We start from the raw sequence: 115,343 nt of genomic DNA, 5'->3' as shown, positions 1-115,343 counted from the left end.
CCCGGCATGGAGGAACTGACCGGCCAGCTGCAGGACATGTTCCAGAACATGGGCGGCAAGCGCAGCCGCACCCGCAAGCTGCGCATCCGCGACGCGCGCCGGCTGCTGACCGAGGAAGAGGCCGCGAAACTGGTCAACGAGGACGAGCTCAAGCACCGGGCGCTGGAGAATGTCGAGCAGAACGGCATCGTGTTCATCGACGAGATCGACAAGGTCACACGACGCGGCGAGAGCAGCGGTCCGGACGTCTCGCGCGAGGGCGTGCAGCGCGATCTGCTGCCGCTGGTGGAAGGCTGCACGGTCACCACCAAGCACGGCATGATCAAGACCGACCATATCCTGTTCATCGCCTCGGGCGCGTTCCACCTGTCCAAGCCGTCCGATCTCATCCCGGAACTGCAGGGCCGCCTGCCGATCCGGGTCGAACTGGACGACCTCAATGCCGCGGATTTCGTGCGCATCCTGACCGAACCGGACGCCTCGCTGACCGAACAATACACGGCGCTGCTCGCCACCGAGGCCGTGGCGCTGGAGTTCAGCCCCGACGGCATCGAGCGGATCGCGGAAATCGCCAGCAACATCAACGCCCGGACCGAGAATATCGGCGCACGGCGCCTGCACACGGTCATGGAGCGGCTGCTGGAGTCGATCTCGTTCGAGGCAACCGACCACGCCGGCAGTACCGCCCGCATCAATGCGGACTATGTGGACGAACACCTGTCCGCACTGGTACAGGACGAAGACCTGAGCCGGTATATACTCTGACCACGCCTGTTGCGCCGTACCGACACCACACCCTGAAGAAGGAAGCACCATGCCCGGCACCCCGAAACCCGTAGAAATCAGCCTGCACCAGAAATCGCGTGTCCTGAAGATCACCTTCGATAACGGCGAGAATTTCTCGCTGAGCTATGAATTCCTGCGCGTGCATTCGCCGTCGGCCGAGGTGCAGGGGCACGGGCCCGGACAGGGCGTGCTGCAGATCGGCAAGGAGGACGTCATGATCACGCGCGTCGAACCGGTCGGCACCTATGCCATCCAGCCGACCTTCGACGACGGGCATGATACCGGCATCTATTCCTGGGAAACCCTCTACGACCTGGGCAAGCACCAGGCGCGCTACTGGCAGGAATACCTGGCGCGGCTGGCCGCCGCCGGCCACCCCCGCAAGGCGCAGTGACGACCGCGGCCGCAGCGGTATTTTCCCCTGCGCGCCGTGCGCCTTTGCGGTAAATTAACAATAAATCCAGACAGTCAGGCCGCCATGCCAGAGAAGATGACCCATTTCGGATTCCGTAACGTGCCCGTGGCCGAGAAGGCCGGGCGCGTGCGCGCGGTATTCGATTCAGTCGCCGACCGCTACGACCTGATGAACGATCTCATGTCGTTCGGCGTACACCGGCTGTGGAAACGCTATGCCGTCAACATGGCGGGCATCCGCCCAGGACAATGCATCCTGGACCTCGCGGGTGGCACCGGCGACCTGGCCCGGCTGATGGCGCCGCTCGTCGGCGCGCAGGGTCACATCGTGCTGTCGGACATCAATGACGCCATGCTGAACAACGGTCGCAGCAACCTGCTGGATCACGGCATCAGCGCCAACGTGACCTTTGCGCAGGCCAATGCCGAGCAGCTGCCGTTCCCCGACCGCAGCTTCGACCTGGTCACCATCGCATTCGGGCTGCGCAACGTCACCGACAAGCAGCAGGCGCTAAACGAGATGCACCGGGTGCTGCGCCCGGGCGGGCGCCTGCTGGTGCTGGAATTCTCGCGCCCCGTAGCGCTGCTCAAACCGGCCTACGACCTCTATTCCTTCAGCATCCTGCCACGGCTCGGCAAGCTGGTCGCACGCGACGCCGACAGCTACCGCTACCTGGCCGAATCCATCCGCATGCACCCGGACCAGCAAACGCTGCAGGGCATGCTGGAACAAGCCGGCTTCGAGCAATGCGACTGGCATAACCTCAGTGGCGGCATCGTCGCCATCCACCGTGGTTACCGATTCTGAACACGAGCGCGACCGGCCCGCATCCGGCGCATTCGCCCTGCCGGCGGGCCTCGTGCATGCGCTCGAGGCCGCCGCCAATGGTTGGATGGGCCTCGATCCCGACAATCGTGCCCGCATGGCGGCACTGGAAGGACGCTGCATCGGCATCGACATCACCGGACTGGGCCTGCAGCTGTACCTGTATCCCGGCGATCACGGGCTGCACGTCAGCAGCACGCACGAAGGCCCGCCCGATACCATGCTGCACGGCAGCCCGCTGGCACTGGCGCGGCTAGGGCTCGGCAGCGACAGTGGCGCACCCCTGTTCAGCGGCGCGGTCACTATCAGCGGCGACGTCGAGACCGGGCAGGAATTCAAGGCCATCCTCGACGCGATGGACATCGACTGGGAGGAACAGCTCGCACGGCTCACCGGCGATGCCATCGCCCGCCGGCTGGGCAACGCCGCGCGCCGGGCAGGCAGGGTACTGCGGCATGGTCGGCTGACCCTGGAGCAGGACATCGGCGACTATCTCAGGGAAGAGCTGCGCCTGTTGCCGGCCCGCATCGAGATAGAGAACTTCGCCGCCGACGTCGCCCGCCTGCGCACGGATACAGACCGCTTGGCGGCCCGTATCCGGCGCCTGCAGAGCCGCGATGAGGACACGCAGCCCGCATAGCGCGCCAGCGCCGGCCGCGGCTGCGTTGACAGCATGGATAGAACAGGTATGTCGCGTATTGATGCAGCTACAAAACCCGGGTTAGCCCCGCGCATCCGGCCGGCGGCCGCGTGCGGGATCCAAGCACACGCAGGCATACCCGTCCTGCGCAGGGTGACCACGACAGGCGCGGCGCACGGCAGCAGGCAGCAGGCGCTGTCACGCTGCGGTCGCGGGAACGGCCCGGGCCGCAGCGGCGGCTTCCGGCAAGCCCGCCACCAGCGTACGCGATGGGCCAAGCCGGCATGATTCGGCCAGCGCAGATCGTCCGTCTGATCCATATCAACTTCGTGCTGGTCCGGCACGGGCTGGACGAAATCATCCTCGCGACCCACCTGTTCCGGCCATTCCGTTTCCTGTACTACCTCGCGCCGTGGAACTGGATCCCGCGCCGGCGCGGGCCGCGCGGCGTGCGCATCCGCCGCGCGCTGGAGGAGCTCGGGCCGATCTACGTGAAGTTCGGCCAGATCCTGTCCACCCGTCAGGACCTGCTGCCCGAGGACATCGCGCTGGAACTCGCGCACCTGCAGGATGACGTGCCGCCGTTTCCCGGCAGCCTGGCACGGGCGCAGATCGAGAAGGTCTTCGGCTGCCCGGTGACCGGCATGTTCGCAGCGTTCGACGCAACACCGCTGGCCTCGGCCTCCATTGCACAAGTGCACGCCGCGCGTCTGCAGGACGGCAGCGAGGTCGTCATCAAGGTCCTGCGGCCCAACGTGCGGCATCTCATCGAACGCGACGTCAACCTGCTCTACACGGTTGCCGGCCTGGCCGAGCGCTACTGGAAGACCGGCCGCCGGCTGCGCCCCCGCGAGGTGGTGGCCGAGTTCGAAAAAACCTTGTACGACGAGCTCGATCTGCTGCGCGAGGCCGCCAATGCCTCACAGCTGCGACGCAATTTCGCCGGCACCAATCTGCTGTACGTACCGGAGGTCTACTGGGACTACTGCCGCCCCGAGATCATGGTCATGGAACGCATCCGCGGCATCCAGATCAGCGACGTCGGCGCACTGCGCGCGAGCGGCATCGACCTGAAACAGCTGTCCGAACGCGGCGTGGAAATTTTCTTCACGCAGGTATTCCGCCACAACTTCTTCCATGCCGACATGCATCCCGGCAACATCTTCGTGGGGCGCGATGGTCGTTACATGGCCGTCGACTTCGGCATCATGGGTACGCTGAATCCGGTCGACCAGCGCTACCTGGCGGAAAACTTCCTTGCCTTCTTCAACCGTGACTACCGGCGCGTGGCCGAGCTGCACGTCGAATCCGAATGGGTCCCGGACGGCACGCGGGTGGATGAATTCGAGTCGGCGATCCGCACGGTCTGCGAACCGATCTTCGAGAAGCCGCTCAAGGAGATTTCCTTCGGTAACGTGCTGCTGCGCCTGTTCCAGACGGCGCGTCGTTTCAACATGGAGGTGCAGCCGCAGCTGGTGCTGCTGCAGAAGACACTGCTCAACATCGAGGGACTGGGACGCCAACTGTACCCGGAACTCGATCTGTGGAAGACCGCCAAGCCCTTTCTGGAACGTACCATGAGCGAGCAACTCGGCGCACGCTCGCTGCTGCACAGCATCAGGGAGAACGTGCCGGACTGGAATACCGCGCTGCCGGAACTGCCGCTGCTCGCGCATCGCGTGCTGACACAGGCCAGCACCGGCAAGCTGGAAGTGCACTGGCGCTCCGACGACCTGCGGCACCTGCGGCATGAGCTGCGTCGAGCCAACAGGCGCACGGTCGGCGCCGTCACCGGTGGCAGCCTGCTGCTGTCCGCCGCCGTGATCTACGGGCTGGACGGCTATGCGCCGGCGATGATATTCGGCGCGCCGCTGCTCACCTGGCTGGCAGGTATCGCCGGCCTGGTCCTGCTGCTGCTGAGCTGGCCGGGCGATCGCGACTGATCAGCCCTGCAGGCTGTGGCGCACGCTGATGGCGGTCATCAGCAAGGCCAGCGCGACAATCCAGAACAGGGTCGTGATCAGCAGTGACTGGCGGGCCTTGCTCTTTTCGAGCCAGGTGCGCGGCTGCACCCCCCGGAAGATGAACATCAGCTTCGCGGCCAGGTTGATGCATACCACGTTGACGGCCAGCAGCAGACCGGCGCCCGAGGCCAGGTAGTACTGCCCGCTGCCCAGCATCATCCCCAGCGTCGCCGTCGGCGGCAGCAGCGCCACCGCGACCATGACACCGACCAGGGTGCTGGAAAGCCCGGTCACCAGTGACAGCACGGCGGCGGCGCCGGATGCAAGCGCCAGTGCAACGCCGGCCAGACCGACATCGGTACGGACGAGGATTTCGCTGCTTTGCACGCGATCCTGCCACAGGGCGCCGGTCGCGATCGACATCAGCAGCGCCAGCCCGATCCCGGCAAGGTTGGTCTGCAGCGCCTGCCACATCAGCCTGCGGTCGCCGAGCGCGACGGAAAATGCCAGGGCGATGTTCGGACCCAGCAGCGGCGCGATCACCATGGCACCGACGATGACGGCGACGTTGTCCTCGACCAGACCGATGGATGCCACCACCGTGGACAGCACCACCAGCAGCAGGTAGTTCAGGTCCAGGCGGGCACCGCGCTTGATGCGGTCATACAGCTCTTCGCGTGTCTGGCTGCCACTGCCCGCACCGGTCTTCTCCCGCTCACTCTCCTCGCTGCTGCGCGGCAGTACCGCCTCGACCGGCTGGATGATGATGTGGGTGCCGGCGCTGGCGCCGAGCACGTTCTGCAATGTATCGACCACCTTCTGGCGCGCGGCATCGTCGACCAGCATCCGTGTCATGCAGCGGCCGTCCTCGCCTGGCGGGCTCGACCAGCAGTCGTCGACCCCATGCTGCTCGGCGATGCCTGCCAGGGTGTCGATATGCCCGGAATCCGCGATGATCTCGATGATACGCATGACTGCCGGCCTTATCCGTCTGCACCAGGCAGCACGCTCAGCGCGGGCGTTGCAGTGCTGCCTCGACCGTGTCGCGCTGCTCCCGGCCGGCCAGGATATCGATGAGTTCGAGCGCGAAGTCCATGGCGGTGCCGGGACCGCGCGAGGTAATGACGGTACCGTCCCGCACCACCGGCTCGTCGCAGTAGTCGATACCGGGCACCGACGCCACATCGAGCGCGCCCGGAAAGCTCGTGGCGCGGCGACCGTCCAGCACGCCGGCCCGCGCCAGCACCCGCGGCGCGGCACAGATTGCGGCGGTATAGCGCTCCTGTTCCGCCAGCCGCGCAACGAGTTCGATGATGCGCGCATCGTCGCGCAGGTGGTCGGCACCGGGCAGACCGCCGGGCAGCACGATCATGTCGTAGTCGCGTGCCAGGGCCTCGTCCAGGGTAATGTCCGGCACCAGTACCGTGCCACGCGAACCGCGCACCGGCCGCCCGTCCAGTCCGGCGCTGTCGACCGTGATACCGGCACGCCGCAGCAGGTCGATGACCGTCACCGCCTCCAGTTCTTCGCAACCCTGCGCTAGCGGGACGAGGACGCGTGCCATGCCAGTTGCCTGTTGCTCTGCCGTTCGATCAGCTGCGCGACGGGGACCAGCTGCACTCCATGCGCATCAAGCCGACCCAACTCCTGCAGCAGCACCTCGAGTGTTGCCGGGTGGGGATGGCCGATGCCCAGTGCCGTGCCCTCGCGCCGTGCCGTGGACACCAGTTCACGGAATTTAGCGCGGACGGCGTCCAGTTCCGCCTCGTTGTCGAGAAAGACGTTGCGTTCACTGTTCGGGATGCCGTATTCCTGTGCCACGCGGCGCGCCACGGTCGCGCTGGTGGTGCGGCTGTCGACGAAGAACAGGTTGCCGTGTTCGCCGATCGCCTGCATCAGCCAGGCCATGCTGCCGGGATGCCGGGTGAGCAGGCTGCCCTGGTGGTTGTTGAGACCGCTGACGAACGGCACCGCGGCGATATCCCGTGCCAGCGCGCTGCGCAACTGAGTGAAGGTCATGTCCAGCGTGAGCTCATCCTGTTCCGCCGCCTGCGTTTCGGTCGCGAGCGCCTGCATCGGCAGGTGCAGCATGACCTCCTTGTGGTCCGCATGGGCGCGCCGCGCGAGTTCCCGCGTGTAAGGGCCGCGCGGGAGAAAGGCACAGGCAACCGGACCGGGCAGGCTGACGACCTGGCGTCCGGCACCCAGCCGGTTACCCAGGTCGTCGATGATCAGTGCGATGACCGGCTGCGGATCCGCCTCGCCCTCGTCCAGCGCGTCGGCTGTCGCGGCCGGTGCCAGCACGGCCAGCCAGCACAGGCAGAGAACGCTCCAGCCGGTTCGGAACGGCATCCGGGCCGGCACGCTGCTACTGCATGCGTGCCTGCAGGATTGACAGGCCCTTGAGCAGGTTGAGTGCTTCGTAGAGCATGTAATCGTCTTTCAGCAGCTTGCTCGCCTCGCTGTCCGTCTTGCCGTCATCGGACTTCTGCTTGCCGTTACTGCTGCCGTTTTCGAGATGCTTGGTCAGGTTCGCTTCCTTCAGCGGCTCGATGTCCTTGTCCACCGCCGACACCTGCACCGGCTCGAGCGGGATGTCCGGAGTAATGCCCTCGGCCTGGATGGAACGCCCGGACGGCGTGTAGTAGCGCGCCGTGGTCAGCTTGAGCGCGGAGTCGTTACTCAGCGGCAGGATGGTCTGCACCGAGCCCTTGCCGAAGGTTTTCGCACCCATGATGATCGCGCGCTTGTGATCCTGCAGGGCGCCGGCGACGATCTCCGAGGCAGAGGCGGAACCCTGGTTGACGAGCACCACGAGCGGCGCGCCGTCCAGGATGTCATCCGGCGTGGCATTGAAGCGCAGCTTGGAATCGGCGATGCGGCCCTCGGTATAGACGATCAGGCCCTTGGTGAGGAAGGCATCGGACACGGCCACGGCGCCGTTGAGCACGCCGCCCGGATTGTTGCGGAGGTCGAGCACCAGCCCGTCCAGCTTGCCGCCATGCTCCTTCTTGAGCTTGTTGATCTCGTCGACCATGTTGGTCGCGCTCTGAGACTGGAACTGGGAAATGCGGAGGTAGGCATAGCCATCCTCGAGCATGCGCGACTTGACGCTCTTCACCTTGATCACGTCGCGGGTGATGGTCACCTTGATCGGCTGGTCGACGCCCTCGCGCACGATGGTCAGCACGATGTCGCTGCCTGGCTCCCCGCGCATGATCTTGACCGCGTCGTTGAGGGACATGCCTTTCACCGGCGTCTCATCGAGACGGATGATGAGATCACCCGCGAGGATGCCCGCACGCTGCGCGGGTGTGTCGTCGATCGGCGCGATCACCTTGACGAAACCGTCTTCCATGCCGACCTCGATGCCGAGCCCGCCGAACTGACCCGTGGTGCCGACCTGCAGTTCGTTGAACTGTTCCGAGTCGAGATAGGACGAGTGCGGATCCAGTCCTGCAAGCATGCCGCGTATCGCGTTCTCGATCAGCTCCTTGTCATCCACGTCGACGACGTAGTCGTTCTTGATCCGCCCGAACACGTCACTGAAGGTGCGCAGCTCCTCGATCGGCAGCGTGGCCTGTACCGTCTCGCGCTCCGCCAGCACACCATGCCCGATCGAAACCAGGACGCCTGTCACCAGGCCGGTTAGCAGGAGCAGATAACTGTGAATGTTCGCTTTCAGTATGGATTTCATCTCTCGTGTCCGTCGTGCGCTAACCGGGCGGCATCCCGCTGATGCTGCCAGCCGTTGCGCTGTTATCGGGACATATCAACATTATCACAGCGTTGCTATTAGCGGTATCGGCCTGCAGCAAAATCTTCTCAAGCACACCCGCTGCCCCTTGCCGGCTCCGGATTGGACCGGAAAAAGCGGCGCGGATTCAATCCCCGCCAGCGCGGCTGGCCTGCTGCGCAAGCGGTCGCCCCTTGAACCAGCTGCCGGGATCCAGCGGCTGGCCGTCCTTGCGCAACTCGAGGTACAGCCCGGTGCGCTGCTGACCGCCACTGCTGCCGGCCGCGGCAACCACCTCGCCGGCGCCAACCTTGGCGCCGACATCCTTGTATAGACTGCTGTTTTCACCATACAACGACATGTAGCCGTCGCCATGATCCAGGATCAGCAGCAGGCCGAAGCCACGCAGCCAGTCGGCGAAGACGACCCGCCCGCGGGCGATGGCGTGGACATCGGCACCAGCCGCGGTGGTGATGTGTACACCGCGCGCGCGCATCTTGCCGGCGCCCAGCTGCGCCCCGTACCCCATGCTGATGCGGCCGGCGACCGGCCAGGCCAGCTTGCCCTTGAGCTTGGCCAAGGGACGGTTGTCGCCTGGCGCCGGGAGATCACGCAGTGCCTGTTGCAGCGCTACCAGCAGCTTGTTGACCCGTTCGGCATCAGCCTCGAGTTTCCCCAGCTCCGCGGTCCCGCTGGCCAGGCGCCGCTTGAGCTGGGCGACGATGTCCGCCTGCTGCGCCTTTTCCGCATCGAGTCCGGCGATCTGCCGCTCCCGTTCGGCCCGCAACTCGCCCAACGCCGCCTGCTGTTCACGCACCACGCGCTCGGCATCCTGCAACTGCTCCAGGGTAGTACGAAACTCGTCCATGCGCCGGCTGCGGGCCCGAGTGAAGTACCCCTGATAGATCAGCATGCGCCCCACCTGCGCGGGGTCTTCCTGGTTCAGCAGGAGTTTGATGCGTTCCTGACGCCCGTTACGGTAGGCCGCCCTGAGCTCCCGCACCAGCGTGCCGTGCATCTGCTCGAGCCGCGTCCTGGCGCTGTCGCGCGACGCCTCGAGTCGGGACAGCTCCTGCCGTGCCTCGGCCTCGCGTACATCCAGCTTGCGCAGTTCCGCGGTGATACGCCCGATCGACCGGTCGGTCTGTTCCAACCGCGCCTGTTCTGCGTCGTGCTCGCCGCGGACCGACGTCAGCTCGTCCGTGAGGGCCTTGATGCGTGCGCGCAGCTGCTGCAGCTTTTCCGTTTCCTGGGCGATCTGGGCGTTGCCCGCGGCGGCTGCATCGGGCGGCGCCAGCTGTAGCAGCAGACACGCGGCGGCAAGCAGGCCGGCACGGAGATGCATGCAGCAGACTGACGGTCGGATTGCCGGCGCGGTGGGCGCGTGCCGCCTAGCCATGCAGTTTGGCGGCAGCCGCTGGCGGGTCTTGTGCGCCGCTTTGCGGCTGCAGGTTGATGAGCGTGGTGCCGGTCATTTCCGGCGGTACTTCCATGTTCATCAGGTAAAGCATGCTCGGCACCACATCCGAAAGCGCACCGTGCTCGGCCATGGCTGCCGGCCGGCCGACATAGATCAGCGGCACCAGGTTACTGGTGTGGGCCGTGTGCGGCTGGCCGGTTTCCTCGTCCAGCATCTGCTCGGCATTGCCGTGATCGGCGGTGATCAGCATTTCGCCGCCGCATGCCTGCACTGCCTCGAACACACGTCCGAGCGCGCGATCGACGGCCTCGATCGCCTTGACCGCCGCATCGAATTTGCCCGAATGTCCGACCATGTCCGGGTTGGCGTAATTGCAGATGATGACATCGTAGGAACCGCCCGCGAGCGCCTCGACGAGATGTTCGGTCACCTCGCCGGAACTCATCTCCGGCTGCAGGTCGTAGGTAGCCACCATCGGCGACTTCACCAGAATGCGATCCTCGCCCTCGAACGGCTGCTCGACGCCGCCGTTGAAGAAGAACGTGACATGGGCATATTTCTCCGTCTCCGCCAGGCGCAGCTGGCGCAGACCGTGGTTGGATATATATTCGCCGAAGACGTTTTTCAGGCGTTCGGCGGGATAGGCCACGTGAATCTTGAAATCGGACTTGTACTCGGTGAGGCTGACGAAATCCGCCAGGCGCGGCTGGACCTCGCGCTGGAAGCCCTCGAAACCGGATTCGATGAACGGCCGCGTGATCTGGCGCGCGCGGTCGGACCGGTAATTCATGAACACGACCACGTCGCCGTCCTCGACACGCACCGGCGCGGTACCCGGCGGCACAATCGCGGTGCCCTTGACGAACTCGTCGCCCTCACCGCGCGCATAGGCCGCAGCGAGCGCGCTCAGCGCATCGGGGGCGGTGTAGTCCGCCTTGCCCTGGGTGATCAGGTCATAGGCGGCCTGGATCCGCGGCCAGTGGTGGTCGCGGTCCATGGCATAGTAACGGCCGATCACCGAGGCGAAGCGGCCGCCCTGCAGCCGGGCGAACTGTTCCTCCATGGCCCGGAGGGAGGGTTCGGCACTGCTCGGCGGGGTGTCGCGGCCGTCCAGGAAGGCGTGCAGATAGACCTGCCGTGCGCCGCGCTGCACGGCGAGCTCGACCATGGCATGGATATGCTCCTCGTGGCTGTGCACCCCGCCGGGGGACAGCAGGCCGAGGATGTGCACCGCCCGGTCGCTCTCGATGGCCTTGTCGACGGCGTCGGTCAGGGTCAGGTTGGTGAAGAACGACCCGGTCTTGATGGCACGGCTGACGCGGGTGAATTCCTGGTAGACCACGCGCCCGGCGCCGAGATTGAGATGGCCGACCTCGGAATTCCCCATCTGGTCCGCAGGCAGGCCGACGGCGGCACCCGAGGTGCGTATCAGCATGTGGGGATGCTCGCGCCAGAGCGCATCCCACACCGGCTTGCGCGCTGCGGCAATGGCGTTGTGCTGGGGGATCTCGCTGTAGCCCCAGCCGTCCAGGATCAACAAAACCATGGGCCTTGCAGGGCGATTACGGTGCTGTGCTGGCTTTCCACTCATAAGGTCGGGGCGAAGTCTAAAGTATCATTCGTTCTATCGCCAACACGGGGGCGGACCGTAGGGGCAAGGCCGGCCGGGCCTGCCCGGCCATGCGGAAAATTGCGCCGGATATGGCCCGAAAGGCTTATTATTGTATAATGTTTTAGTAATGAATGCAGTAACCTATCGCAGCAACACCCAACTCAGAGAGGCTGCTGAATGACAGCAAGCAACGAATCACTGCTCACCCGTGCCGAGGACATCGACCGGGCATCGCGCTCACTCAAAGCCATGTCGCATCCCCTGCGGCTGAAGATCCTGTGCACCCTGGGCGACCAGGAGATCAGCGTGCAGGACATCGTCGAGCGCGTCGGTACTTCGCAGAGCAACATCTCGCAGCATCTGGCCATCCTGCGGGACAAGGGTATCCTGGCATCACGCAAGGATGCCAACCGTGTGTATTACCGTGTCGGGGACTCGCGCACACTGCGGCTGATCAGCATGATGCGCGAAGTATTCTGCACCAGCCCCTGACGCCGGCGCCGGCCCGGCTGCCGCGTATACAGACTGACTGCGAAAGCGCGGCCTGCGCCCAGGGTCGCGCCCAGCATCCGAGGGAACAATGGAAATCAACCAACTCATAGAATTCAGCGGCAACCATCCGGCACTCGTGTTCGCACTGTTCGCGCTGCTCGCCATGCTGATCGGCGGCGAGTTGCGTCAGCGGCTGAGCGGTGTCAGCGAGGTCGGTCCGGGTGAAGCCATCCGCCTGCTCAATCACGACAATGCCGTCATGATCGACATGCGCAGTGACAAGGAATACGGCGATGGACACGTGGCGAATGCCATACACGTACCGAGCGCCGACAAACTCACAGCACTCGAGAAGTACCGTGGCAGGCCGGTGATCGTGTATTGCAACAGCGGCAATCGTTCAACGGGATTCTGCAGCCGTCTGCGCAAGGATGGATTCGAGAACGTATACAACCTGAGAGGCGGTATACTCGGGTGGCAGAAGGCCGAGCTGCCGCTCGCCAGAAAATAAACCGGTGGCGCCACCCGTCCGGGTACGGTGCCGCTGCAGACAACAACCATCAGCCCACCAGGAACGACAGCCATGGCCGGATCGGAACAGAACAACACGCAGAACCAGGGGAACACTGCGGTCATCCACACGCAGAAGGTGTATACCAAGGACATCTCTTTCGAAACGCCGAATTCGCCAGATATCTTCACGCGCGAATGGAAGCCCGCCCTCAATCTCGACCTGGGGCAGAAAGTCACCGAGCTGGCGGACAACCATTTCGAAGTGGTCCTGACCCTGACCGCCACCGTCAAGGTGGAGGATACCACTGCCTACCTCGCGGAGGTGCAGCAGGCCGGCATCTTCCTGCTGCAGGGCATCGACAAGGACACACTGCGCAACATCATCAACGTGTACTGCCCGCAGCTGCTCTATCCCTACGCCTCGTTCGTGATAGCGGATCTGGTGTCACGCGGCGGATTCCCGCAGCTGGTGCTCTCCCCGGTGAATTTCGAGATGATCTTCAAGAAGCGGCTGGCGGAAGCCGCCGCGCAGCGCAAGGACGTCAACTGAGACGGCACCGGGCCAGCCCGACAGCGATCGGGAAACCGCGCCGGCACTGACAACATGAGCCGTGGACCCATAACTGTACTCGGTGCCGGATCCTGGGGTACGGCACTGGCGATACGCCTGGCGGCGAACAGCAACGATACCATCCTCTGGGGGCATGAACCCGCGTTCATGCAGCGGCTGGCCGACGCGCGGCAGAACCGTGAATTTCTCCCCGGGATCGCCTTCCCGGACAATTTGCGCATCGAGTCGGAGCTTGCGCCGGCGGTGAGTGCCGCGCGCGATCTGCTGATCGTGGTGCCAAGTCATGCATTCCGTGAAGTCCTCACGCACCTGTTGCCGCTGCTCGACGCCCGATCGCGCATTGCCTGGGCGACCAAGGGCCTCGAGTATGGCACCGGCAAGTTCATGAGCGCGGTACTCGAGGAAGTCGCGGGCACCCGCTTCCCCGCCGCCGTGCTGTCCGGCCCCACCTTCGCCCTCGAGGTGGCGCGGGGCCTGCCGACCGCACTGACGGTTGCCGCCAGCGATCCGGCCTTCGCCGGTGACCTGGCCGCCCGTCTGCACGGCGAGGTGATGCGCGTATACACCAGCGCGGACATGATCGGCGTGCAGCTCGGCGGAACGGTGAAAAACGTGCTCGCGATTGCGGCAGGGATCACCGACGGCCTGCAGCTCGGCGCCAACAGCCGCGCCGCGCTGATCACGCGCGGCCTGGCCGAGATCATCCGGCTTGGCGATGCCATGGGCGCACGGCGCGAGACCCTGATGGGGCTTGCCGGCATGGGCGATCTTATCCTGACCTGCACCGACGACCTGTCGCGCAACCGGCGTCTCGGGCTTGCCCTCGGCCGCGGCAAGCCGCTGGATGCGGCCGTGCGCGAAATCGGACAGGTGGTGGAAGGTTTCAATACCGCGCGCGAGGTCGTGCAGCTCGCCCGCAACTGGGATGTCGAGATGCCGATCTCCGAACAGGTCTACATGGTGCTGCACGAGGGACTGACCGCACCAGCGGCGGTACACAACCTGCTCGCCCGCGAGGATATGCGCTCAGAGTGAATCGACCGCACCCGCGAAGGACTGCTGACGCCAGGCCTCGAAGACCAGCACGGCGACGGCGTTCGACAGGTTGAGGCTGCGGCTGCCGCTGAACATCGGTACGCGTAGTATGGCATCCAGCCCGAGCTGCTCCAGTATTGCGGGCGGCAGCCCCCGCGTTTCCGGCCCGAACAACAGCGCGTCTCCCGGCCGGTAGGCGACATCCGTGTACAGGCGGCTGCCGCGTGTCGACACGCCGCGCAGCGTGCGCGGTTGCACGCTGCGGGAGAACGCTTCCAGCGTGGTGTGCTCCTGCACGGTAGCGAATTCGCGGTAGTCCAGCCCGGCGCGGCGCAGGCGGCGATCATCGAGTTCGAAACCGAGCGGATGTATCAGGTGCAGAGTACTGCCCGTGTTGGCGCAAAGGCGTATGATGTTGCCGGTATTCGGCGGAATTTCCGGCTGGTAGAGTACGACGTGAAACATCTCTTACCCTGGCAAGACCCGAGCGCATGAAGGCAGCCGACGCACACAAACTCAAGGTCGATTTCTGCGGCATGTCGTTCGCGACGCCGCTGGTGCTGCTGTCCGGCTGTGTCGGCTTCGGCGAAGAATACACACGGATCGACGGCTTTTCCAACCGCGACGTGGGCGCAGTCTGCCTCAAGGGCACCACGCTGCAGGCGCGGCTGGGCAACCGTCCGCACCGGGTCGCGGAAACACCTGCCGGCATGCTCAACGCCATCGGTTTGCAGAATCCGGGCGTGGATCACGTGGTCAGCAGCATCCTGCCGTCACTCGACTTCGGCGAGACCCGCTTCATCGCGAACGTTTCCGGATCCACCGTTGAGGAATATGTCGAGGTCACGCGCCGTTTCGACGATTCTCCGATCGACGCCATCGAGATCAACATCTCCTGCCCGAACGTGAAGGAAGGCGGCGTGGCGTTCGGCAACGATCCGGACATGTCAGCGCGCGTGGTGAGCGCCTGCCGCGCGGCCACAGGCAAACCGCTGATCACCAAGCTCTCGCCCAACCAGACCGATATCGCGGAGAATGCCCGGCGCTGCATCGAGGCCGGAACCGATGCCTTCTCCGTGATCAACACCCTGATGGGCATGGCCATCGATATCGAAACCAGGACACCGATCATCGGTAACAATCAGGGCGGGCTGTCCGGCCCTGCCATCAAGCCGGTGGCACTGCTCAAGGTGCACCAGGTACACCAGGTGTGCCGGCAGCACGCGATCCCGATCATCGGCCAGGGTGGGATCACCAGCGCCGCGGATGCCATAGAATTCATCATCGCGGGCGCGAGCGCGGTCGGGATCGGCACCGCGCTCTTCTATGACCCGCTGATCTGCACCCGTATCAACGACGGAATCCTCGCTTACCTCGAGCGGCATCGACTCGACGGCATCGGCCCGCTGGTCGGCAGCCTGGCACTGCACGGCGCGGTCTCTGCCTGCAGCACCTGAGCGTCCCGGCCGTGTGGAACGATGAGACAGGTGCTACTGCATCTCGAGTTCCTTGAGTTTGCGCGTCAGGGTATTGCGACCCCAGCCCAGCAGCCGGGCGGCGTCCTGGCGGCGCCCGCCGGTATGCTGCAATGCAACCTCGATGAGGGTGCGCTCGAACGCCGGCAGGGCGTCGTCGAGCAGCCGTTTCGAGCCGCTCCCGAGCCGCTGCTGTGCCCAGTGCCGCAGGGTCGACTCCCAGCTGCTCTCCACCGGTGCGGCAGCGCGCACCGCACCCGACAGGTCGTGCGGCATGTCCTCCACGTGGATTTCCTGTCCCGGCGCCATCACCGTGAGCCAGCGGCACAGATTCTCGAGCTGGCGGACGTTGCCCGGCCAGTCGAGCCGCATCAGGTATTCCACCGCATCGCGCGACAGCGTCTTTGCCTCCACGGCGAGTTCGGTAGCCGCCCGACCCAGGAAATGCTCGAGTAGCGCGGGGATGTCCTCGCGCCGTTCGCGCAGCGGCGGCAGCTGCAGGCGAATGACATTGAGCCGGTGGAACAGGTCCTCGCGGAAGCGGCCCTGCTTGACCAGGGTCTCCAGATCCTGATGGGTGGCAGCGATGATGCGTACATCGACCTTCTTCGGGGTGTGCGCACCGACCGGGTAGAACTCGCCGTCCGCCAGCACACGCAACAGGCGCGTCTGCAGTTCCGCCGGCATATCACCGATCTCGTCCAGCATCAGCGTGCCGCCGTCGGCCTGTTCGAACCTGCCCGTACGCCGGTGCTGTGCGCCGGTAAAGGCGCCACGCTCGTGACCGAACAGCTCCGACTCGAGCAGGTCGCGCGGGATCGCTGCCATGTTAAGCGCCAGGAACGGCTTGCCGGCACGCTGGCTGTGACGGTGCAGCGCCAGCGCCACCAGTTCCTTGCCGGTACCGGATTCGCCGTTGATCAGCACGGTGGCGTTGGAATTGGCCAGCCGCCCGATGGCGCGGAAGACCTCCTGCATCGCCGGGGCCTTGCCGATGATTTCCGGCACCCGGCGTGAGTCCGCAGCTGCCGCCGGCGCCGGCGCCTGTGCGCGGGCCTCCACGGCGCGGTTGACGAGGGCCACGGCATCATCGATATCGAACGGCTTGGGCAGGTACTCGAACGCGCCGCCTTTGAATGCAGCAACCGCGCTGTCGAGATCGGAATGCGCCGTCATGATGATTACCGGCAGCTCGGGATGCGCGGCGCGAATGCGCTCGAGCAGCGCGAGGCCGTCGATACCCGGCATGCGGATGTCCGTCACGATCACCGCCGGCTCCTCGCGCTCGATCGCCGCGATGGCGCTGTTGCCGTTTTCAAAACACTCCACCTGCAGATCCGCCGCTGCCAGCGCCTTTTCCAGCACCCAACGGATCGACCGATCGTCGTCGATCACGAAAATCTTGTCACTATGCTCCATGCACGTCATCCAGTGGTAACAGAATTGTGAAAGTCGTTTCTCCGGGCTGGCTGCTGCACTCGATCAACCCGTGGTGGCGACTGACCAGCGCTTGCGCGATGGACAGTCCGAGCCCAGTCCCGTCGCTGCGGCTGGTAACCATGGGATAGAAAATCTTCTTGCGCAGCTCCTCGTCGATACCGGGACCGGTGTCGATGATCTCGATGCGCGCCACCAGCCGGTACTTGCGGATACCGATGTTGAAATTGCGCGAGACACGCGTGCGTAATGTGATCTCGCCCTTGCCGCCGAGCGCCTGATTGGCATTACGCACGATATTCAGTATGGCCTGGATCAGCTGGTCGGCATCGGCCTGCAGGTCGGGCAGGCTGGGATCGTAATCCTTGTGGATACTCAGGCCGGCGCCCGCCTCGGCCTGCACCAGCTCGCGCACCCGCTCCAGTACCAGATGGATATTTACCGGCTTCAGGTTCGGCAGGCTGTTCGGACCGAGCATGCGATCCATCAGCACCTGCAGACGATCGGCCTCGCCGATGATGATGCGCGTGTATTCCTTCAGCGCGGGGTCGGTGATCTCGCGCTCCATCAACTGCGCCGCGCCGCGCAGGCCACCGAGTGGATTCTTGATTTCGTGCGCCAAACCCCGCACCAGCGCATGCGCCGCCTGCTGCTGGTTGATCAGCAGTTCGTCCTGCTCGACGCGCAGCTGGTGGTCGACCTGGCGCAGCTCGAGCTGCACGAAGGTCCCCAGGCTCGACTCCATGACCGGTGTGAAGGTGCAGTTGACGCGCAGGTCGGGGGCGTCCGGCAGCTCCAGCAGACAGCCGCGCCTGGAGATCACCTGCTGCCGGGTAATCGCGTCGGCGAGGTGCTCGACCAGCATCCCGGCGTTGGTGACCAGTTCGTGCACGGAACGTCCGCAGGCATAGCGCGCGCTGTGCGCCAGCATGACCTCGCCCGCCTGGTTGAGATAGACCAGGTGCAGCTGCGCGTCGAATACGAGTACCGCGGTGCTCAGGTTGTCGAGAATGCGCTCGGCAGTGATACGCGGCACTGGAATATCGGTTGGCATACCGAGGCTGCTGCAAAAAACAAACCAGAATCGGGCAAAGCGCCGGAAAAAATCTCAGGCGCGTAAAAAATCTTCTAAACCAGCTGGCTACGCCAACCCATGGCGGCCATACGCGGGGTTCACGGGCGCAGCTGTCAGCCAGTATGCACCATGATGGTGCGCATGACCAGCGGGGGTGTCAGGGTGGGACGGCCGGGCGGCCGGCCGGGTCACAAGCCCTTGGAATGGGAGACCGTACCGGTACTGCCGCCGCCGGTGCTGCCGCTACCGGAGGCACTGCCGCCAGCGGAGCCGCTGCCCGCCCCGGCAGCGTTACTGGCGCTGTTACCGCCATTGCTGTTGTTGTTGCCCGTGTCTTCCTTGCGGTCGGGATTGAGGGGATTGTTCGGCTGCTGGATGGAGGCACGCAGCAGATGCACCGTAACCGGTGTGGACGTGACGAGCTCCGCCCCGCTGTCGTCGAGGACGGCGGCCGAGATGGCATGGCTGCCACGGTCGACGTTCCTGAAGCTGGTGGACAGGCGCGCAACCGGTTTGCCCTGCGGCTTGCCGTCCAGGTAAAACTGCACACGGTGCCCGGCCTCGATCTGCAGCGCCGGTTCCAGGCTGACGCTGATATTCACGATGCCGGCGTTGCTGCGTATAGTTTCGTCATGCTCCGGTTGAGTCATGCGCAGGGCGCTGTAGACGGCCGCGGCCGCGGGGGGCGCGGCCGGCGACATGCCGGGCGCAGCCGGCACCGGTGCCGGCGTATAGGTCGGCAGTGCCGGCATCTGCACCCGTTCGGCGCCCGTCGAGGGCACATCACTGTAGATTACCTGGCCTTCGGCATTGACGGACTTGTAGACCTCTGCCTGGGCGGAAACCGCCAGCAGCGCCAGCAGTAATAGAGAGTATTTCATGACCACCGCCTTGCAACCGGATTGCTTCACTGTTCTTTTATCGGGCTTTTTCGCCGGGCGGTCAAGTCATGCGTGCCGGAATTGCCGGCCAGTTCCGCCAGTTGCAGGCTGCGCTCGCCGCCCTGCCGCCGGCCGGGCAAAAAAAAGCGCCCCGCAGGGCGCTTTTCGAAGCACGTTTGGTGCGCAGCTCAGAGGCTGTAGTACATGTCGAACTCGACCGGATGGGTGGTCATGCGCAGGCGCGTGACATCCTTCATCTTGAGTTCGATGTAGGCATCGATCATATCGTCGCTGAACACGCCGCCGGCGGTGAGGAACTTGCGATCCTTGTCCAGGGAGTCCAGGGCCTGGTCCAGTGCATGGCAGACCTGCGGTATCTTCTTCGCTTCCTCGCGCGGCAGATCGTAGAGGTCCTTGTCCATCGCCTCGCCCGGATCGATCTTGTTCAGGATGCCGTCCAGGCCGGCCAGCATCATGGCCGAGAAACCGAGGTACGGATTGCAGGTCGGATCCGGGAAGCGCACCTCGATGCGGCGCGCCTTCGGGTTGGAATCGAACGGAATGCGGATCGACGCGGAACGGTTGCGCGCCGAATAGGCCAGCATGACCGGCGCCTCGAAGCCCGGTACCAGGCGCTTGTAGCTGTTGGTACCCGGGTTGGTGAAGGCGTTGATCGCGCGGGCGTGCTTGAAGATGCCGCCGATGTAGTACAGCGCCTGCTGGGACAGACCGCCGTACTTGTTGCCGGTGAACAGGTTCTTGCCGGCCTTGGCCAGCGACTGGTGCACGTGCATGCCGCTGCCGTTGTCGCCTACGATGGGCTTGGGCATGAACGTGGCGGTCTTGCCGTAGCCGTGGGCGACGTTATGGACCACGTATTTCAGGATCTGGTTCATGTCGGCGCGGCGGACCAGCGTATCGAAGCGGGTACCGATCTCGCACTGGCCGGCGGTGGCGACCTCGTGATGATGCACTTCCACCGGGACGCCCATCTCCTCCAGTGCCAGACACATCGCACCGCGGATGTCATGCAGCGAGTCGACCGGAGGTACCGGGAAATAGCCGCCCTTGACGGTGGGGCGGTGACCGATGTTGCCATCCTCGTAGACGCGCTCGGTGTTCCAGGAAGCTTCCTCGGAATCGATCTTGCAGAAGGAACCGCTCATGTCGGAACCCCAGCGCACGTCGTCGAGAATGAAGAACTCCGGCTCCGGCCCGAAGTACGCCGTGTCAGCCACCTTGGTTGACTTGAGATATTCCTCGGCGCGGCGCGCGATGGAACGCGGGTCACGGTCATAGCCCTGCATGGTATTGGGCTCAAGAATGTCGCAGCGCAGGATGAGGGTGGGCTCGTCGCTGAACAGATCCATGACGGCGGTGGTGGTATCCGGCATCAGTACCATGTCGGATTCGTTGATGCCCTTCCAGCCCTGGATACTGGAACCGTCGAACATCTTGCCGCTCTTGAAAAAGTCGTCCGCGATAGTGCCGGCCGGCAGCGTCACGTGCTGCTCCTTGCCGATGGTGTCGGTGAATCGCAGGTCGACGTACTTGACCTTGTTGTCCTTGATGGTTTTCAAAACTTTCGTTGCAGACATTACTACCCCTCCGGATAACTGCGCTGGATAAGAACTCACCCACCATGCCCGCGGGCACGGTAGCCTGGAAATATCGCGATTCTTGTGCTTACAGGTGGCGGGAATTATGCCACGGGTCATTTTACCCGCATACGTAAATACTTCACCGGGTTAGCAGCATTACGCCGATCGTGAGTGCACCATTTTAGTGCAACATCTACCGCTTATGCACCATTTTTATGCGCATTTTCGCCAAAATAGATCACGACCTCACCGACGTCCTCGGCAGCGACTGCCTGCGTGCGAATCGCCGCCGCCAGCGTGGCCTGCGCCGCAGGACTCAGGCCCTGCCGGCGCACGAACACGTCCACATTCACCCTGCCGTCGAGATAATGCAGGACGACCCGCTCCAGCCAGCGCGTCGGCTCCAGCCCCTGCCATTGCCGCTCGAGCCGCCGCATGATCACGTCGCGCAGCGGCAGCTGGTCGCAGGGCGATGCCAGCTCGTCGTTTTCCGGATCGATGTGCACCGTGACGTCGGCCACGTGTTCGATCTCGCTGATCAGCTGCTGGCGCACCCGTTCGCCGATCTGGTGCCCCTCGGATACGCTCAGCGTGGGATCTACCTGGATATGCACGTCTACCAGCGAATCGCTGCCGCTGGTCCGTGTGCGCAACATGTGGCAGTCACGCACGCCGTTCACGTCCAGGATGCGCTGGCGGATGTCCTCGACCAACTCCGGCTCGAGCGCCTTGTCGATCAGCTGCTGCAGGCTGGTCCACAGCAGATCCCACCCGATCTTGGCTATCATCAGCGCGACCGCGATCGCGGCCACCTCGTCGAGGTACGTGAAGCCGGCCATGCTGCCCCCCACGCCGATCAGCACGATGATCGACGAAATGGCATCGCTGCGGCTGTGCCAGGCATTGGCATGCAGCATGTTCGAGCGCAGCCGCCGCGCCACCCCGACCGTGTAGTGGTAGATGTATTCCTTCGCCGCGACCGAAAGCAGTGCCGCTGCCAGCGCCCAGGTACCGTGATGCAGCATTGCCTCCGCGCTCAGCATCCGCCGAAAGGCATCAATGCTGATGCCGATCGCCACCAATGCCAGCGCGACCCCGAGCAGCACCGTGGCAAGGGTCTCGATGCGCCCATGCCCGTAGGGGTGTTCTTCATCGGCTGCGCGGTGGGCGTGCTTGGCGGCGAAGATGACCAGGAAATCGGTGGCCAGATCAGACAAGGAGTGCACCCCGTCCGCGATCAGCGCCTGCGAACCCGCGACCAGCCCGATCGCGATCTTGACGATGCCAAGCACCAGATCGACGACCGATCCGATCAGCGTGACCTTGCGGATCTCCTGGTAGCGCGCGTGGCGCGGGTCCGGCAGATGCGTATGGCTCATGGCGTGCCGGCGGAGCCGCCTACCGTGATATCGATGACGATCTCGCGCTCCTCGTGCACGATGCCGCGCACGCTGTGTCCGTGCACGCGACACCAGGCCGGAATGTCGTGCACCACGCCGGGATCGGTACAGCGTATCTGCAGTTCATCGCCGGGCGCGCATCCCGCCACGGCATCCTGGGTTCGAATCACCGGCAGTGGACACAGCAGGTTGCGGGCGTCGACCAGGCGTTTGCTCACAGGTACCAGTCCTGCGGGATCTGCTCGGCCGGCAGCGGCACGACATCGAGGACACGTACCTCACCACTGCCGTCGTTGACCTCGACGGTGACGTGCTCCGCACCGCGTCCCTTGCTGAAGCGGGCGGTGAGCCGTGCGGCCAGTTCGATGTCATCCGCATCAACGGCGCCGTCGATCAGCACCAACGGTCCGACATGGCTGCGCGGAAACATATGCACGAAGCGCTTGCGGTAGCCTTCGAGAAAGCGGTTCTCGCCTTCCTCGCGTCCGACGATGAGCTTGAAGTGCGGCTTCGGCCGCAGGTGCCTGCCGACCTTGAGCAGCATGATGTCGTCGAGTTCGTAGTCACGCCGACCGCGGGTCTGCCACAGATCCTCGAGCTTGACGGCGTACTGCCGGTCGGTCAGGAAGCAGCAGCCGCCGGCCGGCTGGGCGAAATCCTCGATACCGTAACGGGCAGCCAGCGCGATCTGCGGTTTGCGCGAGCGCCCGCTGAATCCGTGCAGACGTTCGCGGTCCAGCCAACCCTCCCGTTCCGGCAGCGTGGGCGGCAGGTTTTTCGCACACAGCGGCCGTACCAGCCGGTCCTGCGCACCCGAATCACGCGCCACCACCGGCAGCGTGTCCTTGCGCTGCGACATGGGGCGCTGGCCGATGACCTCTCCGGTGATGATGAAATCGAAGCCGTGGCGCTGCATCCACTCGTGTGCCTTGTGCACCATGAAGATCTTGCAGTCCAGGCAGGGATTCAGGTTGGCGCCGTAACCGTGCCTGGGATTGAGCACGATATCCTTGTATTCCTCGATGATGTCGAGGATGTGCAGCTTGATGCCGAGCTGTTCCGCCGTCCACAGCGCGTTGTTGCGTTTGGGACGCGCGCCGTGCTGCCGGCGGATGGCGTGGGTATGTCCCTCGACACAGAAGCCGGTGAAGAAATTGATGCCTTCCACGTGTACGCCCTGGTCCATGACGACCCGCGCGGCAAGCATCGAGTCGAGCCCGCCGGAGATCAGTGCCACGGCCTTGCGCGGATCGCTCATATTGACTTGCACAGCTGGACCAATGTCGGGTTTACGGGAAGCGCCGCCACATTTGCCGGTCGGCGGCATGGGCGCAGTGCGCCATGCACGCAGGGATTCTAACCCATGCGCCGCGCGCTGTCGTAATTAGAACAGTGATTCAGTGGGTTTCGCGGCCGCCGTCGGCGGGTACGGCATGACCGGCGCGGCAGACCTGCCGGTAACAGCGGCGCGAGCCGGTCTCCCGCCACAGCTCCATGGCCTGGATCGGTGTCAGCAGCGGTTCGCCGCCGAGCTCACGCATCGCGTGCAGTATGTCCATCAGCACGATGAAGGCATCCGACAGATGCACGTATACGCTTGCCACACCGCGGTCCAGTACGGCGGACAGCTGCCGGTAGGCATTGCGACCCATGTTCACGAAGTAGCCGATGCGTACCAGGCGCCGTTCTGCCAGTTGCGGGAACAGCCCGGAAAACAGCAGGCAGTGATCCCCGACCTCGCGCAGCCGGTCGATCCGGTGCGTGCCGGCGAGCTGCTGCGACTCGAGATAGTCGCGTGCCATGATGCGCGCGGTGCACTCTGGCCGGTCTGCGAAACGCATGAGCAGGAACACGAGATAGCTTTCCAGCGTCTCGTCGAGCGTCCTGTCACACGCGCTCTGCGCCTCCTGCACCAGTGCCTGCCACTGCGCCACGGAAGTGGGTTCGAGAATCAGCCGCGCCATATGCCTGCTCCTCGCTGTACTGGGAATCAGATCGACCGTCACCGCAACCGGCTTGAGTCTCTCCGTATTCCTGTCTTCGGTCATAACACAGAAACCCCGGACAAGTCACGACCCCGCGGCGAATCTGCCGGGCGCTGCACCGGTCCAGCGTCCCCGGCAGCCGGCACGCTGGTGAAAAGTCCCGGCGGCTCGGGCTATACTGCCGTGCTTTGAACAGCGCGAAACGAGCCGTGTCCGATACTCCGAAGACCTTCCAGGACCTGATCCTGGCCCTGCAGCGCTACTGGGCAGGCCAGGGCTGTGCCCTGCTGCAGCCGTACGACATGGAGGTCGGTGCTGGGACCTTTCACCCGGCCACCTTCCTGCGTGCGATCGGTCCCGAGCCCTGGCGCGCCGCCTATGTGCAGCCCTCGCGGCGTCCCACCGACGGCCGCTACGGCGAGAACCCCAACCGCCTGCAGCACTACTACCAGTTCCAGGTGATGCTCAAGCCGTCGCCGCCGGATATCCAGGAGCTCTACCTGGGATCATTGCGCGAACTCGGTATCGACACGCTGGTGCACGACGTGCGCTTCGTCGAGGATAACTGGGAATCGCCCACGCTGGGCGCGTGGGGACTGGGCTGGGAGGTGTGGCTGAACGGCATGGAGGTCACGCAGTTTACCTATTTCCAGCAGGTCGGCGGCCTCGAGTGCCGTCCGGTAACCGGCGAGATCACCTACGGTCTGGAGCGCATCGCGATGTACCTGCAGGAGGTCGAGAGCGTCTTCGACCTGGTGTGGACACAGGGACCGGACGGCCCGGTGACCTACCGCGACGTCTATCACCAGAACGAGGTCGAGATGTCGGCCTACAATTTCGAACAGGCCGCTGTCGAGGCGCTGCTGCAGTGGTTCGACGTCTGCGAACACGAAAGCAACCGGCTCATCGAGGCCGGGCTGCCGCTGCCGGCCTTCGAGCAAATGCTCAAGGCCTCGCATACCTTCAACCTGCTCGATGCCCGCGGCGCGATTTCGGTCACCGAGCGCCAGCGCTTCATCCTGCGCGTGCGCACGCTGGCACGCCAGGTCGCGGAGGCCTACTACCAGCGGCGCGAGGCCCTCGGCTTCCCGCTGGCGGGAGCCAGGGCATGACCGCTACCCGTGATCTGCTGTTCGAGCTCGGTACCGAGGAACTGCCGCCGAAGTCGCTGCGCGGCATGCGTGACGCCCTGCGCGCGTCCATCGACAGCCTGCTGGACGAATACCACCTGCCGCACGGAACCAGCCATGCCTATGCCACGCCGCGCCGGCTCGCCGTGCTGGTCCGCGACGTCCCGGTACGGCAGCCGGATCGTGCCGTGACCCGGCGTGGCCCCGCGCTGAAGGCCGCCTTCGATGCCGAGGGCAGGCCGACCAAACCGGCCGAGGGCTTCGCGCGCTCCTGCGGGGTGGCGGTCGCAGATCTGGAAACCCTGGAAACCGACAAGGGCGCCTGGCTGGTATGGCAGGCCACCGAGGCGGGCCGGCCCACGTCAGAACTGCTCGAGGCGCTGCTGGAGAAGGCACTGCGGGCGATCCCGGTGGCACGCCGCATGCGCTGGGGCAGCGCGGATTCCGAGTTCGTGCGCCCGGTCCACTGGGTGTTGCTGCTGCTCGGCGACGAGCCCGTACCGGCCACCGTGCTGGGCCACCGTGGCGATCGCTACACCCGTGGACACCGTTTCCATCACAACGAACCGATCGCGATCGCGCAGCCGGCCGAGTACGCGGATACCCTGGAGCGCAGCGGCCGGGTGCTGGCCGACATGGACCGGCGGCGCGACAGCATACTCACGCAGGTGACCGAGGCCGGCACGGCACTGGGCGGCGTGACCCGCGTCGACCCTGATCTCCTCGACGAGGTCACCGCCCTGGTCGAATGGCCGGTGGCCATCAGCGGCGCCTTCGATCCGCGCTTCCTCGAGGTACCGGCGGAAGCGCTGGTATCCAGCATGCAGGATCACCAGAAGTTCTTTCCGGTCAGCGCCGCGGACGGCAGCCTGCTGCCCGGCTTCGTCACCGTGGCCAACATCGCCAGCAAGGATCCGAACCAGGTCAGGGCCGGCAACGAGCGTGTCATCCGTCCGCGGCTCGAAGACGCCGCGTTCTTCTGGAACCAGGACCGCCGGCAGCAGCTGTCCAGCCGCGCCGTCCAGCTCGACAGCGTGACCTTTCAGCAGCAACTCGGCTCGCTGGGTGACAAGCAGCGGCGCATCGGCACGCTGGCCACCCACATCGCCGCCGCGCTCGGGTTCGACGCCGCCAAGGTGCAGCGCGCCGCGGCGTTGTGCAAGTGTGACCTGGTGAGCAGCATGGTGTTCGAGTTCCCGGAACTGCAGGGCATCATGGGACGCTATTACGCGCTGCACGACGGCGAGGACCCTGCCGTCGCGGCGGCGCTGGACGAACAGTACCAGCCGCGCCATGCCGGCGACGGGCTGCCGGCCTCGCCCGTCGGCCAGACCCTTGCCGTCGCCGAACGGCTCGACACCCTGGTCGGGATCTTCGCCATCGGCCAGCCGCCCAGCGGCGACAAGGATCCGTTCGGCCTGCGCCGCGCCGCGCTCGGCGTGATGCGCATCCTTATCGAGCGCCGGCTCGACCTCGATCTGCAGGACCTGATCGCACGGGCGGCGGCCGGCTTTCCCGCGGCCCTCGGTGCGACAGCGGTATGCGATGCGTTGTTCACATTCATGATGGAACGCCTGCGCAGCTGGTATACGGACTCCGGCTGCGACACCCTGGTGTTCGATGCCGTGCTTGCGCGACAGCCGGTACGGCCGCTGGATTTCGATTTCCGCATCCAGGCGGTACGTGCTTTCCAGCAGCTGCCCGAGGCAGCCAGCCTGGCCGCGGCGAACAAGCGTATCCGCAATATCCTGCGCAAGAGCGCGACCGTCGTGCCGGACGCCCACCGGGCGGAGCTGCTGCAGGAACCGGCCGAACAGGCACTCGCGGTCGCGCTCGAGGAACGGGCCACGGTGGTCAAGCCGCTGTTCGCGGCACGCGACTACACCCGCGCGCTGTGCGAGCTCGCTGCCCTGCAGGTTCCGGTGGACCGGTTCTTCGACTCGGTCATGGTCATGAGCGACGATACCGCACTGCGGGACAATCGCCTGGCCCTGCTGCACAGCCTGTCGGAGCTGTTCCTGCAGGTGGCTGATATCTCGCTCCTGCAGACCTGATGGCGGGATGCCGTGGCTGTCGGACAACATGACGACTGGCGGCGTAGCCGGCGCGCGCAACCTTGCGGAGCATGCATGACATGAACGATAGCGACTCCTACCGCCGGATGCTGGCCGCGGTCCAGGCATTCCACGACAAGCACGATTTCAGGAACACCGGCGGCGAGGAACTGGCCTACCGCGTCGCCCTGATGACCGAGGAACTGGGTGAGATATCCGCTTGCGTCACCAAGGGCAAGGACCGGGACAAGCTGGCCGAGGAATGCGCCGACCTGTTCATCCTGCTGATCGGTACCGCGATCGCCGCGGACTTCGACCTGGCCGCAGCCTTCTGGCAGAAGATGGACAGACTCGGCAAGCGCGAGTCTCGCATGATCAACGGCCGCATCCGCGTCTCGGAATTCAGGGACACCTGATGCAGCTCGCCATACTCGATCGTGACGGCGTCATCAACGAGGCCCTGGAAGGCGGCGTAACCGCGCCTTCCGACTGGAAGCCGCTACGCGGCAGCCTGGAGGCGATCGCGCGCCTGCACCGTGCCGGCTGGCGCGTCGTGGTCGCCATGAACGAACCCGGCATCGCGCGCGGTACTCTCGATCTCGACACCCTGGTACGAATCAACGAAACCATGCTGCGGCGCGTGACCGAGTCGGGCGGCGTCATCGATGCCGTTTTTTTCTGCCCGCACGCCCCGGAAGCCCGTTGCCGCTGCCACAAGCCGCAGCCGGGGATGTTCACCGACATCGCCAGCCGGCTGCATATCCGGCTCGATGATGTCCCCGCGATCGGCGACTCGCTGAATGACATCCGTGCGGCAAGCCGAGCCGGCGCGCGCGCCTTGCTGGTCAAGACCGGAAAAGGATTCGGCACGGTCGGCTCCTCGGAACTGGATCCGGACGTGCCGGTCTACGATGATCTCTACTGCGCGGTCGACGCCGTACTCGGCTCGAACCACGCCTGACACCGCCATGCCCGCAGCGACACCCGACGCCCCCTATCCGATCCTCTGGCTACGTTCGCTGGCATTCTGGATCGTGTTCCCGCTGTCCATCATGCTCTATGCCGTGCTGCTGCTGTTCACGTTTCCCCTCAAGCTGAACGCACGCTGGGCACTGATACAGACCTGGTCGCGATTCACGCTCTGGTGGCTGCGGGTCACCTGCAAGCTGACCCACGAGATTCAGGGTGCCGAGAATATTCCGGCCGGCGCCGCCATCGTCTTTTCCAAGCACCAGTCGACCTGGGAAACGATCGCCCTGCAGCAGATATTCCCCATGCAGGTGTGGGTCGCCAAGCGCGAACTCCTGTGGATCCCGTTCTTCGGTTGGGGACTCGCATTGATGAAGTGCATCGCCATCAAGCGCGGCAGCGGCCGCGCCGCGATTCGCCAGCTGGTCACCGAGGGCAAGGCGCGACTGGACGAAGGTATCTGGATCGTGATCTTTCCCGAGGGTACCCGCAGTCCGCCCGGTCACCGTGGCCAGTACCGGATAGGCGGCGCCATCCTCGCGGAGCATTCCGGCTACCCGATCGTACCGGTTGCGCACAATGCCGGCGAATACTGGGCCCGCCGCAGCTTCATCAAGCGACCGGGGGTCATCCAGGTGCGCATCGGCAAACCGATCGTGAGTCAGGGCAGGAACGCGCAGGCGCTACTCGACGAAGCCGCCGACTGGATCGAGGCACGCATGGTGGAGATCACCACGTTCGTCCACGAGCGCTAGCTCGGCACTGCGGCTGATGCGGCAGTCATCGATAAATTTTGCCTATCGGAAAATATTGATGACCCATCGCAAAATAGGGTTTAAATAAATAATAGGCTGTATATAAAATAATTAATATTCAAAAACAATTAATTAAAATTTTTCATGCTGTGAAGTCTATGAATTCGACGCCACTGTAGCGATGCGTGCCCCGCTTACGGCCACGGTAGACTGCGGCTTGGGGCGTATCAGATATCCAGATTGGAAACCGCGAGCGCGTTCTGCTCGATAAATTCGCGCCGGGGCTCGACCTGGTCGCCCATCAGCGTGGTGAAGATATCGTCTGAACCGACCGCATCCTCGATCTGCACCTGGAGCAACCGGCGCGTTTCCGGATCGAGGGTCGTGTCCCAGAGTTGTTCCGGGTTCATCTCGCCCAGCCCCTTGTAACGCTGGATCTGCTGACCGCGGCGCGCCTCGTCCATGAGCCAGTTCAGCGCCTGTTTGAACGACGCGACCGATTCACGCCGGTCACCACGCTCAACATAGGCGCCCTCGCTCAGCAACCCGTCCAGTTGTTGCCCCAGCGTGGTCAGCTGACGGTATTCCGGGCTGCTGAAGAAATCCGGGGTGAGTGTCTGTTCGGTCGCGACGATGCCGTGCGTCCATTTACCGATGCGTACGGCAAAGGGTGCGTTGTCTGCGGCGTTGGCAGGCGCGTATTGATAGCGCTGGCCGCTGGTGAGCCCCGCGTTGCTGCGTTTTATCAGCTCGGCGAACCAGGCGTTGAGCCGTCCGCTGTCCTGCAGCGTGCCGGCATCGAGCACCGGCATATAGATCATCTTTTCCAGCAGTTCCGGATCGAGCCGGCGCGAGAGCCGGCGTATGGTGGCCATGACGGCCATGTAATCATTTGCCAGGCTTTCGAGTGCCGGTCCGCTCAAGGCGGGCGCAGCCGGATTGACATGCAGCTGTGCCTTGTTGATCGCACTCGACAACAGCATGGCATTCAGCGCGGCATCATCCTTAACATATTGTTCTTGCTTGCCTTTTTTGACTTTATAGAGTGGTGGCTGGGCGATATAGACATGCCCCCGTTCGATCAGTTCTGGCATCTGGCGATAGAAGAAGGTCAACAGCAGGGTACGGATATGCGAGCCGTCCACGTCCGCGTCCGTCATGATGATGATGCGGTGGTAGCGCAGCTTCTCGATGTTGAATTCCTCGCGACCGATACCGCAACCCAGTGCGGTGATGAGTGTGCCGACCTCGGCGGAAGACAGCATCTTGTCGAAGCGCGCCTTCTCCACGTTCAGGATCTTGCCCTTGAGCGGCAGGATGGCCTGGGTGCGGCGATCGCGGCCTTGCTTGGCGGAACCGCCGGCGGAATCACCCTCGACCAGGAACAGCTCGGAGAGCGCCGGATCGCGCTCCTGGCAATCGGCCAGCTTGCCCGGCAGGCCGGCGATGTCCAGGGCGCCCTTGCGTCGGGTCATTTCACGTGCCTTGCGTGCGGCCTCGCGTGCACGGGCCGCGTCGATGATCTTCCCGGTGATCGCCTTGGCCTCCGCCGGATTCTCCAGCAGATAATCGACGAAACGCTCTCCCACCAAGGATTCCACCGCACCCTTGACCTCGGAAGACACGAGCTTGTCCTTGGTCTGGGATGAAAACTTCGGGTCCGGTACCTTCACCGACAGTACCGCCGTCAGGCCTTCGCGCGCGTCATCACCGGTTGCCGTGACCTTGGCCTTGCGCATCATACCTTCCTTGTCCATGTACTGATTCAGGGTCCGGGTCAGCGCGCCACGGAATCCGGCCAGATGCGTGCCGCCATCACGCTGCGGGATATTGTTGGTGAAGCAGAAGATGTTCTCCTGGTAGGAATCGTTCCATTGCATCGCCAGCTCGACGCCGATACCGTCCTTCTCGCCGGAAAAATAGAACACCGTGGGGTGCAGCGGTGTCTTCTTGCGGTTGAGGTGCTCGACGAAGGCACGTATCCCGCCCTGGTATTCGAAGACATCCTCCTTGTCGGTGCGTTCATCCGACAGTCGGATACGGACGCCGGAGTTCAGGAACGAAAGCTCCCGCAGGCGTTTTGCCAGGATATCGTAGTGGAATTCGGTATTCGTGAAGATCGTGCGACTGGGCTTGAAACGGATCTCCGTACCCGTGCGATCCGTATCGCCGACCACCGCCAGCGGTGCCTGCGGCACGCCCAGCCGGTACTCCTGCGCATGCATGTGCCCGTTGCGGTTGATCGTGAGGCGCAGCTCCTCAGACAGTGCGTTGACCACCGAGACACCCACGCCGTGCAGGCCGCCGGATACCTTGTAGGAGTTGTCGTCAAACTTGCCGCCCGCGTGCAGCACGGTCATGATCACCTCGGCGGCGGACACGCCTTCCTCCGGATGCAGGTCGACCGGTATACCACGGCCGTTATCGCTCACGGTCGCCGAGTCGTCGGCATGCAGGGTCACCGAGATTTCCGTGCAATAACCGGCCAGCGCCTCGTCGATGGAATTATCCACCACCTCGAATACCATATGGTGCAGGCCCGTCCCGTCATCCGTGTCACCGATGTACATTCCCGGACGCTTGCGGACGGCATCGAGCCCTTTCAGCACCTTGATATTCGATGAATCATACGTATCTTTCATGTCCGGGACGGCTCCTTGAAATCAAGCGCGGCATTATAGCACTTCCTGTATCGACCCATGTTCCACGTGAAACCGTCGGAGATCTCCCCAGCCGCGGGTGTCGATGCGTTCACCTTCGATAGCGGTCACGAACACCTGGGCATCGAGTTCATGCAGGGCCTCGAGTACCCGCGCCTGGTTCGCCGGGTCCAGTTCGCTGGCGAGATCATCCAATAGAAAGGCACCTGCCGGACACTCCCGCTCCTGCTGCAGCCGGACCTGCGCCAGCATGAAGCCCACCAGGACGGCCTTTTGTTGACCTCGGGAACAGTGCGACATGACATCACGCCCGGCGATCAACAGTCGGAAATCGGCGCGATGCACACCGCTGTGGGTATATCCTGCCTCCCGATCCCGTTGCAGCTGTGCCTCGAGTGCTGCGGCCAGCGTCGAACCCGCCGGCCAGCCCGGGCTGTAGCGCAATTCCGGTATACCGTCCGGCATCAGCCGCTGCAGCTCCTGCGCCAGCAGGACGGAAAAGCGCTCGAGGTAGGCACGCCGTAGCCGTTCGAGTGCCAGCGCCGCCTCGACCAGCTCGCCGTCCCACACCGTAATGAGCGCCGGTCTGACCTGGCTGCGCAGCGCGGCGTTACGCTGCTTCAATATGCGCGTGTAGCGTTGCCATAGCTCGCGGTAGCCCTGTTCCACGTGAAACAAGGCCCAGTCGAGTACCTGCCGGCGGTACCGTGGCCCGCCAGTGAACAGGCTGGCGGTATCGCTGCTCAGCACCTGGACCGGGAAATAACCGGCCAGATCAGACAGGCGCCGGATCGGTTCGCCGGCGAGATGCACCTGCAAGGACGCGCTGCCCCGTTCGATACCCACCGGAACGGTTTGTCCACTGCTGCTCGTGATGCGGCCCACGAGTCGGAACGCCGCCTGACCATAGTGGATGGTTTGCCGGAAATCGCCCGTACGGAACGAGCGGATCCTGCCGAGGGTATAGATCGCCTCCAGCAGGCTGGTCTTGCCGGAGGCATTGCGGCCGCTGATCAGATTGAGGCCGGGCGAGAACCCCAGTCGTGCCGACGGGATATTGCGGAAACCCTGAATCTCGAGCGATTGCAGTCCGCGGTAGCGTGCATCCGCCAGCCCGGCGGACAGGGGTGGCTCGTACGTCAATGTCTTCTCTGCTGCCGCGCGTTACAACCGCATCGGCATGACGACGTAACGACAGTCTTCGGTACCCGGCTGGTTGATCAAGGCACTGCTGTTGGCGTCGTTCAGATGGATCTCGACATTATCGGAATCCAGCACATTCAGGACGTCCAGGATATAGGTCACGTTGAAACCGATCACGAGGTTATCGTGCTCGTAGCTTGCATCGATCTCCTCGACCGCCTCCTCTTGCTCAGGGTTATGTGCTTGTATTTTAAGATTATTTTTAGATATATCCAGGCGAATGCCCCGGTATTTCTCGTTGGAGAGGATGGAGGTCCGGGTCAGGGCCTGGCGCAGGAGATCGCGATTGACGATCAGCTGTTTGTCCGCCTGTTTGGGCAGCACGCGCTGGTAATCGGGGAAGCGCCCATCGATCAGCTTCGAGGTGAAGCGCAGGTCGTCTGTGGTGATGCGGATGTGGTTGGAGCCGAGCTCGAGCTGGATGCTGCTGTCGCTGTCCGCCAGCAGGCGATGCAGTTCCTGTACGCCCTTGCGCGGCACGATGACCTGTTGCGCCTCGCCCGCCCCGACATCCGCCGTCATCTGGCATAACGCAAGCCGGTGACCGTCGGTGGCAACGGCACGCAGGACCTTACCGTCGGGTTCCAGCATCAGGCCGTTGAGGTAGTAGCGGACATCCTGTTGCGCCATGGCGAAGGCGGTCCGCTCGATCAGTGCATGCAGTTCGTTTTGCGCCATCGTGAACTTGCGCGCGCTCTTGATTTTGTCGATCACGGGAAATTCGCCGGCCGGTAGCGTGGACAACGTGAAACGGCTCTTGCCGGAGCGTACCAGCGCGCGTTCGTTCTTCACCGATACATCCAGCTCCGCGCCTTCCGGCAGGGTCCGGCAGATATCGAGCAGCTTGCGCGCGGGCAGCGTGATGTCGCCGGCTTCGGTAACCGCTGTGTTGATCTGCGCCTGCAGTTCCACTTCCAGATCGGTTGCCGTCAGCCTGATGTTTTTCTTGCCTGCGTTCACCAGCACGTTGCCGAGTACCGGCAGTGTCTGGCGTCGTTCCACCACTCCGATGACCTGTTGGAGCGGTTTCAGGAAGGTTTCTCTCTGGATCGTGAATTTCATAGTTAAATATCTTTTAGGTAAATTCTTTACTACGGTGTTTGTTAGTGCAGCAAACACCTGTGAATAAGCTGTTTCGCGCCTTTTGCATCAGTTACCTGCAGCCTTGATAACCGCCCTTCCAAACTCCGGAAGCATTGTGGGATGGCTGTGGAAAAAACGGGTATAAAAAACGCCTGCATTGTTATCCACAGTTTGTTCAGGTTATGCGGTCAGTATTCTCAACAGGTTGTTATAGTCCTCGTTGATGCGGCTGTCGGTCGCACGCAGTTCCTGTACCTTGCGGCAGGCATGCAGCACCGTGGTGTGATCGCGCCCGCCGAAGGCCTCGCCGATTTCCGGCAGGCTGTGCGTGGTCAGTTCCTTTGCCAGTGCCATCGCGATCTGGCGCGGCCGCGTGATGGTGCGGCTGCGGCGTGCCGAAGACAGATCCGCCAGTCTGATCTTGTAATACTCCACGACCACCTTCTGGATATTGCTGATCGTGACCAGCTTGTCCTGCAGCGCCAGCAGATCGCGCAGGGCATCGCGGGTCAGGTCCAGGGTGATGGGCTGACCGGTGAAGCGCGCGCTGGCGATGACCCGGCGCAGCGCGCCTTCGAGTTCGCGGATGTTGGACTGGATGCGCTTGGCGATGAAGAAGGCGACATCAGACGGCAACTCGATGTTCACCTGGCTCGCCTTGCTCATGAGGATCGCCACCCGCGTTTCCAGTTCGGCCGGCTCGATCGCCGCCGTCAGGCCCCAGCCGAAGCGGGACTTGAGGCGGTCCTCCAGACCGTCGACCTCCTTCGGATAGCGGTCGCAGGTGAGGATGACCTGCTGCTGCCCTTCCAGTAAGGCATTGAAAGTATGGAAAAATTCTTCCTGTGAGCGTTCCTTGCGGGCGAAAAACTGGATATCGTCGATCAACAGCGCATCGACATTGCGGTAGAAGCGCTTGAATTCATTGATGGCATTGTGCTGCAGCGCCTGCACCATGTCCTGGACGAAACGCTCGGAGTGCAGGTAGACCACCCGTGCATCCGGCCGTTTTGCGAGGATCATGTTGCCGACCGCGTGCATCAGGTGGGTCTTGCCCAGTCCCACGCCGCCGTAGATGAACAGCGGATTATAGGCGCCGCCCGGGTTTTCCCCGACCTGGATGGAGGCGGCGCGCGCGAGCTGGTTGGACTTGCCGCCGACGAAGGACTCGAAGGTGAAGTCCGGATTCAGATTGCTCTTGTGCGCAACGGGCTCGGCCGGTGCCGGCGCTGCCGGTACGGCGGGCAGCGGCGGGTTGATGATGCTGTTGACCTTCTTGCTGCTGCCGATGTCGAGCTGCAGCCGGGTCTCGCTGCCCTGGCCGACCTCGTGCAGGGTCTGCGATATGGTGTCGAAATGATGTTTCCGGACCCAGTCGAGCACGAACTGGTTGGGTGCCAACAGGCGCAGATTCTCGCCGTTTTCAATGGCATGCAGGGGGCGGATCCAGGTGTTGAATTGTTGCTCCGGTAGCTCGTGTTCCAGTCGAACCAGGCATTTTTGCCAGAGCGTGACTTCCACCTCGTACCCCCCGTACGGTTGTCCAGCCGCGATGCAGGTGGGGGAGTCTATACCTGTCCCAACAAGTTATCCACACCCCTGCTCCAAGTGTCTGAACCGGATGGTAGTTGACAGGGTGGCCCGGGTGACAGTAACCTTTGCGCCCTTTCACGCCGCCTGGCCGGCGTGGTTATGCAACCATCGTGACGTGCCATGAAAAGAACCTATCAACCCAGCAACCTGAGGCGTAAGCGTACCCACGGCTTCCGGGCACGCATGAGCACCAAGAACGGCAGGCGTGTCATCAATGCCCGGCGCGCCAAGGGCCGGGCGCGGCTGTCCGTCTGATCGCCCTACCGTGTGCCCGCGAGCGCGCGGTTTTTCCAGACGGGTACGACTCACAGAACCGGCCGATTACCAGCGCGTCTTCAAGCAATGTCAGTACAAGGCGGCCAATCGCTGGCTGACCCTGCTGGCTACAGCGAACACGCTTGAACATCCACGCCTGGGACTGGCGATCTCGCGCAAGGTTGCCCGCCATGCCGTGACGCGCAACCGCATCAAGCGCGTGGTGCGGGAAAGCTTTCGGCACCGGCAGACCGAGCTCGGTGCCCTCGATATCGTCGTGCTCGGGCGCGACGACGTGGCGAGCCAGACCACCAGGACGCTGGCTACCGCATTGGACAGGCTCTGGACAAGGTTGATTCAAGCATGCGCTGGCTCATCATCAAACTGATCAGGGGATATCAGTATCTGCTCAGCCCCTGGCTCGGCAGCCATTGCCGCTTCTATCCCAGCTGTTCCAGTTACGCGCTGACCGCAATCGAGCACCACGGCGCACTGCGTGGCAGCGCGTTGGTACTGCGCCGCCTGCTGCGCTGCCATCCCTGGCACCCGGGTGGCATCGACCCGGTCCCGGACACGGAGCATCGTCACAGTCATGGATAACCAGCGTCTGTTTCTGTTCGTCGCGCTGTCCTTCGTCGTGCTGCTGCTGTGGCAGGCCTGGATGAAGGACTACGGTCCCGCTCCCGAACCGGCACCGGTCGCGGAACAGGCCGCACCGGCAGGCACCGCAGCACCGGGCGGCAAGGCTGACGACCTCCCGGCCGGCGCGCCGCACGAGGCTACCGCGGCTGCCGCCCTGCCCGAGGATGCGGGGCTGCTCAACAGCGATACGCAGGTCGTGGTGGAAACCGACATGTACCGCGCCGTCATCGACACCGCGGGCGGCGATCTGCGCCAGCTCGATCTGCTCGATTACGCGGCGACGACCAAGCCTGATTCACCGCCCTTCCGGCTGCTGAACGACACCCTGCCGAACCTGTTCATTCTGCAGTCCGGCCTGCGCAGCGCGGGCGGCGCGGAGCCGACCCATCATGCCGTGTACCGTGCGGCACAGGCGCAGTTCCGCATGGCCGCAGGCGCGGAGACCTTGGAAGTGCCGCTGGTCTGGGACAGCGGTGACGGCGTGACGGTGACCAAGCGCTACATCTTCCACCGCGGCCGGCATGTCGTCGATCTCGAGCACGAGGTGGTCAACAACAGTGCCGCCGAATGGAGCGGACGGCAGTACCGCCAGCTGCAGCGCACCGAGGTGGCGAAGACCGGACAGAACAGGTTCATCTATACCTATACCGGTGGCGTGATCTACAGCCCGGAAGAGAAATACGAAAAGATCAAGTTCGAGGAGATGCTGAAAAAGCCGCTCGACCGCACCATCACCGATGGCTGGGCCGCGATGCTGCAGCATTATTTCCTGGGCGCCCTCATCCCGGAGCGCGGCATACCCGAGCACTACTACACCAAGGCGCTGAGCAACGCGCGATATGTGATCGGTCTCGTCTCGCCCGACCGCACCCTCGCCCCGGGCGAGCGCGCGGTGTTCGGAACACAGCTGTTCCTCGGTCCGAAGCTGCAGGACGAGATGAAGCAGGTCGCGACCGGTCTCGAACTGACGGTCGACTACGGGCGTCTCACCTTCCTCGCACAGCCGCTGTTCTGGTTGCTGAAGGCCATACACGGGTTGGTGGGCAACTGGGGTTGGGCCATCGTGCTGCTCACCCTGATGATCAAGCTTGCCTTCTACAAGCTGTCCGAAACCAGCTACCGCTCGATGGCCAACATGCGCAAGCTGACGCCGCGCCTGCAATCGCTGAAGGAACGCTACGGCGATGACCGGCAGAAACTCAACCAGGCGATGATGGAGCTGTACAAGAAGGAAAAGATCAACCCGCTCGGCGGCTGCCTGCCGATCCTGGTACAGATCCCGGTGTTCATCTCGCTCTACTGGATGCTGCTGGAAGCGGTCGAGCTGCGCCAGGCCCCGTTCATGCTGTGGATCACGGATATGTCCGCGCCGGATCCCTATTACATCCTGCCGCTGCTGATGGGTGCGACCATGCTCATCCAGCAGAAGCTGAATCCGGCCCCCATGGATCCCATCCAGGCCAAGGTCATGATGGTGCTGCCGGTCGTGTTCACGGTGTTCTTCGCCTTCTTCCCGTCCGGTCTGGTGCTCTACTGGGTGGTCAACAACACCCTGTCCATTGCCCAGCAGTGGACCATCACCAAGCGCATCGAACGCGCAGGCAAGTAACCCGCCTCAGCCGTCACGGCCGAATCCCCCGCGATGCAGCGTGCCGTGCCGGATACCATCGCCGCCGTCGCCACCCCGCCCGGCGCCGGCGGCATCGGTATCGTGCGCATCTCCGGCGGCGGGGTCCCGGAGCTCGGCAGCCGGCTGCTCGGCGCCCTGCCGCCGGCACGCCGGGCGGTGCTGTGCGAATTCACCGCCGCGGACGGGACGCTGATCGATACCGGTCTGGCGCTGTATTTCGCGGCACCTGCCTCCTTCACCGGCGAGGCCGTACTGGAACTGCACGCGCATGGCGGGCCGGTGGTGCTCGATCTCCTGCTGGATCGCGTGCTCGGACTCGGCGCGCGCGCGGCGCGGCCCGGGGAATTTTCCGAGCGCGCCTTTCTCAACGGCAAGCTCGACCTGCTGCAGGCCGAGGCGATCGCCGACCTGATCGAGAGCGGCACCGCCCAGGCGGCGCGCGCCGCAGCGCGTTCGCTGCAGGGCGCCTTCTCGGAGCGGGTGCACGATCTCGTGGCGCAGCTGACGCGGCTGCGCATGCAGGTCGAGGCCGCCATCGATTTTCCTGACGAGGACATCGACTGGCTCACGGATGCCGCCCTGCAGCAGGATCTGGCGGGGCTGCGCGCGGCATTCGGCGACCTGCAGGACCGGGCGCAACAGGGCCGCCTGTTGCGGGACGGCCTGACCCTGGTCATCGCCGGGCAGCCGAATGCCGGGAAGTCCAGCCTGCTGAATGCCCTGTCCGGGCGTGACAGCGCCATCGTGACCGCGATACCCGGGACCACACGCGATCTGTTGCACGAGCAGATCCAGCTCGACGGCATGCCGCTGCACCTCGTCGATACCGCCGGTCTGCACGAGAGTACGGATCCGGTCGAACAGGCGGGCATGCAGCGTGCGCGGGATGCCCTCGCCGGCGCCGACCACGTCCTGCTGGTGCTGGATGACCAGGCCGGGTTCACACCGGCCGATGCCGCGATCCTCGCCGCGCTGCCGGCTGGCGTGCCGCACACCTGCATTCACAACAAGGTGGACCTGAGCGGTCGCGCGCCCGGCGCGTTCGCGCAGGACGGACAGCCGGCGCTGGCGCTGTCCCTGCATACGGGCGCCGGACTCGAGGACCTCCACGCGCATCTGCGCCGGGCCGCCGGATTCACCGGTACGGCGGCGGGCGAATTCAGTGCCCGCCGGCGTCATCTCGATGCGCTGGCACGCGCACGGGCGCATGTCGATGAAGGTATCCGCCAGCTCGAGCGCTACCACGCCGGCGAACTGCTCGCCGAGGAATTGCGCGCCGCCCAGGGGGCGCTCGGCGAAATCACCGGCGAAGTCAGCAGCGACGATCTGCTGGGGCTGATCTTCAGCAGCTTCTGCATCGGCAAATAGCCGTCCCGCCGGGGCCGGTCGGGCGGTGCCGTCAAAAATAGAGATCGCACGAAAATTCCGGTTGACCTTGGTCCGATCCGGCCGTAGAGTGCGGCATGTATCGACCAAGTTTAATTATCGGACTAATATTTTATAATACTAGAAAATATATATCAAATTGATAACACAAAGATTTATTGCGATTTCGGTGATGGTGATCGATGCCAGAACGCAGTCCGCCATACCACAGCACAGTTCCGGGGTTATTACCCTTAATAAAACATGTGTTTTCAACAGGCAATCCGGATCGGTGTGAACGGTAAATTTTTTACTCAAGAAACAAGCACCTCTCTAATTGGATGTTAATTCAAAATTCGGGAGTACTGTAATTATGCTGGCACAGACGACACGTCCTTCCTTGCGGGAGCGCAAATTCGCCCGGACCCGGCTGGCGCTGGCGGAGGCGGCCACACAGCATCTGGAGGTGGCATCGTTCGAGACCCTCTCGGTCAGGTCTCTCTGCGAGCGGGTGCAGATTTCCGAGGCAACCTTCTTCAATTACTTTCCACGCAAGGAAGACCTGATCGTCTACCTGGACCGGTTGTGGACGCTGGAGCTGAACTGGTACGGGCGGCAAGCCGCGCAGCAACAGAAGGGAACGGCGGTGATCGATGCACTGTTTCGCTATACCGCCATCCAGATCCAGAAGAAGCCCGGGCTCATGGGCGAGGTCATCGCGCACGAGGCGCGTGCGCGCGAGCGTACCCAGGGTATCGAGATCACCACGGCCGAGCGCCTGATGGCATTTTCCGACCTGGAGGGGATCGAGGATCTGCCGGACGACAGTCTCGAGGCACTGCTGCGCAACTCACTGCAGGCCGCGATCGACCAGGGCGAACTGCCGCCCAATACCGCGATCGCGGCGGCGATGGTTGCGCTGGTATCCATCTTTTATGGTGTACCGCTGGCGATGCAGCATGCCAATCCCGCCGCGATCGGTGCCATGTACCGGCAGCAACTCGCTTTGCTATGGGCGGGTCTGCGCGCGGTCGCGATCAAGTAACCCGGCACAGCGCGCCGGCAGCGCGTCAACGCATGGCGCGATGCAGCGCTTCCTGCCAGGCGGCCGCGAAGCGCGGCCACCACAGGGGTTGCGAATGTTTCCACCAGTCCTGCCAGGCGGTCTGCAGCCAGCGGCCGCTGCTGGCCGGCGCGGTTGCGAGAAACCGCGCGAACTGCTGTTTCATCCGGAGCGTGAGGGTGGGTTTGGCCAGCAGCTCGAGCAGGGTATGCTCGCGTTGCCGGGCGGACCACAGTTCTCCCTCGATGCGCCGTTCCAGCAGCTTCATGCGCTGGCGGAGCTGTTCGAGTTCGTCGTTGGCCGGCGCGGCTGTCTGCTGTGCCTGCGCGCGCGCGCGCTCCTGGATCCGGCGTTCCAGTTCCTCGATACGGCGCTGCAAGTGTTCCAGGTCGAGGGCACGGCGCCGTAGCGGCTTGTCCGTACTGCCCGGCTTGATTGGAAATACCCGGGGATTCTTGGGCGAAAGCTTGCCGCTGACAGACCGTTTCAGGACGGGCGCATCCGGCTCGGGCTTCCTGTCGGTCTCGTGTAACGGGCCAGGGTGCCGTGCTGCTTCGGCGTCCTCGTTACCTCTGAGCTCAAGAAGTCTCATTCACTTTCCCTTATGTAGTGAAATCCGGCGTATTCTAGCACAACATATTCCGATATATACTTATTCTGAACAATTAATAGACACGGTCGCCGTGCGCGGGGTGTGCATTGCCAGCTTTTTCCGGCGCGGCGTAGAATCCGGGCAGTTTCAATGCGGGGAACGGCGTGAGCGCAGGCACGACACACTATGACGTCATCGTGGTGGGTGGTGGTCATGCCGGCACCGAGGCGGCGCTGGCCGCTGCCAGGACGGGCGCCCGCACCCTGTTGCTGACCCACAATCTGGAAACGCTGGGTCAGATGAGCTGCAATCCGGCGATCGGCGGTATCGGCAAGAGTCACCTGGTGCGCGAGATCGACGCGCTGGGCGGGCTCATGGCCCGGGCCACGGATCAGGCCGGGATCCAGTTCCGCGTGCTCAATGCCAGCAAGGGGCCGGCGGTGCGTGCCACGCGCGCGCAGGCCGATCGCGTGCTGTACCGTCGTGCGGTGCGGCATGCCCTGGAACACCAGCCGGGGCTGCAGCTGTTGCAGCAGGCCGTGGAAGACCTGATGGTAACGGGTGGTCGTGTCACCGGGGTGGTCACCGCGGTGGGGCAGCGCCTGTACGCACGCAGCGTCGTGCTGACGGTCGGCACCTTCCTCGGCGGGCGCATCCATATCGGCCCCGCCAGTTATGCCGCCGGCCGGGCGGGCGATCCGCCGGCCAACGCCCTGGCACGGCGGCTGCGCGAGCTGCCGCTGCGGGTGGGGCGGCTCAAGACCGGCACGCCGCCACGCCTCGACGGGCGCAGCAGCGACTGCAGCCGGATGCAGGAACAGCCTGGCGACACGCCGGTGCCGGTCATGTCCCTGCTGGGCAGTGCCGACCTGCACCCGCGCCAGGTCAGTTGCCACATCACGCGCACCAACACCCGCACCCACGAAATCATCCGTGCCGGGCTGGACGGCTCGCCGCTGTACAGCGGCGCCATCGAAGGCACCGGTCCGCGCTACTGCCCGTCGATCGAGGACAAGGTCGTGCGTTTCGCCGAGCGCGACTCGCACCAGATCTTCATCGAGCCGGAAGGGCTGGACACGCATGAGGTGTATCCCAACGGCATCTCCACCAGCCTGGAGTTCGAGGTGCAGCAGGCGCTGGTGCATTCCATCGCCGGTCTCGAGCAGGCCCATATCACCCGTCCCGGCTACGCCATCGAATATGATTTCTTCGACCCGCGCGACCTGAAGGCCTCGCTGGAGACCAAGTCCATCGACGGGCTGTTCTTTGCCGGGCAGATCAACGGCACCACCGGCTACGAGGAGGCCGCCGCGCAGGGCCTGATCGCCGGTCTGAACGCCGCACGCATGGCGCACGGCGTTGCGCCGTGGACCCCGGGGCGCGACGAGGCCTATATCGGCGTGCTGATCGACGACCTCGTCACCCGCGGCACACGCGAACCGTATCGCATGTTCACCAGCCGCGCGGAATACCGGCTCGCACTGCGCCAGGACAATGCCGACCTGCGCCTCACCGCCACGGGGTACCGGCTGGGACTGGTGGATGCGGCGCGGTGGGCGGCGTTCTGCAACAAGCGTGACGCGATCGAGCGGGAACAGCAGCGCCTGGCTACCGTGCTGGTACGGCCCGACAGTCCGGCCGGCAGCGTCGTGGCCGGCCTGCTGGAGCGGCCGCTGGCACGGGAGCAGTTCGCTGCCGAGCTGTTGCGCCGTCCGGAACTCGATTATCACACGCTCACCGCCATCGCCGCGCTCGGGCCGCCGGTGGCAGACCCCGCAGTGGCCGAGCAGGTGGAAATCCAGGCGAAGTATGCGGGTTACCTGGCGCGCCAGGCCGGCGAGATCGACCGGCAGCGTCGCCACCTGGAACAAACATTGCCGGCGGAATTCGATTACAATGCGGTACGCGGCCTGTCCAGCGAGGTGTGTGAAAAACTGCTCGATGTGCGGCCGCAGACCATCGGCCAGGCCGCGCGCATCCCGGGTATCACGCCGGCGGCAATTGCGCTCTTGCTGGTCCACATCAAGAAGGGCGGACTGGAACGCAGGCGCGCGTAGCACTCATCGGGGTACCACGAAACGCTATGTATACCGGACTGTACAACCGCAACCGCAAGGGTAGAAACAACGGCTACGTTGATCCCGGTGAACTGCTGGAGGACGGTATCCTGGAGCTCGGCCTGGAAGAGCGCCTCGGCGGTGACGAGCTGCTGATGGAGTACGTCACCGAGCTGATGAACTGGAACCGCATCTACAATCTCACCTCGGTGCGCAAGCCGACCGATATCGTCACGCGCCATATCCTTGACAGCCTGTCGATGGTCGAGCATCTGCGCGGCGAGCGTATTCTGGATATCGGCACAGGCGCGGGCCTGCCGGGTATCCCGCTGGCCATCGCCTGTCCCGAACGCGAGTTCGTGCTGCTCGACAGCAGCAGCAAGAAACTGCGCTTCGTGCAGCAGACCCTGGGCATCCTCAACCTGGACAACGTCACGCTGGCCAATGCGCGTGTCGAGGACTACCAGCCCGATGCGCTGTTCGATACCACCATCTGCCGCGCCTTCTCCGATCTGCCCGATTACCACCGGCATGCCTCGCGCCTGTGCAAACCCGACGGTCTCATCCTGGCCATGAAGGGCGTCTACCCGATGACGGAGATCGAATGCCTGACTGCCGCCGGCGTGAGTGCGGATGTGCACGCACTGAAGGTGCCGGGGCTGGATGCCGAACGCCACGTGGTTACCATGCAGGCGGGCGCCGCTTCCCGGGAGTCCGCCTCATGAGTGCCAGGATACTCGCGGTTACCAACCAGAAGGGCGGTGTGGGCAAGACCACGACCAGCGTGAATTTCGCCGCGTCGCTCTCGGAAACCGGCCGGCGCGTGCTGCTCATCGACCTGGACGCCCAGGGCAACGCGACCATGGGCAGCGGTATCGACAAGCACGAGGTCATGCGCACCGGTTACGACGTCCTGCTCGGGCACAGCCATATCCGCAGCGCGATCGTGCATGCCGACCAGGCGGGTTACGACATGCTCCCCGGCAATGCCGACCTGACCGCGGCCGAGGTCGAACTGATGGCGCGGGATGACCGCGAACGGCGCCTGCGCGCGGCGCTGGCCTACGTGCAGGCCGATTACGACATCATCCTGATCGATTGTCCGCCGTCGCTCAATATGCTTACCGTCAACGCGCTGGCCGCCGCCCACGGTGTGCTGATTCCGATCCAGTGCGAGTACTATGCACTCGAGGGTTTGTCCGCGCTGCTCGACACCGTGGAGCAGGTACGCATGGCGGTCAATCCCGACCTCGCGATCGAGGGTTTGCTGCGTACCATGTTCGATGCGCGCAACAATCTGGCGATGGAGGTGTCCACGCAGCTGCAGCAGCATTTCGGCGACAAGGTCTATCGCACCATCATCCCGCGCAACGTGCGCCTGGCCGAGGCGCCCAGTCACGGACTGCCGGTGCTGCGCTACGACAAGAGCTCGCGCGGGGCCATCGCCTACCTGGCGCTGGCCGGCGAATACCTGCGCCGGCACGCGCCGATAGCCGCGGCACACGGGCTGCCCGAGGCGCTGGAGGAAACCGCGGACACTGCGGATACCGATACGGCGGAATATCAACAGACAGATTAGCGGCGGAATCTCACATGGCAGTCAAAAAACGCGGATTGGGTCGGGGACTGGATGCATTGCTGGGGTCGGGCATGCGTCCGGCCGCGCCGGCACCGGAGACACCCGCGCCGCCGGCACCGGCCGCCGCCGGACCCTGGCCGGTACAGGTGGCCCCGGCGCAGGCGGCTCCAGCCGCCGCTGCGCAAGCGATGCCGGCGGCGCCGGTCGACGGTGCGCTGTGCCAGCTGCCGGTCGACATCATCCGGCGCGGCAAGTACCAGCCGCGCATCGACATGCACAAGGAATCCCTGCAGGAACTCGCCGATTCCATCAGTGCCCAGGGTGTGCTGCAGCCGATCGTGGTGCGCAGGGTCGACGACGATGCCTACGAGATCATTGCGGGCGAGCGCCGCTGGCGCGCCGCGCAGCTGGCCGGGCTGCACGAGATCCCGGCCATCGTGCGCGAGGTGGAGGATCGTGCCGCGATCGCGATCGCGCTGATCGAGAACATCCAGCGCGAAAACCTCAATCCCATGGAGGAGGCCAAGTCGCTCAGCCGGCTGATCCGCGAGTTCGAGCTGACCCATGAACAGGCCGCCGAGGCGGTGGGGCGTTCGCGGGCCGCGGTGTCCAATCTGCTGCGTCTGCTCGACCTCGACGACGCGGTCAAGGCCATGGTCGAGCGCGGCGAGCTGGAGATGGGGCATGCGCGCGCATTGCTGGCGCTGGCCGGACACCTCCAGGTCGAGGCGGCGCGTCAGGTCATCGCCCGCGGCCTGAGCGTGCGTGCCACCGAGGGGCTGGTCAAGCACTATCAGCAACCGCGCCCGGTCAGGGCGCCGCCAGCGCGCAAGGATCCGGATATCCGGCAACTGGAGACGGACCTGTCGGACCGGCTCGGCGCGAGCGTGGCGATACGCCCGGGACGCGGCGGCAAGGGCAAGCTGGAGATCAGCTACAACAGCCTGGACGAGCTCGACGGGATTCTGGCGCACATTCGCTAGTCGAGGTTCCTGCGCGCCATGCGCGCCGGACTCGTTTTATTGACCCCTCCCATAGACCATCCTTATAATCCCGGGCTGCCTCGTGCCCGGTTTTTCTCTCGTGTGCGCCGCCCAGCCTGCTGGCGCGCGTGATCGGCCAGCTGGTGTCACGTAACTATATGAATAAAGGTTGGTAATTGTGGCCTTGGCGCGCGATCTCCGGAACCTGGCGGCGCTGCAGCTCGGGCTGGTCGCAATCACCTCGACACTGTTTTTCTTTCTGTACGGCGGATTCCAGGCGGGATCTGCCGGGTTTGGCGGCCTGGTGGCCGCGTGCAATGCCGGGCTGCTGCAGTGGCGCCGCGCGCGCGCGGATGCGGGCCGTGCGCTGAGCGCAGGGGAAAGCCTGCGGCTGCTCTACCGCAGCGCACTGGAGCGGTTCGTGGCGATCGCGTTGTTGTTCGCCCTCGGGCTCGGGTACTGGCGGCTGGATCCGCTGGCCGTGCTGACGGGATTTATGGCGGGCCAGCTGGCCCTCGTGTTCATGGGGATGAAGGGAAGATCTGCAAGCCATGTCGTCTGAAACACTGACATCGTCAGAGTACATCAAGCATCATCTGACCAACCTGACCTTCGGCAAATTTCCCGCGGGGCACGAACATGCCGGGCACTGGGGTTTCGCGCACAGCAGCCAGGACGCCGCGGCGATGGGGTTCTGGGCCATCAACGTCGACAGCATGCTGTTCTCCATCGGGCTCGGCGTGCTGTTCCTGTGGCTGTTCCGCACGGTGGCGAAACGCGCCAGCGTCGATACACCCGCCGGCTGGCAGAACTTCGTCGAATGGATCGTCGAGTTCATCGACGACAGCGTGCGCGGCTCGTTCTCCGGCCGCAACCCGCTGGTCGCGCCGCTCGCGCTGACCCTGTTCGTGTGGATCTTCCTGATGAACCTGATGGACCTGCTCGCCGTGGATCACGTCCCTTGGCTGGCCGGGCTGCTGGGTGTGGGCCATCTCAAGATCGTGCCTTCCACCGACCCCAACGTCACTTTCGGCCTGTCGCTGTCGGTGTTCGTGCTGGTGCTCTATTACAGCATCAAGGTCAAGGGCTTCGGCGGCTTTTTCGGCGAGCTGGCGTTCCAGCCGTTCCCGAAATGGATGTTCCCGATCAACCTGCTGCTGGAAGGCGTGACGCTGATTTCCAAGCCGATCTCGCTGGCGCTGCGACTCTTCGGCAACATGTACGCCGGCGAGATGATCTTCATCCTGATCGCGCTGATGTACGGCGGCGGCTTCGTGCTGGGCGGTTTCGGCGGGCTGCTGCAGCTCGGCTGGGCCATCTTCCACATCCTGATCATCACCCTGCAGGCGTTCATCTTCATGACACTGACCATCGTGTACCTGGACATGGCGCACCAGGAGCACCACTGATTTTGTATTGCAACAGTACCCAACTCTAGGAGAGCAACATGGAAAACGCATTACTCTATATCGCGGGTGGCCTGATGATGGGCCTCGGTGCGCTGGGCGCCGCGGTCGGCATCGGTATCCTCGGCGGCCGTTTCCTGGAAGGTGCCGCGCGTCAGCCGGAACTGATCCCGATGCTGCGCACCCAGTTTTTCATCGTCATGGGTCTGGTCGACGCGGTGCCGATGATCGCGGTCGGTCTGGCCATGTATGTCATGTTCGCCGTGGTGTCGTAAGGGCGTCAGCAGATATCGTTACCACACTGAGGTGCAAGCATGAATTTCAATGCGACACTGATCGGGCAGACCCTCACGTTCATCGTATTCGTGTGGTTCTGCATGAGGTTTGTCTGGCCGCCGATCATGAACGCGCTCGAGGAACGCCGCAGGAAGATCGCCGATGGCCTGGCCGCGGCCGAGCGCGGCAAGCACGAAAAGGAACTCGCCGAGGAGCGTGCGCGCGAGATCCTGCGTGACGCCAAGGCGCAGGCCGGCGAGATCATCAGCCGCGCCGACAAGCGCGCCGCCGAGATCATCGACGAGGCCAAGGACGACGCGCGTGCCGAGGGCAACCGTATCAAGACGGCTGCTGCGGCCGAGATCGAGCAGGAGGTCAACCGCGTCAAGGAGAGCCTGCGTGGGCAGGTCGTCTCCATCGCGCTGGCCGGTGCCGGCAAGGTGCTGGAGCGCGAGGTCAACGCGGGCACCCATGCCGAACTGCTCGAAAAACTGGCGGCGGAACTGTAGGCATAACCCATGGCCGAAACCCTCACCGTCGCACGCCCGTACGCGCACGCCGCATTCCTGCATGCCCGCGAGCAGGGCGCCCTGAAGGAGTGGTCCGGGATGCTGGAGCTGCTGTCCATGGTAGCGGCAGATCCCACCATGCAGCGGCTGATCGAGAATCCGCGCGTGACCGAAACGCAGCTGGCCGACCTGATCGTCGACATCGCCGGCGCCCGGCTGGACGGCAGCTGCGCCAACTTCGTGCGCGTGCTGGCCGACAATCGCCGGCTGGCGCTGCTGCCGGACATCGCCGCCCTGTTCGAGATCGAGCGCAGCAAGGCCGAAGGCCGCGTGCAGGCCGAACTGACCACCGCCTTTCCTGCCACCGATGCACAGCAGGCCAGCATCATCGAGGGCCTGCGCCGACGCCTCGGTCGCGAGATCGAACTGACCTGCAAGACCGATGCGAGCCTGCTGGGCGGCGCCATCATCCGTGCCGGCGACCTGGTGATAGACGGTTCCGTGCGCGGCAAGCTGGAGCGCCTGGGCACCGCGCTGAGCCACTGAATTGAAGGTTTATCCAAGGTAAACGACTATGCAACTCAATCCGACTGAAATCAGCGAGCTTATCAAGAGCCGCATCGAACAATTCCAGGCTGTCTCGGAGGCGCGTACCGAGGGCACGGTGGTCAGCCTGACCGACGGTATCGCGCGCATCCACGGCCTCGCCGACGTCATGCAGGGTGAGATGCTCGAGTTCCCGGGCAGCATCTTCGGCCTCGCGCTCAATCTCGAGCGCGACTCGGTCGGCGCGGTGATCCTGGGCGACTACAAGAGCATCACCGAGGGCGATAGCGTCAAGTGTACCGGCCGCATCCTCGAGGTGCCGGTCGGCGAGGCCCTGCTGGGTCGCGTGGTCGACTCGCTCGGCAACCCGATCGACGGCAAGGGGCCGATCGAATCGAGCCTGACCTCACCGATCGAGAAGATCGCGCCGGGCGTTATCGCGCGTCAGTCGGTGGACCAGCCGGTGCAGACCGGACTCAAGGCAATCGACTCGATGGTGCCGATCGGGCGCGGTCAGCGCGAGCTGATCATCGGCGACCGTCAGACCGGCAAGACCGCGGTGGCGATCGACGCCATCATCAACCAGAAGGGCACGGGCATCAAATGCATCTACGTTGCCATCGGCCAGAAGAATTCCTCCATCGCCACCGTGGTGCGCAAGCTGGAGGAATTCGGTGCGATGGAACACACCATCATCGTCGCTGCGGCCGCGGCCGAGTCCGCTGCCATGCAGTACATCGCGCCGTATTCCGGCTGCTCCATGGGCGAGTATTTCCGCGACCGTGGCGAGGATGCGCTGATCATCTACGATGATCTGACCAAGCAGGCCTGGGCCTATCGCCAGGTGTCGCTGCTGCTGCGCCGTCCGCCGGGGCGCGAGGCCTACCCCGGCGACGTGTTCTACCTGCATTCACGCCTGCTGGAGCGCGCCGCCCGCATCAATGCGCACGAGGTGGAGAAGCGCACCAACGGCGAGGTCAAGGGCAGGACCGGTTCGCTGACCGCGCTGCCGATCATCGAGACGCAGGCCGGTGACGTGTCCGCGTTTGTGCCGACCAACGTGATTTCCATTACCGACGGCCAGATCTTCCTGGAATCGGACCTGTTCAACGCCGGTATCCGCCCGGCCATCAACGCCGGCCTGTCGGTGTCGCGCGTGGGTGGCGCGGCGCAGACCAAGATCATCAAGAAGCTCGGCGGCGGCATTCGTCTCGCCCTGGCCCAGTACCGCGAGCTCGCGGCGTTTTCCCAGTTCGCCTCCGATCTCGACGAGGCCACCCGCAAGCAGCTGGAACGCGGTCAGCGCGTGACCGAGCTGATGAAGCAGAAGCAGTATTCGCCGCTGACCGTGGCCGAGATGGCGGTGTCGCTGTTCGCGGCCGATCAGGGTTACCTCGACGATGTCACGTTGAACAAGGTCGTCGACTTCGAACACGCGCTGCATGCCTACATGCGCGCCAGCCAGTCCGCGCTGATTGACAAGATCAACGCCAGTGGCGACTACAACGACGAGATCGCGGCCGCGCTCAAGTCCGCGGTGGAAGACTTCAAGGCAACCGGTACGTGGTAAACGATGGGGATTGCTGATACAGGAGCGCGTTGTCGGGCCGTTTCCGGCTTCCTGCCGCGCACGGCACTCGTACATCCGGGTACGTTGCGCGGCAGGCAATTGAACTCGCGGACGCGGTCCGCTCCTACAGCATTCCGGAACAGGTGAGCAAATGGCAGGCGCGAAGGAAATCCGCACCAAGATTGCGAGTATCAAGAACACGCAGAAGATCACCAAGGCGATGCAGATGGTGGCTGCGAGCAAGATGCGCAAGGCGCAGGACCGGATGCTGGCCACGCGGCCGTATGCCGAGCGCATTCAGCGGGTGATTTCGCATGTCGCGCAGTCGCATCCCGAATACCATCATCCCTACCTGATCGAACGCCCGGTGAAACGGGTCGGGGTCATCGTCATCTCCACCGACCGCGGCCTGTGCGGCGGTCTGAACATCAACCTGTTCAAGCAGGCCATCGTGGCAATGCGGGAGTGGACTGCCGCCGGCTACGGGATCGACCTGACGCTGATCGGCAGCAAGGCCAATTCCTTCTTCAAGCGCATGGGCGGCAATATCGTGTCCACCGCAACCCACCTCGGTGACAAGCCGTCGATCATCGAGCTGATCGGCACCGTGAAGGTGATGCTGGATGCCTACGAGGCCGGCGATATCGATCGCCTGTATCTGGTGCACAACCGTTTCCTCAACACCATGAGCCAGGAGCCGGAGGTCAAGCAGCTGATACCGGTGACCGGGGAAGAGGACGAAGAGCTGAAGATACACTGGGACTATATCTACGAGCCCGATTCGCAGCCGGTCATGGACGCGCTGATGATCCGCTACATCGAGTCTCTGGTTTACCAGGGTGTGGTGGAAAACGTCGCCTGCGAGATGGCTGCGCGCATGGTCGCCATGAAGGCGGCAACCGATAACGCCGGCAACCTGATCGACGAGCTGCAACTGATCTACAACAAGGCGCGGCAGGCTGCGATTACCCAGGAGATATCGGAGATCGTCGGGGGCGCAGCAGCGGTGTAATGGATTTATTTGGTGTAGGTGCGGGCCAGCCGCGGTCTGTTCGAAAAGATTCGCGCTTGCGCAGAGCTCCTACAACAAACAAAGATTAGAGCTATGAGGAAACCATCATGAGTGCTGGCAACATTGTTGAAATTATCGGCGCCGTCGTCGACGTGGAATTCCCGCGCGACGCCGTGCCGAAGGTCTACGACGCCCTCAAGGTCAGCGCTGCGGACCTGACTCTGGAAGTGCAGCAGCAGCTGGGCGACGGTATCGTGCGCACCATCGCCATGGGTTCCACCGACGGCGTGCGCCGCGGTCTCGAGGTGCTCAACACCGGCGAGCCGATCAAGGTGCCGGTCGGCACCAAGACCCTGGGCCGCATCATGGACGTGCTCGGCAACCCGGTGGACGAGGCCGGCGACATCGGCGCGGAGACCAGCATGCCGATCCACCGCCCGGCGCCGACCTTCGCGGAGCAGGCAGCGGCGCTGGAGATTCTCGAAACCGGCATCAAGGTCATCGACCTCATCATGCCGATCGTCAAGGGCGGCAAGGTCGGCCTGTTCGGCGGCGCCGGCGTGGGCAAGACCGTGACGCTCATGGAGCTGATCCGCAACATCGCCGTCGAGCACTCCGGCTACTCGGTTTTCGCGGGCGTCGGTGAGCGTACCCGCGAAGGCAACGACTTCTACCACGAGATGAAGGAAGGCGGCGTCATCGACAAGGTCTCGCTGGTTTACGGCCAGATGAACGAACCGCCCGGCAATCGCCTGCGCGTCGCGCTGACCGGCCTGACCATGGCGGAATATTTCCGTGACGAAGGCCGTGACGTGCTGATGTTCATCGACAACATCTACCGCTACACGCTGGCCGGTACCGAGGTGTCCGCGCTGCTCGGCCGCATGCCGTCCGCGGTGGGCTATCAGCCGACGCTAGCCGAGGAAATGGGTGTGCTGCAGGAGCGCATCACCTCCACCAAGACCGGCTCCATCACCTCGTTCCAGGCGGTGTACGTGCCGGCGGACGACCTTACCGACCCGTCGCCGGCCACGACCTTCGCGCACCTGGATGCGACGCTGGTGCTGTCGCGCCAGGTTGCGGAGCTGGGTATTTACCCGGCTGTGGACCCGCTCGATTCCACCTCGCGCATTCTCGACCCGAACGTGATCGGCGCCGATCACTACGATACCGCGCGCGCCGTGCAGGGCACCTTGCAGCGCTACAAGGAATTGAAGGACATCATCGCGATCCTCGGCATGGACGAACTGTCGGAGCAGGACAAGCTGGTGGTGACCCGGGCGCGCAAGATCCAGCGCTTCCTGTCGCAGCCGTTCTTCGTGGCCGAGACCTTCACCGGCACACCGGGCAAGTACGTGTCACTGAAGGACACCATCGCCGGCTTCAAGGGCATCGTCAACGGCGACTATGATGCTTTGCCGGAACAGGCGTTCTACATGGTCGGCGGTATCGAGGAAGCGGTCGAGAAGGCCAAGAAACTGTAAGAGTAAGAGCACATGGCTATGACCCTGCACGTCGATATCGTCAGCGCCGAGGCCGAGATCTACTCCGGCACCGCGACGATGGTCTTTGCACCCGCCGAAATGGGCGAGGTCGGCATCGCGCCGCGCCACACCCAGCTGCTGACCCGGCTCAAGCCCGGCGAGGTGCGGGTGCAGTCGCAGGAGGGCGATGAACTGTCCTTCTACGTATCCGGTGGCATGCTCGAGGTGCAGCCGCACATGGTTACCGTGCTTGCCGATACCGCCATCCGCGCCGATGACCTCGACGAGGCCCAGGCCCTGGCGGCGAAGGAGCGCGCCGAGAGGATTCTCTCCGACAAGGCTGCCGATATCGACTATGCCAGAGCCCAGGCCGAACTGGCCGAGTCCATGGCGCAGCTGGCCGCCATCCGCAAACTCCGCAAGAAACGCTGATGTCCGCGCAGTTCGTGGAGCGCAACAAGGTGGTTACGTTCACCTATTCGATCAGCGACGAGGCCGGGACCGTGCTCGAGCAGTCCGATCTGCCGATCAGCTATGTACACGGCGGCCCGCATGACCTGTTCGAGAAGGTGGAGCAGGAACTGGAGGGCAGCGTGGTCGGTGACACCGTCGAGGTGGAGCTGACCCCGGAGGAGGGGTTCGGCGTGCACGACCCGGACCTGACCTACACGGACGATCTGGAAAATGTCCCGTCCGAGTTCCGCCATGTCGGCGCCGAGGTGGAGATGATGAACGACCAGGGCGATACCCGGACTTTCACCGTCACCCACATCGAGGATGGCAAGCTGACGGTGGACGGCAACCATCCCATGGCCGGCAAGACCATCCTGTTCCACATCCGGGTAACCGCGATCCGGGATGCCACGCCGGACGAAATCCTCAACGGCGTCGAACCCATGCACGCGCCGGTGCTGCACTGAAGCCCGTCCACAGCTCAGGTTTGATGCCACCGGCCGATACAAGGCCATGTACCACGCCGCCGTTCCGACCAGCCTCACACGGATTTTTGTCACCACTGGCAGCCGAATTGCCTTTGCCTACCGCCGGGTTGCTGTGCAATAGTTCCGTCCAGGGATATGCCCGCTGATATGCCACTGAGTATCGTCATTCTTGCCGCCGGGCAGGGGACGCGCATGCGTTCTGATCTGCCCAAGGTGCTGCATCCGCTGGGGGGCCGGCCGCTGCTTGCGCATGTGATCGACTGCGCGCATCAGCTCGCGGCTGCTGCCGTCCACGTCGTCATCGGCCATGGCGCGCAGGTCGTGCGCAGCAGATTCGCAGACGCCGGCGTCAACTGGGTCATGCAGGATCGCCAGCTGGGCACCGGGCACGCCGTGGCACAGGCCATGCCATCCATCCCGGACGGGCATACCGTGCTGGTGATGTACGGCGATGTACCGCTGATCCGCAAGGAGACACTCGCGCCGTTGTGCCACATGGCGGCACAGGGTTTCGTCGGCCTGCTGACTGCGGAACTCGAGCAACCGGCGGGCTACGGCCGCATCCTGCACAACGCCGATGGCAGTATCTGCGGCATCGTGGAGGAAAAGGATGCCAGCCCCGCCGAGCGCTCGATCCACGAGGTCAATACCGGCTTCATCGCCGCGCCGGCGGCGAAATTGCGCCGCTGGCTGGAGTCGCTCGATAACAGCAATTCACAGGGTGAGTTCTACCTTACCGATATCGTCGTGCGCGCCGTCAATGACGGGGTCAGCGTACGCGGCTTCGGGGCCAGCAGCGTCGCAGAGGTGATGGGTATCAATGACCGCGCACAACTGGCCCTGCAGGAACGCCGCTACCAGCGCCGCCAGGCGGAGCAATGCATGCGCGACGGTGTGACGCTGATCGATCCGGCGCGCTTCGATCTGCGCGGCACGCTCGTCGCCGGGCAGGATGTGCTGATCGACGTCAATGCCGTGCTGGAGGGCGACATCCATCTCGGCGACCGTGTCAGCATCGGTCCGAACGTGGTGCTGCGTAATGTTCGCGCGGGGGATGACGTCGTGATTCTGGCCAATTGCGTGATCGAGGACGCCGTGATCGGCGCCGCGGCGCGCATCGGTCCGTTTGCGCGGGTGCGGCCGGAGACTCGACTCGCCGAACATACCCATGTGGGGAACTTCGTCGAGATAAAGAAATCGGAGATCGGTGCCGGTTCCAAGATCAATCACCTGAGCTACATCGGTGACACGGTCATTGGCCGCGGCGTGAATATCGGCGCCGGCACCATCACCTGTAATTACGATGGCGCGAACAAGCACCGTACCGTCATAGGCGACGACGTATTCGTCGGCTCGGATACCCAGCTCGTGGCGCCGGTGACGGTTGCGGACGGCGCCACCATCGGGGCGGGCTCCACCATAACCCGCGATGTGCCGGCCGGAGAGCTGACGCTCAGCCGCAGCGAGCAGGTAACGCGCCGCGGCTGGAAGCGGCCGGTGAAAAAACCGAAGCCGTAGCCGATGCCATAGGTCGTGCGACGGGATTTGCTGCCGGTGCACAGGCGGTAGTATGCGCCACCCGGCAACGGCATCAACGAAACAGGGCGGGGTTTATCCCCGTGCGAGTGCAGGCAGGAAACCATGTGCGGAATAGTGGGTGTTGCGGCGCAGCAGGACGTGGTACCGCTACTGATCGACGGGCTGCGGCGGCTGGAATATCGCGGTTACGATTCGGCCGGTATCGCCGTGCAGACCGAGGCCGAGCGGCTCGAGCGGGTCCGCAAGGTCGGCAAGGTGGCCGAGCTGGTGAAGGCCTTGGAGGTGACACCGCTCAGCGGCGTGACAGGCATCGCCCACACACGCTGGGCGACACATGGTCCGCCCAGCGAGCAGAACGCGCATCCGCACGTCTGTCATGAGCGCGTCGCGCTCGTGCATAACGGCATCATAGAGAATCACGATACCCTACGTGCGCAGCAGCGTGCCGGCGGTTACCGGTTCACCTCGCAGACCGATACCGAGGTGATCGTGCACCAGATCGATCACTACCTGGACCAGGGCCAGGACCTGCTCGCGGCAGTGCGCTCGGCGGTGGGTGACCTCGAGGGGGCCTTCGCGCTGGGCGTGATCTGCCGCGAAGAGCCCGGCCGTCTGGTCGCGGCGCGGCGCGGCAGCCCGCTGGTCGTCGGGCTCGCCGGCGACGCCATGCTCATCGCCTCGGACGTCGCGGCGCTGATCAAGCGTACCAGCGATTTCATCTTCCTCGAGGAAGGGGACGTCGCTGATATCACCTACAACCGGCTCACGGTGTACGACGCCAGCGGACGGGTGGTCGAGCGCCCGGTGAAAAAATCGGCACTGCGCCTGGGATCCACCGACAAGGGCGAGTTCGCCCATTACATGCTGAAGGAGATCTTCGAACAGCCGCGCGCGATTGCCGACACGCTGGAAGGACGCATCGGCAGCAACCGGGTGCTGGAAGAGGCCTTCGGCGCCGGTGCGCGCGAGATCTTCGACCAGGTCCGGGGCGTGCATATCATCGCCTGCGGCACGAGTTACCATGCCGGCATGGTGGGGCGTTACTGGCTGGAGTCACTGGCCGGCATCCCGTGCAGCGTCGAGGTGGCGAGCGAATTCCGATACCGGCGGCCGGTAGTGCGCAAGAACTCGCTGATCGTGACATTGTCGCAGTCGGGCGAAACCGCCGATACCCTGGCCGGGCTGCACGAGGCGCGCCGGCTCGGCTTCGGTCATGCCCTGTCGATCTGCAATGTGCCGGAGAGCTCGCTGGTGCGCGCGTCGGATCTGGTGCTGATGACGCACGCCGGCCCCGAGATCGGCGTCGCCTCCACCAAGGCCTTCACGACCCAGCTGGTCGCGATGCTGCTGCTGACCATCGTGCTGGGACGACGGCACCACATGAGCCAGGAGACCGAGGCCCGCCTGGTCAACGAACTGCGCAGCCTGCCGTCCAAGGTGGAGCACGCGCTGCAACTCAACGACGAGATCCGCGCACTGGCCAACATCCTGATGGGCAACAAGCACAATGCCCTGTTCCTCGGTCGCGGCGCGCAATACCCGGTGGCGATGGAAGGGGCGCTGAAACTCAAGGAGATCTCCTACATCCACGCCGAGGCCTATCCGGCGGGTGAACTCAAGCACGGACCGCTGGCACTGGTGGATGCCACCATGCCCGTGATCGTGGTCGCGCCCAACAACGAGTTGCTGGAGAAGCTGAAATCGAATCTGCAGGAAGTGCGGGCGCGCGGCGGCGAGCTGATCGTGTTCGCGGACGTCGATGTCGGCATTACCAGCGAACCGGGCGTCACGGTACTGCCGGTCGCACCGACCGACGACAGTATCGCGCCGGTCATCTTCTCGGTGCCGCTGCAGTTGCTGGCCTACCACGTCGCGGTGTTCAAGGGGACCGACATCGACCAGCCGCGTAATCTCGCCAAGTCCGTTACGGTGGAGTGAAACGCCGCCGCCTGCCGGCGTGCCGGCAGTGCGGCGTGAATACCCCGAAAAGCCTAAGTCATTGATATTTCATGCGCCGCTGTGCACGCAGCCGCCGCCTGTGCTATCATTTCGCGCTTCACGAGGTCGGATACCCGCGCCCCAACGGGACCAAAGGAGTTTAGTTTTGGATATGGATTCAATGTTTTACTGCATCCCCCAGCAAGCCTACCTGAGCGTGACCACCTGTAAGAACCTGCGGGCAAGGCCGGTCGGCAAGGCACCTGCCGGGGCGCCGCCCAAGTTGATCGCCTGCGAGAAGTGCACCATGCACCCGCTGGTCGATCTGGCCCAGATCCCCACGGTGACGCTGGAAGCCTATCTGCGCGGCTCCAAACCCAAGACCGTCAACCTCAATTCGCCGAAAAACAAGAAATTACTGGCAGACGTCGCCTGAGTGCGGCACACCTCAATAGGTGTGATCGACCCATTTGTCGGCGCGCCGCCGGCTGATCCGCGAGCGCCGGTCCGGTTTGTTGACATTGAAGCGCACCACCTCGCGGCGGTCCGGATGCGTGCGCCGTATCCGCATGCGCCGTTCCGGCATGCCGCGAAACTGGCAGGTACAGGCGGCCGAGTCGCACCCCGCCAGGGGCAGCGCCGGCGCCTCGTCGAAGGTGAATTTCCGGCCCTGCAGGTCACGCGCGGCCATGCAGCCGGTTTGTGCCAGCTCGACCCCCCAGAACTGCTTGTTATCCTTCAGCTTGTCGATACCGCCGGGGCGGGGCGGGGTGGCCGCTTGCTTGGCCGCCGCGATCCGGCGCCGGCCGCTGCCGGGCCGGCGGCCGTATGCCAGCCAGGCGCCGCCAGCCAGCACCAGCAGTAGCACGAGCACGATCAGATATAGTCCCATAACCACCTCAACCGGCTTGGTTTATTGGCATGGCCAGGGCCCGCGCGTGGAACGGGGCCGGCGCGGTGCGTCTGCGCGCTGGGCGTGACGACCGCAGCACGCCGTGTGGTGCCGGTCACTGTAACCCGCGTGTCGATTATTGTCGGGGGCTACCGTATAGCAGTGTATAGGAACAGCGGCCGCCGATGCACGCCCGGCCGACTGAAACGGTTTGCGGCAGTTGCTAGAATGACACGCCATGGATGTCTCCCGCATCATCGATTCGCTCAATGAAGCCCAGCGCGAGGCGGTTTGCGCAGGCCAGGAACCGTTGCTGGTACTGGCCGGTGCCGGCAGCGGCAAGACCCGCGTCCTGGTCCACCGCATCGCCTGGCTGATCGATGTCGAAGGGCTGTCGCCGTACTCGGTCCTGGCGGTGACCTTCACCAACAAGGCGGCCGGCGAGATGCGCGGGCGCATCGAGCGGATGATCCAGGCGCCGGCCAGTGGCATGTGGGTCGGTACCTTTCACGGCCTTGCGCATCGCCTGCTGCGCACGCACTGGCAGGAAGCCGGCCTGCCGCAGGGATTCCAGATCCTGGATTCCCAGGATCAGCTCCGGCTGATCAAGCGCGTGCTGAAGAGCCTGGACCTGGACGAGGCGAAATGGCCGCCACGGCAGCTGCAGTGGTATATCAACGGCTGCAAGGACGAGGGCCGGCGTCCGCAGCATATCGAGCACCGCAACGATCCCTACCTGAAACGCCAGCTCGATATCTATCAGGCCTACGAGGATTTATGTCAGCGCTCCGGACTGATCGATTTCGCCGAGCTGCTGCTGCGCTCGCACGAGTTGTGGCTGAAATATCCGGCGCTGCTGGATCACTACCGCCAGCGTTTCCAGCACATCCTGGTCGACGAGTTCCAGGACACGAATGCAATCCAGTACGCCTGGCTGCGCATGCTGGCCGGTGACGCGGCGCGCATCACGGTGGTCGGTGACGATGACCAGTCGATCTACGGCTGGCGCGGCGCGCGCGTGGAGAACATCCTGCGCTTCCAGCAGGATTTCGCGAATACGCGGGTGGTGCGGCTGGAACAGAACTACCGGTCCACCGGTACGATCCTCGAGGCTGCCAACGCGGTGATCGGCAACAACACCGCGCGCATGGGCAAGCAGCTCTGGACCGAGGGCAACGACGGCGAACGGATCCAGCTGTATACCGCCTACAACGAGCAGGACGAGGCGCGCTTCGTGACCGATCGCGTCGAGGACCACGTCGACAAGGGCGGTATGCGCAGCGACATCGCCGTGCTGTACCGTTCCAATGCCCAGTCGCGCGTGTTCGAGGAACGTCTCATGCAGTGCGGCATACCCTACCGCGTCTACGGCGGGCTGCGCTTCTTCGAGCGCGCCGAGATCAAGGATGCCCTGGCCTACCTGCGGCTGGCCGCCAACCGCGATGACGACGCCTCCTTCGAGCGCGTGGTGAATCATCCGCCGCGGGGGATCGGCGGGCGTACCATGGATGCAGTGCGCCAGCAGGCGCGGGATTACAACACCTCGCTCTGGCAGGCTGCCGTCACCATCGCCAATGACAAGCTGCTGCCGGCGCGGGCCGGCAATGCCGTGGTCGCCTTCCTGCAGCTGGTGGACGAGCTGGCAGCCGGCATGCGCGGCCTGCCGCTCGGCGAACAGGTCGAGCACGTCATGCACCCGAGTGGCCTGGCCGGGCATTTCGCGAAGGAAAAGGGCGAGAAGGGCGATGCCCGCCTGGAGAACCTGCAGGAACTGGTGAATGCCGCACGCGAATTCGAGTTCGATCCCGACAGCGGCATGGACCCGCTGTCCGAATTTCTCGCGCATGCCGCACTCGAGGCCGGTGAGGGCCAGGCCGACGCCTGGGAGGACTGCGTGCAGCTCATGACGCTGCACTCGGCCAAGGGGCTCGAATTCCCGCTGGTGTTCCTGTGCGGCCTCGAGGAAGGGCTGTTTCCACACCAGCGCTCGGTCGAGGAACCGGGACGGCTCGAGGAGGAACGTCGCCTCTGCTATGTCGGCATCACCCGCGCGCGCCGGCAACTGGTGCTGACCTGTGCCGAACGCCGGCGTGTGTTCGGCTCCGAGACCTACTGTCTGCCGTCACGCTTCATCGACGAGATACCGAAACAGCTGATCGACGAAGTGCGTCCGCGACCGGGCGTGAGCCTGCCGCGCACCGTGCCGGCGCCGCCTGCCGCGGCGGCCGCACACGGCCAGGCAGGCGGCGGCCTGCGCCTTGGTCAGCACGTGCGGCATGCCAAGTTCGGCGAAGGCGTGATCCTGAACTGCGAGGGCAGGGGCAGCAGCGCGCGTGTCCAGGTGAATTTTTCCGCTGCGGGCACCAAGTGGCTGGTGCTGGCCTACGCCAATCTGGAAGCGGTGGGAGCCTGACGGCGGGCCATACACAATCTGTCGGAGCGGACCGCGTCCGCGCGCGTGATGCCCCGGTTTTCGCGCCTGCGCTGCTACGGTATCGCTGTGATATCCCGGGGATGCCAGGTGTGACTGTTCGGCGCGGATACCTGAGAGCAGCCTCTGGCGCAAGTGGACGAAGCGCGCATGACCATCGCGGAAAGTGACCTGAAACTGCTGCTACGGGCGCTGGCCTTCGCCGCGCACAAGCACAGTGGACAGCGGCGCAAGGATGTCGCGGCATCGCCCTACATCAATCATCCCATCGCGTTGGCCAACGTGCTCTGCAACGAGGCCCATGTCACGGATATCGATGTCATCTGCGGTGCGCTGCTGCACGATACGGTCGAAGATACCGAAACGACCGCGGCGGAACTGATTACCGAGTTCGGCGCCGGCATCGCAGCGATCGTCATCGATGTCACCGACGACAAGCGTCTCGGCAAGCACGAGCGCAAGGAACGCCAGGTCGAACATGCCGCGCACATCCGCACCGAGGCGAAACTGGTGAAACTGGCGGACAAGATCTGCAATCTCCGTGACATGACGCATGCCCCTCCGGCCGGCTGGGACCTGCAGCGCAAGCGCGATTACTTCGACTGGGCCGGGCGCGTGATCGACCGCTTGCGCGGTGTGCACCCGCAGCTGGAGGCGATCTTCGACCGGGAGTATGCCAACCGGCCATGACCGGCGTCAGCGCGGACGCCGGCCGGCGCTCTGCCAGGCCTGTAAAATATCGAGTTAAAAAACATGCGGGTACGACACCGCCGCCGCCGGCAGCCGGCGGCGCGCTTTGACAGGCCAAGGCGGGGCAGGCACAGTAACCAGCATGATAAATCCCGGCCGCATCCTGCTCGTCGTAGCGCTCAGCCTGGCGCCCGCCGCCTGCGGTTTCCTGCGCCCATCGCAGCACGCCGTTGATCCGGTCGCCGTGCGGCATGGCGGCGAGTGGTATTGCCTGGCGAATGACACCTGGGATGGCTGGAATTGCGGTCGGGATTCGCAGCTGGCGCAGTACCCGCTGCCGCCCAGGCCGGCGCCCGAGCTTGCGCGTACCGGCACGGCAGCGCCGGGCACCGCGGCTGCGATACCGGCGCCACAGGATGTTGCCGTGCAACCGGATCCTGCCGTGGCGGAGGCTGCAACGCCGGTGCCGACGCCGGCAAGCCCAGCCAGCGCAACCCCGGTCGCAGCCGCACCGCCCGAGGTGACGGAGCCCGACTGGCGACACCTTGCCTATCATCCGGCCACGGTCCTGCCGCTGGAAGAGCTGCCGACGGATTTCTACGCGGTGCAGATGGTTGCCCTGTCCACCATGGCGGCGCTCGAGGACTTCCGGACAGCGCACCGCTTGAGCGGTGTACTGGGCGCGCAGGTCGAGGCCGGTGGCAAGGTCTACTACGCGCTGCTGCTCGGGGTGTACGAATCAATGGCGGATGCCAGGGCCGCCGCCGCCTCGCGCCCGGAATCCCTGCGAGACATGCAACCCTGGATCAGAAAGGTGTCGACGCTGCAGGCCGCAGTCGCCCGCGCCGAGGTGCTGGCCAGTCGCGGCGGTGTCTGAAGGCGTGGCGGCAGTGACCGCAACGCCGTGCACACGCGCGTGAGCAGCGAGCGGCGGGACGGAATGACACAAACCGCGATCATCGTCTGCGGCAGCCCGGGTGCGGGCAAGACCACTTACGCCAGGCGCATTGCCGCGGCGCGGCGCGCAACCCTGCTGGATATCGATACCGTGACCGAACGGCTGGTGCGCATCGCGCTGACCGGGGCCGGCCACAGCCCGGACGACCGCGATTCCGGCTATTTCAAACGCACCTTCCGCGAGCCGATCTATGCGACGCTATTCGATATCGCGCGGGACAATCTGCCCGTCCAGGACGTGATCATCGTCGGCCCCTTCACCCGCGAAATCCGGGAGCCGGACTGGCCGGCGCAGCTGGAGCGGCGGCTCGGTGCGAATGTCCAGGTGCATTATGTGCGCTGTGACCCGGCGCTGCGCCGCGAGCGGTTGTTGCGCCGTGGCGATGCGCGCGACCTTGCCAAACTCGACGACTGGTCGACTTACCTGCAGTACTACGGCACCGAGCAGCCGCCGGCCTTCGGGCATGTGCTGGTCGATGGTGCGGCGTGACGGCATGCGACGCAGCCGTCGCCCATAGATCCGTAGCGGAGCGTGCCGGCAGCGCGACTGCCGGTGCGGTTGCAGCACACGGTCTGTTACAGCCGCCCGCAGCTCAATGCGCCGCGGCCGCGGCGTGTTCGTCGTCGTTGCGCGGCGCACCAGCAGCGGGCAGCGCCTGCGGCATGCCGATGTAGTGGCCCTGGGCGCGGTCGACGCCCATCTCGTGCAGGATTTTCAGCGTCTCGCCGTTTTCCACGCACTCGGCCACGGTGATCTTGCCCAGCGCATGCGCGACCTGGTTCATCGATTCCACCATGGCCTGGTCCACCGAGCTGTGCGCCATGCCCTTCACGAAGGCGCCGTCGATCTTGAGCTTGTCCACCGGCAGGTGCTTGAGGTAGGCGAAGGAGGAGAACCCGGAACCGAAGTCGTCCAGCGCGAACTGGCAGCCGATGTCCTTGAGTGCGGTGATGAAGGTCTCCGCCGCGGCCAGGTTGGCTATGGCCGCGGTCTCGGTGATCTCGAAGGTGACCCAGGTCGGGTCGAGCGCGGTGTCGTCGAGCAGGGTCTGGATCAGCGGCAGCAGCGTTTCGTCCTCGAAGGCCTTGCCGGACAGGTTGATCGAGAAACTGATGCGCCGGCCGCGCCGGTGCAGCGCCGCGAGATCCTGGATGGCGCGGCGCACGATCCAGCGATCGACGCTGTGGATCAGCCCGAAGCGTTCCGCAGCGGGCATGAAACCGCCGGGCAGGATGACCTGGCCGTCATCGCAGACCATGCGCACCAGCACCTCGTAGTCGACCACCTCGCCGTCCCCGGTATTGACGATCGGCTGGAACACCAGCTGGAAGCGGTCGTGTTCGAGCATGTCACGCACCTGCGTCGCCCAGCTCATGTCAGCCTGCATGTCCGCCTTGCCGAGGTCGGCCGGATTGTAGAGATTGACGCGGTTGCGACCCTGCTGCTTGGCCATATTGCAAGCAAGATCGGCATGCGAGAGCACCTCCTCGGCGGAGGTGGTGTGGCGATCGATCATGGCGATGCCGATGCTGGCGCTGACATTCCACGACTTGTCGTTGACATTGAAGCGGTAGTCATCGCACAGCGCGCGGAAGTTCTCCGCTGCGCGCAGCACGTCGCGCTTGCCGATGTTGTAGAGCAGCAGCGTGAACTCGTCACCACCGAAACGCGCGAGCAGGTCACCTTCACGCACATGCATGGACAACAGCGCGGCGATGTCCACCAGCAGGCGGTCGCCGGCGGCGTGGCCAAGCGTGTCGTTGATGTACTTGAACTGGTCGAGGTCGATATAGAACAGCGCGCAGGATGTTCCGTTGCGGGCGGCGCGTGCCACCGTGCGCTCCAGTTCCTCCTGGAAGTAGTTGCGGTTGAACATGCCGGTCAGCGGGTCGTGTTCGGCGTGATACGACAGCTGGTGCTGGAATGCCTTCTGCTCGGTGATATCGCGCGTGGTGCCGCTGATATGCTCGACGCGGCCGCTGGCGTCCTTGTGCGAGCGGGCACTGAAACTCAGGAAGTGAGGCTTGCTTTCGTTGTCGAGATGCACGGTCTCGAACTGCACCGAATCCGCGCCGGCCAGCAGGTCTGCGATGGATTCCTGGTCAATGGGCGGATGGTCGGGCGAACGGAACTCGTGCAGGCTGCGATGCAGCATCGCGTCCGGTGCGTAGCCGTAGATCGAGGTGCAGGCGCGGTTCACGTAGGTCAGCCTGCCATCCGTATCCAGAGTCCAGACCATGTCGTGCGCCGTTTCGACCAGGTCGCGGTAACGGCGCTCGGCATTGCGCAGCTGCTGTTCCATGGATTTGCGCCGCGTGATGTCCGCAACCATGCAGGTGTACATGCGTTCGCCGTTGCTGCGCATGGGGCTGACGCGCACCGACATCTGGATACTCGTGCCGTTGCGATGCCGTCCTTCCATTTCACGCTCGCCGGCCACCAGCCTGATCTCGTGCGCGGTATTGAACAGATCCGGCAGCAGCGGATACAGCAGACGGTGCCTGATCTCGGTCACGCTGTAACCGAACAGGCGCTCCGCAGCCGGGTTGAAGGTGCGCACCCGGCCCTTGCCGTCAACCACGATGATGCCCTCGGCGGCCGTTTCCACCACCGTGCGCATGTGCGATTCCTGTTCGCCCAACTGGCGGAACAGCTTGCCGACGACCTGCGTGACGAAACCGATCTCGTCGGTGGAGTGCGGACGCAGTCGACCCAGCTCGGCGTGCCGCGAGGCGCCGCTGCGCGCGATGAGTGCCTGAATCGGTTGCAGTGAGCGGGAGACACTGCGAATCGCGAACAGCGTGACCAGCCCGGTGATGCACACCAGCGTCAACCAGATCGCCATGTGTCCCGGTGTCAGGTTGCCGGTCTGCTGCCACTGGTAGTTCATGAGCAGCGTGTAGCACAGCAGCGGCACCAGGCCGCCCATCAGCACCAGTTTGGATTTGAGGCTGTTGCGCGTCTGCTGCAGGTTGAAGTGACCGGCCAGCCGGTCGATCTGGCCCTGCGCCAGCTGGAAGGTGGGCAGTCCCACGAGTGCAACCACCGCCAGTTGCAGCAGCAGCAGCTGCAGGAACTGGCCGAGTTCCGCCAGCAGCGGCTTCTGCACGGCGATGAACAGCAACGGCGGAATGGTCAGGGCGTAGATCAGGCACAGGCCCCAATAGTCGCGGCCGAACCGCGCCAGCCGGCGCTGTGCCGCGGGCGCTAGCCTGCCGGCGCCTTTGCCGGGGCGCAAGTCGACTGGCAACTTTCTGAAGTAGCGTGAAAAATGAATGCCCGCCCAGCTGGCCATCAGCAGCACGAAGGCAACCATCACGAATGCCGTGCGCCGATTCTGCAGCGCTGCGGGCGTAACCAGGTCAAAGAGCAGGGCGCTGGTGATTCCGGCGGCCGGTGCGATGAGCAGGCCGAACAGGATCAGGCCGATGAAGCGGGCGCGGATGCGGTTGAGATCAGTCAACATGATGCTGCCCGGTACTCCCCTGGTTGGCCCGTGTGCACCTTCCGGTTGGCGCACGCCAAGATAATTTGTCTGTAATTAGTGTGCTAGCCTGAATACTGGAAGCGTTTGGTGAATACTATTCCATAACTATTCGTTGTATCAATGCTTATTGTATGAACATAACCGTCATATTCGTGACGCATCGCGCGCCGGCTGCTACGCGTGCGCGCGCCAACCCACGTACAATGACCGCCTCATTTCAGCGCGAGAGACCGACTCATGAAACGACGTGATTTTCTGGGCGCCGCGGGTGCCGGGCTGCTGCTGACCGGTTGCGATCAGGACCAGCAGACCGGCGCGCCGGCGACACCGGCTGCGAAGCAGCAGACCGTGCACTGGAAGATGGTGACGACCTGGCCGAAGAACTTTCCCGGCCTGGGTACCGGCGCCAACAACGTCGCGCGCCTGATCAGCACGATGAGCGGTGGGCGCCTGCAGGTTACCGTTTACGGCGACAACGAACTGGTACCCTCGTTCGAGGTGTTCGACGCCGTTGCCGGCGGTACCGCCGAGCTGGGGCACGGTGCGGCCTACTACTGGAAAGGCAAGAGCGAGGCAGCGCAGTTCTTCGCGGCCGTGCCGTTCGGCATGAACGCACAGGAGATGAATGCCTGGTTGCTGCACGGTGGTGGCATGGCGCTCTGGCAGGAAGTCTATGCGCCGTTCGGCGTGCTGCCGGTGGCGGCCGGCAACTCCGGTATCCAGATGGGTGGCTGGTTCAATCGCGAGATCAATTCACTCGCCGACCTGGACGGTTTGAAGATGCGTATTCCGGGGCTCGGTGGCGAGGTCCTCAAGCGTGCCGGCGGCACGCCCGTGTCCATGCCGGGCAGCGATATCTTCACCTCCCTGCAGTCCGGCGCGATCGACGCCACCGAGTGGGTCGGCCCGTACAACGATCTCGCCTTCGGACTGCACAAGGCCGCGAAATTCTATTATTACCCCGGCTGGCACGAGCCGGGCACCACGCTGGAATGCCTGGTCAACAAGGCCGCCTTCGACAGCCTGCCGCCCGATCTGCAAAGCATCGTGGAGAATGCCTGCCTCGTGGTGAACGCTGATATGCTGGCCGAATATACGGCGCGCAACAACGCCGCCCTGCAGACCCTGATCCACGAACACCACGTCGATGTCAGGGCGTTTCCGGCCAGCGTGCTGGCGCGACTGCGGGAATTGTCGGAGCAGGTGGTCGGCGAGATCGCCGGCAAGGACGCGCTCTCGGCTAAGGTCTACGAATCCTATCGCGCCTTCCAGCGCCAGGTAACCAGCTGGACCGACATCTCGGAGCGTGCCTACCTGAATATACGCGAGGGATAGCGCACGTGCCGCGTCTTGCCAGCAGCCGATATTGCCACGCGCGCGGCCGCGGGGAATTGCGCGCCAGGTTCTAGTTGAAGTTGTAGCCCAGTTTGAGCATGTGCGCGTCGAGGCCGTCGTTCGGTTTCTTGATGTCGCCATTGCCGAGGCTGGTGTACTGGTAGGTCAGCTCGTACTGGCCACGTTCGCCGAACCCGATGCCGACGCCGAGCAGCGGGCCGAACTGGACCGCCGTGGACAGGCTGTCGTTGCCGATATGGGTGCCGTTCAGCAGGTGCACTCCGAAGCCGGCCTCGGCAAAGGGCGTGACCCCGCTCGAGAGCGTGGCGTCGCGCTGGTAGCGGAACACCGGTGTCAGGCTGAGCGCGTAGACCGAGCCGGTATGTCCCGTGTCGGCCTTGATGCGGCTGAGGCCGGTATCCCAGTAGCCGCCGAGAAACCACGCGCCGCCATCGAACCAGCTGTGACGCCATTTTTTCTGGAAGCTGATGCGCTGGATATCGTGTGCAACGGTTTCGTCGCTTTCACCGAATGCAAAAGCGGCACTGCTGATCCAGGCGTTGTCGCTGGCGCTTGCCGACAGCGGGAGCGACAGCAGCAGGGAAATGATCAGCAGGTTACGTAGTGATGACATGGCCGATGACCCGGTTGGTAGTGCGACTCATACGCCAATAATCGCACGAAGCTGCCGGCACCGCCAGATTTCTAGCGCGCTCAGTCGGCGTACACCACACCGGGTAGCCAGGTGGCGAGTGCCGGCCACAGCGCCAGCACCAGGATCAGTATGAGCTGCAGCGCGATGAACGGCACCACGCCCCGGTAGATCTGCGCCGTGCTGACCTCGGCCGGTGCCACGCCGCGCAGGTAGAACAGGGCAAAGCCGAACGGTGGTGTGAGGAACGAGGTTTGCAGGTTGAGGGCGATCATGATGCCGAGCCAGACGGGATCGAGTCCCATGGCAAGCAGCACCGGGCCGACGATCGGGACGACCACGAAGGTGATTTCGATGAAGTCGAGCACGAAGCCGAGCAGGAACATCAGCAGCATGACCGCGAGCATGGCACCGAAGGCCCCGCCGGGCAGGTTGCCGAGGAGTTCGGCCACCACTACATCGCCACCAAAGCCGCGAAAGACCAGCGAGAAAACCGAGGCGCCGATGAGGATCAGGAACACCATGCAGGTGACGCGGGTCGTACCGAGCATGGCCTCGCGCAATACCTGCAGGGTGCAGCGGCGCTGCGCGAGTGCCAGCACGATGGCGCCGCTGGCGCCGACCGCCGCCGCCTCGGTCGGTGTGGCGAAGCCACCGAGGATGGAACCCAGCACGGCGATGATGAGCAGCACCGGCGGCAGCAGGCCCTTGAGCACGCGCGCACCCAGACCGCTGGCAAACACGGCATCATCCGCCGGCAGCGCGGGCATGGCCTGCGGGCGCGTCCAGGCGATATAGCCGATATACAGCAGGTAGAGGAGCACCAGCAGCAGACCGGGCAGCAGTGCGCCCGTGAACAGGTCGCCGACCGACACGGTATCCGGTGCATAGCTGCCCATGTCGATCTGCGCCTGCTGGTAGGCGGAGGAGAGCACGTCGCCGAGCAGTACCAGCACGATGGAGGGTGGAATGATCTGGCCGAGTGTGCCGGAGGCGCAGATCACGCCGCTGGCAAGGCGCGGGTCGTAGCCGCGCCGCAGCATGGTGGGCAGCGAGAGCAGGCCCATGGTGACCACGGTCGCGCCGACGATGCCCGTGCTGGCGGCCAGCAGCATGCCGACCAGCGTGACCGAAAAGCCCAGGCCTCCGCGCAGCCGGCCGAACAGGGCGGCCATGGTATCGAGTAGGTTCTCCGCCACCCGCGAGCGCTCCAGCATGATGCCCATGAAGACGAACAGCGGCACCGCGATCAACGTGACATTGGTCATGATGCCGTAGAGCCGGTTGGGCAATGCGTGCAGGAATGCGGCATCGAAGCTGCCACCGAGTTCGCCGGCGAAGGCGAACAGCAGCCCGGTGCCGGCGAGCGAGAACGCGACCGGGTAGCCGGCCATCAGCACCAGGCAGGCGGCCGCGAACAGCAGCAGGGGCAGGAGTTCCGTCATGGCGCTGGCTCCGCTGCCGCCGCAAGGGCGGCGTTACAGCTCACGGTCCATACCGGAATCCGGCGTGGGCGGTTCGCGGTGGCCGGTTATCCGCAGCAGGCTGTGTATGACCTGGGCGCAGCCCTGCAGCAGCAGGAGTGCTGCCATCACCGGAATCGCCGTCTTCAGCAGATAGACGCCGTCGAGGCCCCCGGCCTCGCGCGAGCCTTCGCGGATGGACCAGGACACGGCGACGTAATCAAGGCTGGACACGAGGATGAACACGCAAACCGGGGCCAGCAGCAGCAGCGTGCCGAGCAAGTCGACCCAGGCCCGCGCACGCGGCGACCAGCGCTGGTAGAAGATGTCGACCCGCACGTGGGCATCGTGCCGGAGTGTGTAGGCGGCGCACAGCATGAACACGAGCGCATGCAGGTAGGTGACCGATTCCTGCAGTGCGATCGAGCCGATACCGAAGGCGTAGCGCAGCAGCACCACCACGCAGGTGATGACTACCATAGCCAGTGTCAGCCAGGACAGCAGGCGGCCGGTCTGCTCGGCAAAGCCGTCCAGCAGGCGTGCGAGTCGTTGCAGTTGCGCGGACATGGTGCGGGCGGGCACGGCCGTGCTAGCGGGTCGGCGGGTGCTTACGGTTCCGGCAGCGGCCGCAGGATCCGGGCATGGCTAGCTGCCGCCGCACGGCGTCGCGCGGTTTACCACCGGAAGATCATCCAGCTCGGCACGACGAAGGCCGGGTCGAGTTCGCTGCGGCGGGCGTTGAGGTTGCCGTCGCCGGTCGTGTCGATCAGATAGTAGGGTGCGCCGACGCGGGGCTCGACCTTGATCATGTAGAGCGCGCCATTGACTCGGTACTCGCGTACCACGGCATCGTCGCGCTTGATGATCCGGACCTCGGGCTGGATTTCCTCCTCGAGTCCGGTTGCCGGAGGCGGGGCGGCCTCGGCGGCGGGTGCCGGTGGCGGCGGCATTTCCCCGGCGAGCGCCGGCAGGGCAAATGCAAACAATAGGGCGGTGGTCAGTTTGTGCATCATGGTCGGTCTAGAGATCCAGCAGCTTTTCCCGTTCCTGTTCGGACGGTTCGAAGCCCTTATGCTCATAATAATCGAAAATTGCATTGACGACGTCCTCCGGTTCATCGATCACCTGGAACAGTTTCAGGTCATCGGCCGCGATGGTGCCGGACCTGACCAGGGTGGCGCGGAACCAGTCGATCAGACCCTGCCAGTAGCCGCTGTCGACCAGGATGATGGGGATGCGCCGACTCTTGCCGGTCTGCACCAGGGTGAGGATCTCGGCCAGCTCGTCCAGCGTGCCGAAACCGCCCGGGCAGACCACGTAGGCCGAGGCGTATTTGACGAACATGACCTTGCGCGAGAAAAAGTGCCGGAAGTTGAGCGCGATGTTCTGGTAGGGGTTGCCCGCCTGCTCGTGCGGCAGCTGGATGTTCAGCCCGATGCTCGGGGACCGGCCATGGAATGCCCCCTTGTTGGCGGCCTCCATGATCCCCGGGCCGCCGCCGCTGACGACGGCGAAGCCCGCATCTGACAGGGCGCGGGCGATTCCCTCGGCCTGCCGGTACCAGGGATGGTCGGGCGCGGTGCGTGCCGATCCGAACAGGCTCACCGAGGGGCGGATGTGGGCGAGGCGTTCGAAGCCCTCGACGAACTCGGCCATGATCTGGAAGATCTTCCAGGACTCGCGGGTGAGCTGCGTGTCATCCATCGGCAGCATCCCATGATGCATGCGCCGGCCTGAGCTGTCGTGGTCTTTCATGCGGTGTTCGGTCTGTTCCTTCGCGGGTGGCGTGCCGGTAGCCCCGGTCGCGCAGCGGGATAAATGATACCATGCGCCTGCGGCGGGTTGTTTTCGCTGCAGTTCCCTCGCAGCCGCCTTACCGGCAATCGACAGGGCATACACCATGGCCGTCAACAACTCTGCGCCCCTGCTGCTGGTCGATGGCTCGTCCTATCTCTATCGTGCCTACCACGTCCCCAATCTGCAGCAGCTGACCAATTCCCGCGGTGAGCCGACCGGGGCGGTCTACGGCGTGGTGAACATGCTGCGCAGCCTGCTCGCCGAGTACGACCCGCGGCACATCGCCGTGGTGTTCGACGCCAAGGGCCGCACCTTCCGCCATGACCTGTACGACGAGTACAAGGCCCACCGTCCACCGATGCCCGACGAACTGGCAGCGCAGGTCGAGCCGCTGCTGGCGCTGATTCGCGCGCTGGGGTTGCCGCTGCTGCAGGTCGAGGGGGTCGAGGCCGACGATGTGATCGGCACGCTGGCGACACAGGCCACGGCGCACGGCCTGGACACGGTGATCTCCACCGGCGACAAGGACATGGCCCAGCTGGTCAACGACCATGTCACCCTGGTCAACACCATGAACGGCACCCGCCTGGATGCCGACGGGGTGCGGGAGAAATTCGGTGTCGCGCCGGAACAGATCATCGACTACCTCGCCCTGATCGGCGACACCTCGGACAACATACCGGGCGTGCCCAAGGTGGGCCCCAAGACCGCGGCCAGATGGCTCGCCGCCTGGGGCTCGCTCGAGGCGCTGATCGCACATGCCGACGAGATCAAGGGCAAGGCCGGGGAGAACCTGCGCGCAGCCCTGGAACAGCTGCCGCTGTCTCGCACGCTGGCCACCATCCGCTGCGACCTGGCGCTCGATAGCAGTCCGGAGTCGCTGCTGCGCCAGCCGGCGGATACCGAACGTCTGCATGCGCTTTACCAGGCGCTCGATTTCAAGCGCTGGCTGGCGGAGCTGGACGAGGGAGGCGCCGGTGCTGGAGCGGCAGCCGGCGCTGTCGCGCCCGCGGTCGACCCGGTCTACGAAACCCTGCTCGATCAGTCACGCCTGGATGCCTGGCTCGAGGCACTCGCCGCCGCCGGCGAGTTCGCCTTCGACACCGAGACCACGAGTCTGGATTACATGGCCGCGCGCATCGTCGGGGTCTCGTTCGCGGTCGCGCCCGGAGCGGCGGCCTATGTCCCCCTGGCACATGACTATCCCGGTGCGCCAGCGCAGCTCGAGCGGGCGGCGGTACTGGAAAGGCTGCGCCCGATACTGGAAAGTAGAGAAATAAAAAAAATTGGGCACCACATCAAATATGATCGTAACGTTCTGGCCAATCACGGGATCAGGCTGGATGGTATCGGCTACGACACTATGCTGGAGTCCTACATCCTGGACAGTACCGCCACCCGCCACGACATGGACTCGGTGGCACTGAAATACCTCGCGCATACCACCATCAAGTACGAGGACGTCGCCGGCAAGGGCAAGCATCAGCTCAGCTTCAACGAGATTCCGCTCGAGACCGCCGCGCCCTACGCGGCGGAAGACGCCGAGGTCACGCTGCGGCTGCATGCGGCGATGTGGCCGCAGCTGGTGGCGGAGCCGGGCTTGGAAAGGATCTACCGCGAGATCGAGATCCCGCTGGTCGCCGTGCTCTCGGACATGGAGCAGACCGGGGTGGCGATCGACACCGCCATGCTCGCCCGGCACAGCGTGGAACTGGCGCGGCGCATCGTGGAACTCGAACAGGAGGCCCGGCGCGAAGCCGGGCAGCCGTTCAACCTGGGCTCGCCCAAGCAGATCCAGGAACTGCTGTTCGACAAGCTGCAGCTGCCGGTGCTGGCCAAGACCCCCACCGGGGTGCCGTCCACGGCCGAGTCGGTGCTTGCCGAACTGGCGCTCGACTATCCGCTGCCGCGACTGATCCTGGAACACCGGGCGCTGAGCAAGCTCAAGTCCACCTACACCGACCGGCTGCCCGAGCAGGTCTGTCCGACCACCGGCCGGGTACATACCTCCTACCACCAGGCGGTGGCAGCGACCGGCCGGCTGTCGTCGTCCGATCCCAACCTGCAGAACATACCGATCCGTACCGAGGAGGGCAGGCGCATCCGCCAGGCCTTCGTGGCAGCGAGGGGCTGTGTGCTGGTGGCGGCCGACTATTCCCAGATCGAGTTGCGGATCATGGCCCATCTGTCGTCGGACCCCGGCCTGCTGGCGGCCTTCGCCGCCGGCGAGGACGTGCATCGTGCCACTGCCGCCGAGGTATTCGGGGTTGCGCCGGAAGCGGTCAGCGGCGACCAGCGCCGCTCCGCCAAGGCGATCAACTTCGGACTGATCTACGGGATGTCGGCCTTCGGGTTGGCGCGGCAGCTCGGCATCGCGCGTGCCGCGGCCCAGGAGTACATCGATCGCTATTTCGAGCGCTACCCGGGCGTTGCCGCATACATGGAAGCCACCCGCGAACAGGCCCGCAGCACGGGCTACGTCGAGACGGTGTTCGGCCGGCGCCTGCATCTGCCGGATATCCGCTCGCGCAACGGCGCGCGGCGCGCGGCGGCGGAACGGACCGCGATCAACGCGCCGATGCAGGGGACGGCGGCGGATATCATCAAGCGCGCCATGATCGACCTGCACGGCTGGATTGGTACGCGCGCCGGGGGAGACGTGCGCATGATCATGCAGGTGCACGACGAACTGGTCTTCGAGGTCGACGCCGCGACGGCCACGGCGGTCAAGGAGGAGATCCGCACCCGGATGTGCGCTGCCGCGGCGCTCAGGGTACCTCTGGTGGTCGACATCGGTGTCGGTGGCAACTGGGACGAGGCGCATTGAGCGCCTGCCAGGCAGTCGAAATATATTCTCTCAATAACAATAGCCTAGACAGTAATATAGGCTCCTGCCCAGATTTATATGATACCTTAACTCATGGATTGCCGCTGCGCCTGGCTTGTCCGCGGCAGGTCGGTTTCCGGTCCGTTGCCGGGGCATGGAACCTTTTTTCTGCAGGCGGGTCACACTGGCACGGAGGCAAATGCTCGCTCCCCTCCCTGGGCGAAGAATCCTCCATCCGGTCCGCGAGGACCGGGTTCGAAAGCCCGGCGAAACTCCCCCTTTCCGCCGGGCTTTTTTTATGCGCGAGGGAGTGTGAGACAGCCGCTAGGCTGCTTCAGGCATCCGCTGCGCCCGCCGCGATCCCGAGCCAGCCATCGAGTACCGCCATCAGCGTTTCGCACCCGTCACGGGTATGTGCCGAGAACAGCTGGACGCTGGCCTGTGGGTGCAGGCTCGCCAGTTCCCGGCGCACCGCGAGCAGCGCGGCACTGGCAGGGCCCCGCTTGAGCTTGTCGGATTTGGTCAGCAGCACATGCGTCGGCAGTTCCGCCAGCCGACACCAGTTCAACACCAGGCGGTCGCTGTCCTTGAGGGGATGACGGACATCCATCAACAGCACCACGCCACCCAGCGATTGCCGCGTTTCCAGATACCTGGCGATGCCCTGTTGCCATTGTTCCTTGACCGTGCGCGATACCCGGGCGTAGCCATAGCCCGGGAGGTCGACGAGGCGCCGTCCTGTGCTGACCTCGAAGAAGTTGATTTCCCGGGTACGGCCGGGCGCCTTGCTGATGCGGGCCAGGGCGCGCCGTCCGGTCAGGGTATTCAGTGCGCTGGATTTGCCGGCATTGGAGCGCCCGGCGAATGCGACCTCCACGCCGGTGTCCGGCGGGGCATGCCGGGCATCGGGTGCGCCGCGCAGGAAACGGGTCTGCTGGTAGCGGTTGTTCATGGCCGCTCCGCGGTGCGTCCACGCATCCGGCACGCGTGCCGCCGCGATTTGGAAAGTGTCTTTATTTTTATCCGCTTAGCCATTGCAGGGTACCAAGTTCAGGTTGACCCGCCGGGCGCTGGCGGGTATAAAAGGAGCCCTTTTCGCCAGCGGCCCGTCGAAGGGGCCGGACCCGGCCAGGGCAGTGCCTGTCCGCACATGGCAGGATCATACAGGAGCAGGATGGAAATGAAGAATTGGCTTGCGATTACAATCACTTTGCTTGTTACCTGTGGATGGCAGGCGGTTCAGGCCGCGGGCGATCCGGTCGCCGGCAAGGAAAAGGCGAACCAGTGTGCGGCCTGCCACGGCGTGGACGGCAACAGCACCAATCCCGATTGGCCCAAGCTTGCCGGACAGCATGCGGACTACCTGGTCAAGCAGCTGTCCTACTTCGAGGCGGGCGAGCGCAAGAACGAGACCATGAAGCCGATGGCCTCGGTCCTGGACGAACAGGGTCGCGAGGATGTCGCCGCGTATTATGCTAGCCAGAAGCGCGTGATCGGGGTGGCGGACGCGTCCGATCCCGAATTCCTTGCGCTGGGCGAGCGGATCTACCGCGCCGGCAACTCGGTCAGCGGCGTCGCACCCTGCATGGGTTGTCACGGCCCCGACGGTGCGGGTAACCCGGCCGCGCTGTATCCCTCGCTGAGTGGTCAGCATGCGAAATACATCGAGAACCAGCTGCATGGCTTCGCCGAGGGCAAGCGGGTCAACGAGAACGCCAAGAAGATGATGCAGATCCTGGCCTCGCGCATGACCAACACCGAGATTCGTGCGGTGGCCAACTACATCCAGGGGCTGCACTGAGCCGCCGCCCCGCGCGGCGTCACGCTACGCCCGCAGCCGGTGTCCGGGGGGCATCCCCGGGCACCGCTATCTCATCCCCCCGGCGCCAGTTTGCCGCGGAACCGTTTTCCGGCCGTGCTGTCGATGTCCTCGGGGCGCCTGTCCGTCACAAGGGCGCCGGCGGGCGCGTCACCCTCTGCCTGCGGGCGGCGTTAACATACAGGATCGGACCCGCTGGCTGCGACCGGTTGTCGCCAGCCCCCGATTAACAGTAAAGTCACTGGCATGAATCTACAGGAGTTGGTGGTATGAAGAGCGTATCGCGCTGGTTGCTGGTCCTGCTTGTCCCGTTTTATGCGATAGCCGCGTGCGCGGGGGGGAGCTACACGGAGGGCAAGGAATACACCCGGCTCGCCAGTCCCGAGCCGACCTCCAGCGGCGACAAGATCGAGGTGGTGGAGCTGTTCTGGTACGGTTGCCCGCACTGCTATCACCTGGAGCCGTTCGTGGAAAACTGGCTGAAGACCAAGCCGGACGATGTCGCGTTCGTGCGCCTGCCCGCCATCCTGGGGGATCCCTGGGAGCTGCTCGCAAAAGGCTACTTCACGGCCGAGCTGCTCGGCGTGCTGGACAAGACCCACCGTGAGTTGTTCGATGACATCCACGAGCGCCACAACAAGATCAAGGACGAGGCGGCACTGCGCGCGTTCTTCATGGCACACGGCGTCACGGCCGGGGATTTCGACAAGACCTTCAATTCCTTCGCGGTCAACGTCAAGGTCAACAACGCGCGCCTGATGACGCGCCGCTACGCGATCACCGGTGTGCCCACGCTCATCGTCAACGGTAAATACAGCACCGGCCCGAGCATGGTAACCGGCGGCAACAACGGCGTGATGGGCGTAGTCGATTATCTGATCGGACTGGAGCGGGCGGCGGCGCCAGCGCCGGCGGCCGCTGCGCATGCCAAACCCTGAGACGGGCGCACCCTGGCAGCCCGGGGCACGGTACAGCGCGGCATGAAGGCCGCAGCGCTGTTCATCCGGTGCCTGGAAAACGAGGGGGTTGAATACGTCTTTGGCATCCCCGGCGAGGAAAACCTCGACATCATGGATGCCCTGCTGGATTCCTCCATCCGCTTCATCACCGTGCGTCACGAGCAGGGCGCGGCCTTCATGGCCGATGTCTACGGCCGCCTGACCGATCGCGCCGGTGTCTGCCTCGCCACGCTGGGACCCGGGGCAACCAACCTGCTGACCGGTGTGGCCGATGCCAACATGGATCATGCGTCGCTGGTGGCGATCGCCGGCCAGGCCGCCACCACGCGCCTGCACAAGGAATCGCACCAGGTCCTGGACCTGACCCGTATCTTCGAGCCCGTAACCAAATACTCCGCGAGCCTGCTGGAGCCGGATATCATACCCGAGGTGGTGCGCAAGGCATTCAAGGTCGCGCTCACGCCCAAGCAGGGCGCCACCTTCATCGAGTTCCCGGAGAACGTCGCCGAGCTGGAAATCGACGCCGCGCCGCTGCCGGTCACGCGCTCCCCCGAGGCGGAGCCGCCGGCAGAGAAGGTGGCAGAGGCTGCGGCCCTGATCAGCACCGCGCGCAACCCGATCATCCTGGCCGGTAACGGCGTGGTGCGGGCCCGAGCCGCGCGTCAGCTCGCCGAGTTCGCCGAGCGCCTGAACATTCCCGTGGCCAATACCTTCATGGCCAAGGGGGTGATTCCGTTCCGGCATCCCTGCGCGCTGGGCAGCGCCGGACTGCAGGCCAACGACTATGTCAGCTGTGGCTTCGACCGTGCCGACCTGGTGATCTGTGTCGGCTACGACCTGGTCGAGTATCACCCCTACCTGTGGCACCCGTCGCGTGACCGGACCATCATCCACATCGACAATGCGCCCGCCGAGGTCGATGCGCACTATCCGGTACGGGTCGGCGTGACCGGCAATATCGGGCACAGCCTGGAACGTATCGCGGCCCGGGCCGTGCCCCATGAAGGTGCGCACATCCGGCCCCTGCGCGAACGCCTGATCGCCGAGATGAACCAGCACCGGGACGACACCGGCTTCCCGGTCAAGCCGCAGAAGATCATCTGGGACCTGCGTACCGTGCTGGGGCTGGAGGATATCGTGGTGTGCGACGTGGGCGCGCACAAGATGTGGATGGCGCGCATGTTCCGCTGCGAGCATCCGAACACCTGCATCATCTCCAACGGCTTCGCCAGCATGGGCATAGCGGTGCCCGGCGCCATCGCGGCCAAGCTGGCCTACCCCGAGCGCAACATCGTCGCGGTAACCGGGGACGCCGGCTTCATGATGAATTCCCAGGAGATCGAGACGGCCGTGCGCTGCCGCACCCCGATCGTGGTCCTGATCTGGAACGACAGCAGTTACGGCCTGATCGAGTGGAAGCAGATGAATCAATTCCGGCGCACGTCGAATGTCCACTTCGGCAACCCGGATTTTGTAAAATATGCCGAGGCCTTCGGTGCCAGGGGCTACCGGGTCGAGCAGACCGAAGACCTGCCGGCGATCCTGCGCGAGGCGCTTGCCGCCGACACGGTGAGCATCATTGATTGCCCGGTGGATTACCGGGAGAATGTCAAACTGACCGAGCAACTGGGATCACTGGTATGTCCGACCTGACCAAGTCCCAGTCCCAGCAGGCACCGGCCACCACCGGAACACCGTTCGAACCGGATACGCAAATGGGACAGAAAATCCGCCTGTTGAGCTACAACGTCCAGGCGGGCATACGCACGCACCGCTACCGGCATTATCTCACCCACAGCTGGAAGCACGTGTTGCCGCATGCGCAGCGCTTTCACAATCTGGACCGTGTCGCCCAGCTGGTGCGCGGCTACGATATCGTCGGCCTGCAGGAACTCGATGCCGGCAGCATCCGCAGCGGCTATGTGAACCTGACCGAGTACCTCAGCGAGAAATCGGGTATGCCGTTCTGGTATGACCAGACCAACCGCCGTATCGGCCGGCTCGCCCGCCACAGCACCGGTCTGCTGAGCCGCTTTCATCCGACCGAGATAGTGGAGCACCGGCTGCCGGGGAGAATACCCGGGCGCGGGGTGATGTTCATCCGCTACGGACACCAGGATGATGCGCTGATCGTGCTGATCCTGCACCTGGCGCTGGGCCGGCGCGCCCGGCTGATGCAGTTCGACTACATCAGCGAGATCGTCAACGAATACCGACACGTGGTGCTGATGGGCGACATGAACTGCCGTTCGGACAGCGCGGAGATGGAATATCTGATCAACCGCACGCTGATGCGCGAGCCCTTCCACGGTCTCGATACCTTCCCCAGCTGGCGGCCGCAGCACAATATCGATCACATACTCGTGACGCCGACGCTGCAGGTGGATCATGTCGGGGCGCTCAATTTCTCCCTCTCCGATCACCTGCCGGTGGAGATGGAGATCACCCTCCCGGATTCGGTGCGTCTCGACCACGCCGCCTGACGCCGGCGGCCTGCCGGCGCGCTTTCAGTCCGGCGGTACCGCCATGCGCATGGGCCTGCGCTGGCGCTGCGCCATCTCCCCGAGCTGCGTGCGCACTGCCTCGCGCCAGCCGTACTCGGGTTCGTAGCCGAGTTCGACACGGGCGCGATCGTTGTCCGCCTGTGTGTCGCGCAGCAGATGCACGATACTGCGCGTCACCAGCGGATCCCACGGCAGCAGCGGATCCAGCATCTCCAGCAGCCAGGCGAATGCGAATGCCGCCGGGAACGGTACGCTGAAATGCGGTAGCGGGCAGCCGGACTCCGCATGCAGATATCCGATCACCTCGCGCACGCTGGGTACCGTCGGCCCGACGATGTTGTAAGACCGGTAAGCTGCGGACGCCGGTGCCTGGACGGCGCGCAGGAAGGCCTGCCCGATATCGCGCCCGTCGACGATGGGCATGCCGGTGCGGCCGCCGGCCACCCAGGGTACCAGGTGCGTGCGCAGGCGCGGCAGCAGGATCGGCAACAGCCCCAGCCCGTAGCGATTCCCGGCGAACAGGCCGATGCGGAGATTGATGACGCTGAATCCGGTTCCGGCCAGCGCACGCAAGCGCTCCTCGATCGCAACGACGTTGCACAGATGCGGCCAGTAACGGCGCGGGATGCCGGCGCTGTCCGCGTCCGCGGAATGATCCGGTGCGGCCGCGCTGGTGGTGCTGACATTGATGAACCGGCGCACGCCGGCGGCGTGCGCGGCATCGATCAGACGCAGGACCGGTTCGAGAAAGCGCTCGCGCGAGTCCCGGCGGTGACCGTGGAGCGAGGTCCAGGCGGCGCACTGGCACACGGTGTCGACACCGCGGCACAGACCGTTCACATACGCCGCGTCGCGCAGATCGCCGCTGCGTATCTCGCCCGCGAACGGCACGGCCAGACGGGCACTGTCGCGGCAGGCGGCGATGGCGCGCAGCCCCGGCTGTCCGTCGAGCCGTTGCAGGACATGACTGCCGGTGAAGCCCGTGGCGCCGGTTACCAGAACCGTATGCATGCTATGCCGCTGTCGTCCAGTTCGCCCCGCGATTGTGCCCGGCGACGGCGGCGGCTGCCGCCGGGTACGCCTGCGGGGCCGCCCTCAGATGAACAGGCAGACGTCGGATTTCTGCGCGACGGGCAGGAAGGAGGTGGCGCCGACGTAGTCGGTGACCTCGGGGATGAAGTCACTGGAGTTGAAGCCGAAGACGTCGACGGTCATCTGGCAGGCGACCATTTTGACATCGGCTTCCAGACAGAGACTGCGCAGTTCCTCGACGCTGGCCACGCCCTTGTTCTTGAATGTCTTCTTCATGAGCCCGGTGGCCATTTTCTCGAAGCCGGGGACACCGGCCATGAGCAGGTTGGGCATCGGCCAGGAGAAGTTCTGGAACCACTTGGGACCGAAGGGCATCTTCATCGGCATGGCCGGATTGCCCAGCGGGCTGACCTCGGCGGTGATGTCCTTCTTCAGCAGCAGCAGGCCGTAGAAGGTGAAGAAGATGGTGACGTCCCAGCCCAGTGCGGCGGCGGTGGATGCCAGGATGAAGGGCGGATAGGCCCAGTCCAGCGTGCCCTTGGTGGCGATGATGGACATGGACGGGGTACGCGAGGCATCGATCTCTTCCAGTTTCTTCGGCAGCAGCTCGTCCAGCTTCTTGTCGAGCCACGCATCCAGCTGTGCGTTCCCTTGTACGTTCTCGGCGGTTGTTGACATGGAAATCTCCCGGTTGTGATTGACGGCTGTAGGTCAGGACTTTTCAATGACGAATACGAAACTATTGTCGGTCTCGGTGCTCGAGACCAGGCGATTCCCGGTCTGCGCGCAGAAGGCGCTCATGTCCTTTAACGCACCCGGATCGGTGGTCGTGATCTCGAGCAGGGCACCGCTGGCCAACTGGTTGAGCGCCTTGCGCGTGCGCAGAATCGGCAGCGGGCAGTTGAGTCCGCGGGCATCGAGTTTTGCTGTGACGACGGTCATGTCGGCCTCCTTTGATCAACTGTAACGAACAGTACAATATGTGTATATGCGATAATACTAATGCCGTCAAGTAATTTTGTACCGTCTGGTATATTATTTCGGTAGGTAGTGATAATGGTGTGTTATGGCGCGAACCAAACAATTCGACGAACAGCAGGTCTTGCAGGCGGCCATGCTGGTGTTCTGGGAGAAGGGCTATGACGCCACCTCGATCCAGGATCTGGAGCTGGCCACCGGCCTGAAGCGGACCAGCATCTACAACGCCTTCGGCAACAAACGCGCGCTGTTCGACCGCGTGCTGACCTGCTACAAGGAGTCCGTCATGGCGTCGCTGTTTGCCGCCATGGACAATGCTACGGATATACGGGCGGGGATCGAGCGCCTGCTGAATGCGGCGCTGGATGTCAACTACGACGAGCAGTATCCCGGCGGCTGTCTGGTGGTATTGTCGGTGCTGGAAAGCGGGCAGCATGACCCGGCGGCACGTACCGACCTGGAGCGTACGATGCAGGAACTGCGGCAGGGCCTGCAGTCGCGCATTGCCAGGGCGAAGAAGCGCGGAGAGCTGCGTGCCGGTATCGATGCGGGCGCGATAGCGACCGCCATTGCCTCCGTCATGGCCGGCATGATGGTGCTCGGGAAGGCGCGCTTCCCGCGCGCCACCTTACGCAAGGCGATCAACAGCATTCTCGCATTACTGGATTAGGCCGTTCAGCACGAGATCGGTGTAACCCACGATGCCCAGCACGTTATTGCCCTCGATTACCGGGGCGTAGGAGAAGCCCAGCATGTGAAACAGGCGGGCGCAATAGCGGATATCCATCTCCGGGTGCACGCCCACGACGGGTTTGGACATGACCTCGTAGACATTGACGCGCTCTGGCGCACGGTTGGCGGCAAGTACCTCGCGTGCGACGTCGGACAGCAGCACGATGCCGTATTCGTCGTTGACATGACGCTTGTCCACGATGAGTACGCGCGACTCGTTCTGCTTCATCAGCCGGAGTGCCTCGTCGACCATCATGAGGCCGTCGACCAGCTGGAAGTGGCTGGTCATGACATCCCTGACCCTGACCGGATCCTGCTCGCTCATAGCTTTTCCTCCACGACTTTGTGCAACTTGCTAACCTGCCGGCTCACTCCCACGGCGTCCTCTACGTCCAGCTGGAATGCAATGCCGGTGCCGGGGTGCGCCTCGAAACCGCCGATTTCGGCGATCGTCTCGAGGATCTCGCGGCTCATGTGCTCCTCGACCAGGAACATCAGCATGTCACGCTGCGTATCAAGGCTGAGGCCGAAGAAGGTCTTGGCCTGCTGGATACCCTCGCCGCGTACCTGGCTGAGCACGCTTGCGCCGGTGGCGCCGGCCTTGCGTGCGGCATCCAGCACGATATCGGTCTTGCCGTCCTCGACCAGGGCAATGATCAGTTTGAAGTGCATGTCAGCTTACCTCGTCTACTGTTGTAGTCTTCCGGAAAGTCCGGTTACGTATCATCCTCAGCTTCGCGGGCTGCAGATCTCCTGGACCACCATTCGCTGAGCTGGGCATAAGCCATGACCGACATGATCGGGAACAGGCTGGCGAACGCGATCAGTCCGAAACCGTCCAGCAGCGGGCTGCGGCCGGGTATGGTGCTGGCCAGACCCAGACCCAGCGCGGCAACCAGCGGTACTGTCACCGTCGAGGTGGTCACGCCGCCGGAATCGTACGCCAGCGCGATGATCAGGCGCGGTGCATACAAGGTCTGGAAGATGACGATGATGTATCCGGCGATGATGTAGTAATGCAGCGGCGTACCGGTGACGATGCGGAAGGCGCCGAGTGCGATGCCGACGGCCACACCGATTGCCACGGCGATGCGCAGGCCCCAGACGCGGATCGCGCCGGCGGAAACCTGCTGGGCCTTGAGGGCGACGGCGATCAGCGAGGGTTCGGCGATGGTGGTGGAAAAGCCGATAGCGGCGGCGAACAGGTAGATCCAGAAATAATGATGCCATGCCCCCGGCTGGGTGGCTGCCCCCTCGACGACGCCCAGGAAGGCAGGATCGGTCAGCTGCCTGGCCATGGTGCGGCCAACGGGGAACAGCGCCTCCTGCAGTCCGACCAGGAACAGCGTCAGGCCGATCAGCACGTAGACGAAGCCGGTCAGGACGCTCTTCAGGTTGGGCACGGGCTGACGCAGGACGACCAGCTGGAAGCCGAAGATGATCGCGGCGATGGGCAAGACGTCCGTGATCGTCGCCAGCGCGGTATCGAACAGGTCGTGCAGAATTCCCATCACACGATCATCCCGTAACCCATGACGAAGATCATCGGTGTCAGCGACGCGAAGGCGATCAGCCCGAAACCGTCGACCATGGGGTTGCGGCCACGGATACTCTGGGCGAGGCCGACGCCCAGGGCAGTAACCAGCGGGACGGTGACGGTAGAGGTGGTGACGCCGCCGGAATCGTAGGCGATGCCGATGATCTCCGGCGGTGCGAACGCCGTCATGATGACCACGCCGATATATCCGCCGATAATGAAATACTGGATGGGCCAGCCGCGGATGATCCGGAACACGCCGACCATGATGGCTATCCCGACCGATATCGCCACGGTGATGCGCAAGCCCAGGGCGTAGCGCTCGAGCGCGCTTTCCTCCTTCTGGATGACGCCGCCTTCCGCGGCGACCTGTGCCGCCTCGTCGGCCACGGCCGTCAGCGCCGGTTCGGCGATGGTAGTGCCGAACCCCAGGGCAAAGGCGAACGCGAGCAGCCAGAGCAGCTTGGCCTTTCTGGCGAAGGCGTAGGCGATGGACTCGCCGATGGGGAACAGGCCCTGCTCCAGGCCGCGGATGAAGAACGCCAGTCCCAGGACCACCATCAGGCAGCCGGCCAGGATGCGACCGAACTCAGGGAACGGCTGCTGGATCACCACCAGCTGGAAGAAGGCGACCACGAGGACGATGGGCAGCAGGTCGCGTACGCTTGACAGCACTGAGTCGAGAAAGCGGCGCAGCTGTTTCAAGGCGGAAGATCCTTGTCATCGTTATGGGGTCGCCACGATAGACGCAGCGTAACACGGAGCAGAGTCGCTGGTTAACCGCAGCGGCAAAAAAACGGATGATGCACGGCATGCCGCTGTCAAGCGCTCAACTGGCGCGTTCGTACCAGGCGCGGCTGGCATTGGCGAACGCGACGACGGTCAGCATTACCGGGACCTCGACCAGCACGCCGACCACGGTGGCCAGTGCCGCACCCGAACCGATGCCGAACAGGCTGATGGCAGTGGCGACGGCCAACTCGAAGAAATTGCTGGCACCGATCAGGGCGGCGGGCGCGGCCACCGCATGCGCGACACCCAGGCGGCGGCTCAGCAGGTAGGCCAGTCCCGCGTTGAAATAGACCTGCAGGACGATGGGTATGGCAAGCAGCAGTATGACGAGCGGCTGTTCCAGGATCTGGCGGCCCTGAAAACCGAACAGCAGGACCAGTGTCAGCAACAGTGCCGCGATCGACACGGGTTGCAGGATTTGCAGCAGGCGGGACAGGCGGGCGACGCCCTGCTGCAGGCCCAGCAGCCAGCGCCGTAAGGCAGCTGCCGCGGTCACCGGCAGCACGATGTAGAGCAGTACCGACAGCGCCAGCGTATCCCAGGGTACGGCGATCGATGCCATGCCGAGCAGCAGGGCCACGATCGGCGCGAATGCGAACACCATGATCACGTCGTTGAGCGCCACCTGGGACAGGGTGAAACCCGGGTGGCCATTGGTCAGGTGACTCCAGACGAAGACCATGGCGGTGCAGGGTGCGGCAGCAAGCAGGACCAGCCCCGCGATATAGCTGTCGATCTGTGCTGCCGGCAGCCAGGGTGCGAAGAGTATGCGGATGAACAGCCACCCGAGCAGCGCCATGGAGAAGGGCTTGATCGCCCAGTTGACGAACAGCGTGACGCCGACGCCGCGCAGGTGATGCCGCACCTCGCGCAGGGCGTGAAAGTCGATCTTGAGCAGCATGGGCAGGATCATCAGCCAAACCAGCGCCGCCACCGGCAGGTTGACGCGTGCGAGCTCCAGGCCGCCGATGGCGTGAAACACGCCGGGCGTGAGATGGCCAAGGCCGATACCGGCAGCGATGCACAACAATACCCACAGGCTCAGGTAACGTTCGAACAGACTCATGGTCGGTGCCCCCGCTGGTACGCCGGTCCGGCCTACTGGCCGCTGCTGGCGAGGTCCGCCAGGAGTGTCTCTACCCGCTGCCGGATCTCGTCGCGGCTGGCGCGGAATACCGCCATCACCTCGGCGTCACTACCGGATGCACGGGCCGGGTCGTTCAGCGGCCAGTGGATCCTGCGCACGCCGGCCGGCACGGCCGGGCAGTGCTCGTCGGCATGACCGCAGACCGTGACCAGGATATCCGCGGCGGCCAGCATGGCTGCGGTGACAACGGTGGATTCCTGTGCGGAGATATCGATGCCGGCTTCGCGCATGACTTCGATCGCGCGCGGGTTCTTGCCATGGGCCTCGATGCCGGCTGACTGGATGGTGTGCCGGTCGCCGCCAAAGTGGCGCGCCCAGCCCTCCGCCATCTGCGAGCGGCAGGAATTGCCGGTGCACAGGAACAGGATGTTCATGGCACTAGCAGCAGGACGGTCCGGTGCGCGGGGCGCAGCAGGCGCCCGCCGCCGGCGCGCTGCTGAAGGTCGGGACCGCTTCCAGGGTGTGGAAGGCCTCCCACGCGATGCCCTGTGGGTCCTGGGTCCAGTACTTGTCGGAGCGGGCGTAACAGCAGGTCGTACCCTCCTGTGCGGCACCCTCGATTCCGGCCCGCTGCAGGCGGTCGCGGATCGCGGCGAGCGCGGCAGCGTCCTCGGCCTGAATGCCGACATGGTCGAGCCCGGCTTGGCCGCCGCGGCAGGAGATGGCGAAGTTCACGGCCGGGTCCGCGAGTTCCCATTTTGCGTAGTCCGGCTTGTTGACGCTCGGCGGCGTCCCGAACAGGGTAGTGTAGAAACGGATGTTCTGCGCCAGGTCAGCGACGCTGATATGGATGTGCATGCGTGCCATCGGTGTGATCCTCGGTTGGGTTAGGCGCAGCAGGCGGCGCCCGGGCGATTGGGCATTCCATGCAGGCTGGCCCGGTCGCCGCAAAATGGCGGCGTGTCAGCGTTGCCGCGCAGCGTCTCCTGCAGGACGCCGTGTGCCCAGCCGGGCAGATCCGGGTTGATGCGGTAGTACATCCACTGGCCGGCGCGGCGAGCCTGCAACACGCCGCTCTCGCGCAGGTGTGACAGGTGGCGCGAGATCTTGGGTTGCGAAAGCTCCAGGGCGTGCGTCAGTTCGCACACGCACAGTTCACCTTCGGCGGCCAGCAGCAGCAGGACCCGCAGGCGGGTGGCATCGGCCAGCATCTGGAACAGGAGGTCGGGCGTGATAGGCATGCACTATATATACGTTATAGCATATATATGCGCAAGCAGATATTTATGATGTGAATATTATTCTATTAAAACAAACGGATATGAGGCGCACCGCTAGAAATGTGGCTTGACCGGTGCGTCCTTGAAACGCTCGATGCTGGCCAGAATTTCCGCGCGCGCGGCATCGATACCGTCCCAGCCCTCGATCCTGACCCACTTGTTCGGTTCCAGATCCTTGTAGTGCTCGAAGAAATGCGCGATCGAGGCAGGCAGCTCTGGCGGGAGGTCGTCACGGCTCCGAACCTGGCGGTAATGGGTGGAGAGGCGGTCGATGGGAACGGCGAGGATCTTGGCATCCGGTCCGGATTCGTCGGTCATGCGCAGGATGCTGATAGGACGGCAGCGGATGACGGCGCCGCTGATCAGCGGGACCGGTGTGACGACGAGTACGTCCACCGGGTCGCCGTCTTCCGAGAGTGTATGCGGGATATAGCCGTAGTTGCACGGATAGTGCATGGCGGTATCCATGAAGCGATCGACGAACATGGCGCCGGTGCGCTTGTCGACCTCGTATTTCACCGGGTCGCTGTGGGCTGGTATCTCGATGATGACATTGATGTTATCCGGCACATCGTCGCCGGAAGGAACCCTGTCGAGATTCATGACGCCCCCTCTGGGTCATACCCCGTGCGTCGCGCACCAGCAGGTCCGGTACGGCATGCAAAAATGGCGCGCCCGACAGGAATCGAACCTGTGACCTTCGGCTTCGGAAACCGACACTCTATCCAACTGAGCTACGGGCGCATCCGGTGCCGCCTCCGGTGACGGCCAGGTGGCCGTCACCGGAGGCGGCAGGCAAGCATACCGTCTGCCGGCAGGCGGGTCCATGGCCGAGTGGCGGGTGCCGGCGGTGCGGCAATTTCATGAGTCCAGCCTTTTCAGTATAATCCGGCCCACCCGGCAGCCGGGGCCCGATTCAGCCGTTGCCACCATACAACCCAAAATATTCAGGAGATTACCTTGAGTCAGGACAAACAGTTTTACAGCACGTTCTTCACCATCATGGGTGGCCTCGCAATCCTTGCGATCATCCTGGTCATGATCGCCAGCAATCTGACCACCGATGTGGCCGAATACAAGCCGGATGAAGTGGTGGTCGAGAACATCGCCCCCGTCGGGCAGGTGAACACGAGTACGCAGGAGGCGGCGGCGCCGGCTCCTGCTGCAGCAGGCGCTGAGACCCCCGCGGCCGCCGCAGGCGGCGAGCCGGCCGCTGCCGCACCCGCCGTGGTCGCAGCCAAGTCCGGCGAGCAGGTCTACAACGGCAGCTGTGCCGCCTGTCACGGCACCGGTGCGGCGGGCGCGCCCAAGATGGGTGATGCCGCGGCCTGGGCGCCACGGGCAGCCAAGGGTATCGACGGCCTGCTCGCCAACGCCACGACCGGGCTCAATGCGATGCCGCCCAAGGGCCTCTGCATGACCTGCACCGATGCCGAACTCAGGGCGGCCATCGAATACATGGTCAACAACAGCCGGTAATCCTGCTGTTGCAGGCACCAGACGGGCTGCCCTCGGCAGCCCTTTTTTTTGCCCCGGCCGCAGGCGGAGGATATGCCTGACACCCCGATCCCGGCTCGATCGGCCGGCCCCGCGCCGGGCTCTAAAGGAAAACTTCCGGGTAACGATATCGTCTATATATAAGAGTCTGTCGCACAAGCCGAGGTGGCGGAAGGGGGTGTGCGATAGGTTCTAGGGGGCGGGGCAGCGACAGTTGCCGCGAGAATAAGCAGGTCATTGCCGGAGTTCTTGCACGATGAGCACCACACGCATGCTGGCGCTGCAACAGTCATCGTTACTCGATGGCGCCAACGGCCCCTGGCTGGAGGCGCTCTACGAGAGCTGGCTGCGTGATCCCGCCTCGGTCGATGAACGCTGGCATGCCTGGTTCCGCGAACTGCCGCGGGTCAACGGCCAGGAAGTCGACGATGTTTTCCACTCCGAGCTGCGCGCGGAATTCTCCCGGCTGACCGGTCATCTGCGCGGGCACCGTATCGCACGGGTGACCGAGACGCGCCTGCGCTACGAGCAGAAGCAGGTGCGGGTGCTGCAGCTCATCAACGCCTACCGCTTCCGCGGGCATCAGTACGCCTGGACCGATCCCTTGCGAGAGGCGCCGCCGCGGCCGGCCAACGAGCTGGATCTGCGTTATCACGAGTTGTCGGAGGAGGATCTCCACACCGTATTCCGTACCGGCTCGCTGGTCGGGCCGGAACAGGCGACCCTGGAACACATCCTCGCCGCGCTCAACCGCACCTATTGCGGCACGATCGGCGCGGAGTACATGCACATCTCGGAGACGGAAGAAAAGCGCTGGATCCAGCAGCGGCTCGAGAGCGTGCGGTCGCACCCAGGCATCGCTGCCGACAGGCAGGCATGGCTGCTGCAGCGGCTGACCGCGGCGGAAGGCATCGAGCGCTACCTGCATTCGAAATACGTGGGCCAGAAGCGCTTTTCGCTGGAGGGCGGCGAGAGCCTCATCCCGCTCATGGGCGAACTGATCGACCGGGCCGGGGAGCAGGGCATCAAGGAGATCGTGATCGGCATGTCGCATCGCGGTCGACTCAACGTGCTGGTGAATATCCTGGGCAAGCTGCCATCCATGCTGTTTTCCGAGTTCGAGGGCCAGCACAGCAAGGAGCTGACCTCGGGCGACGTGAAGTACCACCAGGGCTTTTCCTCGAATATCGTCACCCGCGGCGGCCAGGTGCATCTGGCGCTGGCATTCAATCCCTCGCACCTGGAGATCGTATCGCCGGTGGTGCAGGGTTCGGTGCGGGCACGTCAGCACCGCTATCGTGATTTCAAGGGTGGTCGCATCCTGCCGGTGGTAATTCACGGTGATTCCGCCTTCGCCGGCCAGGGCGTGGTCATGGAGACCTTGAACATGTCCGGTCTGCGTGGTTTCACCACGCACGGAACGGTCCATGTCGTGGTGAACAACCAGATCGGCTTCACCACCAGCCAGGCCAGGGACGCACGCTCCACGCTCTATTGCACCGATGTGGCGAAAATGGTCGACGCGCCGATTTTCCACGTCAACGGCGATGACCCCGAGGCGGTGCTGTTCATCACCCAGGTCGCGCTCGATTACCGGATGACCTTCAGTAAGGATGTCGTCATCGACCTGGTCTGCTACCGCCGTCATGGTCACAACGAGGCCGATGAGCCGGCCGCAACCCAACCTGGCATGTATCGGGATATCCGTAACCTGCCGACGACACGCACGCTCTATGCGGAGCGGCTGGCCGAACAGCAGGTGATAACCGCGGCCGCGGCGGAAGAGATGGCGCTGCAGTACCGCAGCCTGCTGGATGCCGGCCAGAGCGTGACGCCGTCGGTCACACTCGGTCAACCGGTCGACCCGGCTGTCGCCGTGAAGTGGAAAAATTACCGCGGTCATACCTGGGATCAGCCCTGCGATACCACCATCGACAAGCAGATCCTGGTCGGGCTGTCCGAGCGCCTGCAGCAGCTGCCGATCGGGTTCGAGCTGCACCCGCGTGTCGCCCGTATCATGGAAGACCGGCGCAAGATGGCTGCCGGTGCGCTGCCGGTCGACTGGGGATTCGCCGAGTCGCTGGCCTTTGCCAGCCTGCTGCACGAAGGCTTCCCGATACGGATTTCCGGCCAGGACAGCGAGCGTGGCACCTTCTTCCACCGCCACGCGGTGCTGCACAACCAGAACAGCAACGACATCTGGGTGCCGCTGAAGAACATTGCCGCTGACCAGCCGGACTTCCTGATCTTTGATTCCATGCTGTCCGAGGAGGCGGTCCTTGCCTTTGAATACGGATATGCCACGACGGAACCCGAAACACTCACCATCTGGGAGGCGCAATACGGCGATTTCGCGAATGTCGCCCAGGTGGTGATCGACCAGTTCATCACCTCGGGCGAGGCGAAATGGGGCAGGCTCTGCGGCCTCACGCTGCTGCTGCCGCACGGCTACGAAGGCCAGGGCCCGGAACATTCATCGGCGCGTCTCGAGCGCTTTCTGCAGCTGTGTGTCGACCACAACATCCAGGTCTGCAACCCGACGACACCGGCACAGATGTTCCACATGCTGCGCCGGCAGATGATCCGGCCTTTGCGCCGTCCGCTGGTGGTGATGGCGCCGAAGAGCCTGTTACGTCACAAGCTGGCAACATCCACGCTCGAGGAGCTCGCGCACGGGCATTTCCAGCCGGTGATCGGCGACCCGGATGCTGGCGACTGCAGTGCCATCACCCGGCTCGTCATGTGCAGCGGCCGCGTTTACTACGACCTGCTGGAGCGCAAGCGCGCCGAGCAGCTCGGTCATGTCGGACTGTTGCGGGTAGAGCAGCTGTATCCGTTTCCGTGGCGTCTGCTGCGCGAGGAGCTGTCGCGCTACCCCGGCGTGCGCGAGTATGTATGGTGCCAGGAGGAACCGCAGAACCAGGGCGCCTGGTATGCGGCGCGCCACAAGTTCGAGGAACTGATTGGCGCTGAAAATAAACTTATCTATACTGGCCGCGCTGCATCGTCGGCACCGGCCGTCGGTTATGCCAGCGTGCACGTCGAGCAACAGGAGCGGCTGGTGATGCAGGCGCTGGGCCTGGCGGACTGACGGACGCGCCGGATTGCTGCCATGGCGCCGGGAATCGATCAACGACGGGAGCGGATGCGCAATGGCGACTGAACTCAGGGTGCCTGCATTGCCGGAATCTGTCAGCGACGGCGTGGTGGCCTGCTGGCACAAGCAGCCGGGCGACATCATCAGGCGCGACGAGGCCTTGGTCGACATCGAGACCGACAAGGTCGTACTCGAGGTGCCGGCACCCGAGGACGGTATCCTCGATTCCATCCTGGCCGGAGACGGCGCCACGGTCGTGCCCGATCAGGTGCTCGCCGTCATCCGCAGCAACGGCGCAGCGACAGACTCCGCGCAGCCTGCCACCGGCAGCACAGCGGCGACGCCCGCCGCCGTTGCCGGTGCGGGCGACGACACGCTGAGTCCGGCGGTGCGCAAGCTGGTCGCCGACCATGACCTGGATCCCCGCCATATCTACGGCAGCGGCAAGGGTGGCCGTATCACCAAGGGTGACGTGCTGGCGCATCTCGCAGAGCAGGCAGCAACGCCTGCGCCAGCGATGCAGGAGTCACCGCCCGCACCCGTGGTGCAGGTGGCGGCCGGCACACCGGGATTGCCGCTGATCGAGGAAGACCGTCCGCAGAAGCGTGTGCCGATGTCGCGGCTGCGGGCACGTATCGCCGAGCGCATGCTCGCCGCCACGCAGTCAACCGCCATGCTGACGACGTTCAACGAAGTCAATATGGAGCCGGTCAAGACGCTGCGCGAGCGGCATCGTGAGGCATTCGAAAAGGTGCACGGCGTGCGTCTTGGATACATGTCGTTCTTCGTGCGTGCCGCGGCCGAGGCGCTCAAGCGGCATCCGGATATCAACGCCTCGATAGATGGCGATGACATCGTCTATCACGGCTTCTGCGATATCGGCGTGGCGATCAGCACCGACCGCGGGCTGGTCGTGCCGATCCTGCGCAATGCGGAATACATGAGCCTGGCGGAGATCGAGACCGAGGTGCTGGCGTTTGCGACGCGCGCCCGCGACGGCAAGCTTGCGATCGAGGACATAACCGGAGGCACCTTTTCCATCACCAACGGCGGCGTATTCGGCTCGATGCTGTCCACGCCGATCCTGAATCCGCCCCAGAGCGCGATTCTCGGCATGCACAGGATTCAGGACCGGGCGGTGGTGGTGAATGGCGAGGTGGTCGTGCGGCCGATGATGTATCTGGCACTGACCTACGACCATCGCATCGTGGATGGCAAAAGCGCCGTTACCTTCCTCAAGACCATAGTCGAGCTGCTGGAAGATCCGGCGGCGATGCTGCTCGACATCTAGCGTGACGGGGCGCGGCGCCGCGCCGGGCGGAGCGGCCGTGGCGACTGCCGGCACGGCACGGAAGGCAGGCAGAAATGAGCGAAACCTATGACGTTATCGTGATCGGTGCCGGCCCCGCCGGATACGTGGCCGCGCTGCGTTGCGCGCAACTCGGGCTGCGTACCGCCTGTGTCGATGACTGGCTCGACGGTGCCGGCCGGCCGGTGCTGGGCGGTACCTGCCTGAACGCCGGCTGCATCCCTTCCAAGGCGCTGCTGGAAAGCTCGGAGCTCTACGAGCGCGTCGAGTCAGGGGTCGCGGCGCACGGCATCGGGGTGAATGGCGTGACCCTCGATGTGCCTGCCATGATCGCGCAGAAGGATACCATCGTGCGCGACCTGACCGGCGGTATCGCCGCACTGTTCAAGACGGCTGGGATCACCTGGATAGCCGGCCGCGGCCAGTTGTTGCCGGAACGACAGGTCAGTATCGAAGCGCACGCCGGAGAGCGGCGGACGATCGGTGCGCGGCATGTCATCCTTGCTACCGGCTCACGCCCGATCGAGCTGGATGCCGCGCCGCTGCAGGGAGAGGTCATCGTTGACTCCGCAGGGGCGCTGAACTGGCGCAGCGTCCCGCGCCGGCTGGGCATCATCGGCGCCGGCGTGATCGGCCTCGAACTGGGCAGTATCTGGCGCCGCCTCGGCGCCGAGGTGACCCTGCTCGAGGCCCAGGACCGTTTTCTTGCGATGGCCGACCGGCAGCTGGCGAACGCCGCACTCAAGCTCTACACGCGGCAGGGGCTGGACATCCGTCTGGGCGCACTGGTCAGCTCGACCCGGACCGGCAGCGATGGTGTCGCCATCGATTACCAGGATGCCGGCGGGACGCACAGCCTGACCGTCGACCGGCTGATCGTCGCCGTGGGGCGTCGCCCGTGTACCGAGTCGCTGGCTACGCCGGCAGCAGGACTGCTGCTCGACGAGCGCGGTTACATCCATGTCGATGACGACTGCGCGACCAATCTGCCCGGCGTGTACGCCATCGGGGATACCGTGCGCGGACCCATGCTGGCCCACAAGGGCTCTGAGGAGGGCATGGCCGTGGCTGAGCGCATTGCCGGTCAGCAGGGCGCGGTGAATTACGCCACGATCCCGGCCGTGATCTATACCCACCCGGAGATCGCCTGGGTCGGCCAGAGCGAGGAGGCATTGCGCCATGCCGGCATCGCGTTCCACAGCGGCATTTTCCCCTTCGCGGCCAGCGGGCGGGCGCGTGCCATGCAGGCACCCGAGGGTATGATCAAGGTGCTCAGCGATGCCGGCGACGACCGCGTGTTGGGCGTGCATATCCTGGGCGCGCAGGCGTCCGAGCTGATCGGACAGGCCGTGCTCGCCATGGAGTTCGGCGCCAGCAGCGAGGACATCGCGCGTACGGTGTTCGCGCATCCGACGCTGTCCGAGGCACTGCACGAGGCGGCGCTAGATGTCGACAACCGTGCCATTCACGTCGGCAGGAGCCGGCGCCGGCCGCCGGAGGGCTAGGGCGCCGCTGATCAAATCCGGAATTCCGGTGATGGCGAGCACAGCGCAGCGATCTCATGCCATGAGATCACCCGTTGGAGATTGCCGCGGAACGCAGTTTCTCAATGAGCAATGCTTCCGCGCTACCCTGGATCGCAATTCCGCGCGTCGGGCGCCTTCCACCTGCCTGCATGATCCCGGTGCAGCGCGCACAATTAAGGTGCGGCGACCCGGGCAGGCAGCGCATGAATTGCAGCAGAATCAGCCGCGTGTCCTGTGGTGCGGTTCTTGCAAGCATGTTGCGGTAACGCCTGCGGCGGGGAGGGACGCATGCAGAAGCGCTGGTTACAGATCAGGGGTGACCCGTCGATCCGCCGGTTCCTGTTCAGCCAGTCCCGCATCACCAGCGTGTTCGACGCGCAGCTCGACAAGGTCATCGACACGGTGGAACACCTGCTGCGCGAACGCGGCATCTTCCACGCCAAGATTCACTTCTCGAGCGGCCAGGTGACGCTGTGGTCGCTCGCCGATCCGTACAATTACCAGGTCTATATCAAAGAGGAATTTCTTGCCCGCCGCTTGCGCCGCTGTTTCGATTACACTCCCTATCCGGTCAATGCCACCGTGCCGCCGCAGCGGATACGCGCAGTGCTGGAGATCTTCCGTGATCTGCGTCTACGAGATGCGACCGTCTATCTGCGTGCCGGTTCGCTGAATATCATCAACGGCATGGTCGGGCTGGTCTTCTCATGCGACGGCAGTCATTACATCGACTATCAGGATTTCATCAGCCGCAGCAACAACGTGTATTGCTGAGGCGCCGCTTTGCGCTCCGGCCTTAGCCGCCACCCTCGCCGGACGCTGTGGCCTCGACCTGTTTCGGATTGAGCCACTCCGTCAGCAGCGCGTAGGAGACGGCCAGTATCACCGGCCCCAGGAATACCCCGATGAAGCCGAAGGCCAGCAGGCCGCCCAGTACCCCCATGAACACCAGTAGCAACGGCAATGCACCGCCGCGGCTGATCAGAAACGGCTTGACGACATTGTCGATGCTGCTGATCAGCACCAGGCCCCACAGGGCGAGAAAGATGGCCATGCCGGTCTTGCCCTGGAAATACAACCAAGCCGCAGCGGGAATCCAGACCAACGGTGGTCCCATCGGCAGGATGGACAGGAAGAATGTCAGCAGTCCGAGCAGCATGGCGCCGGGCACACCCGCGATCCAGAATCCGATCAGTGCAAGGACGGACTGTGCCAGCGCGGTGCCCAGGATGCCGTTGACCACGCGCGAAATGGTGCCGGCCGTCACCTCGATCAGGTTGCGGGCGCGGTGTCCGGTCAGGCGCTCCATGACGGCCTGCACGCGCCTGGTGATGGCCGGGCCGTCGCGATAGAAGAAAAAGCAGATCAGCACGCTGAAACTGATCAGTACCACGCCCTGCCCCAGAGCGGTGCCGGCCTGGATGGCCCAGCTGCGCAGGGGCAGTCGCTGCAGCAGTTCACGCACCTGCACCAGCAGGGTGCCCTCGTCCTCCTGCATGATACTGAGCCATTTCCCCTGCAGGTAGCTACCGGCGAGGGGGATGTTCTGCAGCCAGTCCGGTGGCGGCTGCAGCGGTCGATTGAGCGCCTCGCGCAACAACCGCAGCAGTTCGACGGCGTTGTCCGCCAGGCTTACGCCCATCACCGCGAACGGCGTCACCAGGGTGAGCAGCAGCAGGATGGTCATCGCCATGGCTGCTGCGCCGGGCCGGTTACGCAGACGTGCCAGCAGCCATTCATAGACCGGCCAGGAAGCGTAAGCCAGCACGGCGGCAAGGATCAGCGAAATGATGAACGGTCGCAGCACCACGACAGTGCCGATGACCAGCAGCGACAACAGGGCAACGGCGGCCATCATCTCCAGGCGTCTGATTGGATACACGTTGCTTGCTCCACGGTTGGTCGGGTCAGGGCCTAGAACCTAGCGCATAATGCCACGTGGCCGCGACCGTGGCGATGTTGCCTGCTGGCGCGGCAGGCGTGAAGTGGCCGATGCTACCCGAGCGGCGCGCAACGAGGCCAGCCGGGGTCGCAAGGCCTGTGTCTGCGACACTGTGAGTTCCCGTCCATCGCCGCGGGCGGTATGCACGCTTGCAGCAGGCGGCGGCCGTGTGGCGGGCCGGGAGAGCGGTAAGACGCGCTCGACCATCGTCTAGAGCGCGGCGGCCAAGCCACTGGCGCCGATGCGTTCCAAACAGGCAAGCTCCTGAATTTATCGTGTTTTATACCCTGTCTATTGATCTATTTAGTTTCCAGAGCAATAAAGATTGTGTTATATGGATATAAAAGTGCGGTTATGCGTGTCGCTATGCGTAAGACCGGGCACTGCTTGCGAGCAACACCATCCGGGACGCGCGCGTCGCGTACGGCTGCAAATATCGAGGGATAGTGCATTCCCGTGTAGACGGGGCACGACAGGGGCTTGAACATTCAGGAGGATTAAATGGCACACGTGGTAGTGTTGGGCGCTGGGACCGGCGGTATGCCGGCAGCATATGAATTGCGCGCGGAACTGGGCAAGGAGCACAAGGTCACCGTCGTCAACGAGTCGGATCATTTCCAGTTCGTACCGTCGAACCCCTGGGTGGGCGTCGGCTGGCGCAAGCGCAAGGACATCACCTTCCCGCTGGCCCCGCCGCTGAACCGGAAGAATATCGATTTCATCGCCGGCAAGGTGACCCGCATCGACCCGGCGGCCAATCGCCTGGAACTCGCCGGCGGCCAGGGCGTTGATTACGATTACCTGGTGATCGCCACCGGACCGCGGCTTGCCTTCGAAGAGGTGTCCGGTTCCGGTCCCGAGGGGCACACGCTGTCCATCTGCACCATCGACCACGCCGAGAAGGCACACACGGCATACGAGCAGCTGCTGGAGAATCCCGGTCCCGTCATCATCGGTGCGATGCCGTTTGCCAGTTGTTTCGGACCGGCCTACGAGTATGCCTTCATCATGGATGCCGATCTGCGCAAGCGCCGTATGCGCAAGAAGATTCCGATGACCTTCGTCACCAGCGAACCTTACATCGGTCATCTCGGGCTGGGCGGCGTGGGTGACTCCAAGGGCATGCTGGAAAGCGAGCTGCGCCAGCATGACATCAAGTGGGTGACCAACGCCAAGGTGGTCAAGGTCGAGGCCGGCAAGATGTTCGTCGAGCAGTACGACAAGGACGGCAAGAAGGTGCAGGATCTCGAGTTGCCGTTCAACTACTCGATGATGCTGCCGGCGTTCAAGGGCGTCGATTGCGTCGCCGCAGTCGAGGGCCTGTGCAACCCGCGCGGCTTCGTGATCGTTGACGAGTACCAGCGCAGCCCGAAGTACAACAACATCTACTCCGCCGGCGTGTGCATCGCAATCCCACCGGTCGAGGCCACCCCGGTTCCGACGGGTGCGCCGAAGACCGGCTACATGATCGAATCGATGGTGACCGCGATCGTGCATAACATCAGCGATGACATCAAGGGCAACAAGCTGTCCCATCGCGGTACCTGGAACGCCATCTGCCTGGCCGACATGGGCGATACCGGTGCCGCCTTCGTGGCGCTGCCTCAGATCCCGCCGCGCAATGTTGCCTGGATGAAGAAGGGCAAGTGGGTGCACCTGGCGAAGATCGCCTTTGAGAAATACTTCATCCGCAAGATGAAGAAGGGATCCTCGGAACCCATCTACGAGAAGTACATCCTCAAGGCACTGGGCATCAACCGTCTGGAAGAACACTAGCAGGCGTGTCCGCCCCGCCCGCCGTGGCGGGGCGGCGTATTTCCAGGGTCAGAAATCAGCGTGCAACGGCGTGTCTGCCGTACCGTGCTGTGCGGTCGGCTGGAATGCGGCTGCTACGCAATCAGCTGCAGACTCGTCGCAATCATTTTCTCGAATTCCACGGCGGGCATGGGGCGCGCGATATGGTAACCCTGCACGATGTCGCAGCCCATCCTGCGCAGCAATTCAAGATGCGAAGATTCTTCGATGCCTTCGGCGATGACCTCGAGATCCAGGCTATGCGCCATCGCGATGATCGCGGAGACGATGGACTTGCCGCGCTCGTCCTTGTCCAGGTTCTGGATGAAGCTGCGGTCGATCTTGAGTTTGTCGAGCGGCAGGCGCATCAGGTAATTGAGTGATGAATAGCCGGTGCCGAAGTCGTCCAGCGAGGTCTGCAATCCCATGGCCTGCAACTGGCTTAGCGTGTCGATGGCAAGCTCGGGATCATTCAGGATGCTCGTTTCCGTGAGTTCGAGTTCGAGCAATTCCGGCCGGTAGCCGGTGCTGTCGAGTGTCTTCGAGATCAGCCGGGTGAGTTCGCGGCCGTTCAGGTGGATGGCCGAGATGTTGAGCGCGATGGTGATCGGGTTGTGATACATGTCCAGCCAGGCCTGGGCCTGCCGGCAGGCTTCATTGATCAGCCATTCGCTGATCGGAATGATCAGGCCGTATTCCTCCGCAATCGGTATGAACACGTCCGGCGGGATCATGCCGGATTCGCCGTCGCGCCAGCGTATCAGTGATTCCGCGCCGGTGACCAGGCCGGTGGCGAGATTCACCTGGGGCTGGTAATGGATCTCCAGTTCGTTGTTTTCCACCGCGTGACGCAGGCGGCTCTCGAGCCGCAGTTTGAGCAGGGCCTGCTCGTTCATTTTCCTGGAGTAGAACTGGTAGTTGTTACGGCCTGACTTCTTCGCATGGTACATGGCGATATCGGCGTTCTTGATCAGGTCATCCGCATTCTGCCCATCCTCGGGGTAGAGGGCGATACCGATGCTGGTGCTGATGTGCAGTTCCTGCTTGTCTATGATGAAGGGTGTCTTGAGCGATTCCAGGATGCGCATCGCGATTTTCTGTGCCTGGGCGGAACCCGTAGTCCGGGGCAGCAAAATGATGAACTCGTCGCCGGCGAGTCGCGCCATGACGCTGGATGACGTGTCGTGCGACGTGTGCGCGATGACGTCGGTCTGGCGCAGGCAGCCCGACAGGCGGTCGGCGAAGGCTTCGAGCAGGTTGTCTCCGGCCTGGTGTCCCAGGGTATCGTTGATGCGCTTGAAATTGTCCAGGTCGAGAAACAGGACGGTGAGTTCCTGGTAGTTGCGCCGGGCCTCGGCGGTTGCGCGGGTCAGGTAGTCCTTGAACAGCAGCCGGTTGGGCAGTCCCGTCAGGCTGTCGTGATAGGCAACGTAGCGCACCTGTTCATGGTAGTGATTAAGGTTCTCGCCCATCTCGCGGAAGGTATTGGCGAGGTCGCCGATTTCATCGTCGGATTCGACATTGATCGGTACCAGCACCTGGCCGTGACCCATCTCCCGGGCAGCGATGCTGAGCTGTTGAATCGGCTTGATCAGCAGCGACCGCAGAATGCCGAGCAGGAAGGCGACGGTGACGATGATGGCCAGGCAGGTGATGATGGTGACCGATCTGCCGAGACTGATGCTCTTGGCGATGAATTCATCCTCGCCGTAGGCGGCGAATGCGTACAGCCAGTTGTGCAGCTTGATGCCCTGGTAGTGTATGACCGCGCCGTCACTGCTGGAATCATAGGGCGCAAATCTGTCCGCGGCCTTGCTGATATCTTTGAACAGCCCGGCGGGCAGCTGCTTGCCGACTTCGGCGGCCGAGGGATGAAACAGGATCGTGCCCTTGGAATCGGTGAAGAAGATATTGCCGTTCTGTCCGACCTTCTCGCTGCGGGCAATCTTGCCAAGGATGCCGAGATCCACGGTCAGCATCAGATAACCCTTCACCTGGGCGTGACCGTCTGCGGCTTTGTTCTTGTCGCTGATGACGGTCAGCGGCTTGCTGGTCAGCAGCGCGGGCTTGTTGTTGTCCGGGTTGTTGAGAAAGGTCGTGTAGATGATACCCGGGCTCTTGCTCGAGCCGAGGAAGTAGGAAGACATGGATTCGTCGGTGGATAGATTCTCGACATTGCCGATGACCGAGCGCAGTTCCTCCTGACCAGCGGGCGAGATGATGCGTATCTCGTAGTACTCAGGGTAGGCGATCTGGTAGTTGAACAGCAGATCGAGCACTTCCTCCTTCAGTTCCGGTTTACTGCTGTCCTCGGGATCCGCGAGCACGTAGCGGGTGATGGGAGTGGCGCTGGCGAAGAGGCTGGCATTTGCCCTGGCCGTTTGCATCACCGATTCGGTGTGAAACCTGATCTGCTCCAGCAGGGTGGTGACCTGATGCTGGGTACGGGCGCGCGCGTCCTCCATCAACAGGGAATACGCAGACCATCCGAGCACCAGCAGCGGCAGGACTATCAGCGGAACCAGTAGCAGCAGAATCTTGTTTTGAAGGCGCAAGCTGTAATCCTGTTCAATGCCGGTTTCTGCGGAGCAACACACGGTAATGCGGCTGGAACGGGAAAAGCTTTAATCGCGCACACCGCTCGTATTGCCGCGGCGGCGAGTCGCAAGCAACAGAAATTGCTAAAGTTATTGGCGCCGCGGCCGTTAGCGGCCTAACCCATGCAGGGTGCATTCTGACTGACCAGGGAAGGCGGTTCGATGACCAGGTTTTTCCATGCCAAGGCAGCCCGGCGCCGTGCCGCAAACGCCCATGCAGGGCGCGGCGTGCGCCCGCCACGCGGCCGGTAACAGGCATGCCGGCCCGATTCGCAGCCAGACCGATTCGATTCTATGCATTGTGCGCAGGCGTGCTGGTGGCCGGCCTGTTCGCCATTTACGGCTACCATGCCCACCATGGCAGCGGCCACGCGGACCTGGCGGTTTACCGCGATCTCGGCTTGCTGCTGCTCGCAGTCCTGCTGGTTTTCGCTGTAGCCCTGAGGCAGCTTGTGGTGCGGCCGCTGCAGTCGCTCGCCCGGCACATCGATCTTCTCAAGGACAGTTCAGCCGCAGCGCTTGCGCCGGCGCCCGCACGCCTGTTCCAGCTGGCCGAGGCCGAGCGCATCCGGCAGTCCCTGGATGACTATCACGTCTGTATCAGGGGCATGCGCGAGAATCTGGAGAAAACCGGCAGGGAATTGCGAGCATTGGCCAATCACGACGCGCTGACCGGGGCGAGGAATAGGAAGGCCTTTGACGAATACCTGCGGGAGTTGCCGGCCGTGCTGCAGGAACGCCGTATCAGCCTGAGTTTCGTGTTGTTCGATGTGTGCCGTTTCAAGGCCATCAACGAGAGTTACGGCCATCAGTCCGGTGATGACGTCCTGAAACAGGTAGCCAGGCGGATCGGCAGTGTACTGCGCCGTGGCGAGCATCTGTTCCGGGTGGGGGGGGACGAGTTCGTGGTACTCATGCTGGGTACCGACGAGGCCGGGGCGCAGCGCTTTGCCGAGCGCTGCCTGCAGGAACTGGCCGCAGCGGATTACAGCACGCTCGGGGTGCGCGAACCCGTCAGGGTCTGCGTGGGCATTGCCGCTGCCAGCTTTGCCGATCCCGGCGCGCTATCAGATCTGCAATGGCGGGCCGATGTCGCAATGTATAACGCCAAACGCCCCGGCAGCCCGGGGATAGTGGTCTTTCAGGCTGACCTGGCGCAGCACGACGAGGGCATATTATCGAACCGGATCAACGCTGCTGTCTGCGAGGCGGCCATGCTCGGTACCGGATTGACCATGTTCTACCAGCCGGTCGTGGACTTCGCTGGTGGCCGGATCCTTTACTACGAAGCCCTGGTCAGGATCGAACACCATGGCGAATGGTTGATGCCGTCCACCATATTCCCGGTCGTCCAGGCGCGTCACCTCGAGGTGGACCTGGATCGGGCAGTGCTGCAGCAGATCCTTCAGGATCTGCGCGCCGGCAGGGTCCAGCGCGGTAGCGGGATTTCGATCAACCTCGCCGGACCGACGTTGGTCAACAAGAACCTGCCGGAATGGCTGGCGCCCTTCCGGCCCCTGCAGGCGGATTATCGCGTGGTGCTGGAGATTGCCGAATCGGCGCTGATAACGCAGATTGCTACGGCCGGCGAGAACCTGGTGAAGCTGCGGGCGCAGGGTTTCGAGATCTCCCTGGATGATTTTGGCAGTGGCTATTCCTCCTTCCATTACCTTGCCTCGATGCCGGTCAGCACGGTCAAGTTCGACATCAGCCTGATCAGGAATCTCGGTGACCTGAAGACGCGTCGTATCGTCGAGCACCTGGTGGCGATGATCGGCGAGCTCGGCTACCAGTTGGTGGCGGAGGGCGTAGAGGACGAGGACACCCTCGAGTCGGTACGCCAGGCAGGCTTTACCCTGGGCCAGGGCTATCTGTTCGGCCCGCCGGCACAATCCGCATGGCGGTCCGATTTCGAGGTCGACAACCTGTCGTTACCGCACGATGCCGGCGGCATGCGCAGCTATAGCTGAGTGCTGCCGTAAGACGTGCCCCGAAGCGGGCATTGCAGTCGGCTGCCAAAGTCAGCCTGTATCGGTACGGCGGGAAGACTGATCGGCGAACGGGTTGCCGCCGGCCGCGCGGGTTCTGCCTCCCAGAACCTCCCGCAATGCGTTGCGCAGGATGCCGGGCTTTACGGGCTTTTCAAGAAATCTGGAGATGGCTCCGTCATTGATGGCATCGATGACGATCTGCCGGTTGCTGTGACCGCTGAGCATCATCCGGATGGTGTGCGGATGGATCTTGCTGACACGGCGGAAGAACTCGACGCCATCCATGCCGGGCATGAGGTAATCCGAGATCACCACGCTGACGCGCTGCTTTGCCAGTATCTCCAGCCCGTCCACCGCTGAGCTTGCCGTAAAGGCGAGGTAACCGGCCTGGCGCACGATCCGGGCAAGCACAGCCAGCGTTTGGTCGTCATCGTCCACCAGCAGTACGGCGGGATAGAGGCTGATACGCTTGTCAATTCTGTGTCTGTGCTGCTCGTGATTACCGACATAGGCGACGATCTCGTCGGCCGACATCGGATGGCCGAAGTAGAAGCCTTGCATCTCGTCGCAGTGCAGCTTGTTGAGAATCTCGAGCTGCGCCTCAGTTTCTACACCCTCGGCCGTCACGCCGATATCCATGCCATGCGCCATCTCGATAACGGCGGTGGCGATAGCAGCATCATTGGGATCGGCCACGATATCACGCACGAACATCCTGTCGATCTTGATACGGTCGATGGGAAACTGCTTGAGGTAGGCGAGGTTGGAGTAGCCGGTACCGAAGTCGTCGATGGCGACGTGGATGCCGGTGTCCTTGAGCTCTCTCAGGATCGCGATGGCGCCGGCCGCATCGCTCATCAGCAGGCTTTCGGTCACCTCCAGTTCTAGCATGGCGGGCTCGAGGCCCGTTTCGTCCAGGATGCGTGCTATCAAAGCGCTGAATCCGGCACTGGAGAACTGCCGGACAGAGATATTCACCGCCATGCGGTCGAAATCGATCCCGGCATCGATCCAGGCCTGCGCCTGCTGACACGCGCTGCGCAATACCCATTCACCGATGGGAATGATAAGTCCAGTTTCCTCGGCCAGCGGTATGAAATTGGCCGGGCTGACCGGGCCCAGCTCGGTGTTGTTCCAGCGCAGCAGTGCTTCGATGCCGCAGATCCGGTTCTTTTCCGCGTCCATCTGTGGCTGATAATGCAGGTACAGCTCGCCGAGTTCGAGCGCCTTGCGCAGGTGCAGTTCCATGATCAGGCGATGGCTGGCCGATTCGTGCATGGTCTCGTCGAAGAACCTGAAGGTACCCTTGCCGGCGCGCTTGGCGTGGTACATCGCCATGTCGGCATGCTTGAGCAGGGTTTCCGTGAGCGTTCCGTCACGCGGGAAAACGGCGACACCGATGCTGGGTGTCACGAATACTTCCTGGTTGTCGAGCGTGAAGGACTGCGACACGACATCGAGGATACGCTCTGCCACGATCGTTGCATCTTCCGCCTGGCCTATCCGTGACAGCAGTACGGTGAACTCGTCACCGCCCAGGCGGGCGATATTGCTGTTGTCCCTGTCGTAACTGATCTGGCTGACGGCATCCGTGGAGTAGAGGCTGTCGCTGATGCGTTCGGCGACCAGCTTCAGCAGTTTGTCGCCCATGCCGTGACCCAGCGTATCGTTGACGCGCTTGAAGTTGTCGAGGTCGACGAACAGCAGAGCGGCCAGGTGCTGGTGACGACTGGCATGATCGAGCGCCAGCTTCACCTGGGTCATGAAGAAGCCGCGGTTCGGCAGTCCGGTCAGGCTGTCGTAATAGGCCAGCTCGTGGATGCGCTCCTCCGCCTGCCTGAGCTCGGTGATATCCTGCAGCGTGCCGTGAATCCGGTGGATCTGGCCTGTCCCGTTCAGTTCCGCTTCGCCCTGCATGCGCACGTGCAGTTCGGCACCGTCGGATCTTTGGATGCGGCAGATGATGTTGGGGGCGTCGCCGGTGGATAGCGCGTGGCGGAACCAGGCCTTGATCCTGTCCCTGTCACTGTCATGTACCCAAGGAAAGGCACTGAACAGCGCCACCTGCGGGTTGTTGGGCAGGTCGAGTATGCGCAATGTCTGGCTCGAGCAGCTGATGGTGGAGGACCTGGTATCCCATTCCCAGTTGCCGAGGTTGGCGATGCGCTGGGCGTTGGCCAGGCTGCGCTCGCTGTCCGCCAGGCGCTCCATCGCCTGGTAGGCACGCAGCATGTAGCGCACACGATGCCCCAGCAGCGCGTAGTTGATGGGTTTGGTGATGAAGTCCGTGGCACCCGCGGCATACGCATGGTTGACTGAATCCATGTCGTCCAGTCCGGTCATCATGAGTACGGGGACATGATTTCCGTCGGGCAGCTTGCGCAGTTCCGTGCACATGGTGAAGCCGTCCATGCCCGGCATCATGACGTCCAGCAGGACGATCTCGGGTTGTCGTGCAGCGAACATATCGAGACCCTGCTGACCGTCTTCGGCCTCCAGTACCTCGAAGCCGGCGCCGGACAGGGCCTCCGTGACAAGCATGCGGATGGTGAAATCGTCGTCGACGACCAGCACCAGCGGGCGGCGTTCGATGTCTGCTGCAACCAGGTCAATCATGTGCATGATCACCAGTCAGGTAAGTATTCAGCGTGCGCTGTACCAGGAGATAGGTGCTGTCAAGCCGGCCTGCGGCATCGTGGCAGTCGTGCAGGCGGTTTTCGCGTGCGGCCGTCTCGATGTCCGCGAGCAGGGTGGCCAGGGTCACGGCACCCAGGGTGGCGCTGGAGGACTTCAGTGTGTGTGCCGTCATGCGTGCCGCATCAGCCTTGTTGTCCTGAATGTTCCGCTGCAATTCCCGGAGCTGGGACGGCGTCGTATCGATAAAATGGCCGATCACCTTGTGCAGGAGGTCCGGTTTTCCGGGCTGCTGGATACTGCGTATGGTCTCTAGCGCCTGCGGGTCGAACTGATGTGACTCAGTGCAGTTGATCTGGACGTCGGCACCGGCTGACGCGCCGATCGCGGGTGTGGCGTCGGCGCCGACGTGGGTTTCGATCAGACCGATCAGCTGATCGCGCGTGTAGGGTTTCGACAGGTAATCATCCATGCCCGCCGCGATGACCCGCTCACGGTCGCCTTTCATCGCATTGGCCGTGAGGCCGATGACCGGGATGTGTCGGCCGCCTCTGGCCGACTCCGCCGCGCGGATGCGGCGGGTCGCTTCGTAACCATCCATATGCGGCATCTGGCAATCCATCAGGATCGCATCGAACGCCCCTTGCTGCATGGCATCCAGTGCCTCGACGCCGTTGCCGGCAACGCTGACCCGGATACCGGAGAGTTCGAGCATGTCGACAGCCACTGCCTGGTTCACCGGGTTGTCCTCGACCAGCAGGACATGCAGCCTGCCTGCGGCGGTTTCGGTGCCGGTGGCGGCGCCGGCGGTTGCATGCGCAGCCGTCATGGCCGGCTCAGCGGCATGCGCCAGCAGGGAATCGAGCAGCGCGTGCAGGCGTAACGGCTTGTTCAGCAGCAGCACGCCCTCGGGTACCCTGCGGCCGGCAATCCTGTCGTCGAGGTCAGTGGTGCGCAGCAGGAGTAGCGGTAGTTCCCCGATCCCGGCGTGGCCGACAATACGCTCAGCGAGTTCGATCCCGCTGGTAGCGCCAAGCCGGTGGTCCAGCAAGGCCTTGTCGAAAGGCTCGCCGTGCGCCTGTGCGGCTTGCAATGTCTCCAGGGTCTGTGCCGCAGTCGCGACATGCACCGCCTGCATACCCCAGTGGGCGAGCAGGCTGCACAGCATGGCGCCGTAGGCATTGTTGGCGTTGGCCACGAGCACGCGCAGCCCGCGCAGGGGCGTATATCTTGGCATCGTGGCAGGTGCGGTGCAGTGCCGTTGCTGGAATTCGAGGCTGAAGGAAAAGCTTGTCCCCTGTCCCGGGGTGCTGTGCACGCTGATCTCGCCGCCCATGAGGTTGACCAGACGGCGGGAAATAGCAAGGCCCAGACCGGTGCCGCCATATTTGCGGGTCGTCGAGCCGTCCGCCTGCGAGAAGGCATCGAAAATGCGCTCCTGTAAACCGGCATCGATGCCGATGCCGGTGTCGGACACGATGAAGTTGATACGCGACCGGTCAGCGTTGATTTCGTCGAGTTCGATCCGGATCACGACCTCGCCGTGTTCGGTGAACTTGATGGCGTTCCCCAGCAGGTTGATCAGCACCTGACGCAAACGGCCGGGGTCGCCATGCACAAAATGCGGCAATCGGGCAGGCAGCAGTCCCAGCAGTTCCAGGCCTTTCTTGTGCGCGCGCTCCGCCAGCAGCTCCAGGGTTTCCTCCACCAGATCGCGCAGGTCGAACTCGGTAAACTCGAGCTCCAGCTTGCCGGCCTCGATCTTGGAGAAATCCAGGATGTCGTTGATGATGTTCAGCAGGGTGGTACCCGCACGGTAGGCTGTCTCGCCGAGGCGCCGCTGCTTCTCGGACAGTTCCGTGTTGAGCAGCAGTTCGGTCATGCCGAGTATGCCGTTCATGGGTGTACGGATTTCATGGCTCATGGTGGCGAGGAACTCGCTCTTGGCGCGGCTGCCGGCCTCTGCCGCCTCCTTCGCCTGGCGCAGTTCCTCGTTCGACGTTTCCAGTTCGTGCATGGCGGATTCGTAGGCAACCGTGCGTTCACGCACCTTGCTTTCCAGCGCGATGGCGGACTGGAACAGTCCGTAGGCGTCGCCCTGCAGGTCCGTGCTCTGCTCGACCTTGTTCATGAGCACACGATTGATCTTGCGCAGGCGCGCGACCTCCGCTTCCAGCTCGGCGAGCCGGACTTCGGTGGCTGAGCTTGGCATCTGGGCGGCTATTTCCTGCTCCCGATAGCCACGCCGGTGAAGGTCTGGTTGACATGCATGGCGTTGTATTGCTCGCCGTAGGTCGCGAACCCGATGACATTGTTTTCCGTCAGGATGCGGGCGACATCATTGCGCAGGTCCTTCTGGTCCAGCTCAATGTTGCGCAGCACGCAGTCACAGCCGAGCACCAGCGCCGGCTCGCCGATGCGCTTCCTGACGTTGGCGAATAGCGAACTCAGGTTCTCGACGTAATCCACGCCGCGCGCGACAGTGAGAACCACGCCTTCGTCTATGGCGCAGAAGAAGGTCAGGCTCTCGTCCTCGTTCACCTTCTGGATGGAGCGCACGTAAAAGTCACCCCCGATCTTGACGACCACCGGGTAGGTGGCGAAGATCAACGGAGTCAGCTTGTCGACGTCGAGTCCGACGATGCGGGCATACTCACGACCGGCGGGCGCACCGTTGATTTCGGAGACGATCCGCCGTTCCGGATCAGCCTCGGTGACCACCAGCTTCTCGGTCGAGTCGACGAAGTGCTGGGTCTTGAAGACGGTGAACGGCAGGCTGGTCTGGATCAGGGAAAAGACGGCGCAGTTGGTATGGAATGCGCCGTCGTGATAGAGGTAGGTCGTCTTGAAGCGGACGTCGTCGCCGGCCGAGCCGCCGAAGATCTGGATACCGCCGATGCCGCGGTAGATTGCGCTGACCACGATCTCCTCGCGTCCTGATAGGCCGTCTATCAGCAGGAAGCCGAAGGTGTTCTGTGGTGTGGGCGGGTTCGCCCTGCGTTTCAGTTCGGTAGTGAGTGCGTCCGCTGTTTGTTCACCGTCTTTGAGCGCGAAGCTGTCGAGGTGGTCGATGCGCCGGGTCGCGACGCTGAAATCCCTGTTGCTGATGCTGACCCCGGTGAGTGACCCTTTCAGGTAACCGGCGGGGGTGATCTCCCCGGCCGTGGTGCACCCGATGAGCGGGGTGGCGCCGAAACGCCGCTTGAGTTCGGCGGCGAGCACCGGCAGGTCGTATTCGGGGGAACAGTAGAACAGGACCAGTTCCGTGTCAGGCTGCTGCACGGACTCGAAGAATTCCTGCGCCGCATCGACTGCGTCCCGGGACAGGGACACCCCTTTGCGGATTCTGAGCGAGTCTGCTGCTGCGGCCTGCTGGGTGTCGGGTGAGGTATGCGGGGGATTGCCGTACTGTAACTCACTCATCTGAAAAGTCCTTTTTTTTGTGCCGCGCATCCTGTGCAGCAGGCGTCCGCGGGCCCGGCGCCGGACTGGGCGGCGTTGTTGTCGGGATCGCGGATGGCATGGGCCAATCACTGGCACCGCGCTTGTCATCGGCAAAACGGCAACAGACATTAAGTGTTGTGGTGTGGATACAACGGGTTGGTTGGCCTGTGCGTCCGGGCGCCGGGACGCGAGTGCGGCCCGTGGCGTTCCACCGGGTACGTTCGTACCAGGCTGCCCTGCTATGGCCGCAATATATTGTCCCGACTGGATAGTGGTCGCTGCGATCGCGCGGAACGCGTTGCACAGTAGGTACGCACCTGCTGGACTGGCTGCCGCTGCTGCAGGCACGTGTGGCGGTTTGCCCGGATAGCGCCGAGCGCCATGCCGAGCGCTGCCGTACGCAGCACCGTCACGGTCGCGACCGTGCGAGTAGCGTTGGATTTTCGCTAGCTGGCGCGTTGCAGGGCGATCAGAATCTGCCCTGCTGGAAATCCTCGAACGCCTGCTGTACCTCCTGGCGTGTGTTCATCACGAACGGACCGCCGCGCGCCACCGGTTCGTTGAGCGGGCGTCCCGCCACCAGCAGGAAGCGCACCGGCGCGTCCGCGGCGCGGAGCTCCACGCCCTCGTCACCGGCCTGCCCGAGGATGCCGAGGTCATCGCGTCCCAGTGCAATGCCGCCGGCGTCGGGATCGATGGCCGTGACCGGTCCATTGATCACATAGACGAAGGCGTTGTGCCGCTCCGGTACGGGTTCCCTGAAGACCGCGCCGGCCGGCATGCTGACGTCGAGATAGAGCGGGTCGGTAAGCGGCTGCTCGACCGGGCCGCGCGTGCCCTGCGCGGTGGTCCCGGCGATGACACGCACCGTCACACCACCGTCGCGGGTTTCCGTCGGTATGCGGCTGGCCGGAAATTCCTGGTACGCAGGCGGATCCATCTTGTGCGCCGCCGGCAGGTTCACCCACAGCTGAAAGCCCTCGAGCAGGCCGTTTTCCTGTTCCGGCATTTCCGAGTGCACGATGCCGCGACCGGCTGTCATCCACTGGATGCCGCCGGATTCTATGACGCCTTCGTGGCCGGCGCTGTCCAGGTGGCGCATGCGCCCGTCGAGCAGATAGGTGACGGTTTCGAAGCCCCGGTGCGGGTGCGGCGGGAAGCCGGCGATATAGTCCTCCGGCTGATCGGAACGAAAGGCGTCGAGCAGCAGGAAGGGATCGAGCATGGGCAGTGCCGGCTGGCCGATCACGCGCGTGAGTTCCACGCCCGCCCCGTCGGTGGCGGGCATGCCGTTGACCACGCGCACGATGCGGCGCGCGCGGGGCAATGTATTGGCTGTCTGTGCTGCTCTCATGTCAGGCCTCCGGTCTGGGTACCCGCGGGTTGGCGCCCGCTGTTAATCCGTTGCCAGCGCAGCCGTGCCGTGCTCAGGCCGGATGCGCTGCATGACTGCCGCGCCGGGTCAGTGCATCGACCGACCAGGCGCCGGCGCCACTGGCGACCACCGTCAACAGGCCGCCGGCAATGGCCAGGTTCTTCATGAACATGATCGATTGCATCTGGTCGGCGAGATTGGCGTGGAAGAGCGCCGCGCTGACGATGCAGAAGCCTGCCAGCAGGAAGGCGGCGATGCGGGTCTGCCAGCCGGCCAGGATGGCGAGCCCCCCGCCGAGTTCCAGGGCGATGACCAGCGGGAGCAGGGCGCCCGGCACACCCATGCTTTCCATGTAGCCCTGCGTGCCGGCATAGGCGCCGAGTTTGTTGCTGCCGGCCATGATGAAGATGGCAGCCAGCAGAACGCGGCCGGCAAGACGGGTGGCAGCGGATGCCGCGGATTCGTTCATTCGATGCTCCTCCTGGGCCGGTGTCGTGAATGTGGGTGCCGGACCGTGCACCCAGCATGATCGTTGCATTTGAATAGATAAATATCGAATCAATGAATTATCTGTTCTAATATCAGCAACAATATGGACAGGTTCGCCGATATCGAGGCCCTGGTCGCCGTCGTCGAGGCCGGCAGTTTCAGCGCGGCGGGCGAACGTCTCGGTGTGGCCAAGTCGATGGTCAGCCGCCGGGTCAGCCAGCTGGAGCAGCGGCTCGGCAGCCGCCTGCTGCATCGCACCACGCGGCGCCTGGCGCTGACCGAGGCCGGGCGGCATTTCTATCAGCGCGCGGTGCAGATCCTGGCCGACCTGGAGGATGCCGAGCAGGGTGCGGCGGCGGAGGTGACCGGCCTGCGCGGCGCGCTCAGGCTGGCCGCGCCGCTCAGCTTCGGGATGCTGCACTTGTGCGATGTCCTGACCGGGTTCCTCGAGCTGCACCCGGCCATCGAGCTCCACCTGGACCTGAACGACCGCAGCGTCAACCTGGTCGAGGAAGGGTTCGACCTGGCGGTCCGGATCGGGGACCTGGAGGATTCCACGCTGGTGGCGCGGCGCCTCGGCAGCGCGCGCATGGTGACCTGCGCGAGCCGCACCTATCTCGGGCGTCACGGCGCGCCGCGGCACCCGGACGAGCTGCGCCGGCACGTGGGCCTGCAATACACCAACATGAGTTACCGCCGGCAGTGGGAATACGCCGACAGCGACGGTCGTGCGCTGCACGCTCAGCCGCAACTGCGCATGCACGCCAACAACGGCGAGGTGCTGGCCCGCGCCGCCGCGGCCGGTATCGGCATCACCGCCGGTCCGACCTTCATCCTGGCAGGCTACCTCAGGGACGGCCGCCTGGAGCGCATCCTCACCGGATTCAACCAACCCGCGATCGGCATCCATGCCCTGACGCCGCCCGGGCGCCTGGTGCCGCGGCGCGTGCAGGTGTTCATCGAATACCTGGCCGATCGCATCGGCGAGCAGCCCTATTGGGATGCCGGCTTGTAGTCGCACCCAGCCCGCACCTCGCGACTATCGGATTTCACCTACACCAGGCCGCTCGCATCGCCGGGTGTCTGCCGCCACAATCCACACCATACTGTCCGGACGTTTTACGGATGCAGCCGCTGCGCTGCCGCATCGAGGCCGCGCAAGCGGGCTGCGACATGCAACGCACGCTGCCTGAATTGTTGGTTCGCCGCAGTGTTCTCAACCAGGGAGTGGACGGGCTTGCAGATGGACAATACCCGCAAAGGTGCGATGCTTGCCTTGCTGTTCCGGTCTGCCTGCGCGGTATCCGGCGAGCCGGTATGGCTGGCAACCGATCCGCCCTGGCCGTGTTCCTATGGGTCCTCGGTGCATCAGTACGGCGCCAGCTTCGAGGAAGCCTTCGACAACCTGTTCAACTTCAAGATCGAGCGCTGTTTCATCGGTTGTGCGGAGACACCCTATCCGCCGCCGGCGGCGGATTGCAGGTATCGCTACAGTTTTGCGCGCCTGCTGGCGAGCGATGAATGCGCCATGCCGGGTACCTGCTTTCGTTACCGGTACTTCGACACCCAGAACCCGCAGGCAGGGTGGCGGCGTTCCGATAGCTATTTCCGGATGTCGTTCAAGGCGGGTCAGTCATGCCCTGATGGAAATACCGTGGCAACGGATCCTGACGGTCAGCTGGCCTGTGTCGAGCCGCCGGCGCAGCCCTGGGATGACGACAAGAATCTCGGGATGGCATGTGCGGGCCATACGCTCGCAGGCAATCCTGTCAACATCGCAACAGGCAACAAGGTGCACGCGGAGACAGACGTCGGCGGCGGTCAGTCGCGGCTGAGATTCCAGCGCTTCTACAACAGCCTTTACCGGCAGGATGTCGGTCTGGGCAACGGCTGGAGTTCGACCTGGCACCGGCGTATCGAACCGGGCGCGCTGTCGGTCGTGGTCAGGGATGCCGATGCCAGGGGGGAGGTCTGGAGCTACAACCGCGCGGCTCAGGTGTGGGCGGGTGATCCCGATTCGGGGGTCAGGCTGGAGAAGGCCGGCAACGAATTTGTGGTCACCCGCAGCGACGATTCCGTCGAACGCTATCATTCCGCGGGGCACCTGCTGGAAATCGTAACGGTTGACGGCGTGGAGACGACGCTGGGCTACGACGACATGGAAAATCCGGCCAGACTGCTGTCCGTGACCAACAACGCGGGCGAGTCGCTCGCGTTCACGTACACGGCGGACAATCACGTCGCAACAGTCAGCGACCAGGCGGGGAATACCTGGCACTACACGTACGATGCCGACCGCAACCTGGCGTACGTGTACCGGCCCGACGGCAGTGATGACGGACACGAGAACAATCCCTATCGGCGCTATCACTACAACGAGGTTGTGCTGATCGAGGACGCCGTGGATCTGCCGGCGCATCTGACCGGCATCTCCGATAGCCAGGCAGGCGGGGAGGCGCGTTATGCCAGTTATGAATACTTCGCGGACGGCAGGGTAAGGTCAAGTTATCATGCGGGGAACGCCGGGCGCGTGGACGTGACCTATGATGACAACAACCATACCCGGACACTGAGCAACGGCAATGGCGCACAGACTACCTACACCATAGAAACCGTACTGGGTGTGGCTGCCGTTGCCGCGATCGATGGGCCCGGTTGTGCGACCTGTGTGCCGGGGAATTCGGCTTACAGCCGCGACCCGGACAGCGGCGACCTGACCTCGAAAACAGTACATGGCGTGACAACCGCATATGGCGGGCACGACCTGAACGGCAATCCGGGCTACCGCATCGAGGCCGCGGGTTCTGCACTGGCGCGGCGTACCGCGTATACCTACGATCCACGCTTTGCCGGCAGGATCGCGAGCATAACCGAACCCTCGGTACTCGAAGGTCACAGCAAGATAACGCACTACACGTATGACGACTATGGCAACCGCACCAGCGCAACCATCAGCGGGTTCCGGCCCGATGGCCAGGCGGTGGCGCGGCACACGACCTGGGAATACAACGGCCCACGGCACCAGTTGAGTCGTATCGACGGCCCCCGCGGCGATGTCGCGGATGTCACCCGCCTGCGCTATTACCCCGACGACCCGCGCGAGGGCAACGACCGTGGCCGCCTGCGGGAGGTGGAGAACGCAAACGGCGTGCTGGTTCGCAGCGCAATCCGTTACACCGCCACCGGCAAGGTGGCCAGCGAGGTGCGTCCGAATGGCTTGGCTCTCGACTATTCGTATTATCCCGGCAGCGATCGCCTGGCAAGCGTAGCGGAACGCACGGATTCCGGGACGCGGCAGACCCGCTGGACCTATCTGGATACGGCTGAGGTCGACCGCATCGTGGTTGCTGCGGATGTCGGGCCGATCACCTCCATCACGTTCGGCTACGACGCGGCGCGGCGTCTGGTCCGGGTCAGCGACGGGCAGGACAATTCGATCCGGTATACCCTCGACAGCGAGGGTAACCGCGTTTCCGAGCAGACTTTCGACAGCAGCGGTACGCTGGCCAGGACGGTCACGAACCTATTCGACAGCTATGGCCGGCTGGTGAATATGCGGACCGGCGGCGATCCGCTCGATCCGCTCGAGCAGGTGGATAGGGAATTTTCCATGCAGGGAGACCTGCTGCTGGTCAGGGATGGCAACGGCAGCATAACGGGCTTCGAGTATGACGCCTTAAAACATCTGCTCGCTGTCACGCGCGACGTGGGCGGTAACGATCCGGCGACGGCGGATACTCCTGTGCGGTACGGCTATGACGTGGCGGACCGCCTGCAGACCGTGGTCGACCCCAACAACGGCGCGACGAACTACCGCTACGATGATTTGGGTAATCTGCTGGAACGCAGCAGTCCGGATACCGGGATCACGTCGTATGCCTACGATGCGGCGGGCAATCTCCTGACCCGGACCACGGCCAGCGGTACCACCGAAGCCTCGACCGAGCGTTACACCTATGACGCGCTCAACCGCCTGCGGTACGTCGCGACGCCGGCCGCTGCCATGGACATTGAGTATGCCTGGGACGATTGCGACAACGGCGTCGGCCGGTTGTGCGGTGTGACGACCGCCGCAGCGACGGTGGCATACGACTACGATGCCTTCGGCCATGTCCGGACACACCAGGCTGTGCGCTATGTGACGGATCCGGGAGGACGCGTCAGGAGCATAACCTATCCTTCCGGTGCCACCGTCAGTTATCAACATGATGCGGCTGGTCGCGTCCGCACGGCGGATCTCGCCGTGAATGGTGTCATCCACGGTCTGGCCGCGGAGATCCGCTATCTGCCATTCGGCGGTATCGGCGCGCTGGAGTATGCCAACGGCAGGATTCTGACTCAGGACTGGGACGGCGCCTACCGCCTGCTGTCCCAAACGATTCCCGGGGTGTTCGCCATGTCATATACAGGCTACGACCGTAACGGCAATCTCGTTCGGCGCGAGGCGGGTGCCGGCGGAGCCGACAGTATCGGATACGACGCGCTGGACCGGGCAATCAGTGCAAGCGGCGCATTCGGCACGGACTGGCGCTACGCGTATGACCCGAACGGGAATCGCGTACTCGGTGACGAAGGCGCGCCGGTGACACTGGCGTATGCACCCGGGACGAATCGTCTGGCCCGAATCGGCAGTGAAGACGTCGTGCTGGGCGTGACCGGCAATCTGCTGGCGCGGGGTAACTGGTCGTATCGCTACGATTCGCAGCAGCGGCTCGCGCTGGCAGCACGCGATGCAACGCCGGTAGCGTATTTTCGCTACAATGGTCTGGGGCAGCGCGTATCCAAAACCGGGCCGGATGGTGCAGGCAAGCTGTTTCTCTACGGCATCGATGGCGAATTGCTGGCCGAAGCCGACCAGGCGGGGACCGTGCTGGTCGAATACATCTACCTCGACGGCAGTTTGCTTGCGATCTATCTTCCCGACAGCGACAACGATGGTGTGACCAACCGGGACGAGGTCGCGGCAGGCACCAGCCCCGTGGCGCCGGATGACGATGGCGACGGCCTGGATAATCGGGAGGAGCTGCTCAGGTACGGCACGCTGATCGGCGATCCGGATTCCGACGCCGACGGTGTCAACGACGGGGACGAGGTTGCGCTCGGTTCGAATCCGCTGGACAGGGACAGCATATCGGGACCCGGGGACATCGATGCCGACGGACAGGTCGCGATCGGCGACCTGCTGGCGCTGCTCAGGCTGGTGCGTGGTGAGCGTGCACCGGCCGCGATCGAGCTCGCGGCCGGTGATCTGAACCGGAATGATCGTCTCGACGCCGGGGACCTCGTCATGCTGTCGCGGAAACTACTGGGCTTGACCTGGCAGTCTCTCGGAGAAAGCGCCCTCGGGCGCGCGCTGGCATCCGTTCGGGACAGGCTGGTCGGGGCGGCGGAGGCCGCCGCCGCGCAGGGACGGCTCTACTTCGTGCATAACGATCATCTGGGCGCGCCGCGTGTCATGACGGATGCGGCCGGTGGCGTGGTGTGGCGTGCAACTTATGATCCGTTCGGCTCGGCGGTCCTGGAGCCAAGCAAGGTGGAACTGAACGTCCGCTTCCCGGGGCAGTATTATGATCAGGAAACCGGGCTGCATTACAACTACTATCGCTACTACGATCCATCGACTGGCAGATATATCACGAGTGATCCGATAGGGCTCGAAGGTGGTATCAATACTTACCTGTATGCCAAGGCTAATCCCG

General features: G+C 64.1%; 105 protein-coding genes and 1 tRNA gene (2 of these 106 only partly in view). 58 read left to right on the top strand and 48 right to left on the bottom strand.

Going from position 1 to position 115,343, the window contains the following annotated elements; translation table 11 throughout:
- From hslU to ubiB, 5 genes are all read left to right on the top strand, one after another.
- A protein-coding gene (gene hslU, locus R3F42_04040; protein MEZ5541196.1) for an ATP-dependent protease ATPase subunit HslU crosses the window boundary here: on the top strand, positions 1-765 show its 3' portion. Its footprint begins 564 nt before the window's first position; 765 of the gene's 1,329 nt are visible here — the last part of the coding sequence; the start codon falls outside the window, past its left edge; the stop codon is at positions 763-765.
- A gap of 49 nt (positions 766-814) precedes the next feature.
- Positions 815-1,180 (top strand): DUF971 domain-containing protein, encoded by a 366-nt coding sequence (locus R3F42_04035; GenBank protein ID MEZ5541195.1) that lies wholly within the window; start codon positions 815-817, stop codon positions 1,178-1,180.
- An 84-nt stretch (positions 1,181-1,264) separates the two neighbouring features.
- Positions 1,265-2,008 carry a bifunctional demethylmenaquinone methyltransferase/2-methoxy-6-polyprenyl-1,4-benzoquinol methylase UbiE gene (gene ubiE / locus R3F42_04030; protein MEZ5541194.1) on the top strand — a complete coding sequence of 248 codons (744 nt, stop codon included), beginning with the start codon at positions 1,265-1,267 and terminating at the stop codon, positions 2,006-2,008.
- Complete coding sequence (locus R3F42_04025; GenBank protein ID MEZ5541193.1) at positions 1,992-2,666, top strand: SCP2 sterol-binding domain-containing protein; 675 nt, start codon at positions 1,992-1,994, stop codon at positions 2,664-2,666. The genes ubiE and R3F42_04025 overlap by 17 nt, the downstream gene beginning before the upstream one ends.
- A 284-nt stretch (positions 2,667-2,950) precedes the next feature.
- Complete coding sequence (gene ubiB / locus R3F42_04020; GenBank protein ID MEZ5541192.1) at positions 2,951-4,609, top strand: ubiquinone biosynthesis regulatory protein kinase UbiB; 1,659 nt, start codon at positions 2,951-2,953, stop codon at positions 4,607-4,609.
- On the opposite strand, the gene R3F42_04015 is transcribed toward ubiB, so the two are convergent.
- From R3F42_04015 to gpmI, 6 genes are all read right to left on the bottom strand, one after another.
- A complete protein-coding gene (locus R3F42_04015; protein ID MEZ5541191.1) occupies positions 4,610-5,602 on the bottom strand; it encodes a TIGR00341 family protein in 993 nt (330 codons plus the stop codon).
- 37 nt (positions 5,603-5,639) lie between these two features.
- Positions 5,640-6,194, bottom strand: a complete 555-nt coding sequence (locus R3F42_04010) for a DJ-1/PfpI family protein (protein ID MEZ5541190.1) — start codon at positions 6,192-6,194, stop codon at positions 5,640-5,642.
- Complete coding sequence (locus R3F42_04005; GenBank protein ID MEZ5541189.1) at positions 6,170-6,982, bottom strand: divergent polysaccharide deacetylase family protein; 813 nt, start codon at positions 6,980-6,982, stop codon at positions 6,170-6,172. Before R3F42_04005 ends, R3F42_04010 begins: the two co-directional genes overlap by 25 nt.
- Before the next feature lie 16 nt (positions 6,983-6,998).
- The gene (locus R3F42_04000) at positions 6,999-8,327 is read right to left on the bottom strand and encodes a S41 family peptidase (GenBank protein MEZ5541188.1); all 1,329 of its coding nucleotides are present in this window, start codon (positions 8,325-8,327) and stop codon (positions 6,999-7,001) included.
- Between the two features lie 187 nt (positions 8,328-8,514).
- Complete coding sequence (locus R3F42_03995; GenBank protein ID MEZ5541187.1) at positions 8,515-9,711, bottom strand: peptidoglycan DD-metalloendopeptidase family protein; 1,197 nt, start codon at positions 9,709-9,711, stop codon at positions 8,515-8,517.
- Positions 9,712-9,757: 46 nt separating this feature from the next.
- Positions 9,758-11,332 (bottom strand): 2,3-bisphosphoglycerate-independent phosphoglycerate mutase, encoded by a 1,575-nt coding sequence (gene gpmI / locus R3F42_03990; GenBank protein ID MEZ5541186.1) that lies wholly within the window; start codon positions 11,330-11,332, stop codon positions 9,758-9,760.
- Positions 11,333-11,575: 243 nt separating this feature from the next.
- On the opposite strand from gpmI, the gene R3F42_03985 reads away from it, so the two are divergent.
- The 4 genes from R3F42_03985 to R3F42_03970 all read left to right on the top strand — a co-directional run bounded on the left by R3F42_03985 (position 11,576) and on the right by R3F42_03970 (position 14,009).
- Entirely contained in the window at positions 11,576-11,890 is a 315-nt protein-coding gene (locus tag R3F42_03985; GenBank protein MEZ5541185.1) for a metalloregulator ArsR/SmtB family transcription factor, read from the top strand.
- Between the two features lie 88 nt (positions 11,891-11,978).
- A complete protein-coding gene (locus R3F42_03980) occupies positions 11,979-12,401 on the top strand; it encodes a rhodanese-like domain-containing protein (GenBank protein ID MEZ5541184.1) in 423 nt (140 codons plus the stop codon).
- 72 nt (positions 12,402-12,473) lie between these two features.
- On the top strand, positions 12,474-12,953 hold the full coding sequence (secB, locus tag R3F42_03975; protein MEZ5541183.1) for a protein-export chaperone SecB: 480 nt from the start codon (positions 12,474-12,476) through the stop codon (positions 12,951-12,953).
- A 54-nt stretch (positions 12,954-13,007) separates the two neighbouring features.
- Positions 13,008-14,009: an NAD(P)H-dependent glycerol-3-phosphate dehydrogenase gene (locus R3F42_03970; GenBank protein MEZ5541182.1), complete on the top strand. Its 1,002-nt coding sequence runs from the start codon at positions 13,008-13,010 to the stop codon at positions 14,007-14,009.
- On the opposite strand, the gene trmL is transcribed toward R3F42_03970, so the two are convergent.
- A complete protein-coding gene (trmL, locus tag R3F42_03965; protein ID MEZ5541181.1) occupies positions 14,001-14,474 on the bottom strand; it encodes a tRNA (uridine(34)/cytosine(34)/5-carboxymethylaminomethyluridine(34)-2'-O)-methyltransferase TrmL in 474 nt (157 codons plus the stop codon). The two genes, R3F42_03970 and trmL, sit on opposite strands and share 9 nt — an antisense overlap.
- A gap of 26 nt (positions 14,475-14,500) precedes the next feature.
- On the opposite strand from trmL, the gene R3F42_03960 reads away from it, so the two are divergent.
- A complete protein-coding gene (locus tag R3F42_03960; protein MEZ5541180.1) occupies positions 14,501-15,466 on the top strand; it encodes a dihydroorotate dehydrogenase in 966 nt (321 codons plus the stop codon).
- Between the two features lie 33 nt (positions 15,467-15,499).
- Here the strand turns inward: R3F42_03960 and ntrC are convergent, their stop codons facing one another.
- The 8 genes from ntrC to R3F42_03920 all read right to left on the bottom strand — a co-directional run bounded on the left by ntrC (position 15,500) and on the right by R3F42_03920 (position 23,842).
- Complete coding sequence (ntrC, locus tag R3F42_03955; GenBank protein ID MEZ5541179.1) at positions 15,500-16,903, bottom strand: nitrogen regulation protein NR(I); 1,404 nt, start codon at positions 16,901-16,903, stop codon at positions 15,500-15,502.
- Positions 16,893-17,975, bottom strand: a complete 1,083-nt coding sequence (gene glnL / locus R3F42_03950; GenBank protein ID MEZ5541178.1) for a nitrogen regulation protein NR(II) — start codon at positions 17,973-17,975, stop codon at positions 16,893-16,895. Before glnL ends, ntrC begins: the two co-directional genes overlap by 11 nt.
- 209 nt (positions 17,976-18,184) lie before the next feature.
- Positions 18,185-18,877: a DUF4124 domain-containing protein gene (locus R3F42_03945; protein MEZ5541177.1), complete on the bottom strand. Its 693-nt coding sequence runs from the start codon at positions 18,875-18,877 to the stop codon at positions 18,185-18,187.
- Positions 18,878-19,065: 188 nt separating this feature from the next.
- Entirely contained in the window at positions 19,066-20,475 is a 1,410-nt protein-coding gene (gene glnA / locus R3F42_03940; protein MEZ5541176.1) for a glutamate--ammonia ligase, read from the bottom strand.
- Between the two features lie 203 nt (positions 20,476-20,678).
- Positions 20,679-21,857 carry a cation diffusion facilitator family transporter gene (locus R3F42_03935; GenBank protein ID MEZ5541175.1) on the bottom strand — a complete coding sequence of 393 codons (1,179 nt, stop codon included), beginning with the start codon at positions 21,855-21,857 and terminating at the stop codon, positions 20,679-20,681.
- Positions 21,854-22,096, bottom strand: a complete 243-nt coding sequence (locus R3F42_03930; protein ID MEZ5541174.1) for a sulfurtransferase TusA family protein — start codon at positions 22,094-22,096, stop codon at positions 21,854-21,856. Before R3F42_03930 ends, R3F42_03935 begins: the two co-directional genes overlap by 4 nt.
- Positions 22,093-23,136: a tRNA (5-methylaminomethyl-2-thiouridylate)-methyltransferase gene (locus R3F42_03925; protein MEZ5541173.1), complete on the bottom strand. Its 1,044-nt coding sequence runs from the start codon at positions 23,134-23,136 to the stop codon at positions 22,093-22,095. Before R3F42_03925 ends, R3F42_03930 begins: the two co-directional genes overlap by 4 nt.
- Positions 23,137-23,275: 139 nt before the next feature.
- A complete protein-coding gene (locus R3F42_03920; GenBank protein MEZ5541172.1) occupies positions 23,276-23,842 on the bottom strand; it encodes a hypothetical protein in 567 nt (188 codons plus the stop codon).
- A gap of 209 nt (positions 23,843-24,051) precedes the next feature.
- Between R3F42_03920 and glyQ the strand changes: the two genes are divergently transcribed.
- The 5 genes from glyQ (at position 24,052) to R3F42_03895 (ending at position 28,771) form a co-directional block, all read left to right on the top strand.
- Positions 24,052-24,975 (top strand): glycine--tRNA ligase subunit alpha, encoded by a 924-nt coding sequence (glyQ, locus tag R3F42_03915; protein ID MEZ5541171.1) that lies wholly within the window; start codon positions 24,052-24,054, stop codon positions 24,973-24,975.
- On the top strand, positions 24,972-27,047 hold the full coding sequence (gene glyS / locus R3F42_03910) for a glycine--tRNA ligase subunit beta (protein MEZ5541170.1): 2,076 nt from the start codon (positions 24,972-24,974) through the stop codon (positions 27,045-27,047). Before glyQ ends, glyS begins: the two co-directional genes overlap by 4 nt.
- A gap of 80 nt (positions 27,048-27,127) precedes the next feature.
- Entirely contained in the window at positions 27,128-27,463 is a 336-nt protein-coding gene (locus tag R3F42_03905) for a MazG nucleotide pyrophosphohydrolase domain-containing protein (GenBank protein ID MEZ5541169.1), read from the top strand.
- On the top strand, positions 27,463-28,008 hold the full coding sequence (gene gmhB / locus R3F42_03900; GenBank protein ID MEZ5541168.1) for a D-glycero-beta-D-manno-heptose 1,7-bisphosphate 7-phosphatase: 546 nt from the start codon (positions 27,463-27,465) through the stop codon (positions 28,006-28,008). Before R3F42_03905 ends, gmhB begins: the two co-directional genes overlap by 1 nt.
- A 7-nt stretch (positions 28,009-28,015) precedes the next feature.
- Entirely contained in the window at positions 28,016-28,771 is a 756-nt protein-coding gene (locus R3F42_03895; protein MEZ5541167.1) for a lysophospholipid acyltransferase family protein, read from the top strand.
- Positions 28,772-28,998: 227 nt separating this feature from the next.
- Here R3F42_03895 and gyrB read toward each other — a convergent pair whose 3' ends face one another.
- The 4 genes from gyrB to dnaA form a co-directional block, all read right to left on the bottom strand.
- A complete protein-coding gene (gene gyrB, locus R3F42_03890; GenBank protein MEZ5541166.1) occupies positions 28,999-31,413 on the bottom strand; it encodes a DNA topoisomerase (ATP-hydrolyzing) subunit B in 2,415 nt (804 codons plus the stop codon).
- A 33-nt stretch (positions 31,414-31,446) separates the two neighbouring features.
- The gene (gene recF, locus R3F42_03885; GenBank protein ID MEZ5541165.1) at positions 31,447-32,574 is read right to left on the bottom strand and encodes a DNA replication/repair protein RecF; all 1,128 of its coding nucleotides are present in this window, start codon (positions 32,572-32,574) and stop codon (positions 31,447-31,449) included.
- 21 nt (positions 32,575-32,595) lie between these two features.
- Complete coding sequence (gene dnaN, locus R3F42_03880; protein ID MEZ5541164.1) at positions 32,596-33,696, bottom strand: DNA polymerase III subunit beta; 1,101 nt, start codon at positions 33,694-33,696, stop codon at positions 32,596-32,598.
- A 201-nt stretch (positions 33,697-33,897) separates the two neighbouring features.
- Positions 33,898-35,238, bottom strand: coding sequence for a chromosomal replication initiator protein DnaA (gene dnaA / locus R3F42_03875; protein MEZ5541163.1), 1,341 nt, complete (start codon positions 35,236-35,238; stop codon positions 33,898-33,900).
- 192 nt (positions 35,239-35,430) lie between these two features.
- On the opposite strand from dnaA, the gene rpmH reads away from it, so the two are divergent.
- The 6 genes from rpmH (at position 35,431) to R3F42_03845 (ending at position 40,247) form a co-directional block, all read left to right on the top strand.
- Positions 35,431-35,565: a 50S ribosomal protein L34 gene (gene rpmH / locus R3F42_03870; GenBank protein MEZ5541162.1), complete on the top strand. Its 135-nt coding sequence runs from the start codon at positions 35,431-35,433 to the stop codon at positions 35,563-35,565.
- 10 nt (positions 35,566-35,575) lie between these two features.
- Positions 35,576-35,953, top strand: a complete 378-nt coding sequence (gene rnpA, locus R3F42_03865; protein ID MEZ5541161.1) for a ribonuclease P protein component — start codon at positions 35,576-35,578, stop codon at positions 35,951-35,953.
- A complete protein-coding gene (gene yidD / locus R3F42_03860) occupies positions 35,929-36,165 on the top strand; it encodes a membrane protein insertion efficiency factor YidD (protein MEZ5541160.1) in 237 nt (78 codons plus the stop codon). Before rnpA ends, yidD begins: the two co-directional genes overlap by 25 nt.
- A complete protein-coding gene (yidC, locus tag R3F42_03855; protein ID MEZ5541159.1) occupies positions 36,158-37,816 on the top strand; it encodes a membrane protein insertase YidC in 1,659 nt (552 codons plus the stop codon). Before yidD ends, yidC begins: the two co-directional genes overlap by 8 nt.
- Before the next feature lie 33 nt (positions 37,817-37,849).
- Positions 37,850-39,205 carry a tRNA uridine-5-carboxymethylaminomethyl(34) synthesis GTPase MnmE gene (gene mnmE / locus R3F42_03850; protein MEZ5541158.1) on the top strand — a complete coding sequence of 452 codons (1,356 nt, stop codon included), beginning with the start codon at positions 37,850-37,852 and terminating at the stop codon, positions 39,203-39,205.
- A 370-nt stretch (positions 39,206-39,575) separates the two neighbouring features.
- Positions 39,576-40,247 carry a TetR/AcrR family transcriptional regulator gene (locus tag R3F42_03845; GenBank protein ID MEZ5541157.1) on the top strand — a complete coding sequence of 224 codons (672 nt, stop codon included), beginning with the start codon at positions 39,576-39,578 and terminating at the stop codon, positions 40,245-40,247.
- Positions 40,248-40,272: 25 nt separating this feature from the next.
- Here R3F42_03845 and R3F42_03840 read toward each other — a convergent pair whose 3' ends face one another.
- Complete coding sequence (locus tag R3F42_03840; protein ID MEZ5541156.1) at positions 40,273-40,857, bottom strand: hypothetical protein; 585 nt, start codon at positions 40,855-40,857, stop codon at positions 40,273-40,275.
- A gap of 164 nt (positions 40,858-41,021) precedes the next feature.
- Between R3F42_03840 and mnmG the strand changes: the two genes are divergently transcribed.
- The 17 genes from mnmG (at position 41,022) to R3F42_03755 (ending at position 57,133) form a co-directional block, all read left to right on the top strand.
- Positions 41,022-42,914, top strand: a complete 1,893-nt coding sequence (mnmG, locus tag R3F42_03835; GenBank protein MEZ5541155.1) for a tRNA uridine-5-carboxymethylaminomethyl(34) synthesis enzyme MnmG — start codon at positions 41,022-41,024, stop codon at positions 42,912-42,914.
- A 26-nt stretch (positions 42,915-42,940) separates the two neighbouring features.
- Entirely contained in the window at positions 42,941-43,639 is a 699-nt protein-coding gene (gene rsmG / locus R3F42_03830) for a 16S rRNA (guanine(527)-N(7))-methyltransferase RsmG (GenBank protein ID MEZ5541154.1), read from the top strand.
- Positions 43,636-44,493, top strand: a complete 858-nt coding sequence (locus R3F42_03825; protein MEZ5541153.1) for an AAA family ATPase — start codon at positions 43,636-43,638, stop codon at positions 44,491-44,493. Before rsmG ends, R3F42_03825 begins: the two co-directional genes overlap by 4 nt.
- Positions 44,494-44,507: 14 nt before the next feature.
- Positions 44,508-45,476, top strand: coding sequence for a ParB/RepB/Spo0J family partition protein (locus R3F42_03820; protein ID MEZ5541152.1), 969 nt, complete (start codon positions 44,508-44,510; stop codon positions 45,474-45,476).
- A 178-nt stretch (positions 45,477-45,654) separates the two neighbouring features.
- Entirely contained in the window at positions 45,655-46,038 is a 384-nt protein-coding gene (locus R3F42_03815; GenBank protein ID MEZ5541151.1) for an ATP synthase subunit I, read from the top strand.
- Positions 46,028-46,885: a F0F1 ATP synthase subunit A gene (atpB, locus tag R3F42_03810; protein MEZ5541150.1), complete on the top strand. Its 858-nt coding sequence runs from the start codon at positions 46,028-46,030 to the stop codon at positions 46,883-46,885. The genes R3F42_03815 and atpB overlap by 11 nt, the downstream gene beginning before the upstream one ends.
- A 38-nt stretch (positions 46,886-46,923) precedes the next feature.
- The gene (atpE, locus tag R3F42_03805) at positions 46,924-47,157 is read left to right on the top strand and encodes a F0F1 ATP synthase subunit C (GenBank protein ID MEZ5541149.1); all 234 of its coding nucleotides are present in this window, start codon (positions 46,924-46,926) and stop codon (positions 47,155-47,157) included.
- Between the two features lie 39 nt (positions 47,158-47,196).
- Positions 47,197-47,667: a F0F1 ATP synthase subunit B gene (locus tag R3F42_03800; protein MEZ5541148.1), complete on the top strand. Its 471-nt coding sequence runs from the start codon at positions 47,197-47,199 to the stop codon at positions 47,665-47,667.
- A gap of 9 nt (positions 47,668-47,676) precedes the next feature.
- Positions 47,677-48,213 carry a F0F1 ATP synthase subunit delta gene (locus R3F42_03795; GenBank protein ID MEZ5541147.1) on the top strand — a complete coding sequence of 179 codons (537 nt, stop codon included), beginning with the start codon at positions 47,677-47,679 and terminating at the stop codon, positions 48,211-48,213.
- Between the two features lie 28 nt (positions 48,214-48,241).
- Positions 48,242-49,783 carry a F0F1 ATP synthase subunit alpha gene (gene atpA / locus R3F42_03790; GenBank protein MEZ5541146.1) on the top strand — a complete coding sequence of 514 codons (1,542 nt, stop codon included), beginning with the start codon at positions 48,242-48,244 and terminating at the stop codon, positions 49,781-49,783.
- 151 nt (positions 49,784-49,934) lie between these two features.
- Positions 49,935-50,795, top strand: a complete 861-nt coding sequence (gene atpG, locus R3F42_03785) for a F0F1 ATP synthase subunit gamma (protein ID MEZ5541145.1) — start codon at positions 49,935-49,937, stop codon at positions 50,793-50,795.
- Positions 50,796-50,902: 107 nt separating this feature from the next.
- A complete protein-coding gene (atpD, locus tag R3F42_03780; GenBank protein MEZ5541144.1) occupies positions 50,903-52,279 on the top strand; it encodes a F0F1 ATP synthase subunit beta in 1,377 nt (458 codons plus the stop codon).
- 12 nt (positions 52,280-52,291) lie between these two features.
- Positions 52,292-52,711, top strand: coding sequence for a F0F1 ATP synthase subunit epsilon (locus R3F42_03775; protein ID MEZ5541143.1), 420 nt, complete (start codon positions 52,292-52,294; stop codon positions 52,709-52,711).
- Positions 52,711-53,199 (top strand): peptidylprolyl isomerase, encoded by a 489-nt coding sequence (locus R3F42_03770; GenBank protein ID MEZ5541142.1) that lies wholly within the window; start codon positions 52,711-52,713, stop codon positions 53,197-53,199. Before R3F42_03775 ends, R3F42_03770 begins: the two co-directional genes overlap by 1 nt.
- Positions 53,200-53,367: 168 nt before the next feature.
- On the top strand, positions 53,368-54,738 hold the full coding sequence (glmU, locus tag R3F42_03765; protein ID MEZ5541141.1) for a bifunctional UDP-N-acetylglucosamine diphosphorylase/glucosamine-1-phosphate N-acetyltransferase GlmU: 1,371 nt from the start codon (positions 53,368-53,370) through the stop codon (positions 54,736-54,738).
- Between the two features lie 123 nt (positions 54,739-54,861).
- Positions 54,862-56,697 (top strand): glutamine--fructose-6-phosphate transaminase (isomerizing), encoded by a 1,836-nt coding sequence (glmS, locus tag R3F42_03760; protein MEZ5541140.1) that lies wholly within the window; start codon positions 54,862-54,864, stop codon positions 56,695-56,697.
- Between the two features lie 166 nt (positions 56,698-56,863).
- Positions 56,864-57,133, top strand: coding sequence for a hypothetical protein (locus tag R3F42_03755; GenBank protein ID MEZ5541139.1), 270 nt, complete (start codon positions 56,864-56,866; stop codon positions 57,131-57,133).
- A gap of 12 nt (positions 57,134-57,145) precedes the next feature.
- Here the strand turns inward: R3F42_03755 and R3F42_03750 are convergent, their stop codons facing one another.
- Positions 57,146-57,589, bottom strand: a complete 444-nt coding sequence (locus R3F42_03750) for a hypothetical protein (GenBank protein ID MEZ5541138.1) — start codon at positions 57,587-57,589, stop codon at positions 57,146-57,148.
- Positions 57,590-57,827: 238 nt separating this feature from the next.
- Between R3F42_03750 and uvrD the strand changes: the two genes are divergently transcribed.
- From uvrD to R3F42_03730, 4 genes are all read left to right on the top strand, one after another.
- Positions 57,828-60,002, top strand: coding sequence for a DNA helicase II (uvrD, locus tag R3F42_03745; protein MEZ5541137.1), 2,175 nt, complete (start codon positions 57,828-57,830; stop codon positions 60,000-60,002).
- 189 nt (positions 60,003-60,191) lie between these two features.
- On the top strand, positions 60,192-60,710 hold the full coding sequence (locus R3F42_03740) for an HD domain-containing protein (GenBank protein MEZ5541136.1): 519 nt from the start codon (positions 60,192-60,194) through the stop codon (positions 60,708-60,710).
- 142 nt (positions 60,711-60,852) lie between these two features.
- Complete coding sequence (locus R3F42_03735; GenBank protein MEZ5541135.1) at positions 60,853-61,587, top strand: SPOR domain-containing protein; 735 nt, start codon at positions 60,853-60,855, stop codon at positions 61,585-61,587.
- Between the two features lie 63 nt (positions 61,588-61,650).
- Positions 61,651-62,157, top strand: coding sequence for an AAA family ATPase (locus R3F42_03730; GenBank protein MEZ5541134.1), 507 nt, complete (start codon positions 61,651-61,653; stop codon positions 62,155-62,157).
- 103 nt (positions 62,158-62,260) lie between these two features.
- Here the strand turns inward: R3F42_03730 and R3F42_03725 are convergent, their stop codons facing one another.
- Positions 62,261-65,134, bottom strand: coding sequence for an EAL domain-containing protein (locus R3F42_03725; GenBank protein ID MEZ5541133.1), 2,874 nt, complete (start codon positions 65,132-65,134; stop codon positions 62,261-62,263).
- Positions 65,135-65,392: 258 nt separating this feature from the next.
- On the opposite strand from R3F42_03725, the gene R3F42_03720 reads away from it, so the two are divergent.
- Positions 65,393-66,490 carry a TRAP transporter substrate-binding protein gene (locus tag R3F42_03720; protein MEZ5541132.1) on the top strand — a complete coding sequence of 366 codons (1,098 nt, stop codon included), beginning with the start codon at positions 65,393-65,395 and terminating at the stop codon, positions 66,488-66,490.
- A 70-nt stretch (positions 66,491-66,560) separates the two neighbouring features.
- On the opposite strand, the gene R3F42_03715 is transcribed toward R3F42_03720, so the two are convergent.
- The 5 genes from R3F42_03715 to R3F42_03695 all read right to left on the bottom strand — a co-directional run bounded on the left by R3F42_03715 (position 66,561) and on the right by R3F42_03695 (position 70,360).
- Entirely contained in the window at positions 66,561-67,124 is a 564-nt protein-coding gene (locus R3F42_03715) for an acyloxyacyl hydrolase (GenBank protein ID MEZ5541131.1), read from the bottom strand.
- 80 nt (positions 67,125-67,204) lie between these two features.
- Positions 67,205-68,587, bottom strand: coding sequence for a TRAP transporter large permease subunit (locus tag R3F42_03710; GenBank protein MEZ5541130.1), 1,383 nt, complete (start codon positions 68,585-68,587; stop codon positions 67,205-67,207).
- A gap of 33 nt (positions 68,588-68,620) precedes the next feature.
- Entirely contained in the window at positions 68,621-69,172 is a 552-nt protein-coding gene (locus R3F42_03705) for a TRAP transporter small permease subunit (GenBank protein ID MEZ5541129.1), read from the bottom strand.
- A 107-nt stretch (positions 69,173-69,279) separates the two neighbouring features.
- A complete protein-coding gene (locus tag R3F42_03700; protein MEZ5541128.1) occupies positions 69,280-69,618 on the bottom strand; it encodes a DUF2782 domain-containing protein in 339 nt (112 codons plus the stop codon).
- Positions 69,619-69,625: 7 nt separating this feature from the next.
- Positions 69,626-70,360: a TIGR00730 family Rossman fold protein gene (locus tag R3F42_03695; GenBank protein MEZ5541127.1), complete on the bottom strand. Its 735-nt coding sequence runs from the start codon at positions 70,358-70,360 to the stop codon at positions 69,626-69,628.
- A gap of 145 nt (positions 70,361-70,505) precedes the next feature.
- Here R3F42_03695 and polA point away from each other — a divergent pair, with 145 nt between their 5' ends.
- Positions 70,506-73,229, top strand: coding sequence for a DNA polymerase I (polA, locus tag R3F42_03690; protein MEZ5541126.1), 2,724 nt, complete (start codon positions 70,506-70,508; stop codon positions 73,227-73,229).
- Between the two features lie 334 nt (positions 73,230-73,563).
- Here the strand turns inward: polA and yihA are convergent, their stop codons facing one another.
- A complete protein-coding gene (yihA, locus tag R3F42_03685) occupies positions 73,564-74,181 on the bottom strand; it encodes a ribosome biogenesis GTP-binding protein YihA/YsxC (protein MEZ5541125.1) in 618 nt (205 codons plus the stop codon).
- Positions 74,182-74,409: 228 nt separating this feature from the next.
- Between yihA and R3F42_03680 the strand changes: the two genes are divergently transcribed.
- From R3F42_03680 to R3F42_03665, 4 genes are all read left to right on the top strand, one after another.
- Entirely contained in the window at positions 74,410-75,030 is a 621-nt protein-coding gene (locus tag R3F42_03680) for a c-type cytochrome (protein MEZ5541124.1), read from the top strand.
- Positions 75,031-75,317: 287 nt separating this feature from the next.
- Complete coding sequence (locus R3F42_03675) at positions 75,318-75,986, top strand: thiol:disulfide interchange protein DsbA/DsbL (GenBank protein MEZ5541123.1); 669 nt, start codon at positions 75,318-75,320, stop codon at positions 75,984-75,986.
- 42 nt (positions 75,987-76,028) lie between these two features.
- Positions 76,029-77,660: an acetolactate synthase large subunit gene (locus R3F42_03670; GenBank protein MEZ5541122.1), complete on the top strand. Its 1,632-nt coding sequence runs from the start codon at positions 76,029-76,031 to the stop codon at positions 77,658-77,660.
- A complete protein-coding gene (locus R3F42_03665; protein MEZ5541121.1) occupies positions 77,648-78,490 on the top strand; it encodes an endonuclease/exonuclease/phosphatase family protein in 843 nt (280 codons plus the stop codon). Before R3F42_03670 ends, R3F42_03665 begins: the two co-directional genes overlap by 13 nt.
- A 24-nt stretch (positions 78,491-78,514) precedes the next feature.
- Here the strand turns inward: R3F42_03665 and R3F42_03660 are convergent, their stop codons facing one another.
- The 3 genes from R3F42_03660 to R3F42_03650 all read right to left on the bottom strand — a co-directional run bounded on the left by R3F42_03660 (position 78,515) and on the right by R3F42_03650 (position 80,485).
- Complete coding sequence (locus R3F42_03660; GenBank protein ID MEZ5541120.1) at positions 78,515-79,522, bottom strand: NAD-dependent epimerase/dehydratase family protein; 1,008 nt, start codon at positions 79,520-79,522, stop codon at positions 78,515-78,517.
- Positions 79,523-79,606: 84 nt separating this feature from the next.
- The gene (locus R3F42_03655; GenBank protein ID MEZ5541119.1) at positions 79,607-80,221 is read right to left on the bottom strand and encodes a DsrE/DsrF/DrsH-like family protein; all 615 of its coding nucleotides are present in this window, start codon (positions 80,219-80,221) and stop codon (positions 79,607-79,609) included.
- A gap of 33 nt (positions 80,222-80,254) precedes the next feature.
- Positions 80,255-80,485, bottom strand: coding sequence for a sulfurtransferase TusA family protein (locus R3F42_03650; protein MEZ5541118.1), 231 nt, complete (start codon positions 80,483-80,485; stop codon positions 80,255-80,257).
- A gap of 124 nt (positions 80,486-80,609) precedes the next feature.
- On the opposite strand from R3F42_03650, the gene R3F42_03645 reads away from it, so the two are divergent.
- On the top strand, positions 80,610-81,191 hold the full coding sequence (locus tag R3F42_03645; protein ID MEZ5541117.1) for a TetR/AcrR family transcriptional regulator: 582 nt from the start codon (positions 80,610-80,612) through the stop codon (positions 81,189-81,191).
- On the opposite strand, the gene R3F42_03640 is transcribed toward R3F42_03645, so the two are convergent.
- The 10 genes from R3F42_03640 to R3F42_03595 form a co-directional block, all read right to left on the bottom strand.
- Positions 81,180-81,578, bottom strand: coding sequence for a CBS domain-containing protein (locus tag R3F42_03640; protein ID MEZ5541116.1), 399 nt, complete (start codon positions 81,576-81,578; stop codon positions 81,180-81,182). The two genes, R3F42_03645 and R3F42_03640, sit on opposite strands and share 12 nt — an antisense overlap.
- Positions 81,575-81,925, bottom strand: coding sequence for a P-II family nitrogen regulator (locus R3F42_03635; GenBank protein MEZ5541115.1), 351 nt, complete (start codon positions 81,923-81,925; stop codon positions 81,575-81,577). The genes R3F42_03640 and R3F42_03635 overlap by 4 nt, the downstream gene beginning before the upstream one ends.
- A gap of 44 nt (positions 81,926-81,969) precedes the next feature.
- On the bottom strand, positions 81,970-82,764 hold the full coding sequence (locus R3F42_03630) for a DUF1538 domain-containing protein (protein ID MEZ5541114.1): 795 nt from the start codon (positions 82,762-82,764) through the stop codon (positions 81,970-81,972).
- Positions 82,764-83,495: a DUF1538 domain-containing protein gene (locus R3F42_03625; protein MEZ5541113.1), complete on the bottom strand. Its 732-nt coding sequence runs from the start codon at positions 83,493-83,495 to the stop codon at positions 82,764-82,766. The genes R3F42_03630 and R3F42_03625 overlap by 1 nt, the downstream gene beginning before the upstream one ends.
- A 124-nt stretch (positions 83,496-83,619) precedes the next feature.
- Positions 83,620-84,648, bottom strand: coding sequence for an ACR3 family arsenite efflux transporter (gene arsB / locus R3F42_03620; protein ID MEZ5541112.1), 1,029 nt, complete (start codon positions 84,646-84,648; stop codon positions 83,620-83,622).
- Positions 84,649-84,680: 32 nt separating this feature from the next.
- Entirely contained in the window at positions 84,681-85,103 is a 423-nt protein-coding gene (gene arsC, locus R3F42_03615) for an arsenate reductase (thioredoxin) (protein MEZ5541111.1), read from the bottom strand.
- Between the two features lie 4 nt (positions 85,104-85,107).
- A complete protein-coding gene (locus R3F42_03610; protein MEZ5541110.1) occupies positions 85,108-85,536 on the bottom strand; it encodes an ArsI/CadI family heavy metal resistance metalloenzyme in 429 nt (142 codons plus the stop codon).
- A 20-nt stretch (positions 85,537-85,556) separates the two neighbouring features.
- On the bottom strand, positions 85,557-85,910 hold the full coding sequence (locus R3F42_03605; GenBank protein ID MEZ5541109.1) for a metalloregulator ArsR/SmtB family transcription factor: 354 nt from the start codon (positions 85,908-85,910) through the stop codon (positions 85,557-85,559).
- A gap of 93 nt (positions 85,911-86,003) precedes the next feature.
- A complete protein-coding gene (ppa, locus tag R3F42_03600; protein ID MEZ5541108.1) occupies positions 86,004-86,552 on the bottom strand; it encodes an inorganic diphosphatase in 549 nt (182 codons plus the stop codon).
- Positions 86,553-86,616: 64 nt separating this feature from the next.
- Positions 86,617-86,693: transfer RNA gene (locus tag R3F42_03595), tRNA-Arg, on the bottom strand.
- A gap of 216 nt (positions 86,694-86,909) precedes the next feature.
- Here R3F42_03595 and R3F42_03590 point away from each other — a divergent pair.
- The 5 genes from R3F42_03590 to R3F42_03570 all read left to right on the top strand — a co-directional run bounded on the left by R3F42_03590 (position 86,910) and on the right by R3F42_03570 (position 94,152).
- Positions 86,910-87,428 carry a c-type cytochrome gene (locus R3F42_03590; protein ID MEZ5541107.1) on the top strand — a complete coding sequence of 173 codons (519 nt, stop codon included), beginning with the start codon at positions 86,910-86,912 and terminating at the stop codon, positions 87,426-87,428.
- A 274-nt stretch (positions 87,429-87,702) separates the two neighbouring features.
- Positions 87,703-90,537 carry a 2-oxoglutarate dehydrogenase E1 component gene (locus tag R3F42_03585; protein ID MEZ5541106.1) on the top strand — a complete coding sequence of 945 codons (2,835 nt, stop codon included), beginning with the start codon at positions 87,703-87,705 and terminating at the stop codon, positions 90,535-90,537.
- Between the two features lie 61 nt (positions 90,538-90,598).
- Complete coding sequence (odhB, locus tag R3F42_03580) at positions 90,599-91,834, top strand: 2-oxoglutarate dehydrogenase complex dihydrolipoyllysine-residue succinyltransferase (protein MEZ5541105.1); 1,236 nt, start codon at positions 90,599-90,601, stop codon at positions 91,832-91,834.
- A gap of 74 nt (positions 91,835-91,908) precedes the next feature.
- Positions 91,909-93,357: a dihydrolipoyl dehydrogenase gene (gene lpdA, locus R3F42_03575; GenBank protein ID MEZ5541104.1), complete on the top strand. Its 1,449-nt coding sequence runs from the start codon at positions 91,909-91,911 to the stop codon at positions 93,355-93,357.
- Between the two features lie 309 nt (positions 93,358-93,666).
- Positions 93,667-94,152: a hypothetical protein gene (locus R3F42_03570; protein ID MEZ5541103.1), complete on the top strand. Its 486-nt coding sequence runs from the start codon at positions 93,667-93,669 to the stop codon at positions 94,150-94,152.
- Positions 94,153-94,174: 22 nt separating this feature from the next.
- Here the strand turns inward: R3F42_03570 and R3F42_03565 are convergent, their stop codons facing one another.
- The gene (locus tag R3F42_03565; protein MEZ5541102.1) at positions 94,175-95,260 is read right to left on the bottom strand and encodes an AI-2E family transporter; all 1,086 of its coding nucleotides are present in this window, start codon (positions 95,258-95,260) and stop codon (positions 94,175-94,177) included.
- A 561-nt stretch (positions 95,261-95,821) separates the two neighbouring features.
- On the opposite strand from R3F42_03565, the gene R3F42_03560 reads away from it, so the two are divergent.
- Positions 95,822-97,096: an FAD/NAD(P)-binding oxidoreductase gene (locus tag R3F42_03560; protein MEZ5541101.1), complete on the top strand. Its 1,275-nt coding sequence runs from the start codon at positions 95,822-95,824 to the stop codon at positions 97,094-97,096.
- A 113-nt stretch (positions 97,097-97,209) separates the two neighbouring features.
- On the opposite strand, the gene R3F42_03555 is transcribed toward R3F42_03560, so the two are convergent.
- Positions 97,210-99,669: an EAL domain-containing protein gene (locus R3F42_03555; GenBank protein ID MEZ5541100.1), complete on the bottom strand. Its 2,460-nt coding sequence runs from the start codon at positions 99,667-99,669 to the stop codon at positions 97,210-97,212.
- Positions 99,670-99,968: 299 nt separating this feature from the next.
- Here R3F42_03555 and R3F42_03550 point away from each other — a divergent pair, with 299 nt between their 5' ends.
- Positions 99,969-101,681 carry a bifunctional diguanylate cyclase/phosphodiesterase gene (locus R3F42_03550; GenBank protein ID MEZ5541099.1) on the top strand — a complete coding sequence of 571 codons (1,713 nt, stop codon included), beginning with the start codon at positions 99,969-99,971 and terminating at the stop codon, positions 101,679-101,681.
- Between the two features lie 51 nt (positions 101,682-101,732).
- Here R3F42_03550 and R3F42_03545 read toward each other — a convergent pair whose 3' ends face one another.
- The 5 genes from R3F42_03545 to R3F42_03525 all read right to left on the bottom strand — a co-directional run bounded on the left by R3F42_03545 (position 101,733) and on the right by R3F42_03525 (position 109,624).
- Entirely contained in the window at positions 101,733-104,318 is a 2,586-nt protein-coding gene (locus tag R3F42_03545; GenBank protein MEZ5541098.1) for an EAL domain-containing protein, read from the bottom strand.
- Entirely contained in the window at positions 104,311-106,548 is a 2,238-nt protein-coding gene (locus tag R3F42_03540; GenBank protein ID MEZ5541097.1) for a response regulator, read from the bottom strand. The genes R3F42_03545 and R3F42_03540 overlap by 8 nt, the downstream gene beginning before the upstream one ends.
- Before the next feature lie 8 nt (positions 106,549-106,556).
- Positions 106,557-107,759, bottom strand: coding sequence for a nitric oxide-sensing protein NosP (nosP, locus tag R3F42_03535; GenBank protein ID MEZ5541096.1), 1,203 nt, complete (start codon positions 107,757-107,759; stop codon positions 106,557-106,559).
- Between the two features lie 490 nt (positions 107,760-108,249).
- Positions 108,250-109,134, bottom strand: coding sequence for a pirin family protein (locus R3F42_03530; GenBank protein ID MEZ5541095.1), 885 nt, complete (start codon positions 109,132-109,134; stop codon positions 108,250-108,252).
- Between the two features lie 73 nt (positions 109,135-109,207).
- On the bottom strand, positions 109,208-109,624 hold the full coding sequence (locus tag R3F42_03525) for a DoxX family protein (GenBank protein ID MEZ5541094.1): 417 nt from the start codon (positions 109,622-109,624) through the stop codon (positions 109,208-109,210).
- Between the two features lie 123 nt (positions 109,625-109,747).
- Between R3F42_03525 and R3F42_03520 the strand changes: the two genes are divergently transcribed.
- Positions 109,748-110,659: a LysR family transcriptional regulator gene (locus R3F42_03520; GenBank protein MEZ5541093.1), complete on the top strand. Its 912-nt coding sequence runs from the start codon at positions 109,748-109,750 to the stop codon at positions 110,657-110,659.
- A 228-nt stretch (positions 110,660-110,887) separates the two neighbouring features.
- Positions 110,888-115,343 carry the 5' portion of a phospholipase A2 gene (locus tag R3F42_03515; protein ID MEZ5541092.1) on the top strand. The gene runs 281 nt beyond the window's last position, so only the first 4,456 of its 4,737 coding nucleotides appear in the window; the start codon lies at positions 110,888-110,890; the stop codon falls past the right edge of the window.

The organism is Pseudomonadota bacterium, from assembly GCA_041395565.1.
In the GTDB taxonomy this organism is placed as follows: Bacteria; Pseudomonadota; Gammaproteobacteria; order UBA9214; family UBA9214; genus UBA9214.
The sequence above is the reverse complement of the archived record's forward strand: the minus strand, read 5'-3'. Positions and strand labels throughout refer to the sequence as shown.

Bases quoted from the DNA above. Each gene is read 5' to 3' on its own strand.
- R3F42_04035 (MEZ5541195.1), top strand. From the start codon at position 815: ATGCCCGGCACCCCGAAACCCGTAGAAATCAGCCTGCACCAGAAATCG.
- ubiE (MEZ5541194.1), top strand. From the start codon at position 1,265: ATGCCAGAGAAGATGACCCATTTCGGATTCCGTAACGTGCCCGTGGCC.
- ubiB (MEZ5541192.1), top strand. From the start codon at position 2,951: ATGATTCGGCCAGCGCAGATCGTCCGTCTGATCCATATCAACTTCGTG.
- R3F42_04015 (MEZ5541191.1), bottom strand. From the start codon at position 5,602: ATGCGTATCATCGAGATCATCGCGGATTCCGGGCATATCGACACCCTG.
- R3F42_04010 (MEZ5541190.1), bottom strand. From the start codon at position 6,194: ATGGCACGCGTCCTCGTCCCGCTAGCGCAGGGTTGCGAAGAACTGGAG.
- R3F42_04005 (MEZ5541189.1), bottom strand. From the start codon at position 6,982: ATGCCGTTCCGAACCGGCTGGAGCGTTCTCTGCCTGTGCTGGCTGGCC.
- R3F42_04000 (MEZ5541188.1), bottom strand. From the start codon at position 8,327: ATGAAATCCATACTGAAAGCGAACATTCACAGTTATCTGCTCCTGCTA.
- R3F42_03995 (MEZ5541187.1), bottom strand. From the start codon at position 9,711: ATGCATCTCCGTGCCGGCCTGCTTGCCGCCGCGTGTCTGCTGCTACAG.
- gpmI (MEZ5541186.1), bottom strand. From the start codon at position 11,332: ATGGTTTTGTTGATCCTGGACGGCTGGGGCTACAGCGAGATCCCCCAG.
- R3F42_03985 (MEZ5541185.1), top strand. From the start codon at position 11,576: ATGACAGCAAGCAACGAATCACTGCTCACCCGTGCCGAGGACATCGAC.
- R3F42_03980 (MEZ5541184.1), top strand. From the start codon at position 11,979: ATGGAAATCAACCAACTCATAGAATTCAGCGGCAACCATCCGGCACTC.
- secB (MEZ5541183.1), top strand. From the start codon at position 12,474: ATGGCCGGATCGGAACAGAACAACACGCAGAACCAGGGGAACACTGCG.
- R3F42_03970 (MEZ5541182.1), top strand. From the start codon at position 13,008: ATGAGCCGTGGACCCATAACTGTACTCGGTGCCGGATCCTGGGGTACG.
- trmL (MEZ5541181.1), bottom strand. From the start codon at position 14,474: ATGTTTCACGTCGTACTCTACCAGCCGGAAATTCCGCCGAATACCGGC.
- R3F42_03960 (MEZ5541180.1), top strand. From the start codon at position 14,501: ATGAAGGCAGCCGACGCACACAAACTCAAGGTCGATTTCTGCGGCATG.
- ntrC (MEZ5541179.1), bottom strand. From the start codon at position 16,903: ATGGAGCATAGTGACAAGATTTTCGTGATCGACGACGATCGGTCGATC.
- glnL (MEZ5541178.1), bottom strand. From the start codon at position 17,975: ATGCCAACCGATATTCCAGTGCCGCGTATCACTGCCGAGCGCATTCTC.
- R3F42_03945 (MEZ5541177.1), bottom strand. From the start codon at position 18,877: ATGAAATACTCTCTATTACTGCTGGCGCTGCTGGCGGTTTCCGCCCAG.
- glnA (MEZ5541176.1), bottom strand. From the start codon at position 20,475: ATGTCTGCAACGAAAGTTTTGAAAACCATCAAGGACAACAAGGTCAAG.
- R3F42_03935 (MEZ5541175.1), bottom strand. From the start codon at position 21,857: ATGAGCCATACGCATCTGCCGGACCCGCGCCACGCGCGCTACCAGGAG.
- R3F42_03925 (MEZ5541173.1), bottom strand. From the start codon at position 23,136: ATGAGCGATCCGCGCAAGGCCGTGGCACTGATCTCCGGCGGGCTCGAC.
- R3F42_03920 (MEZ5541172.1), bottom strand. From the start codon at position 23,842: ATGGCGCGGCTGATTCTCGAACCCACTTCCGTGGCGCAGTGGCAGGCA.
- glyS (MEZ5541170.1), top strand. From the start codon at position 24,972: ATGACCGCTACCCGTGATCTGCTGTTCGAGCTCGGTACCGAGGAACTG.
- R3F42_03905 (MEZ5541169.1), top strand. From the start codon at position 27,128: ATGAACGATAGCGACTCCTACCGCCGGATGCTGGCCGCGGTCCAGGCA.
- gmhB (MEZ5541168.1), top strand. From the start codon at position 27,463: ATGCAGCTCGCCATACTCGATCGTGACGGCGTCATCAACGAGGCCCTG.
- R3F42_03895 (MEZ5541167.1), top strand. From the start codon at position 28,016: ATGCCCGCAGCGACACCCGACGCCCCCTATCCGATCCTCTGGCTACGT.
- gyrB (MEZ5541166.1), bottom strand. From the start codon at position 31,413: ATGAAAGATACGTATGATTCATCGAATATCAAGGTGCTGAAAGGGCTC.
- dnaN (MEZ5541164.1), bottom strand. From the start codon at position 33,696: ATGAAATTCACGATCCAGAGAGAAACCTTCCTGAAACCGCTCCAACAG.
- rpmH (MEZ5541162.1), top strand. From the start codon at position 35,431: ATGAAAAGAACCTATCAACCCAGCAACCTGAGGCGTAAGCGTACCCAC.
- yidD (MEZ5541160.1), top strand. From the start codon at position 35,929: ATGCGCTGGCTCATCATCAAACTGATCAGGGGATATCAGTATCTGCTC.
- yidC (MEZ5541159.1), top strand. From the start codon at position 36,158: ATGGATAACCAGCGTCTGTTTCTGTTCGTCGCGCTGTCCTTCGTCGTG.
- mnmE (MEZ5541158.1), top strand. From the start codon at position 37,850: ATGCAGCGTGCCGTGCCGGATACCATCGCCGCCGTCGCCACCCCGCCC.
- R3F42_03845 (MEZ5541157.1), top strand. From the start codon at position 39,576: ATGCTGGCACAGACGACACGTCCTTCCTTGCGGGAGCGCAAATTCGCC.
- R3F42_03840 (MEZ5541156.1), bottom strand. From the start codon at position 40,857: ATGAGACTTCTTGAGCTCAGAGGTAACGAGGACGCCGAAGCAGCACGG.
- rsmG (MEZ5541154.1), top strand. From the start codon at position 42,941: ATGTATACCGGACTGTACAACCGCAACCGCAAGGGTAGAAACAACGGC.
- R3F42_03825 (MEZ5541153.1), top strand. From the start codon at position 43,636: ATGAGTGCCAGGATACTCGCGGTTACCAACCAGAAGGGCGGTGTGGGC.
- R3F42_03820 (MEZ5541152.1), top strand. From the start codon at position 44,508: ATGGCAGTCAAAAAACGCGGATTGGGTCGGGGACTGGATGCATTGCTG.
- atpB (MEZ5541150.1), top strand. From the start codon at position 46,028: ATGTCGTCTGAAACACTGACATCGTCAGAGTACATCAAGCATCATCTG.
- atpE (MEZ5541149.1), top strand. From the start codon at position 46,924: ATGGAAAACGCATTACTCTATATCGCGGGTGGCCTGATGATGGGCCTC.
- R3F42_03800 (MEZ5541148.1), top strand. From the start codon at position 47,197: ATGAATTTCAATGCGACACTGATCGGGCAGACCCTCACGTTCATCGTA.
- R3F42_03795 (MEZ5541147.1), top strand. From the start codon at position 47,677: ATGGCCGAAACCCTCACCGTCGCACGCCCGTACGCGCACGCCGCATTC.
- atpA (MEZ5541146.1), top strand. From the start codon at position 48,242: ATGCAACTCAATCCGACTGAAATCAGCGAGCTTATCAAGAGCCGCATC.
- atpG (MEZ5541145.1), top strand. From the start codon at position 49,935: ATGGCAGGCGCGAAGGAAATCCGCACCAAGATTGCGAGTATCAAGAAC.
- atpD (MEZ5541144.1), top strand. From the start codon at position 50,903: ATGAGTGCTGGCAACATTGTTGAAATTATCGGCGCCGTCGTCGACGTG.
- R3F42_03775 (MEZ5541143.1), top strand. From the start codon at position 52,292: ATGGCTATGACCCTGCACGTCGATATCGTCAGCGCCGAGGCCGAGATC.
- R3F42_03770 (MEZ5541142.1), top strand. From the start codon at position 52,711: ATGTCCGCGCAGTTCGTGGAGCGCAACAAGGTGGTTACGTTCACCTAT.
- glmU (MEZ5541141.1), top strand. From the start codon at position 53,368: ATGCCACTGAGTATCGTCATTCTTGCCGCCGGGCAGGGGACGCGCATG.
- glmS (MEZ5541140.1), top strand. From the start codon at position 54,862: ATGTGCGGAATAGTGGGTGTTGCGGCGCAGCAGGACGTGGTACCGCTA.
- R3F42_03750 (MEZ5541138.1), bottom strand. From the start codon at position 57,589: ATGGGACTATATCTGATCGTGCTCGTGCTACTGCTGGTGCTGGCTGGC.
- uvrD (MEZ5541137.1), top strand. From the start codon at position 57,828: ATGGATGTCTCCCGCATCATCGATTCGCTCAATGAAGCCCAGCGCGAG.
- R3F42_03735 (MEZ5541135.1), top strand. From the start codon at position 60,853: ATGATAAATCCCGGCCGCATCCTGCTCGTCGTAGCGCTCAGCCTGGCG.
- R3F42_03730 (MEZ5541134.1), top strand. From the start codon at position 61,651: ATGACACAAACCGCGATCATCGTCTGCGGCAGCCCGGGTGCGGGCAAG.
- R3F42_03725 (MEZ5541133.1), bottom strand. From the start codon at position 65,134: ATGTTGACTGATCTCAACCGCATCCGCGCCCGCTTCATCGGCCTGATC.
- R3F42_03720 (MEZ5541132.1), top strand. From the start codon at position 65,393: ATGAAACGACGTGATTTTCTGGGCGCCGCGGGTGCCGGGCTGCTGCTG.
- R3F42_03715 (MEZ5541131.1), bottom strand. From the start codon at position 67,124: ATGTCATCACTACGTAACCTGCTGATCATTTCCCTGCTGCTGTCGCTC.
- R3F42_03710 (MEZ5541130.1), bottom strand. From the start codon at position 68,587: ATGACGGAACTCCTGCCCCTGCTGCTGTTCGCGGCCGCCTGCCTGGTG.
- R3F42_03705 (MEZ5541129.1), bottom strand. From the start codon at position 69,172: ATGTCCGCGCAACTGCAACGACTCGCACGCCTGCTGGACGGCTTTGCC.
- R3F42_03700 (MEZ5541128.1), bottom strand. From the start codon at position 69,618: ATGATGCACAAACTGACCACCGCCCTATTGTTTGCATTTGCCCTGCCG.
- R3F42_03695 (MEZ5541127.1), bottom strand. From the start codon at position 70,360: ATGAAAGACCACGACAGCTCAGGCCGGCGCATGCATCATGGGATGCTG.
- polA (MEZ5541126.1), top strand. From the start codon at position 70,506: ATGGCCGTCAACAACTCTGCGCCCCTGCTGCTGGTCGATGGCTCGTCC.
- yihA (MEZ5541125.1), bottom strand. From the start codon at position 74,181: ATGAACAACCGCTACCAGCAGACCCGTTTCCTGCGCGGCGCACCCGAT.
- R3F42_03680 (MEZ5541124.1), top strand. From the start codon at position 74,410: ATGAAGAATTGGCTTGCGATTACAATCACTTTGCTTGTTACCTGTGGA.
- R3F42_03675 (MEZ5541123.1), top strand. From the start codon at position 75,318: ATGAAGAGCGTATCGCGCTGGTTGCTGGTCCTGCTTGTCCCGTTTTAT.
- R3F42_03670 (MEZ5541122.1), top strand. From the start codon at position 76,029: ATGAAGGCCGCAGCGCTGTTCATCCGGTGCCTGGAAAACGAGGGGGTT.
- R3F42_03665 (MEZ5541121.1), top strand. From the start codon at position 77,648: ATGTCCGACCTGACCAAGTCCCAGTCCCAGCAGGCACCGGCCACCACC.
- R3F42_03660 (MEZ5541120.1), bottom strand. From the start codon at position 79,522: ATGCATACGGTTCTGGTAACCGGCGCCACGGGCTTCACCGGCAGTCAT.
- R3F42_03655 (MEZ5541119.1), bottom strand. From the start codon at position 80,221: ATGTCAACAACCGCCGAGAACGTACAAGGGAACGCACAGCTGGATGCG.
- R3F42_03650 (MEZ5541118.1), bottom strand. From the start codon at position 80,485: ATGACCGTCGTCACAGCAAAACTCGATGCCCGCGGACTCAACTGCCCG.
- R3F42_03645 (MEZ5541117.1), top strand. From the start codon at position 80,610: ATGGCGCGAACCAAACAATTCGACGAACAGCAGGTCTTGCAGGCGGCC.
- R3F42_03640 (MEZ5541116.1), bottom strand. From the start codon at position 81,578: ATGAGCGAGCAGGATCCGGTCAGGGTCAGGGATGTCATGACCAGCCAC.
- R3F42_03635 (MEZ5541115.1), bottom strand. From the start codon at position 81,925: ATGCACTTCAAACTGATCATTGCCCTGGTCGAGGACGGCAAGACCGAT.
- R3F42_03630 (MEZ5541114.1), bottom strand. From the start codon at position 82,764: ATGGGAATTCTGCACGACCTGTTCGATACCGCGCTGGCGACGATCACG.
- arsB (MEZ5541112.1), bottom strand. From the start codon at position 84,648: ATGAGTCTGTTCGAACGTTACCTGAGCCTGTGGGTATTGTTGTGCATC.
- arsC (MEZ5541111.1), bottom strand. From the start codon at position 85,103: ATGAACATCCTGTTCCTGTGCACCGGCAATTCCTGCCGCTCGCAGATG.
- R3F42_03610 (MEZ5541110.1), bottom strand. From the start codon at position 85,536: ATGGCACGCATGCACATCCATATCAGCGTCGCTGACCTGGCGCAGAAC.
- R3F42_03605 (MEZ5541109.1), bottom strand. From the start codon at position 85,910: ATGCCTATCACGCCCGACCTCCTGTTCCAGATGCTGGCCGATGCCACC.
- ppa (MEZ5541108.1), bottom strand. From the start codon at position 86,552: ATGAATCTCGACAGGGTTCCTTCCGGCGACGATGTGCCGGATAACATC.
- R3F42_03585 (MEZ5541106.1), top strand. From the start codon at position 87,703: ATGAGCACCACACGCATGCTGGCGCTGCAACAGTCATCGTTACTCGAT.
- odhB (MEZ5541105.1), top strand. From the start codon at position 90,599: ATGGCGACTGAACTCAGGGTGCCTGCATTGCCGGAATCTGTCAGCGAC.
- lpdA (MEZ5541104.1), top strand. From the start codon at position 91,909: ATGAGCGAAACCTATGACGTTATCGTGATCGGTGCCGGCCCCGCCGGA.
- R3F42_03570 (MEZ5541103.1), top strand. From the start codon at position 93,667: ATGCAGAAGCGCTGGTTACAGATCAGGGGTGACCCGTCGATCCGCCGG.
- R3F42_03560 (MEZ5541101.1), top strand. From the start codon at position 95,822: ATGGCACACGTGGTAGTGTTGGGCGCTGGGACCGGCGGTATGCCGGCA.
- R3F42_03550 (MEZ5541099.1), top strand. From the start codon at position 99,969: ATGCCGGCCCGATTCGCAGCCAGACCGATTCGATTCTATGCATTGTGC.
- R3F42_03545 (MEZ5541098.1), bottom strand. From the start codon at position 104,318: ATGATTGACCTGGTTGCAGCAGACATCGAACGCCGCCCGCTGGTGCTG.
- R3F42_03540 (MEZ5541097.1), bottom strand. From the start codon at position 106,548: ATGCCAAGCTCAGCCACCGAAGTCCGGCTCGCCGAGCTGGAAGCGGAG.
- nosP (MEZ5541096.1), bottom strand. From the start codon at position 107,759: ATGAGTGAGTTACAGTACGGCAATCCCCCGCATACCTCACCCGACACC.
- R3F42_03530 (MEZ5541095.1), bottom strand. From the start codon at position 109,134: ATGAGAGCAGCACAGACAGCCAATACATTGCCCCGCGCGCGCCGCATC.
- R3F42_03525 (MEZ5541094.1), bottom strand. From the start codon at position 109,624: ATGAACGAATCCGCGGCATCCGCTGCCACCCGTCTTGCCGGCCGCGTT.
- R3F42_03520 (MEZ5541093.1), top strand. From the start codon at position 109,748: ATGGACAGGTTCGCCGATATCGAGGCCCTGGTCGCCGTCGTCGAGGCC.